Origin of the sequence: Kitasatospora sp. NPDC050543 (assembly GCF_044457565.1) — a bacterium.
Taxonomy (GTDB): Bacteria; Actinomycetota; Actinomycetes; order Streptomycetales; family Streptomycetaceae; genus Kitasatospora.
In genome coordinates, this window is sequence record NZ_JBITGZ010000004.1 from 186966 (window position 1) to 268997 (window position 82032).

Below are 82032 nucleotides of genomic sequence, written 5' to 3' on the forward strand. Positions count from 1 at the left end.
GTAGTCTCCGTCGCCGGTGTCACTCATCGCATGTTCCTTCGGTTGTGCTTGCCGGGCCAGCCTGCCACCTCGTGCCCGGTATGCCCACCCTTCGTTCGGCGGGGCTCGCCCGACCCGGGGTAGCGAGTTGCGGGTCGGCGCGAGGGGCAGTTCGACGGTCGGCGTGGGCGGGCCGGTCCCCGGCCGGCTGCTGGAGCGGCCGGGGCAGGCCCATGGGGGTAGGTCGGGGTGCTCAGGACTTCCGGGCGTTGAGTACGTGGTCGCGTGAAGCGGCGACCTGGGCGCGCAGGGCCGGGAGGTCCACGCCGAGGACCCGGCCGTTCCACTTCCGGGGCTCGCCGTCGACGAGCACGGTGCTGATGTTGCGGGCGTCGCAGCCCAGCACCACGGTGCCGACGGCGTCGTTGAGCGGCATGTTGTTGAGGTCTTCGGCCCGGATGACCAGCAGGTCCGCCTTCTTGCCCGGAGTGAGCGAACCGGTCACCGCCTGAAGGCCGTTGGTGCGTGCTCCCTGAAGGGTGGCGAAGTCCAGGACGTCGAGGGAGGTGATCCGGGCCGGCCGGCGGTCGGTGCCGTGGGCGGCGTTGACGGCACGCATCCGCTGGATGGCGTGCAGGGTCCGCATCTGCGTGAACATGTCGCTGGCCAGGGCGACTTCGACGTCGATGCTCAGTCCGGGCCGGATGCCGACGGCCAGGGCCTCGTCGACGGCCGGCACGGCACTGTCCAGGCCGATCTGCGCGTCGGAGGTGGGGGCCAGGGACACGGTGCTGCCGCAGTCGGCCATCGCCCGCCACGCCTGCGGGGTCAGGCCGGTGGCGTGGATGAGTGTGACGCCGGGGCTGAGGAGGCCGTCCTCCGCCCAGCGCAGCACGGCCTGCGAGGACGGCGTCCCGAAGACCGCGTCCACGCTCACCCCGACGCCCAGCTCCGCGGCCGTACGCGCCAGTTCGGGCCCGTACGCCAAGGCCGGTCCGGCGATCTCGTCGGTGGCGAGAGCGGCCACCCGCAGGGAAAGCAACTGGTCGTCGCTGCTGAAGTACCGGTCCTTCAACCGGGCCAGGTCGCCCGGCCACTGATGGTCCCAGTCGCCGAAGTGCGGCCCCATGGAGGCGTGTACGCCACGGATGCCCGAGTCCAGGAGTGCCTCGATCGCCGCGTCGGAGTGCTCGGGGGTACGGGAGTTGTGCGAGAAGTCGAGCATGCACGTGATGCCGCTGTCGATCGCGGTCAGGGCCGCCAGCCGGGTGCCGACGTACATGTCCTCGGGCCGGTAGACCGTGGCGTGGCCGGCCAGGGTGGCCGCCACGTAGCCGCCGAGGTCGTCGACGTCCGGCATGATCCGGCGCAGCTGGGTCTGCCAGGCGTGCCGGTGGGTGTCGACGAACCCTGGGCACAGGACCGTGCCGGTGGCGTCGACGACCACCGCGCCTTCCGTGCTGAGGCCCCGGCCGACGGCGGCTATGCGGGTGCCCTCGACGAGGAGGTCGCCGCGGTCAAGGATGCCGAGGTCCGGGTCCATGGTGACGATGGCGGCGCCGGTGAACAGGATGCGTCGCCGGGGATCCGCGGACCGGCGGTGCAGTTGGGCGAGTACGGCGGCGGCGGTGCTGCCGGTGTTCGTTGCGGTACTGGTCCTGCGGGTGTTCACGGGGCTCACGGGGTTCCACTTCTGCGTGCTCGGAAGCGGCGGCCTCCGGGCCGGGCGGCCGCCGGTCCCCAGGTTCGCGTGGCCCGGGGGCGCACTGCCAGGCCGCCGTTACCCCAGGTGCGCCACACCCAGGAACCGCACACCCGGGTGGCGTGCGGCCTGGCCACCCGGCACACCGGAGGCGAGGCGGGGTTGGTCCCGCGGCGCGAGCGGTGAGCGGGCCCGGGCTGTGCGCCCTCAGCCGGCCTGAACGTGTGTCAGGGGATGAGGACGGCAACGGGGTGGCGCCGGGGCCGAAAGCGACCCGGCGGCTACGTCTCTGCGGCCACCGGCTCGCGGCCGGGCAGCCCTTCCGCGACGGGTGCGCGGTGCCCGGCGGGTGGGGCGAGCTCGGCGAACGCCGCGGCGGTGCCGCTGCCGGGCTCGGCCTGGTAGACGATCAGCTGCTGTTGCGGGGCCTCGTTGACGGTGAAGGCGTGGAACTGCACCTCCAGCCCACCGACCCGGGAGTGGTGCAGGTCCTTGTGCTGGAGCGTCTTTCCCCCTACGTCGTGCCGGGCCCAGAGCGCCGCGAACGCCGGGCTCCTCGCACAGAGCGTGTCGACCACCTCGCCGATCCGCGCGGAGGCCGGATCACGGCCGTAGGCTGCGCGGAGCTCGGCGGCGCAGCCGTGTGCGGCCCGGTGCCAGTCCTGGTAGAAGCCACGGCCGGCGAGGTCGAGGAACACCATGCGGGCGAGGTTGTCGAATCGCTCGAAGCCACTGTGCAAGGCGGCGGCGAGGGCGTTGTGCGCCAGCACGTCCAGGGCCGGCCCCAGGACGAAGGCGGGCGTGCCCGGCCAGTCCGCCAGCAGCCGGCGCAGCTGCGGGCTCACCTGCTCGGGGCCGCTGACCGGCCGGTGGGGCCCCGGAGGTGTCCGGGCCAGCCGGCGCAGGTGGCCGGCGGCGGCGCCGTCCAGGTCGAGTGCCGCGGCGAGGGCCTCGACGACCTGGGCCGAGGGGCTGCTCTCCCGGCCCTGTTCCAGGCGCATGTAGTAGTCGGAACTGACACCGGCGAGGACGGCGACCTCCTCGCGGCGCAGCCCGGGCGCCCGCCTGCGTCCGTGCGCGCGCAGGCCCACGTCCTGCGGTTTGAGCGCTTCGCGCCGTGCTCGGAGGAACTCACCCAGCGGAGTGCTGTCACCCATGGCCCCAGGCTAGTCGAGCCGCCGTGGGTGCCCTCCGGCGGATCGGGCGGGGTGGGCGCGCGCGGTGCCGTGCCCCGCCGTGCGAGTGCCGGTGGGGTGTCAGTCGCGGGGGAGCCGCAGCGCCAGGCCGTCGAGGACGACCTCCAGGCCGTAGGCGAACTTGACGTCGCGGATCTCGGCGGGGCTGAGGGCCACGGCGTCGGCCCTGGCGTCGGCGTACGCGTTGGCGAGGTGGCTGTGGCCGGCTGCGGCCTGCTCCGCGGCGGGCATGAGGCGGGCGATGAACGCGGCCTCGCTCTCGCCGGAGCGGGCGACCGTGGTGAGCCAGGCCGCCTCGGTGGTGCTGGTGCCGATGACGTAGCCCAGGACGGTGTCGATCGCGCGGCCGGGCTCGGGGAAGCCGGCGGCCGCGAACAGGGCGGTCAGGCGCTCGGAGAAGGACATCAGGTTGGGGCCCAGGTAGGCGAGCCCGGCCTGGCCGAGGACCGAGGCCAGCCACGGGTGGCGCAGGGCCGTCGCCCGGAAGGACCGGGCGGCCTCGGTGGCGGCGCCGCGCCAGTCGGGGCCGTCGGCGGGCGGGACCGTGATCTCGGCGACGACCTCGTCCACGGCGAGCTCCATCAGCTCGTCCTTGGTCGCGACGTGCCGGTAGAGGGAGGTCGCGCCGGCGTTCAGGCGGGCGCCGAGCTTGCGCATGCTGAGCGCTTCGGCGCCCTCGGTGTCCAGCATGACGATCGCCTCGCGGACGATCGCGGACCGGCTGAGCGAGGGCCGCTGGGGCTCGCGCTGCTCGCGGGCCCACACGGACGGGATCGGGTTCGTCTTGGCGGCCATGGCGCTCCTTGGTGGGTGCAGCGTTCACATGAAGAGTACAGGGGCACCGGTTGCGCACGGCGATCCTTGATGCGTACAGTGTTCGCAACGCCGGAGCAGTGTTTGCAATTCGGAAGGAAGCCTGATGGAAACCCGCAATCCACGCCGCTGGTGGATCCTCGTCGTGCTGTGCCTGAGCACGCTGGTCCTGGTGGTCGACAGCATGGCGCTGACCGTCGCGGTGCCGCAGATGACCGAGGACACCGGAGCCAGCGCCCAGGACATCCAGTGGATCCTGGACTCCTATGTCCTGGTCTTCGCGGGCCTCCTGCTGACCTCCGGCAGTCTCGGTGACCGGTTCGGCCGCCGGAAGGTCATGGTGCTCGGCCTGCTGCTCTTCGGTGCGGCCTCGTTGGCCGCGACCTTCTGCACCGACCCCGGCGAAGTGATCGCCGTGCGGATCGCGATGGGCGTCGGCGGGGCGCTGATCATGCCGTCGACGCTGTCGATCCTCATCACCGTCTTCGACGAGGACGAGCGCGGGAAGGCGATGGCGGCGTGGGGCTCGGTGTCGATGCTCGGCCTGGTCGGCAGCCCGGTGCTCGGTGGTGCGCTGATCGACCACTTCTCCTGGCACTCGATCTTCTTCATCAACGTTCCGGTCGTCGCGCTGGCCGTCCTGGCGGCCATGACCCTCATGCCGGAGTCGAAGGGGCCGTGGCAGAAGCCCGACCCGCTCGGTGCGGTGCTGTCCGCGGTCGGTATGACCGCCCTGATCTGGTGGATCATCGAGCTCCCGCAGCACGGCGCCTTCGGCGGCCGGTCGGCGCTCACCCTGGCGGTCGCGGTCCTCGCCCTCGGCGCCTTCGTGGTCTGGGAGAACGTCACCTCCGCACCGATGGTGCCGCTGGCCCTGTTCAAGCAGCGCAACTTCAGCGGCGGTTCGCTCTCGCTGACGCTCGTGCAGATCGGCAACGGCGGCCTGCTGCTGGTGCTCACCCAGTACCTGCAGTTCGTGCTCGGCTACTCGCCCGTCCAGGCGGGCCTGGCGTTCGTACCGCTGGCCGTCGCCGCGCTGATCGGCAACGCCGCCGGCGCCGGGCTCGCCGCGAAGATCGGCAACCGCGTCCTGGTGCTGGCCGGGATGCTCGTCATGGCGTCCTCCTTCGGGCTGCTGGCCACCGTCTCCGCCGCCTCCGGCTTCACCGTCCCGGCCCTTGCGCTCGGCCTGCTCGGCCTCGGCGCCGGCCTGGCGATGCCGGCTGCGGTCGGCGCGCTGATGAGTACCATCCCGGCGGAGAAGGCGGGCGTCGGCTCGGCCCTGAACGACACCATCCAGCAGGCCGGCACCGCGCTCGGCATCGCGATCCTCGGCTCGCTCCTCTCCAGTGGCTTCACCCGTGAGATGCCCGCCGACACGCCCGAACCGGCGAAGCACTCGATCGCCGGCGCGCTGGCCGCCGCCCAGGGGGACGCGGGCCTGGTCCACGCCGCCCGCGAGGCCTTCACCAGCTCCATGTCGGCCACCTTCACCATCAGCGCGATCGGCGTCCTCGCCGCCGCCCTGCTGGCCGCCGTGGTCATGCGGGACACCAAGCCCGCGCCCGCCCAGAATCCGGCGCAGGACTCCGAACTCGTCGCCTGACCCTGACTCTGGCGAGAGGAAGGCCGGTGCCCCACGAGGGCGCCGGCCTTCCTCCATGGCCGGCCCGGTCGGCCGGGCTCGACGGCGGGGGCTTCGGAGCCGGCGTCCGGTCTCAACCGGTCGGCGTCGCCGCTCGCTCCCCGGCGGCCCGCGCCTCCCCGTCCGCGCTGCCCACGCGTCGGATGGCGCTGCCGTCCCGGTAGGGATGTCCGCCGATCAGTGCGTCCGGGACCGTGTGCGTCGCCACCCCGTGGCGTCCGTGAAGTGCACGTCGTAGCGCTCCTGTTCGGTGAGGAGGGCATCGAACGTGTCCTGACCCGCGGCGATTCGGCCGAGGTGGCGGAAGTAGCCGAAGCGTTCGACGGCGGGTGCCATGACCACCAGCAGGTCGGCCGTGCTGCCGGGCGCCGCTCCGAACGCGTGCGGAAGGCCGGGCGGGATGATCAGGAGGTCGCCGGCGGCGACGGTGGTCAGGTGGTCGCCGAGGAGGAACTGCGCGGCGCCGCCGAGTCCGTAGAACAGTTCGGAGGACCGCCCGTGGCAGTGCGGCCTGGCTCCGTCGGCGCCCTCCGTCAGGGTGAGGCGGTTGACGCCGAAGGCGCTGCCGCCGTGGCTGCCGTCTCCGTCGGCCAGCAGGTGGAAGGCGCTGCCCGCGGCGAGGGCGACGACCTCGGCGTGCGCCGCGCGCACGAGGGTGGCCGACCCGGCGTGGGGGACGGCCTCGCGGGTGGGGTCGGGGGGCGGCTGCTGGGGCATCTGCTCGTCCTTCGTAGGTGGTCCGGCGTAGGAGGCCCGGATGATCGGGTTCCATTCGACCGCGGGAATAGCCGGCGAACCAGAAGCAGTTGGCGATGGCACCGATCAGTGATCGCGATGGACCGGCGCACCGGCCGGAGGACCTCGCGCGCAAGGCCGGCAACTCGATGGGGGGATCGTGGAGCTCCGGCAGCTGGGGTATGTCGTGGCGGTGGCGGACGAGGGCGGGTTCGGCCGTGCCGCCGAGCGTCTGAACATCGTCCAGTCCGCGGTCAGCCAGCAGGTCCAGCGGCTGGAGCGCGAGCTGGGGCTGGCCCTCTTCGACCGTTCGGCCCGGCAGGTCCGGCTGACGGCCGCCGGCGAGCGCCTGCTGCCCGAGGCCCGCGCCGTCCTGGCGGCGGCGGAACGCACCCGCCGGGTCGCGGCCGAGATCGTCGACGGTGTCGACGGCGTGCTGCGGCTCGGCGCGGTCCACGGGCCCGGCGATCGCCTCTACCGCGTCCTCGCCGCGCTGGCCGGTCTCGCCCCGCGCCTGCGCGTGCGACTCAGCCGGGCCGCTCCGGCGCAGCGCCTGGCGCAGGTCCGGTCCGGTGTGCTGGACGCCGCCTTCATCCGCGGTCCGGCGACCGTCCCCGGGCTGGAGCTGATCCCGCTGTGGAACGATCCGCTGTACGCCGCCCTGCCCGCCGACCACCCGCTCGCCGGTCCTGCGCCGGCACTCGACGCGCCATCAGCCGGGGCACCGCTGCGCCTGGAGCAACTCGCCGGCCTGCCCCTGCGGCTGGCCCCCCGCGCGGGCAATCCTCCGTTCCACGACCTGGTGACCGGGGCGATGCGCGCGGCCGGGCTCGTCCCGACGGCGCCCGGGCCCGCGTTCACCACGCTGCGGGAGACCCTCACCGAGATCGGCGGCGACCTCCCGTCCTGGACGGTGTTCTACCGCGTGTGCGACCTGCCGCCGATCCCTCGCGTCAGCTACCGCCCGCTGGCGGACCTCTCCCTCGTCACCTCCCTCGCCGTCCGCGGTGGGCCGCCCGCACCGGCCCTGCGTCATCTTCTCCAGGCCCTGTCCGACGTGACCGGCCGGCAGCCGGGCGTCCGTGCGGCGCAGCCGCCGTCGGCGGGTGGCGCACCGGCCCCGGCAGAGCAGCGCGGCTGAGGGCGGCCCTGACCCGCAGGATCGCCCCCGTCCCGGCGGCCCACAGGCGGGCGAGGTGCCGCGCGAGGGGGTGTCGTGTGAGGTGCCGTGCGATCAGTGCCGGCCCTGATCGCACGGCCGGGCAGCTACTGCAACCCTTGGGTTGCGCCTCCGAGGGTGATGTGCAACTCTGGAGTTGCACCCCAATCCCGACATGAAGGAGTTCCCTGATGAGCGAGGACCGGATCGAACGAGAGACCCTGATCGAGGCGCCCGTGGAGCGGGTCTGGTCGCTGGTGACCGAGCCCGGGTTCTGGGTGACCGACAAGCCGGGCCGGTCCGGCGCGGTGGCGAAGGAGGGCGAGTCGGTGGTGGCGAGGAACGCCGAGTACGGCGACTTCCCGGTGCGCGTGGAGAAGATCGAGGAGCCGACGTACCTGGCGTACCGCTGGGCCAGTGCCTTTCCCGGGGAGGAGCTGCGCGAGGACAACAGCACCCTGGTGGAGTTCACGCTGACCTCGGAGGGCGACAAGACGCGCCTGCGCGTCGTCGAGAGCGGCTTCGCGGCGCTGGCCGGCTCGGAGGAACTGCGCCGCAAGGCCGTGCAGGACAACACCGGCGGCTGGCCCCAGGTGCTCGACGCGTTCAAGAAGCGCACCGAGCAGTCGGCGGCGTGACACAGGAGCCTCGCGGCGCCGTCGAGGCGGCCGGCAGCGTCCTCGCCGCGCTGGCCGATCCGACCCGGCGTCAGCTGCTCGACCTGCTCGCGGCGCAGGGTGAGGCCACCGCGACGGCGCTCGCCGAGCGGCTGCCCGTCTCGCGTCAGGCGGTGGTCAAGCACCTCGCCGTCCTGGACGCCGCCGGGCTGGTCTCCGGCAGCCGGGCCGGACGCGAGGTGCGGTACGCGGTGCGGCCCGCGGCGCTGGACGCGACGGCGCGCTGGATGGCCGAGCTCGCGTCCGACTGGGACCGGCGGCTGGCGGACATCAAGCGCATCGCCGAGGCGGCGGAGCGGGACTCACACCGGTAGGTACGGCGGTGCTCGGCGCAACAGCGGTACGGCGGTAGGGCGGCCCCGCAGTCCGGCAGTCCGGCAGTCCCGCAATCCGGCAGCGGTGCTTGCCGTGACACTCGCGTCACGACAAGCACCGGTGCCGTACCGGCCTGTGGGAGCACGGGTCAGTAGATGGAGATCCGCTCGGGCGTCGGCTCCGGCGCAGGCGCGGCCGCGCCGTGCTGCGCGTGGTGGTGGTCCGCGGAGCGGCCCGGGCGGACCGGCCACCAGAGGCTACGGCCCAGCAGCGCGGCCACCGCCGGCACCAGCACCATCGACAGTACGAACGCGGAGAGCATGATGCCCAGCGCCATCGCGAAGGCGACCTGCTCGCTGCCCGGGGTCGTGGCAAGGCTGGCGAACGAGCCTGCCAGCACGACGCCGGCCGTCGCGATGGCCGGGGCGGTGTGCCGTACCGCGCGGGCCACGGCGGCGCGGGCCGGGCCCGGTCGCTGCATCTCCTCCCGGATCCGGTCGCTGATCAGGATGTTGTAGTCGGTACCCAGCGCCACGACGAACAGGAACAGCACCAGCGGGAGGACGAAGCTGACACCGGGCCTGTGCAAGCCGTGCTGGAACAGCAGGGTGGCGGCGCCGAGTGTGGCCGCGAAGCCGAGCCCGACGCAGAGCATCAGTGCCACCGGTGCGAGCAGGCTCCGCAGCAGCAGGAGCAGGATCAGTGCGATCAGCGCGGCCGCGACCGGGAAGACGATCTTGAGGTCGTGGTCGACCGCGGTCGAGATGTCGGCGAAGATCGCGGCCGTGCCGCCCACATGGGCCGTCGTGCCGGCGGGGGTGTGTGCGGCGACCGTGGCCCGGACCGGTCCGGACGCGAGGTCGCGGGCCTGCTGGCTCTGCGGGTCCGCCGTCAGGTAGAGGTCGATCCGGGCGGCCAGGTGGTCCTCGTTCAGCGCGCTCCGCCCGACCTGGCCGACGCCCTCGACCTGGGCGAGCGCGTGTGACAGGCCGTCAAGCCGTTCCACACTGAGGGTGCTGCCGTCCGTGGCGGCGACGAAGACGCTCGTCGGGTCGGACACACCGGCCGGCAGTGCGCGGGAGATCTCGGCCGCGGTGGCCGCGGCGGGGGTGCGGGCACCGCCACCGTCGTGGCCGTAGTCCATCCGGATCCCGGCCATCCCGGCGGCCAGCGCGCCCAGCAGGGCGACGGAGGCGGCCAGCAGCGTCAGCGGCCGTCGCGCGACCAGCGCGCCGAAGCGGGCGGCCAGGCCTGGGCGCGGCTCACGCCTGAGGGCGCGAGAGGGCCAGAACATCTTGCGTCCGGCGGCCGCGAGCAGAGCCGGCATCAGGGTCAGGCTGCCCACCAGCATCACCAGCACCGCGATGGCGATGGCCGGGCCCAGCGAGCGGAACTGCCCGAAGGTCGCCACCCCCAGCGTGGCGAATGCGGCCACGATGGTCAGCGCCGCCGAGGTGATCGCGTTGCCCACCCGGCCGGCCACGTCGGCGGCCACCGCGCGGGCGGGCTGCTCGGGCCGGGCCCGCAGCTGCTCGCGGAAGCGGAACAGCAGGAACAGCAGGTAGTCGACGCCGATGCCGAGCAGGACCACGCTGATCAGCCCCGGCGTGCTCGCGTCCAGCTTGAGGCCGGTGAGCGTCGCGACGCCCGCGACGGCGCCCGATGCCGCGCCGCCGATCAGTGCGACCGCGATCAGCGGCAGCAGGGCCGCCAGCACGCTGCGGAACACCAGCACGTTGAGCAGCACGATGAGCCCCATGACGAGGATGTTCCCGATCAACGCGGCCGCCTTGTGGGAATCGGCGGTATCGACGGTGTCGGCCATTCCCCCGGTGAAACCGGTACGCATTCCCTCCTCGGCGAACAGTGTTCTGGCGGCGTCCCGGAAAGCGCGGTAGACCTTCTGGACGCCCTCGTCCGCGGAATTCCCGATGAGTTCGACGGAGAGCAGCTCGAAGCTCCGGTCGGGCGCCACCATGGCCGGAGCGACCCGAGGAGTCTGGGAGTGGTCCGGGACGAGGAAGGGCGGGTCGTCCTCGGTCCGGGGCATGATGACCCGGCGCTGGGCCAGCTTCGCCGCTCCGGCCTCGACCCGATGCTGGTCGGCGGGGGTGAGGGCCTTGCCGTCGGAGCGGGCGACCAGCACCGTCACGGTGCTGGCGTCGGGCTTCACCCCGAACTTCTCCTCGGCGATTCTCAGGGCGGCGGCCGAGTCGTAGCTCCCGGGCAGGAAGTCCCCGCTCTGGCTCTGGGTGACGCGGGCGAGCAGGATCGGGCTCAGCAGACTCAGTGCGATACCCAGCACCGCCCAGAGGGCGATGACCTTCCACGCATTTCTGGTGGAGAATCCGGTCAGGGCGCGGATCAAGATTTCCTCCGGCATGGCGGCTTGCAATTCCGGGGGTTCCCGGCCGGCATCCAGACCATCACGTCACCGGGCCCCGGGTCGTCCTGGCAGCGGATGAACCGGACCGGGGCCCGAGGTCCGCCGCCGGCCGGCGACCAGGACCCTGGTCCTGGTCGGGGATCCGCCGTAGGGCCCGTGTCCGGGCCGATGGCCGGGTGCCAGAATGGATCATGACGGCGGCACAGCCGCGCCGGGCGCCCGCCCGGAGGGCCGGACCCAGGGGGAACAGACATGCGCAGGCGCCGGCACCCCGGGCCCGGCCTCCTCGCCCGCAGGCTGCCGGGCGGCGACGTCCTGCCCTGGACCCGCGACGAGGCGCTGGTGGCCATCGGGGCCGGTGCGATCGACCTGCTCGGCTACTCGCTCCTCAGCGAGACCGACGATCACCCCGTCACCGTGACCGGGCTCCTTCTGATCATCCTGTCGGCCCTGCCGCTGCTCGTCCGACGCCGTCATCCGGTGTCGGTGATCGCGGCCGTCCTGGTGATGGGCTCGGCACTCAGGCTGACCGAGCCGATGTCCAGCCACTTCGGCGGCGTCCTCACGGTCGCCCTGTACTCGCTCGCCAGGGCCTGCACCGGCCCGATCACGGCGCTGGGGTCCGCCGCGACGGTCCTGGTCAGGCTGCTGAGCCAGAGCTACGGCCGGCTTCCGTCCTGGCAGGACCTCCTCGCCGACGTCGTCTCCGTCGGGCTCGTCATCGGCACCGCCCTGGTGGTCAACCGCTGGCAGCGGGAGGTGGCGGCCAACCGCACGCTGCTGGCCGACCGCGCGGTGGCCGAAGAACGCCGCCGCATCGCAAGGGAGTTGCACGACATCGTGGCCCACCACATCACCACCATGCAGCTGATGGCCGGCGGCGCCCGGGCCAACCTGGCGGGCGACCCGGAGGTGGTCCGCGACGCCCTGGTCACCCTGGAGACCTCCGGACGGCTGGCCCTGCGCGAGATGCGCCAACTCCTCGACGTCCTGCGGGCCGGCGACGAACCGGAGGACACGCCCGCGGCGCCCCAGCCCGGCGCCGGCGACCTCCACCGCATCGTCGCCGACTCGACGCTCGCCGGCCTGCCGACCGAACTCAGCATCCGCGGGGAGGAACGCCCGCTGCCACCGGCCCTCGGCCTGACGGTGTTCAGGATCGTCCAGGAGGCGCTCACCAACGCGGCCAAGCACGCCGGCCCCGCCCGTACGTGCGTGCGGCTGACCTACCTTCCGGACCGGATCACCGTGGAGGTCCGTGACGACGGCGGGGGAGCACCGCCCCGGGAGGGCGATCGGCCCGGCAGCCGGCCCGGGTACGGGCTGGTCGGTATGCGCGAGCGGGTCGCCCTGCACGGTGGCACCCTGCGGACCGGCCCGCAGGACGGCGGCGGGTTCGCGGTGGCGGCCGACCTGCCGCTGACCCCCGACGAGGCGGCCGAGGCAGCCGCAGAGCGAGGGGAGCCGCGCCGATGACCGGGGCGCCGCAGAAGATCACCGTGCTGATCGTCGACGACCAGCCGCTGGTGCGGCGCGGCCTGGCGCTGATCCTCGGCCCCGACCCCTCCATCGAGGTGGTCGCCGAGGCCGAGGACGGAGCCCAGGCCGTCGCCCTCGCGCACCAACTGCGCCCGGACGTCGTGGTGATGGACATCCGGATGCCCGTCCTGGACGGGGTCGGCGCGACCGAGGAACTCGCCGGCAGCCTGCCCGAGTGCCGGGTGCTGGCCCTGAGCACCTTCGATATGGACGAGTACGTGGTGGCCGCCCTGCGCGCCGGCGCCTACGGGTTCCTGCCCAAGGACATCTCCCCGGAGGAACTGGGCGCGGCGATCCGCATCGTCCACGCCGGCGAGGCGACCGTCGCGCCGCGCCTGCTCACCCGGCTGATCTCCACCTATGTGCGGGCGCCCCGCAACGCGCCGCCCCCGCTCGCCGCCGGCCCGGGCGACCTCACGCCCCGCGAGGTGGAGGTGTGGCGCCTGATGGCCACCGGTCTCGACAACGGCGAGATCGCGTGCGCCCTGGACATCAGCCTCTCCACCGTCAAGAACTACATCACCAGCATCTTCGGCAAGCTCGATGTGCGTGACCGTGCCCAGGCGGTCATCGCAGCCTACGAATCCGGCCTGGTCACCGTCGGCGCCGGACGATGAGCCGGCCGACTCGGCTGCCGCGGGCCGGCCCGGCGACACCGACGGGGCGGGGGTCGGCCTGGCGCAGTCGCGGAGTCTTCGCATTCTCACCAGATGATCGTTACTTGCCGGTAAGTCATAAGTCTGTTCAAGGACTTCCCGATATGAGAGGTTGCCCTGCCCGCCCTGCGAACAGCCGCCGGAACGGGCTCCCTTCCTTCGAGTGAATCTGGTGACAGCTATGAGAATTGCCGGCAGAGTGATCGTCCCCACCGTGGTCGCGGGGGTACTCGCCCTGGGCTTCGCGGCCCCGGCCACGGCCGCTCCGGCCGCTGCGGCGCCGGCGGTCGCCGCCCCGGTCGCCCCCGCGGTGTCAGCCCCCACCTCCTTCCTGGCAGCGAGTGTGACCGAGAGTCAGTGGCTCTCCGACGTGCGGGCGGCCATCGCCCCGGCACGGACCTGGATCGAGCAGCGCTCGGCCGCTGCCGCGGCCTCGGGTGAGCGGCCGGCGATCGTGTTCGACATCGACAACACGACGTTGCAGACGCACTTCCACCCGTTCCTGCAGCCCGCTATCCCGTCGGTGCTCGAACTCGCGCGCTTCGCGCGTTCGCGTGGTGTCGCCATCATCTTCGTCACCGCTCGCCCGGACTTCATCGAGGAGCTGACGGAGCACAGCCTCCAGCACGCCGGCTACACCGTCGACGGCCTCTACGGCCGTGACTTCACCGACCTCTTCGAGCCGGTGCAGGACTTCAAGACGGACAAGCGCATCGAGGTCGAGCAGCAGGGCTACACGATCATCGCCAACATCGGGAACAACACCACCGACCTGGTCGGCGGCCACGCGGAGCGGACCTTCAAGCTCCCCGACTACAACGGCCTGCTCTCGTAGTACCGGGGCGGTAGTACGCGCGGTGCCCCATGGTGACGAGGCTTCAGCCCCGGGGCTGTCGCCTCGTCACCATGGCGCTGGTACGCGGCGGCTCACTTGACCGATCCCGCCATGGCGCCCTGGACGAAGTAGCGCTGGCAGGAGAAGAACACGAGCACCGGCACCAGCAGCGACAGGAAGGCGCCCGGCGCCAGCACGTCCAGGTTGGCGCCGAACTGCCTCATCTGGGACTGCAGTAGCACCGTCAGAGGCTGGGAGTCGCTGCCCGCGAAGACCAGGGCGACCAGCATGTCGTTCCACACCCACAGGAACTGGAAGATGGCGAGGGAGGCGAGTGCGGGCCCGGCCAGCGGCAGGGCGAGCTTGCGGAAGATGGCCCACTCGCCGCAGCCGTCCATCCTGGCGGCTTCCAGGATCTCCTGCGGGATCTCCAGGAACTGGTTGCGCAGCAGGAAGACGGCGAACGGCAGTCCGTACGCGACGTGGAACAGCACCACGCCGGGCACCGTCCCGAACAGGCCGACCGCGCCGAGCAGTTTGGCCACCGGGATGAGACCGATCTGGACCGGCACCACCAGCAGGCCGACCACCACCACGAACAGCCGGTCCCGGCCGGGGAAGTCCAGCCAGGCGAAGGCGTACCCGGCGAGTGCGGCCAGGGCCACGGTCAGCAGGGTGGCCGGCACGGAGATCAGTACGGTGTTCCAGAACGCGTGGAGCACCTCGCCGCCGGAGAGCAGGGCGGTGTAGTTCTCCAGGGTGAGCCGGGCGGGTTCGCCGAGGACGGTCCACCACCCGGAGGCGGCGCTGTCCTGTTTGGGGCGCAGCGAGGTGATCAGCAGGCCGACGGTGGGCATCAGCCACAGCGCGGCGGACAGCAGCAGCACGGCCTGGACGAGTCCGCTGCGGGTCAGTGCGCCGATCCGGGCGGCGGGGCCGGGGCGTGGCGGGCGGCCGGTGGCCGGGGCGGGCCCCGCCGCCGGGGTGTCGGCGGTGGGACGGGGGAGCAGCTCGGTCATCGCGGGCTCCTGCGGAAGCGTCGGATGTTGAGGATCATGGCGGGGATCACGAGCAGGAGCAGCAGGACACCGAGGGCGCTGCCGAGTCCCTGGTCGTTGCCGCCGCCGAAGGAGACCAGCCACAGGCGCAGCGCGAGGACGCCGGAGTCCTGCTGGACGGGCCCGGGGGCGATGACGAAGACCAGGTCGAAGATCTTCATCACGTTGATCACCATGGTCACGAAGACCACGCCGAGGACGGGGGCGAGCTGCGGCACGGTGATCCGGCGGAAGATCTGCCACTCGCCGGCGCCGTCCATCCGGGCCGCCTCAAGGGTCTCGCGGGGCAGGTTGGCGAGGCCGCCGGCGATGATGACCATGGCGAAGCCGGCCCAGATCCAGATGTACGCGCCGATGATCGCCGGGGTCACCAGGGCCGGGCCGAGCCATTCGATGCCGCGGTAGGGGGCGGCGAAGTCGGCGGCGGGCAGGTTGACGGCGCCGGTGGCGTGCCCGGGGAACCGGAAGGAGCCGTCCGGTGCGGTGGTGGTGGTCGCCACCGTCCGTGTGCCGTCGAGAAGTTGGACGGTGATGCCGGGCAACCCCCGTTCGCCCGGGTCGACCTTGCCCGGGGTGCCGCCGCCGGGGGTGACGTCCAGGTAGACCACGCCCCGGACGCCGTCGCCGGGGAGGTCGGTGGCGGCCGGCCGGGCCTCGGACGGAAGGGCGGCGGGCTGGATGCCGACCAGCGGCACGGTGAGCGCGGCGGGCCCGTCCGGTTGGACGGTGCGGGCCTCGGCGGTGCGCACCGAGCCGTCGGGCAGGGCGGTGGGCCCGCCGGGCCGCGGGCGGGCGCCGGGGTAGGTGGTGGCGGGGTCGAAGGTGTCGTGCACGGCGGTGGCGGCGGCGTTCAGCACGCCGCGCTGCGGGTCCTGCTCGTACACCAGGCGGAAGGTGATGCCGGCGGCGAGGAAGGAGATCGCCATCGGCATGAACACCAGCAGCTTGAACGCGGTGCCCCAGCGGACCTTCTCCGTCAGCACGGCGAAGACCAGGCCGATGGCGGTGACCAGGGCGGGTGCCACGGCCACCCAGATGGCACTGTTGCGCAGTGCGGTGAGGTTGGCGTCGTCGCCGAACGCCGTCCGGTAGTTGCCGAGTCCGACGAAACCGCTGCCGGAGGCGTCGAAGAGGCTGCGCACCACGGACCAGCCGATGGGGTACAGGACGAACGCGCCGAGCAGGGAGAGGGCCGGGAGCAGGAAGAGCAGGGCGAGGCTCCGGCGCCGCAGGGCGGCGCCGAAGCTCCGGGGAGTGGATGCCATCGTCTGTCGGCCCGTCAGCCCTGGTAGGCGGCGGCCGCGGCGGCTTCGAGACGCTGGGCGGTGCCGTTGACGTCGGAGGGGTCGGCGAGGAAGTCCTGGAGGATCTTCCACTCGCCGCTGCCCTGGGTGCCGCCGAAGGCCGCGGGGGCCTGGTCGGAGAGGTCGAAGCGGAAGGTGTCGGCGGCCGCGATCAGCGACTCGGCGGTCTGCCGCGTGGTGGCGTCCGGGTAACGGGCGGTGTCGAGGGACTTGTTGGGCGACAGGAAGCCGCCTGCCTGGGCCCAGACGCCGGCCGCCTCGGGCGTGGCGAGGAACTCCAGCAGTTGCTGGGCTGCGTCCTTGTGCTTGGCGTCCTTGAGGACGACGGCCGCGTCGCCGCCGCCGACGACGGGCGGCTTGCCGGTGCCGACCGCGGGGAAGGGGAAGAACCTCGCGTCCTCGCCGACCTTCTTGCCCAGGTCGCCGGAGATGACGGCGCCGACGAAGTCGCCCTCGTAGACCATCGCGGCCTTGGGCTTGTCACCGAAGACCTGCTGGACGGACTCAGGGAAGTCGGTCTGCAGGGCGCCCTTGCCGCCGCCGGCGACCAGTTGCCGGTCACCGAAGAGCTTGCCGAGCGTGGTGAGGGCGTTCACCACGGTCGGGTCGGTCCAGGGGAGTTGGTGCTTGGCCAGCTTGTCGTAGTTCTCCGGGCCGGCCTGGGAGAGGTAGACGTTCTCGAACCAGTCGGTGAGCGGCCAGCCGGCCTCGCCGGCGACGGAGAAGGCGGGCAGGCCGGAGTCGGACACGGCGTGGCCGGTGGCCAGCAGCTGGTCGAAGGTGGCCGGGGGCTTGGCGCCGGCGCCGTCGAGGGCGGAGGGGCTGTACCAGACGGTCGACTTGTGGGCGGCCTTGAAGTACAGGCCGTACAGCTTGCCGTCCACGGTGCCGTAGTCGCTCCAGACCTTGGCGAAGTCGTGCTTCAGCCGGTCGGCGACGGTGGGGGAGAGGGGCTCCAGCCAGCCCTTGCGGGCGAACTGCTGGAGGACGCCGAGCTGCGGCATCATGACGACGTCCGGCGGGTCGCCGCCCTCGACCTTGCTCCCGACCAGGGTGGAGACGTTGTCGCCGGTGGAGATGTAGACGGTCTTGGCGCCGGTCTTGGCGGTGAAGGCGTCCAGTACCTTCTGGAAGTTCTTCTGCTCGGCGCCCGTCCAGGTCGCGGCGACGCTGACGGTCTGTCCGCTCAGTGGCTTGGCGCCGGCGTTGTCGGCGGCCGGGGTGGTGGTGCCGCAGGCGGTGGCGGTGGTGGCCAGGCCCAGGGCGGCCGTCAGTGCGAGGGCCGGTCGTCGGGTTCGCATGGTGGGGGTGTCCTCTCGGTGTGGCAGGTGCCGGCCGGGGCCGGGTGCCGTTCGGGGGTGGGATCGGTCCGGTCGGAGGCGGCCGGACTGCCGGGCAGAGATGGGGAGAAGGTGCGGCCCGCCCCACGGGGTGGGGTCCTTGGGGCGGGCCCCCGCCGCCGGGGCGGGAAGTGGCCGGCGGCGGCGCCGCGCGGTCGGCGCGGCGGGATCAGGGGGCTCGGAGGGGTGGGGCCGGGGGCTCGGGGGCTCCGTCAGAAGGAGCGGCCGTCGCGGGCCCACCAGGCGGTGGTGCCGGCCGGCAGGATGCCCGGCGGGCACGGGCCGCTGGCCAGCAGCGGCTCGCCGTCGACGGGCGCGAGGGCGGGCCCGTCACCGAAGTTGACGGCGCACAGCAGTCCTTCGCCGCGGACGAAGGCGAGCACGCCCGGCGGGGTGTCCAGCCAGCGCAGGGTGCCCTCGCCGAGCTGCGGGAGCACCCTGCGCAGGTGCAGGGCGTCGCGGTAGAGGTGCCAGGCGGAGCCGGTGTCGGCGAGCACCCGCTCGGCGGTGTGCGCGGCGAAGTGCGCGGGCTGCGGCAGCCAGGGCTCCTTCGCGCCGGCCGGGCTGAAGCCGAACGGCGACTCGAGCCCGGACCAGGGCAGGGGGATGCGGCAGCCGTCCCGGATGCCCACCCGACTGCCGGTGCGCTGGAAGATGGGGTCGGTGATGAGATGGTCAGGCAGGTCGTCGACCTCGGGCAGGCCGAGCTCCTCGCCCTGGTAGAGGTAGGCGGCGCCGGGCAGGGCCAGCATCAGCAGGGCGGCCGCGCGGGCCCGGACGCCGCCGGAGAGTTCGTCGGCGGCGGCGAAGCGGGTGGTGGTGCGGACCTGGTCGTGGTTGTTGAGCACCCAGGTGACGGTGGATCCGGTGGCGGCGATGTCCTGGACGGCCTCGTCGATGACGCGGTGGAAGTGGGCGGCGTCCCAGGGGGCGTGCAGCAGGTGGAAGAAGAACGCCTGGTGCAGCTCGTCGGGGCGTACGTACGCGGCCTGCTCGGCGGGGGTGGGCACGGATGCCTCGCCGACCAGCAGCCGGTCTCGGCCGTCGCGGGCGGTGTACTCCTCGCAGATCGCCCGCCAGTGGCGCCACACGTCGTGGACCTCGGGCTGGTTCCAGGCCAGCGGGTTGACGGAGTCGCGGGTGCGCTCGTCGGCCTCCGGGTCCGGGGAGTCGGGCAGTTCGGGGTGCTTGTACAGGCCGGCGGCGACGTCGATCCGGAAGCCGTCGGCGCCGCGGTCCAGCCAGAACCGCAGCACCCGCTCGAACTCGGCGGCGACCGCCGGGTCGCGCCAGTTGAGGTCGGGCTGCTCGGGTGTGAACAGGTGCAGGTACCACTGGCCCCAGCTGCCGTCCGACTCGCGGACCCGGCTCCAGGCCGGGCCGCCGAACATCGCCCGCCAGTTGTTGGGCGGCAGTTCGCCGTGCTCGCCCCGCCCGTCGGCGAAGTGGAACGGAGCGCGTTCGGGGCTGCCGGGTGCGCCGGCGAGCGCCGCCCGGAACCACGGGTGCTCGCTGGAGCAGTGGTTGGGCACGATGTCGAGGATCAGCTTGAGGCCGAGCAGCCGGCAGTCCTCGACGAGGTCGTCGAAGTCGTCCAGGGTGCCGTACAGCGGGTCGACGGCGCAGTAGTCGGCGACGTCGTAGCCGTGGTCGTGCTGCGGCGAGACGTAGAACGGGTTGAGCCAGACGCCGTCGACGCCGAGCCGCTTCAGGTACGGGAGGCGGGTGCGCACGCCGGCCAGGTCCCCGATGCCGTCGCCGTCGGAGTCCTGGAAGCTGCGGACGTAGACCTGGTAGATCACCGCGTCCCGCCACCACCCGTGATCCGGGGTCGCGGGAGCGTCCGGAGCCGTGATCAGCAGGCCGAGACCGGGTGGGGGTGGAGGGTCGCCGGGCAGGGGAGACCTGAGCATGTGTCACCTCGAAGAGAGCACGGCGCAGCGGCCGCGCGAGTCGCACGGTCCCCGTTCGCGCCGTCCCGGGCGGCGGGGATGCATGCATGTTATGTATGCCGGAAGATGACGTCCAGGGGTACTGGCGCGTTAACTAAGGGGAGAGCTGGGGCGTATCCGGACATAAGGAGAGGGCTCGGATACTTAACAAGTAAGTATCCGAGCCCTCGAAGGAGAGATCCGACCCGAAAGCCGTTCCGCTACCGCTACCCGCCGACGATCTCCCGGAGATCCGCCGCCATCCGCGACACGGCCGCGTCCGCCGTACCGCGGCCCAGCAGCGCGTCGTACGAGGCGGCACTGATCGCCAGGCTCAGCTGCTGGTACGCGGCCACCGACGGCCGCTGCACCGCCGTCTCCAGCCCGCGCCGCAGCACCGGCAGGTACGGATAGCGTCGCACCAGCTCGGCATCGGTGTACAGGTCCGCCCAGACCGGCGGCACCCCGCCCTCGGTGAGTACCTGGCGCTGCACCTCGACACCGGTCAGGTAACGGATCAGCTCCCGCGCCGTCCGCTGGTGCCGGGAGGCGGCACCGACCGCCAGGTTCGAACCGCCGAGCACCGCCGCGCCGGCCCCCTGCGGCCCCGGCAGCGGCGCCACCCCGAACCTGCCCGCAACCTTCGATCCGGCCCCCGCGGCCTGCGGATACACGTACGGCCAGCTGCGCAGGAACAGCAGCCGCCCGTCCTGGAACGCCTGCCGCGACTCCTCCTCGCGAAACCCCAGCGCCTCGCGGGGAATCCAGCCCTCGCGCACCCCACCGGCCAGGAACTCCAGCCCGGCCCGGGCCTGCGGGCCGTCCACCGCCACCCGCCCGCCGCCGTCCAGGAACCGCCCACCCGCCGAGGCCACCGCCTCCGCCACGTTCACCGTCAGCCCCTCGTACGGCAGCAGCTGGCCCGCGTAGCCCTCCAGGCCGTGCCGGGGCGCGACCGTCCGGGCGAGCCGCGCCAGATCCGCCCAGGTCTCCGGCACCCGCTCGCCCTCCGACTCCAGCACATCCGAGCGGTAGTACAGCAGGCCGACGTTGGTCACGAACGGCACCGCGTACAGCCGCCCCTCCCACCGCCCGGTGCCCACCGCGGCGGGCAGCAGCCGATCGGTGGGGATCTGCGCCTCGTCGAGCGCGGCGATCCACCCGCGCTGCGCGAACTCCGCCGTCCACACCACGTCGAGGTTCACCACGTCGAACCGGTCGCTCCCGCGCGACAGGCCCTGGGCCAGCTGCGCCCGGACCTCGTCCGCCGCGTCCGGCAGCTCCACGAGAGTCGCCCGCTCCTGCGGGCGGGCGGCGTTCCAGCCGTCGAGCAGACCCTGCAGATAGCCCGCCCGGTCCCGGCCGGTGGCCAGCGTCACCGGCCCGGTACCGGACCCACCGCCCCGCCCGGCGCCCTCGCCGGGCAGCGAACAGCCGTCCGTCAGCAGCGCACCGGCCAGCAGCGCCGCCAGCTTTCCCACACTCCGACGGCGCACCGCACCGACCTCCAACCTCGCCCGCACGACCGCCCCGGCGGCGGGTACACCCCGCCACTGCCGGGTACCCAATGGGCCGGGCGGTCTGCCTCGCGTACCGTGTGATCGGGCCGAACCACCGGGCCACGTCCACTGACGACAGAGTATGCCCGGACGATCGAAGGGAGGGGAGAGTCGCAGTGCGGCTACCGCTGCTCGCCCTGCTGGCCAAGGAGCCCGCGCACGGCTATGAACTGAAGCAGGCCCTTGAACTGACCTTCGGCGCCGCGTACCCTCGGGCCAACATCGGCCAGGTCTACGTCACTCTCGGGCGTCTCGAGAAGGCGGGCCTGATCGAAGGCCAGGACGTCGCCCAGGACGGGAAGCCGGACAAGCGCGTCTACGCCATCACCGAGGCAGGCCGCCAGGAGGTGGCCGAATGGTTCGCCGAACCGACCGAGGGGCCCCGGGTCCGCGACGACTTCTACATCAAGCTCGTCCTCGCCCCCGAGACCGAACTCGCCGACCGGCTGACCCTCATCAACAACCAGCGCCGCCACTACCTCAACGTCATCCGCGGCCTCAACCGGATGGCCACCGAGGAACGCGGCAACCGGGTCTCCCAGCTGCTCATCGAAGGAGCCGTCCTGCACCTCCAGGCGGACCTCGACTGGCTGGAGCGCTGCCAGGAGGAGCTCACGTGAGCGGCCACGACGCCGAGGCCATCGCACCCGTGCCGCAGGGCACCGCGCCCGTGCCACCGGCCGGCGCACCCGTGCCGCAGGGCGCCCCGCCCGTACTGCGCGCCACCGGCCTCACCAAGACGCACCGCGGCGCCCGCCCCGGCGCCGACGTGCCGGCCGTCCGCGGCGTGGACCTCACCGTCGACGCCGGCGAGTTCGTCGCCATCACCGGCCCCTCCGGCGCGGGCAAGTCCACCCTCCTCCACCTGCTCGGCGGCCTCCAGCGCCCCGACACCGGTGAGATCCACCTCGGCGGCCGACGCGTGGACACCCTGCGCGAAGCCGACTGGGCCGTCCTGCGCCGCCGCCGCATCGGCATCGTCTTCCAGACCGGCAACCTCGTCTCCGACCTCACCGTCGCCGACAACATCGAACTGCCCGCGCTGCTCGCCGGCCACCCCGCCCGCGCCGCCCGCGAGCGCCGGGAGGGCCTGCTCGCCGAACTCGGGCTCACCGACCGGGCCACCGCCGCGCCCGCCGCGCTCTCCGGCGGCGAACGCCAGCGCGCGGCCCTCGCCCGCGCCCTCGTCAACGACCCCGACCTGCTGCTCGCCGACGAACCCACCGGCAGCCTCGACAGCCGCAGCGCCCGGGAGGTGCTCGCCCTGCTCACCCGCCACCACGCACGAGGCCGGACGATCGTGCTGGTCACCCACGACGCCCGGGTGGCCGGCAGCGCCGACCGGGTGGTCAGCCTCTTCGACGGCCTGATCACCGACGACGCGCGCATCACCGACAGCCCGTCGGCCCGCCCAGTCATCGACCTCGGCGGCTGAGCCCGTGCGCGCCGCCCTGCGCTGGATACGCGCGGACCTCCGCTCCCACCGCCTGCCCGCCCTGCTCGTGGTGCTCGCCACCGCCGGCACCGTCGCCGCCCTGCTGCTCGCCGGCGCGCTGCTGGACACCGTCGGCGGCCCCTGGCAACGGCAGTTCGCCCGCGCCGACGGCGTCCACGTCTGGGTCGAGACGCGCAGCGAACACGCCGACACCGCCCTCGCGACCCTGCCGGGCGTCACCGGCGTCGCCGGACCCTACCCGACCGCCATCGTCGACCTCACCGGCCGCGACGGCACACCCGTCACCGGTCCGCCGCTCGCGCTCGGGCTGCGCGCGGCCGACCCCGAACCCGCGGCCCTCTCCCACCCGCTCCAGGCCACCGGCAGCTGGCTCGGCCCCGCACACCCCGACGGCGTCGTCCTGGAACGCTCCCTCGCGGCCTCCGCCTGGGTCCGCACCGGCGACCGGATCACCGTCCGCGGCACCGACGGCCGGGAACACGCCCTCACCGTCCTCGGCACCGCCGACAGCCCCGACCGCGCCCGCCACCCCGATCTGCGGCCCGGCCTCGGCTGGGTCCTGCCGGGCACCCTCGACCTCGTCCAGCCCGACGCGGGCCGACAGGGCCACGCCGTCGGCCTGCGCCTGGCCCACCCCGCCGACGCCGACTACATCGCCCAGCGCGCCGTCAACGCCCTCGGCGGCGACCAGGTCACCCACGTCGCCACCTGGACCGACGCCCGCGACTCCCACGAACGCGAGACCCGTCCCGTCGGCCTGCTGCTGGGCCTGTGCGGACTCGCCGCCCTGCTCGCCGCCGCCCTGGCGATCGCCGGCGCCGCCGGCGGCCGGGTCCGGGCCCGCCGTGGCGACATCGCCACCCTCAAGGCGCTCGGCTTCACCCCCGCCGGCATCACCCGGATGTTCGTCCTCCAGCACCTGCTGCTGGCCGGGCTCGGCCTCGCCGTCGGCGCACTCGCCGCCGCCGTGCTGCTACCCGCCTTCGTCCCCGACCCCGGCGGCTCGTCCGCCCCGTGGAACGGCTGGAGCGCCTGGAACGCCTGGCACGCCGTCCTCGGCACCGGCCCGGTCGCCGCCCTGGCCGCCCTCGCCTGCCTGGGCACCGTCGCCCTCGCCGCCGCCGTACCCGCCCTGCGCGCCGCCCGGGTCCCGGCCCTCCCGCCACCCGAGGGCACCCACGGCGAGGACCGGCCGCCCCGCGCCGCCCGGCTCGCGCTGCTGCGCCACCTGCCGCCCGCCCTCGTCCTCGGCGTACGCGCAGCCCTGCGCGGCCGCGGCCGCACCGCGCTGGCCGCCGGCCGGCTCGCCGTCCCGGTGATCGCCTGCACCCTGGCGCTCACCACCTGGTCCACCCTCGACGGCCTCGACCGCGCCGCCACCGGCGGCCGGCACTCGGCCGACCTCACCGTCCGCGCCACCCCCGGGCCCGACCCGCTGCCCGCCGAGCTCACCGCCGACCCCGACATCGCCGACGTCCACCCCGGCGCCGAACGGGAGGCACTCGCCCCCGGGCAGTCCGCCACCGTCACCCTGCGGGCACTGGGCACCACCGCCCGGCCCTACCCGTTCCAGGTCGTCCAGGGCCGCCCGATCCGCGCCACCAACGAAGCCGTCGCCGGCCAGGGCGCCCTCGACCTGCTCGGCGTCCAGGTCGGCCAATGGGCGCGGGTCACCACCGACGGCACACCCCGCATCCTGCACGTCGTCGGCCGGATCGTGGAACCCGACCGCGGCGGGCGCATCGTCTCGGTCACCATGGAGACCCTCGCCGACGCCGACGCCCCGGCCGCGCAGCCCGACTTCTACAGTGTCACGCTGCGCCCCGGCGCCGACGCCCGGCAGGTCCGGGCCGCCCTCGCCACCGCACACCCGGGCCGCCTCGATGTCCGGCCGGTCCAGCCGTTCGCCGAGCTCGGCACCCTGCGCGCCGCCGTGGCCGGACTGGTGGCCCTGCTCGCCCTGATCACACTCGCCGAACTCCTCACCGTCGCGTCCGCCGCCCTGCGGGCCCACCGCCAGGACCTCGCCCTCCTGCGCACCATCGGCCTGACACCCCGCCAGGCGACCGCCCTGGTGGTGACCCGCTCCGCCGCCGTCGCGCTGCTCGGGGTGCTGCTCGGCGCGGCCGTGGGCGTGCCGCTCGCCGTCGCCCTGATCGACGGGCAGGGCGCCGCCACCGGCATCGGCGCCGGGCTCGCCCACGCCCCCTCCGCGCTGGCCCTCACCGCGCTGATCGCCGCAGCCGTCACCGCCGCCGCCGGCGCCACCACCCTCCCGGCCCTGCGCGCCGCACACGAACCCCCGGGAGACGTCCTGCACCGGCTGTGACCCTCCCCCCGGAACGCCGTGCTCCACCGCCCGGCCGGCGCCGCCGCACCGGTGGGCCGCGGGAAGCCACACATGGACGGATCAGCGGCTCGCGGCCCGGCGAAGCTCTGGCTCGGATCCTGGAGACGGACGGGTCCAGGCGTGGTCCTTCACCTGGTCGTAGGCGCACGGGGCTCGGCGGGCGGCGGTGTTCACGGGGAGTAGACGGCGATGCCGTTGGGCACGGCGCGTTCCTGGGCTCCACCCAGGTTGTTGCGGACATTGACGGCCCCGGTGGCGTGGTCGCGGGTGACGAGGGTCACGGACGCGCCACCGTCCAGGTAGGCGCCCTCCTGGCAGCCGACGTCGGCGAGCACGTCGGCGAGCTCGGCCACGGTCAGGCCGCTGGAGGTGCCTTCGCGACCGTCGGTGGACAGCAGGCTCAGCAGCTGTCCGCCGCCCGCGATGCCGACGGCGGTGCGTGGTTCGGCGGTCACGGCCTCCAGGGCGGGCACGGGCCGGCCCTCCCGCAGCAGCGGATGGGCGCCGAGCGCGAAGGCGAACGGCACCCCGCCGTCGGCGTCCAGCCGGTATCCGACCTCGGCCGGCGTGCCGGGGGTCAGCTCCCGCAGTGCGCGGGCTCCGGCCTCGCGGCCGAGCAGGACCACGGAGCCCGCCGGGATCGCGCCGCTGCCCGGGGTGTCGGACACCGCCTCGACGCGGCCGTGGCGCACGGTCACCTCGTAGACGTCGCGGGTACAGGGCGCGGCGCGGTCGTCGTCGTTGCCGCAGGCCGCCCGTGCCCTGGAGGCCTCGCCCCAGCCGGGGGTGAACACGCCGACGGAGCCGACGGGCAGGGCGTACTGGTTGAGCCCCTTGAGCGGCAGGTCGGCCCCGGGGCTGGCGAGGTGGCCACGCAGGCTCAGACGTCCGGTACGGGCCTGTCCGTCGGTTCCGACGCCGAAGACGTCCTCGGCGGAGTCGCCCGGGGCCGGTGTCGAGCCGAACCGCTGGGCCTGCGGGACGGCGGCCTTCAGCGCGAGTCCGTCCGCGATCGCCGGGCCCGAGGTGGCACCGGTCGCCTGGACACCCGGGTGCTGCGCCTCGGAGATGTCGAAGAAGTCGCCGTTGACCGCGGCGACCGCGCCCTGCGCGAGGGCCATCTCGGACACCGGCTGACGGGCCGTCACCGTCCCCGGGAACAGCAGGCCGGCCCGCGCCCGGCCGTGGCGCAGGTCCACCGTCAGCAGGTGGACCCGTGCGCTGCCGTGCGAGGTGGGGACGGTGAAGGCCCGGTACTCGACTCCGGGGGCGACCTGCTCCGCTCCGGCCGCCGCCGCGGCGGGCGGGAGCCCGGCGGGAACGATCAGCGTGAGCAGTGCGACAACGACGGTTCGGACGGCAGGTCTCATGGAGCCACGATGCGGTCCGGGCGCGAGAGCCATCGCGCAGGCGCGACCCGTACGGGCCCCGAACTCACCCGCGCAGCGGAGGTTCGTCAGCGCCCGGCGGCGAGCCGCTCCCGGGTGGGTGCGGCTCGCCGCCGCTGCGCCGCCGCAGCGCGGGGACGCGGATGTCAGTGGTCATCAACTGCTTGCCTTCATGGGTTGAGTGCCCACTTCTGGTTGGCGCCGCCGGTGCAGGTCCACAGCTGCGTCGGGGTGCCGTCGGCCGGGCTGTTCCCGCTGACGTCCAGGCACTTGTCGGCGTTCAGGTTGACCACGTCGTGCGTGGCCGCGTTGTACGACCACCGCTGCGCGCCGGTGCCGTTGCAGTCCCAGAGCTGGACGCGGGTGCCGTCCGCGGTGCCGCCGCCGGAGGCGTCGAGGCACTTGCCGAGGGCCCGGACGGTGCGGTCGGCACCAACCGTCCAGCGCTGGGCGGAGGTTCCGTTGCAGCCGTAGAGCTGGACGCGGGTGCCGTTGGCGGTGCCGGCGGCGGCCACGTCCAGGCACTTGCCCGCAAGGCCCGTGAGGGAGCCGGCGTTGGTGGCGCCGGAGGTGCTGACCCGTACGTAGTCCACCACCAGCTGCTGGGGGAGGACGGTGGAGCCGTCGGGGTCACCGGGCCAGTAGCCGCCGACGGCGAGGTTGAGGATGAGGTGGAAGGGCTTGTTGAACGCCCAGCTCCGGCCGCCGAGGTCGGTGGGGGTGCGGTGCTGGTAGGCCGTGCCGTCCACGGACCAGGTGATCGAGTCGGGCGCCCAGTCGACGGCGAAGGTGTGGAAGCCGTCGGCGAACGCCTGGCCGTCCGGCAGGGAGTAGCCGGCTCCGATGCCGCCACCGCCGGAGTAACCGGGGCCGTGGATGGTGCCGTGGATCGTGCCGGGCTCGAATCCGACGTTCTCCATCACGTCGATCTCACCGCTGTTCGGCCAGCCGACCTGGCCGATGTCGTCGCCGAGCATCCAGAAGGCCGGCCACATGCCCTGCCCGCGCGGGAGCTTCATCCGGATCTCGACATGACCGTACGCCTGGGCGAACCGGCCCGCGGTGGTCAGCCGTGCCGAGGTGTACTGACAGGTGCCGTACCAGCACTGGTAGTTGGCCGGGTTCTCGCGGCGGGCAGTGATCACCAGGTGGCCCTGGCCGTCCAGGGCGGCGTTGCCCGCGGTGTAGTACTGCCGCTCGTGGTTGTTGACGTTGTCGCCGGTCTCGGCCTGCCACGCGCGGCCGTCGACGGCGGACCCGGCGGCGCCGTCGAAGTTGTCCTCGAAGGACACGGCCTGTGCGGCCACCGGGGCCGCGGTCGCGGGGTCGGGCGTCGAGCCCAGTGCGGTGACCATGGCTGCGACCACAAGAACTGTGGCCCAGAGCGGTCGTCGGCGTTCCGATGAGGACATGAACCATCGCCTCGATCCCGTGCGGTGGGAATGCCAACCAGCAGGTGGCACAGGGTGATTGACGGTCAGCTCGGCTGGGCTGGGGCCCGGCACCGGTCCAGACCTGTCTTCAGGAAGTGAACTCTCATGACGAAGCCCTGTCAATGAAACGGGCGTGCGGTCTCGCGGTGTGGGCGGCGGTGACGTCACCGGCCGGCGCGCTCCCTCGGCACTGCCTCGACGCTCCCTCGGCGGCCCGTCAGCGGCCCGTCGGTCTCCTCGCCGTCGGCTTCCTCGCCGCCGTGGGGCGGTGGCGTCGAGCGGGCATAGCGCTCCGCGAGCCGGCGGAGGTGGGTGACCAGCTCCACGGGTTCGGTGACGTCGAAGTCGAGGTCGAGCATGCCCAGGTGGACGGCGAGGGTCTGGAGCGTGTCGGCGCCGGTGATCAGGACGCAGCTGTCGGCGTCGAGCGCCTCGACCGTGCCGACCGCAGGGTTGATGCGCTCGACCACCGTCGCCGCCGGGGCGTGGACGGTCACCCGCGCGTGGTGGCGCCAGGCCGCGCCCGACACCCCCAGGGAGACGTACGCCGCGAGGTCGCCGCCGGGCGGTTCCCGTGGCGCGCTGCGCGGTCCGGTCGGGGCGGGGCGGTCGGCCGGCACCGCCACGGTGTACGCCTGGAGTGCCCGCACCCGTCGGCGCAGCCGCGAGGGCAGTACCTGTTCGAGCTTGGCCAGCGCCCGCAGCGAGGTCTCCTCCGTGCCGGGGGCGGCGCCCTGCGCGGCCGTGCGCAGGGCGATCGTCACCGCGACGGCCTCCTCGTCGTCGAGAAGCAGCGGGGGCATCGCCGCGCCGGCGCCCAGGCGGTAGCCGCCGGCGGCCCCGCGGGTGGCGTCCACGGGATAGCCGAGCTCGCGCAGCCGGTCGATGTCGTTGCGGACGGTGCGGCCGCTCACGCCCAGGCGCTCGGCGAGCTCGGATCCCGGCCAGGCCCGCGGGGTCTGCAGGAGGGAGAGCAGGCGCAGCAGGCGCGCGGAGGTATCGAGCATGACCGCCAGTCTGAGGTGTGTTTAGGAACGTACCGTGCCTATATCGAGAATACTGTTGTTCTCATGGAGACGAGCAGCAGTGCGGACACCCGCATCCAGCCGTACCGCATCGACATTCCGCAGCGCGAGGTCGACGACCTGCGCGACCGGCTGGCCCGGACCCGCTGGGGCGGTGAGATCCCCGGCGTCGGCTGGAGCCGGGGCGTGCCGGCCGACTACCTCAAGGCTCTGGCCGCGTACTGGGCCGACGGCTTCGAGTGGCGCGAGGCGGAGGCGGAACTCAACGGGTTCCCGCAGTTCACCACCGAGATCGACGGGCAGAACATCCACTTCCTGCACGTGCGTTCGAAGAATCCTGCGGCGGTCCCGCTGCTCCTGCTGCACGACTGGCCCTGCTCGTTCGTCCAGTTCGTCGAGGTCGTCCGGCCCCTGGCGGAGCACTTCCACGTCGTCGTGACCTCGACACCCGGCACCGGCTTCTCCGGCCCGCTCGGTGAGGCCGGCTGGAACACCGGCCGCATCGCGGGCGCGTTCGTCGAGCTGATGGGCCGGCTCGGTCACGGCAGCTACGGAGTACAGGGAACCGGCGGCGGCGCGTGGATCGCCGCCGAGATGGGGCGCCGGGCGCCCGAGCGGATCGTCGGCATTCACCTCAACGGCCTGGTGACGTTCCCCTCGGGGGAGGCCGGCGAACTCGACGGGCTGACCGGGCCGGAGCAGGAGCGGCTGGCCCGGCTGGAGGACTTCCAGCAGGACAAGATGGGCTTCAACGCGATCCAGTCCACCCGCCCGCAGACCCTCGCCTATGGCCTGCACGACTCGCCGGTCGGTCAACTGGCCTGGATCGTCGAGAAGTTCAAGGAGTGGACGGACCCCGCCGCCGAACTTCCCGAGGACGCGGTGGGTCGCGACCGGCTGCTCACGAACGTCAGCGTCTACTGGTTCAGCGGCACGGCGGGTTCCTCGGCGAACCTGTACTACGAGGCGGGCCACGATGCGAGCGCCTGGGCCCCGAAGCCGCGCGGCACCGTGCCGACCGGCGTGGCCGTCGCCCTGCCCACCGACATCGCCATCCGCCGCTTCGCCGAGCGGGACCACAACATCACCTACTGGAGCGAGCTGGAGCGCGGCGGCAACTTCCTCGCGCTGGAGCAGCCGGAAGCGTTCGTCGCGGACGTCCTCACCTTCTTCGGCACGCTCGGCAGCTGACGCCACGGCCGCCAAGGCGCCGGGGCGGCGGCGGCCCCGGCGCGCAAGGCGCCCGCTCCCACACCACACCCGATCAGCAAGGAGAGCCGATGCGCCCGCACGGGCTGCTGTCATTTCCGCTGACCCCGTTCACCGGCGACGACACCGTCGACCTGGCGGTGTTCGCCGCACACCTGGAACAGCAGATCGCCGCCGGGCCCGCAGCCCTGTTCGTGGCCTGCGGCACCGGCGAGTTCACCGCCCTGTCCCCGGACGAGCACCGCGACCTGGTCACCACAGCGGTACAGGTCGCCGCCGGCCGGCTGCCCGTGGTCGCCGGCTGCGGCGGCGGCCCCAGGATCGCCCGCGACTTCGCCCGCGCCGCCGCCGGATCCGGCGCCGACGGCCTGCTGCTGCTCCCGCCCTACCTGGTCTCCTGCACCCCCGCCGGGCTGGTCGACCACATCCGGTACGTCGCCGGGGCGACCAGCCTGCCGATCACCGTCTACCAGCGCGCCAACGCCGTGCTCGACGAGGCCGCCGCGGTGGCACTTCTGGACATCCCCACCGTCACGGCCATCAAGGACGGCCGTGGGGACGTCGACGCCATGCTGCGCCTGGTCACCGCCATCCGCACCAGCGGCCACCCGCGCGCCGCCGACTTCGGCTTCCTCAACGGACTGCCCACCGCCGAGCTGTCGGCCCAGGCGTACGCGGCGATCGGCGTCGAGAGCTACTCCTCCGCCGTGCACTGCTTCGCCCCCGACATCGCCACCGCCTTCCATCACGCCGTACGCACGGGCGACCAGCGCGTCGTCCGGCTGCTGCTCGCCGAGTTCTACCTGCCCTTCGTCACCCTGCGCGACCAGGTGCCGGGGTACGCCGTCGCACTGGTCAAGGCCGGCGCCAGACTCACCGGGCTGCCCATGGGCGCCGTCCGCCCACCGCTGGTGGACGTCACGCCCGCACACGCGCGGGAACTCGCCGCGATCATCGCGCGCGGCCGGTCCGCGCTCGCCACGCCGGAGGGCTGATGCGCATCCACGAGGCGGTGGTCACCCCCGTCGCCGTCCCGGACCCGCCCCTGCTCAACGCCGTCGGGGCGCACCAGCCCTGGGCACTGCGCGCCATCATCGAACTGCGCTGCGACGACGGCCTGGTGGGGCTGGGGGAGACCTACGGCGACGAGCCCCACCTGCGGCTGCTCCGGCGCGTCGCACCCACCCTCACCGGGCTCGACCCCTTCGACACCAACGGCCTGCTGCGCCGCGTCCGCACCGCGCTCGGCGACGCCGACGCACCCGACCGGCACGGACTGACCGGGGGGTCCAGCCCGCAGAAGACCACCCTGCGGGTGCTCAGTCCCTTCGAGGTGGCCTGTCTGGACCTCCAGGGCCGCCTCATCGGACGCCCGGTGGTGGACCTGCTCGGCGGCCGGGTCCGCGACCGGGTGCCCTACTCCGCCTACCTCTTCCACAAGTGGGCCGCGCACCCGGAGCCGGACCTCCACCCCGATCCGGGCCTCCACCCCGATCCGGACCTCCACCCGGCGCGGCGCGGCCCGGTGCCGCGTCGCGCCGCCGACCCCTACGGCGAGGCGCTGGACGCCGAGGGGATCGTCGCCCAGGCCCGGCAGATGATCGACCGTTACGGCTTCCGCTCGATCAAGCTCAAGGGCGGCGTACTGCCACCCGAGCGGGAGATCGACGCGATCCGCGCGCTGCGCGCGGCCTTCCCCGACCACCCGCTACGACTCGATCCCAACGCCGCCTGGACGGTACCCACCTCCATCCGGGTCGCCGCCGAGACCGAGGGCCTGCTCGAATACCTGGAGGACCCCACCCCGGGCCTCGCCGGCATGGCCGAGGTGGCCCGCAACGCGCCGATGCCGCTCGCCACCAACATGGTCGTCGTCAGCCCCGACGACATCCCCGAGGCCTTCGGCACGCGTGCCGTCGGCGTCGTGCTCGCGGACCACCACTACTGGGGCGGCCTGCGACGCTCGGCCGAACTCGCCGCGATCTGCCGCACCTGGGGCATCGGTGTCTCCATGCACTCCAACAGCCACCTCGGCATCAGCCTCGCCGCCATGACCCACCTCGGCGCCGCCCTGCCCGAACTGACCTGCGCCGCGGACACCCACACGCCCTGGCAGTGCGGCGAGGACGTCCTCGACGAGCCGCTGCCCATCACCGACGGCTCCGTCCTCGTCCCCACCGCCCCCGGCCTGGGCGTCCGCCTGGACCGCGACGCGCTGGCCCGGCTGCACGAGAACTACCTGCGCTGCGGCATCCGGGAGCGCGACGACACCTCGTACATACGGCTCTTCGACCCGGCGTACCGAATGCGGCGACCCCGCTGGTGAAGTCGCCGACGGCCCCGGCCTCCCCGGGTACCTGGCATGCTTCACAGCACCGGGCCGGCCACCCGGGCAGCCCGGTGCCGAGGAGTTCCGCGCGCGGGCGCCCCCACCGACCGTGCCCCCGCCCCGACCGCCCACCGACAGGAGCGCCGCACCGATGACCCAGCCACGCACCATCCTGCTGACCGGCGCCGCGGGCGGCGTCGGCACCTTCCTGCGCCAGAGCCTGCCGGGGTACGGGTACCGCCTGCGCCCGGCCGACCTCCGACCGCTCAAGGGCGAGCCCGACGCGCTGGTCTTCGACGTGCGCGACGCCGAGGCGGTCCGCGCGGCCGTGCGCGGCGTCGACGCCATCGTCCACCTGGGCGGCATCGCACTGGAGGACACCTTCGAGGCGATCCTCGGCGCCAACATCCAGGGCTGCCACAACCTCTACGAGGCCGCCCGGCGGGAGGGCGTGCGCCGGATCGTCTTCGCGAGCAGCAACCACGCCGTGGGATTCGTCCCGCTGCCCGAGGCGGGCAGCGGCCGGCTGATCGGCAGTGACATCCCCACCAGGCCCGACACCTACTACGGGCTCTCCAAGGTGTTCGGCGAGGGCCTGGCCTCGCTCTACGCCGACAAGTACGGCGTGCAGAGCGTCTCCATCCGGATCGGCTCCTGCTACCCCGCGCCCACCACCGTGCGAATGCTCTCCACCTGGCTCAGCCCCGCCGACTGCGGCCGCCTCGTCCACGCCGCCCTCAGCGCGCCGGACGTCGGCCACACCGTGGTCAACGGAATCAGCGCCAACACCCGTGCCTGGTGGGACCTCTCCACCGCCCGCGCCCTGGGCTACGTCCCCCAGGACAACGCCGAGGCCTACGCCGAAGCCCTCCTCGCCGCGCACGGCGAACTCCCGCCCGACCACGTCGACGCCCGCCTGATCGGCGGCTACTTCACGGAGCTCGAACCGGAGCCTGAACGGGAGCCCGCCCCGGAGCTCGCCCCGGGGGAGTGACCGGCGCAGACGTGGGGCGTGGACCACCTCGATGACGATCGGGGACTGCGATGGACCCTGCCGCATCCGCCTTGCGGCTCGGGGCGAGGTACCGCGGCCTCTCGTGGCCAGCTTGCCCCCGGTCGGCGGCTACCTGCTCATCCCGCCCGGCCCTGCTTGAGCGCGAGGCCGACCCGGCGGCGCTCCAGGTCCACGTCCAGCGGGCACACGCCCTGAGCAGGCCTTCGTAGCCTTCCTCTAGAGTGCTTCCGTCCCCTGCATGCGCCTGTGGCCCCGGTCCCGGCGGTGTGGTGGCGCGTGCCGACCCCCCCGCCCCACGGGCCCGAACGAGGAGCAAGCGTGACCGACCTGGCGTCCATATCCCTGCAGCAGGAGATCGCCCGGGACCTTCAGGTGAGTGAGTCCTTCGACGCACAGCAGGAGATCGAGCGCCGGGTGGCCTTCCTCGCCGACCAGCTGACCTCCACGGGCCTGCGCTCGTTGGTCCTGGGCATCAGCGGTGGCGTGGACTCCACGACCGCGGGCCGGCTGTGTCAGCTCGCGGTCGAGCGGGTGCGCGCGACCGGGCGGGAGTCGACGTTCTTCGCGATGCGGCTGCCGTACGGCGCGCAGGCCGACGAAAAGGACGCGCAGCTGGCACTGGAGTTCATCCGGCCCGACCGGGTCCTGACCGTCGACGTGAAGTCCGCGAGCGACGCCGCACTGGAGGCGGCGCTGGCCGGCGGGACGGTCTTCCGCGACGCGCACCACCAGGACTTCGTGCACGGCAACATCAAGGCCCGGCAGCGCATGGTCGCCCAGTACGCGGTGGCGGGCGCGCACGAGGGCCTGGTCGTGGGCACCGACCACGCCGCCGAGGCGGTCTCCGGCTTCTTCACCAAGTTCGGCGACGGCGCGGCCGACGTGGTTCCGCTCACGGGCCTGACCAAGCGGCGGGTACGGGCCGTGGCGCAGGCTCTGGGTGCGCCGTCCGAGCTGGTCGGGAAGACCCCGACGGCGGACCTGGAGACGCTGAACCCGGGCCGGCCCGACGAGGAGGCGCTCGGCGTCACCTACGACGACATCGACGACTTCCTGGAGGGCAAGCCGGTCGCCGAGGCCGCCTTCGCGGCCGTCGTGCGCCGCTACCGGCTCACCGAGCACAAGCGGCAGCTGCCGATCGCTCCCTGAGCCGGTCCTTCGTCAGCCGGGTCCGGAGGCGGACGGTGTCGCCTCCCACGGCAGCATCTGCGGACGCGCGGCAGGGCCGGCCGGACGCCCCCCGGCGCCCGGTCCTCGTCCGCCGCTGTTGCGGACGTTCATGGGGGCCGGCGGCTGTCGGTCCCGCTGTGGGTGGACAGCCGCCGGCCGGTGCCGGTTCGGTCAGCTCGTTGCCGCCGACCGGCGGCGGCGTACGAACAGCGCGGCCCCGGCGACCGCGGCCAGGGCTGCGGTCCCGGCGACGGCGGCCGGCTGCCAGGAAGGGCCGGCTTCCGGTACCGGCTCGTCCCCGGCGAGTCCGTAACCGCCGGCCAGGCCCTTGCGGTCGTAGGTGGAACCGGGCAGCTTGTCGCCGTAACGGGAGGCTACGAGCTTCTGGTACGCGGCAAGGGTGATGCTGCGCTGGCCGCCGAGGCTGGTGGTCGCCTCCTGGTTGAGCGGCTCCACGGTGCCCCCGTCCGTGACCCGGTACCAGGCGTGGATCTGTGGCTCGGTGAAGGTGCGGGCCTGCGGGGTGCCGCGCTCGGCGAGACTCAGCTCGGCATCTCCGTCCCGGATGCCGGCCAGCTGCCAGCCCTGCTGGGCAGCGCCCTGCGCCGTGCCCGGAGACGCGCCCTGAGGTGCGTCCGGAGCTGCGCCCTGAGGTGCGAGCAGCACCACGGCCTGGTGGCCGTCGGCCGCGTTCACCCGGGAGCCCACGTACGAGAGCCGCACCGCGTTCTGCGCGGTCGCCTGGACCTTGCCCGAGACGAACTCGGGGCTGAGCTCGAACATCGGCACCGGGTCCTTGAGATCGAATCTGGGTGGCCCGGCCAAAGCGTTCCCGGGCGCGCCCACGGTGCCGCCGTCGGCCGCCGGCGAGGCGTTCGCCTCGCGGGCCGCGACGAGGAAGCGCGAGACGGTGTCCCGGACCTGCCCACTCTGGAGGACCTGCTGCGCCGACTGGTAGTTGGGGACATCGTCACCGCCGGCGGCCTGCGCCTGCGTGGTGCCGCAGAGCACGGTGAGGGTGGCCGCGGCGAGGACGGCTGCCCGGGCGGCCGCACCTCGGGGGCGTCGAAAGGTCTGCATGATCGGTCGTCTCCTCAGCCGTGGATACCGATGCGGGAGTGGGTCCACTGGAACGAGTTGTTGCTCGAGTACGTGGAGTAGTTCCACCAGGTGTAGGTCTGGGTGGTCGGCCAGGGGTCACCGACCGCGATCATGTTGCTGTTGCTGTCATAGCCGTAGACGACGTTCATGTGGCCGCCGCCGGACCTCCAGCCGATCCGGACGGCGAACGGACGGCCGCCCGCGATCTCGCCGCTGGTCTCGCCGAAGCTGGCGGAGCGGTAGAGGCTGCGACCGCTGTTGGCGAGACCCATCCGGGCCAGGCCGTTGGCCATGTCGTCGAGGGTGGCCGGCTGGTCGTTGCAGTCGACCCAGGTGCCCTGCGCGGCGAGCCGGCAGAAGTCGGCCTGGGAGTAGCCGGTACGGCCCCAGTAGTTGGCGATGGTCAGGCCGGAGGCGTCCCAGCACCACTGGCTCCGGACCTGCTTCTGCATGCTGATGTTCAGCGTCGTCTGCCCGGTCGGCTTGGTGGAGCCGCAGACCGGGAGGCTGCCGGTGTTCTCCTGGATGAAGGTGTCGGCGATGTAGTACGAGCCGGACCAGATCCACCGGGAGTTGTTCTCCACGGTGTCTCCGGTGGTCCGGCACGACATCGAGACCTTCTCGCCGACCCGGGAGGAGCCGGTGATCTGGGCGGAGACGGATGGTTGGGCACGGTGGTTCACGGTGCTGTACCGGCCCTGGCCGCCGGTGACGGTACCGGTGACCAGGCCGGCCTGCGCGAAGGTCCCGATGCCGAGCACCAGGGCGCCGGACACTGCGGCGACGACTGCGGCTATCAGGGTCTTCTTGCGGCGGGACGCGCGGAGTCTGTGCATCGTGCTCCTTGATCCGGGAGTTCGGGTCGGGACCGGCCTGTGCGGCGGGTGGGTGGCCCCTGGCGACGAGGGCGCAGGGCGAGGCGGAAGCGGGAAGGAAGAGCACGGCTACGGCGGCGGCCGGGGATCACGGGGGAGCGACGCTCACCGACGACCGACCGTCAGGAGATCCTTCCTCAAGGTCGGCGTCGGCGTGGGCGCCGGCGCCGCTCGCCGCTCGCCGCTCGCGACACCGCCGGAAGCGGCCGTGCAGGCGAGGACCCCCGCGGTGGTCGCGATGGTCGCGAAAGGCACCACACGGCTGTCGCGCCGTCCTTTGACCACGCTTCCACGACCGGACAAACCACACCTCATTCCTGCAGCGGGGCCGAGTGTCGGGAATCCTGCCAGAAGGCCGGACCGCGTCGAACGCGCGTGTTCTATACGCGAAGATGTACTCGGTTCAACCATCAGGAGCTGATCCGCGACTGGCCGTCAACTGAGGTGCAGTAGAGGCGGGTCGACCGACGTGGCCGCCAGTGGTCTAGTCCACAGTGACGAGCTGGTAACACTGGCTTTATGTAAACGTTATGCTTCGTGATCCACCGTTAGATGCGCCGTCAAGTGGTGAAATTGCACAGAGTCGGCGCAATGTAACTCTCCATCATTTCCAGAAGTGGTGATTGGAAGCCTTCCAAGACAGGCTTATGAACGCCGAAGCCACGGCGCCGTGGCAGGCGCGGGGGAGGGGGCCCGCCGGTGGTGTGCCGACTCCTCGCGCCGGGTGGCCGTGCTCCCGCCCGCAGCCCGGCCGACTAGAGTGCCGGGCATGGCGATCGACACGGATGTGGCGGTGGTGGGGGCGGGGCCGGTCGGCTTGAGCGCCGCCCTGCTGCTCGCCCGTGCGGGGCTCGGTGTGGTGGTGCTGGAACGCCGTCCCGGTCCGGTGACCGAGTCCCGGGCGACGGACCTGCACGCGCGGACCCTGGAGGCCCTGGCCCCGAGCGGGCTGGCCGAAGCGCTGCACCCGCTGGGCCGGCGCGTGGACGCGGTCGAGATGTGGACGCAAGGGCGCAGGCTGGGCGGCTTCGACCTGGCCCGGCTGCGCTCCCCCTACCCGTACATCCTGACCGTCCCACAGTGCGCGGCCGAGGGCCTGCTCGCCGAGCAGGCCGAGCGCGCGGGCGTGCGCGTCCACCGCTCGGCGGCCGTCCGGTCGGTCGACGAGGACGCCGACGGCGTCACCGTGCTGTCCGACTCCCTCGACCCGCTGCGTGCCCGCTGGGTGGTGGCAGCCGACGGCGCGTCGAGCACGCTGCGCGCCCTGGCCGGTACGGCGTTCCGCGGCCGCACCTACGCCGGCGCGTGGCAGCTCGCCGACCTGCGGGTCGAGGATCCCTCGCTGGACCCGACGCGTGTGCACATGGTCGGCGGGCCGCGCGGCCTTCTCGTGGTGCTCCCGATGCACCTCGACGGCTGGGCCCGGGTGGTGCTGCACCTGCCGCACGGCCCCGCGCCGAGCGGCGCGGACCCCACGGCGGCGCTCGCCGCCGAGGCGGCGGCCCGCGGATGGACGGCGGCCGTCCGCGAATGCCGCTGGACGAGCACCTTCCGCACCCACCGGCGCCTCGCCGCACGACACGGGAGCCGACGGGTGCTGCTGATCGGCGACGCCGCCCACGTGTGCAGCCCGGTCGGCGGGCAGGGGCTCAACCTCGGCCTGCGGGACGCCGTCTCACTCGCCGCCGCCCTGCCCGTCGCGACCGCCCGCGGCGGCCCGGAGGCCGACGGGCTCACCGCCTGGCGCCGTGCCCGCCGCGCCGACGCCCTGCGCGTGCTCGCCCGCACCGACCTCGCCACCCGCGCCTGGACGCTGCGCTCGGCACCCGCCCGCGCCGTACGGGACACGGCCCTGCGCGGCGCCCTCACCACCCCGGCCGGGCGCCGCCTGCTCGCCGAGGCCGTCGCAGGCCCGCGCCCGGCCCGTTCCTGAACGGGTGCGTGTACGGGTGCCTGAACGGTGGACGTCCCACGCCTGAGCCGGGCACACAGGCCCGCAGCTACCCGGCTGCGGGCCTGCCGCATTCCCGGAAGCCACCCCACACCACCCAGCACCGCGAGAGGATGAGCGCCACGCCAACTACGCGCAGGAGCACAACATGCTCGAACCCTGGCACATCGTCGGCCTGGTCCTGCTCGCCCTCGTGGCCATCTCGGTCGGCATCGTCTACATCGTGAGGTCAGTGAGACGAAGGTGACGCAGCCGAACGAGCCGTGCCCCCGCCCGGAAGGGCGAAGGGCGCAGCCGTGATCTGCGGTTCTGTCCCTGCTCGGCGGCGATTCGGTGGGGTCGGTACTCCCCGGTGCGGAACGCCCGGTCGCCGGTGCACAGCTGACGGACCCCCGTCCCTGCGCCGCTGGGGTGCGTCGGTGGGGCGGTAGGCGGGCGGCTATCGTCGGGTGGTGCGCGTGGCGACCTTCAACGTTCTGCACGGCCTGCCCATGGACCGGGGGCGGCCGGTGCCTGCCGGGGCCGGGGCGGATCCGGCGGCGCCGCTCGCCGAGGCGATCGGCTCGCTCGACGCCGACGTGCTGGCGCTCCAGGAGCTCGACCGGTTCCAGGAGCGGTCGGGCGGCGTCGACCAGGCCGCGCTCGCGGCTGTCGCGGCCAACGCCTGCGACTGGCGCTACGCGTCGGCGCTGCACGGACGTTCCGTTCCGGGTAAGGGGTGGGTGCTCGACCGGTCCGCGCCCGGACTGCGGGTGTCCGGGCCGGCGGACAGCGGGACGGCACACGGCGATCCACCCCACGGCGATCCGACCCGCGATGTTCCGTCCCACGGCATCGCGCTGTTCACCCGGCTGCCGGTGCGGGCCTGGCGGGCGCGCGGGCTTGCGGCGGCGCCGTTGGCGCTGCCTCTGCGGGTGCCCCGCCGGCCGGGCCTCACCCTGGTCCGGGACCAGCCACGCGCCGCGATCGCGGCGGTGCTGGAGGGCGAGCGGGGGCCGTTCACGGTGCTGGCGGTGCATCTGTCGTTCGTCCCGGGGTGGAACGTGCGGCAACTGCTCGCGCTGCGCTCCTGGATCGCGGATCTGCCCCGGCCGCACGTCCTGCTGGGTGACTTCAATCTGGTCGCCGGGCTGCCCCGGGCCGTTCTCGACGGCGGTGCGATGCTGTCGGCCGTGACCAGCGGGCCGCGAGAGGCACGCGCCGCGCGGCGGCGCTGGCACGACCTCGCGCGTGCCGCCACGTATCCCGCTCACCGTCCGCTGGTCCAGTTCGACCACATTCTGGCGTCCGGCCTCCGGCCGACCCAGGGCCCGGCACCTCGGACGCCGCAACTGCCGGTGTCCGACCACCGGCCCCTGCTGGCCGAAGTGGACTGGTGATCTCCGCCGGGCGCAGGGCGGGAGCCGCCGGTCCGGTCAGGTCAAGTCCGGCGCTCGGCTGCCGGGTGATCAGGAGGTGGCACCCGACGGGAACGGTGGGGCCGGCCATGGTGGCCGGGTCAGGCCGGGTCAGGGAGCGGCGTGGACGGGCGTACGGTGGCAGTGCGTTTCGTGTCGGAGGGAGAGGCACCGGAGGTGTGCGGGTGTTCGTCACGACCGGTCAGGCGGGTACGGCACTGGGGTGCTCGATCCCGACGGTGAAGAAGCTGATGGCGACCGGAGCCGTGCCCGGAATCGCGGACCGGGGCCGACAGGTGTTCCCCCTGACGGCGCTCCAGGCACTCCAGCGACTGCCGGCCGCGGACCTCACCGCGTTGAAGAGCCGCGAGGTCGCGGTGCTGCGCGCGGATGCCCCCGCCCTGGTGGAGGAGGACGACCGGCAGTGGACCGGCTACGGCGCCACCCTCGCCGAACGCGAGCTGCTGGCAGCCCTGATCGGCTGGTGGCGCTGCGCCCCGCAGCGGGTCGCCACGCCCGGCGTACTGCCGGTGACCGTGGCCGGGTTCGTGGTCGCGGTCCTCACGAACCTCGACGAGTGGCAGACCCGCGGCACGGGCCCAGCCGCCCGCCACCGCTTCGCCGCCGCCCGCCTCGCCGGCTACCTCACCGATCTGACGCACCCCGTGAACGCCGCAGCCTCCGCCTCAGCGGACGACCGGCGCCTGGCGGACCTGCTGCTCGGCACCCGCCTGCACTCCGTCTCCGGCGGCCCGATCGCCTACGTCCCCACCCGACCCGCCGAACCGCCCGCCGCCTCGGACCAGGGCGGAGCAAGCGAGGTCCGCGGCCGGGTGGCCCCGCAGCAGCAGCGGTGAAGAGCGGCGACGGCATGGCCCGGACGCCCGGCCCCGCGAGGCCGACATGGTTCTCGGGACCGGGCGGGGTGACCTCGCCGGCCCGTGCCGGTTCGCCCTGGGAACCGGCCGGCCGGTCGCCTGGTCGGGAGCCCTTGTCTCGGGAGCCCTGTTTCGGCTGCCCTGCGTCGGATGCCCGACCAGGCCGGCGCCCCGGCTACAGGTAGGGGCGGGTGATCAGCTCGATCGCGTGACCGGCGGGGTCCTTGAAGTACACCCCTCGACCGCCGTGCTCGTGGTTGATCTCGCCTGATCGCCGCATCTGCGGATCGGCCCAGTGCACGATGCCGCGATCGCACAGTCGCTGGTACGCCCGATCGAACAGCTCGTCGTCGACCAGGAACGCGTAGTGCTGCATCTGGATCTCCACCGGCGGCTGGGCGAACTGGAGCAGCACACCGTCGGTGAGTTGGACGTTGATGAACGGGCCCCAGGACGGTGCTTCCGGCAGCTCCAGCAGTTCCCGGAAGAACCGGGCCGACTCGCTGCGGTCCTTGGCGGCGATGATGGTGTGGTTGAACGTGACAGTCATTGGGCTGACCTCGCTGGTGTTCGACAGGAAGAACGGACTCGCGGTGCAGGAGCACGGGGAGGTCCGCGTGTCGAACCGAGGGGGTGCGTCGTGCGCACCCGCTGTGCGATCAGCCCCCCACCGGGTGGCCAATCCGTGTGTGGCGTAGCAGCGCCGGTCCGGTGTTCACACCGGGTGACCCTACATGATCCTCTCGGCCGCGACAATGGCGGTGATCGGCTGTCAGGTATCCCGTCACGCAGCCCTGGAGGGGCAGTTGGTCCACCTTGCCCGGGTGGGGACGGCAGCGGTGTGTGCATCGAGTGTCGCACCTGGACCCGGCCGCGGGGGTGGTGACGGGCAGTGGGATGATCCCACCCGCAGTACGGGCGTCGCTGAGAAGACGCCATGCATGTGTTCATAGGGGGGATTGAGAGTTCATGTCATCGATAGACCGTTCCGGCCGGACCGACCGCAGGACGGGCCGCAGGAAGAGCCGCACAACCGGGACCGTGCTGGCCGCCTCCGCAGCCGTCCTCGCGTTGCTCGCCACCTCCGCCTGTGGCCCGGACAACAGCCCCGCCGAGGGCGGCGATGCCGCCGCCGCGGCCGGCCAGGGTGCCCTGGGGCTGCCGGCGGACCTGAACGACCTGAAGAAGTGGAAGTCCGACGACTGGGAGAAGTGGGCGAAGCAGGACGCCATCCCCACCGTCGTCAAGGGATTCTGGACCCTTGAGAAGCTCCTGGAGGCCAAGCCGATCACCCAGGGCCCGGCGCCGGTGCCGACGCCGGGCCCGACGGCCTCCAAGCCGCCGGCCACCCAGGGGCCCGCCACGCAGGCCCCGGCGAGCCAGGCCCCGACGCCCACCAAGGCGCCGGTGACCCAGACTCCGACCTCGGCCCCGAAGGCCACCAAGACACCTGCGACCCAGGCGCCGGCAACGCAGGCTCCCGCAACCCAGGCGCCGGCGACGCAGGCCCCCGCCACCGAGCGGCCGGGCGACAACGGCAACGACCCCGCGCCGCACGTGATCAAGGCAGAGGCCCTCCCGCACCCGTACACCAACTACATGATCGACGGCAGGCTGTTCTCCGTGCACTCCGACGGCCCGGGATCGTGCTCGGCCACCGTGATCTCCGATCCGGCGCACCCGGGCAAGAGCAACCTGGTGTGGACCGCGGGCCACTGCGTCTACGGGGACGGTGCCTTCGCCAAGAACATCACGTTCGTCCCGGGCTACAACAGCACGGGCGCGGCGAGCGGCAAGAAGCAGCCCGACAAGGCGCAGGCCGAGCCGTACGGCGAGTGGCTGATGGCCGACGTCGTCACCACCCCGCAGTGGAAGGCGTTCAAGTCGCACCTCAGCGGCGAGGGCAGCCACTACGACTACGCCATCGTGAAGGTGCAGCCCGCCGAGAACGGCAAGTCCCTGGAGGAGACCGTCGGCGGCTCCGTGCCCGTCTGGTTCAACGCGCCGCGCGACCAGCTGACCGCCACCAGCTACGGCTACCCCGCCGCGCTGCCGTTCGACGGCGCCGAGCTGAACCGCTGCGTGGGAGCCAAGCCGAGCCGGATCTCCTGGGACGCGTCCCGCCCGCCGCTGCTCGCCATCGGCTGCACCATGACCCCGGGTTCGAGCGGTGGCGGCTGGCTCGCCAACCGGGACGGCAAGCCCGCCCTGATCAGCGACAACGCCGCCTGCGACTGCGAGGAGAACGCACAGGGCGTCTGGACGACGACCTGGATGGCCGGACCGTACCTGGACGACCAGGCCGCAGGGCTGCTGGACTACGTGTCCAAGAAGCACTGACACCGCGTCATCGGCAACGGCCGTCCCGCCTGCGGGAATGACGGGGACGGCCACATCGCGCGGCCGGAGTGATGCCGGAGTGATCAGGCCGCCAACGGGCCGCCAATGGGCCGTGAGCCGGCCGCGAGCAGGCCGGGCAGACGCTCGGCCGGGTTGCCGGCCGAGCGTCCTCGGAGTCCTGGCCGTGGGGCGATGTTCCGTACCGCCGGGGGCCCGCAGCCCCCGGCGGCTGCGCCGTTCGTCCGATCTGGGCGGCTACGGCCCGCCCTCCCCGGTCAGGCCAGGGAGTGCAGGCCCGGCCAGAGCTTGGACCAGGGCGTCCGCAGGCCCTCGCAGAGCCAGACCGCCTTGCCCCGGGTGCTGTTCCGGACGGCGATCCCGTTGTCGACCGTGGCCACTCGGCGCACGCTCGCGAATTCGTCACGCAGGGCGGCCTCGTCGCCGCCGACGTACAGTACGGCGCCCGAGTCGTCCGGCGGTGCGCCGAAGTACCAGGCGCCCCGGTGGGGGCTGTAGGCCGGCGGCAGGTCGCGCCCGGGTCCGTACCGGTCGAGCGCGGCCGCCGCCCAGAAGGTGTCCGTGACGATCACCGCGTGCTGCTGCCGGTCCGCGGGCAGCTCGCGGTAGGCAGCGGCGACGGTGTCCGCGAGCTGCGGCCAGCCGATCGTCTCCGTCGTCGAGAAGTTGGCGCCCTGCGGGGTGTGCGCGACGGCGGACGCCGGATACACGGGCAGTCCGACGAGCGCAACGACCGTACTGATGGCGAACGCGGTGGTGCCGAAGCCCCAGCGCCACCCGCGTGCCGCCGGACGGTGCTGGAGCGACACCGCGCCCGCTGCCCAGAGCACCGGGAACAGCCCGGCGACGTAGTAGGCCCGGCCATCGGTGACCAGGAAGAACGCGGTCACGCCGACCGCCGCGTAGCCGAGAAAGCTGTACGGGCGCAGCGCCTGTGACCTGAGCAGCCGCCACAGACCCGCGCACATCAGCAGCACCAGCGGGAAGCCCGACAGGAGCAGTGCCAGCGGCACGAAGGCCACCCGGCCGCCGAACAGCGCGTCGTCCTCGGCGGCGATCACGTCCGTCATCTGTGCCTGGGGCCAGCCGTGGTCTGCCTGCCAGAGCAGGCTGGGCACCGTCACCAGGACGGCGACGGCTGCGGCCGCCCACAGCGCGGGACGGGCCAGCAGCCGGCGCGGGCCGACCGCGGCCACACCGCAGAGCGAGGCCAGCAGGAACACTCCGACCAGGTACTTGTTCTGCAGGGCAAGCGCGGACGCCGGGCCGAGCCAGAGCAGCAGGCGGTCATCGCGCAGCCGGACCCAGCGCACCAGCAGCCAGCTGATCAGCGTCCAGAAGAACACGTCCAGGGTCGGGGTGATCAGCAGGTGACCGAAGACCACCACGATCGGCGAGACCGCGAAGGCGCCCGCGCTGAGCACCTGGGCCCGGCGTCGCCCGCCCAGCTCGCGGGCGATCAGGGCGCAGAGCACGGCGCCGGCGGCGGTGAGCAGTGTGGCCGGAAGGCGGAGCATCATCAGGTTGCCGGGGAACAGGGTGTCCAGGGCGTGGGCGAGCAGCGGCAGCAGCGGCGGCTGGTCGACGTAGCCCCAGGCCGGATGCTTTCCGGCGGACAGGAAGTACAGCTCGTCGCCGAAGTAGCCGTAGCGGCCGCTGGTCAGCAGCAGTACGAGGGCGAGGACGCCGGCGATGACCGCCACCGGCCGCGCGGCGAACGGCTCGATGTGTGCTTCACCCGCCCCGGTGGGCAGGGAGGGCTCTGCCGGGCGCAGCCGGAGCACGGCTCCTTCGGAAGCAGGAGTGGGCGTGGGAGTGGGTGCGGGTGTCGATTCCGATATTCGTTCGACTTCAGGCGCTTGCCGGGGTTCGTGTGGGTCGGCGCGCGGCGAGGTGGGTGGCGATCCGGCGATGTGACTTCCAGGGCTCACGTCTTCTCCACGTGGTCGGGTAGTCGCATTCGTGCGGTCGGCTTTCGGCGGCCGCCTCGAATGCCTTCTCAGTGCTCACGTTCCCGGGTGTTCGAGCGATGCCTGAAGAATAGGCGGTGGATTCGATGTGGCCACCCTGACCATATGACAGCACCTCTTTCCGGCCACGAAGTTGTTTCACCTATCGGCGGAGTTTCAAACCCGCCGGAGTTGGAGAACGCCATCGCGGTGGGTGGGTGCTCGGCCCGGGTCTGCGGGTCACCCCGTCGGAGGCCGAGTACCTGACGGACCGGTTCGCCGACGTGGGGCCCTCGCAAGCCCGCCGGGGCCTTGTTGATCGCTTTCGGCGTGTCATCCGGCGCGTACGCAGGAAGATGACGACGCGGATGAGTTCGACGCCGGCCCGCCGCGGCCGACTGCTGCGAAGCAGCGGGCCGGTCCAGGACGCGGCCGGGTCGGTGGTTGCTCGCGGCTACCGTGCCGGACCGCCGGTGGGGGTGGGGCGGAAGGTGCGGCGGTAGGCCTGGGGCGTGACCCCGATGGCGGCGTGGAGGTGCTGGCGCAGGGACACTCCGGTGCCGAAGCCGGCGCGGTCGGCGACCAGGTCGACGGGCCAGTCCGTGCTCTCCAGCAGGTGCCGGGCCAGGTCGACGCGCCGGCGGATGAGCCACTGGCCGGGGCTGGTGCCGACCTCGTCGCGGAAGCGGCGGGTGAAGGTACGCACGCTGACGTTGGCGTGGGCGGCCATGTCGGCCAGGGTGAGGGGTTCGGCGAGGCGCTCCATGACCCAGGCCTGGGTGGGAGCGGTGCCGGCAGCGGAGGAGCTCGGGACGGGGCGCCGGATGTACTGGGCCTGGCCGCCGTCGCGCCAGGGCGGTACGACGCAGGAGCGGGCGACCTCGTTGGCGATGTCGCTGCCGTGGTCGCGGCGGACGATGTGCAGGCACAGGTCGATGCCGGCGGCCACCCCGGCGGAGGTGAGGATCTCGCCGTCGTCGACGAAGAGGACGTCGGGGTCGATGCGTGCGGTGGTGAACAGGCGCTGAAGGCGGTCGGCCTCGCGCCAGTGGGTGGTCGCCGGGCGGCCGTCGAGCAGTCCGGCGGCGGCCAGCACGTAGGTGCCGGTGCAGATCGCCACGATCCGGGTCCCGGGCCGGACGGCGGCCAGGGCGTCGCGGAGGGTGTCGGGCAGGCGGCCCTCCTCGCGGATGGGGCCGAGCGCCTGGGAGGGCGGGATGACGACGGTGTCGACGGTGGCCAGTAGGGACGCGTCGTGGGAGACGGCGAGCCGGTAGTCGGCATCGGTGCGGACGGCGGAGCCGTCCAGGCTGCAGGTGGTCACGCGGTAGAGCCGGTTGCCCGCGCCGTCACGGGCGGCGCCGAAGATCCGCGCGGGGATGCCGAGCTCGAAGGGGACGACGCCGTCCAGGGCCAGAACGCCGACGTGGTGCATGGCCCGATCCTTTCATTCCGTGACCATCCGGCCACTACTGGGGGGCTGTCCGCCCGGGGAGTCTGAGGGCGTGCCCGGGAGAACCCGGCGCAGACCACCGGAAACCCACCGCAGAAGAGAGCACGTCATCATGGACCAGACGGCGACCGTCCCCACGACCATGCGCGCCATCTCCCAGGACATCGCCGGAGCCCCGGACGTCCTCAAGCTCGTCGAGACGCAGCGGCCGCGCCCGGGCCGGGGCGAGATCCTGGTCCGGGTGCACGCGGCGGGTGTGAACCCGGCCGACTGGAAGACCCGCGAGCGCGGCGTCTTCGCCACCGGCGCCACGCCGCCGTTCACGCTCGGGTTCGACGTCTCCGGTGTGATCGAGCAGGTCGGCGTCGGGGTGACGCTCTTCCAGGTGGGCGACGAGGTGTTCGGGATGCCGCGCTTCCCGCACCCGGCGGGCGCCTACGCCGAGTACCTCACCGCCCCGGCACGGCACTTCGCCCCGCGCCCCGAGGGCCTCACCCACCTCCAGGCCGGCGCCCTGCCGCTGGCCGCGCTGACCGCCTGGCAGGTCCTGGTGGACACCGCGGACGTCCGGCCCGGCCAGCGCGTCCTGATCCACGCGGCTGCCGGAGGAGTCGGCCACCTGGCCGTGCAGATCGCCAAGGCCCGGGGCGCGTACGTCATCGGCACGGCCGGCGAAGCCAAGCACGAGCTGCTGCGCTCACTGGGCGCCGACGAGCTGATCGACTACCGCACCCGGGACTTCGCCGAGACCCTTCGCGGCGTCGATGTCGTCCTGGACTCCCTGGGCGGCCCCAGCTGGGCCCGGTCCCTTCGAACGCTGCGGCCGGGCGGCACACTGGTCTCGATCATCCCGCCGGACGACACCTTCCCCGCCGAGGAGGCCGAAGCGGCCGGGGTGCGGGCGGTGTTCATGCTCGTCGAGCCCGACCGCGCGGGGTTGCGCGAGATAGCCTCGCTGGTCGAGGCCGGACGCCTGCGCGTGGTGGCCGACCACGTCTTCCCCCTCGAAGAGGCTGCCCGGGCCCACATACTGGGCGAGACCGGCCGCACTACCGGCAAGATCGTCCTCTCCGTTGCCCCCTGACCTGCGCCGCCGCGCCGGCCCGGGGTGCGGCGGCGGAGCTGCCTGAGGGCCAAGACAACGTCGACGGCTACTGGCCGGGCTGCCCAGCGACACACTCCTGGTCAGCGTTCATTGCCACGTCTGAAGCAAAGGCAACCAAGTACGGTCACGCCCCCCGGATATGGCAGCGGCCTCCCTGAGAGCCCACTGCGAGAGCGGCGCGCCGGATCGCCCGGGCGTTAGGCGTCGGAACGTGGCGACACGCCACCAGTAGGCGGTCGCAGTGCGCAGGTGCCGCCACCCGTCTCCGCGCTGAGCAGGTGCCGGCGCCCGCGAGGACTCTTCCTCGCCCCGGGCCGGGGCCATGCGGACAGACCTGACTCCGAGCGGCCGACCCGGCGGCCGACCCCACTCCGAGGCGGGACAAGCCGGGCAAATAGAGTCGGGGTCATGAAGATCTTCAGGTCCAAAGCCTCAGCCCAGCACGACCCCCACCTGACCGCCCTGACCATCAGCCAGGCCGACTACCTGCGCGAACTGGTGCGCCAGTACCACGCCGGTCTCGGCCCGCAGGTCAGCGTCTCCGGCGACACGCTCCACGCGCCGCAGGGGACCAGATCGCTGTACAACATCGCCGAGTCGTGCCGGCGCGCCGACCCGCGCGAGTGGCCCGGGCTGGTGGAGCAGCACTTCCGTGCCCTCGACGGTGCGGTGGAGGCGACGCCGGAGGGCCCCGAGCAGATCCTTCGCTCGGCCTACCTGCGCCTGGTGCCCGAGGACGCCTTCCCGCCGGAGGCGGCGTCCTCCTTCAGCTACGTCCGGCGGGTCGCGCCCGGGCTGCAGGAGGCGCTCGCACTGGACCTCCCCGATGCGGTGCGGCTCCTCGACGACCGGTTCGTCGCCGGGGTGGGCCTTGAGGAGCTGCGCGCGGCCGGCCGTGCCAACCTGGTCAGGGAGCCGGTCGAGTACGACGTCGCCCACGGTCAGGGCGGTGCGGCCATGCACATCGTGTCCGGCGAGTCGATGTTCGTCGCCAGCAAGGCCCTGGTGCTGGACGACCTGGCCCACTCGGTGACTGGGCGTCAGCTGCCGGAAGAAGGCGCCCTGTTCGTGGTGCCGAGCCGGAACTACCTGGTCTTCCATCCGTTGGCCGACCACCAGGTGGTCGACGCCGTCAACGACCTGGCCGCCTTCGGCCTCGGTGCCCACCAGGACAACCCCGGCCCGCTCTCGCCCCGGCTGTACTGGTGGCGCAAGGGCGCTGTGACCTCCCTGACCCACATCGACGACGCGACGCATTCGTTCTCCATCGCCCCGCCCGAGGAGCTCATGGCCATCCTGCGCCGCCTGCGGGACACCGGCGCCGATGCCTGACATCCACAAGAGCATCGCCGCCGGCGCCTGAGGGCGGAGTCCCGTACCAGGTCGCGGCCGCCGCGGGGGCGGACCGCGCCCGCGGCGGGCCCGGGTGTACCGGGCCCGCTGCGAGGTCGGATCCCCGACCGGTGCGCGATGGCGGCCGCGTCCGACCGCGCCACCGCGCCGGCGCACTGCCGGTCACAGGGCCGTGAACGCCCCCTCCACGGCCGCACAGGTAGCCGCCAACTCGTCCTCGGTCACGGACGCCGACACGAACCAGCACGCCATGCCGTACGCGTTGCTGTGCACGCCGCGCTTGAGCAGCTCGTGCCGGAAGACGTCGTACCGTGCCTGGTCCGCACGCACCAGATCCCGGTACCGCCGGCTCGGGGCGCCGTCCGGGGTGAACACGACCTGGAACATCGCGCCCACCCCCTGCACCGTGCACGGCACACCCCGGTCCCGGGCCGCCCGACGCACCGCCTCCATCACCCGGCGGCCCGCCTCGTCGATGCGCTTCGTCACGGCGGGGTCGGCGAGCGCTCGCAGCGTCACGAGTGCCGCGGTGGCGCACAGGGGGGAGGCGTTGTACGTGCCGCCGTGCTTGACCCGCCCTTCGGCCAGCGGTTCCATGACCTCACGCCGTCCGGCGAAGGCGGCGATCGGCAGCCCACCGCCCAGCGCCTTGGAGAACACCGCGAGATCCGGCAGCACTCCGAACAGGCCCTGCGCGCCCGCCGGTCCGGTACGGAACCCGGTGCACACCTCGTCGAAGATCAGGACGATTCCGCGCCCGGTGCACTCCTCCCGCAGCAGGTCCAGATAGCCCGGCCCGGGCATCGTGCACGCGTTGTTGGCGACGATCGGTTCGCAGATGACCGCCGCCAGCTCGCCCCGGTGCGCGTCGAGGACGGTCCGCAGCGCCGCCGGGTCGTTCCAGGGGCAGACCACCACGTCGTCCACCACTCCCGCGGGGATACCGGGGGAGTGCGGCACGGAGTGCGGTGCGTCGTACGGCCCGGCCTCGCTCTCGCCCGGCCGGTTGGAGATCGCGAGGGTGTCGGACCAGCCGTGGTAGTGCCCCTCGAACTTCACGATGCGCGATCGCCCGGTGTACCCGCGCGCCGCGCGGACGGCCCCCTGGACCGCCTCGGACCCGGAGTTGGCGAATCGGACGAGATCCGCGCACGGCACCATCTGCCTGATCTGCTCGGCAAGTTCGACCTCCGGGACGTTGCAGGTGCCGAACATCGTGCCCGTACTCAGCACACCCGTCAGCGCCTGCGTGATGAGGGGGGAGGCGTGGCCGAGGACGGCACTGCCGTAGGAGATCAGGTAGTCGATGTACTCGTTCCCGTCGACGTCCCGGATACGGGTGCCGCTGCCGCTCTGCATGTAGAGCGGATAGGGGTGCGGGCCGGTGGAGGTCAGCCGGGATGACGAACTGATGCCGCCGGCGAGGGACTCCTGAGCCCGCTCGAACCAGACCCGGCTCCTGTCCGTACCACCGAGGGCCTGGAATTCGCCATTCATCAGCTGCTCCTGTTTGGTGAGGGGAACTGGAGGACACGCTCGGATGACTGTCAGTCAGTAGGTGGAGTCAGAAGGAGAGGTGTGCGAAGTGGCCGAGAGGACGGCTGTCGTCACGGGTGCGGGAAGCGGAATCGGCCGGGCCTGCGCGCTCGGGCTGCTGGCCGACGGCTGGACGGTGGTGCTGACCGGCCGCCGCGAGGAGCCGTTGCGGGAGACCGCCCGGCTGGCGCGGGACGCCGATCGGCGGCGGGCGGTCCCGGAGCCGGCCGACATCACCGATCCCGCCGTCGTCGATGATCTGTTCGCCCGTGTGGCGGACCGCTTCGGCCGTCTCGACCTGCTCTTCAACAACGCCGCCGACACCATGCCGTACACCCCCACCGAGGAGGTGAGCGCCGAGGACTGGCATCGGGTCATGGACTCGATCGCCACCGGTACCTTCCTCTGCTCGCGGGCCGCGTTCCGGGTGATGAAGGACCAGTCCCCGCGCGGCGGCCGGATCATCAACAACGGCGCCCCGTCCGCCCAGGCCCCGAGGCCGGACTCGATCGCCTTCACCGCCGCCAAGCACGCGGTGGCGGGGATGACCCGTTCGCTCTCGCTCGACGGCCGCCGGTACGACATCTCCTGCGGGCAGATCGACATCGGTAACGTGACGCCGGCGGACCGGCCGCAGCCCGCCGTGCGCCAGGCGGACGGCTCACTGCGGGTGGAGCCCACCATGGACGTGCGGCACGTGGTCGACATGGTGCGCGCCATGGCCGCGCTGCCGGTCGGGGTGAACGTGCAGTCCGTCCTGGTCATACCGAGCGCGATGCCGTACGTCGGCCGGGGCTAGCCCGGCCACGTACGCTGGTGTCCACCGGCCGGGAGCGAGCCGTCCGGCCCGCGCCCAGGCGAGCATCCGGTGCAGCCCGTCCAGGTGGATCAGCCCCTTCCGTACCGTCAGCCCCGCGTAGTCCTCCCCGGGCACGGCCTGGGTGCTGAGGAACAGCGGCCTCGGCCGGGCGGCCGCCTGCCGGTCGAGTTTGAGCGTGCACAGCGGATTGGTCCTGGCGTACGAGGCGCCGAGTCCGGCGAGCCGGGCCGCGGCGGCGGCGACCGTGAGTCCCGTCCTCGGGACGAGCTCCACCTCGCCGTCCTCGCCCAGGTGCCAGGGCAGCACCACCGCCAGCAGCTCGGTGTGGTCCAGCTCCACCCGGTGCCAGCGCCCGGCCAGGGTCAGCTGAGCGTTGCGGATGTGGGTCAGGGCCTCGTCGTTCGAGTTGGCCTCGTCGGTGTCGTCTCGGGGATGCTCGCGTGTGAAGTGCCGCAGTACCGTGTCGAACGTGACGGGCTCCATGGCCCTCATGTGCGCTGCCTTTCGCGCTCGTCCTCGTCGGAGGCCTGGTAGGCGCAGAAGTGCCGGTCGGCGAAGAGCTCGGGCCATCGGCCGTGGTCCAGTCCCCGCTCCCGGGCGACGGCCAGCACGTGCCGCCAGTGCGGTTTGACGGGCGGCCACCGGGTGCCCGTCCTGCAATACGAGGCGTCGATCATATAGCGGTGCCCCACGCCGCCCACGCTGCCCGGCGCGGCGCGCCTGGTGTGGAAGAGCGCCGAGTGCAGGACCACGGTGGAGCCCGGCGGCAACTCGTCGATGAGGACCTCGCCCGGCAGTACGGCCGTCCCCAGGTGGTCGATCGCGTGCTTCTCGGCGACCTGCCGCTGAGAGCCGGGCAGGACGGCCAGTCCGCCCATCGCGGGCCGAAGCCCGCCGATGTAGTGCAGGGCATGGACCATCGGATGCCTGCGGTCGCGCTGTGGACGCTGCTCGTAGTCGTGGTGCCAGCTCTTGCCCGGGCCGCCCGGCGGGCGGCGGTCGCTGTGCAGGTGGTGGAAGACGAAGGACGGCCCGAGCAGTTGGCCCAGCAGCTCCAGCAGCGGTGGGTGCGCGGCCAGCTCGCCGTGTGCGGGCAGCTGCAACTCCACGAAGGGCGGCGGCCCGTACTCCCGTGGACGCAGGCAGGCGTCGATCGACCGCTGCCGCAGTCCGGTGTCCACCCAGTGGTCCACCTCGGGCGCGAGTCGCCCGACTAGCTCGGTCGGGAGGAAGCCGGGCAGGACGAGATAGCCGTTCTCGGAGAAGCCCTTGAGCTGAGACTCTCCATCCGCAACGTCGATCATGGAGCGGAACCCTCCTGGTTCACCGGAGTGCGGCCTGAACAGGATCGGAAGTTATCCGCATGGTCACCTTCCCATGCGTGGGTCACGGACAAATGGCCGGAGCGGAATACGGTGGCCGAAACTCCCGTCAGGAATTCCGGCCGCGCATCTGTGGCCGGTACGGGACGGCGGGAACGGGTCGTTCGGGCGGGGTGGGGCCGTTCGCGCGGGAACGGGCACACCGCGCGGTCGGACCGTCCGGATCGGACGGCGCCGGGGCGATATGAATCAGCCGTTCGACTTTGTCGGACATGGCCGAAATCATCACCGGAATCCGTGAGTTGTGTTTGGCGCGGCGGTGTCGTACGGATGCTCTTCGTATACGGTCCGCGCGGATGGCGAGGGCCGTCCTCGGCAGTTCTGACCCGGGGGTTCGACGGTGCACCCCGCACGCCCCACCGGCCACCGGGTCGTCACCGGACGCGCGAGTGCTGCGGTGTCAGAACCAGGCCGCGCCGCAGCTGCGCGAGGACGCGCGCCGCCGGCCGGTCATCAGATAGGGATTACTTAAGGTCTAGACCTATTGACGGGCCTGGGTCAATTCGGTTGAGTGCTGGCACGACCCCCGCTCACAACCCCCACACGAGGAGTCGCACGTGTCGAAGCACCGCAGCATCAGCTCCAAACACCGGATCATCGCCGTCCTGGCGGCCGTTGCGGCCGCGGTCGGCCTGGCAGCGTTCCTGCCGATGGCCGCACCCGCGTTCGCGGCCACGTGCGCGTCACCCTGGACGGCCTCCGCCGTGTACACCGGCGGCATGGGCGCCTCCTACGGCGGCCACAACTGGTCCGCGAAGTGGTGGACCCAGGGCGAGACGCCGAGCACCGGCGGCTCGGGCGTCTGGGCCGACCAGGGCGCCTGCGGTGGCGGCACGCCCACCCCGACGCCGACCCCGACCGCCGGGTCCTGCACCTACCCCGCCTGGGTGGCAGGTCTGAGCTACACCACCGGCGCCATCGTGCGTTACACCGACGGCAACCTCTACATCGCAGAGCACGACAACCCGGGCTACGACCCGGTCGTCAGCACGTGGTACTGGGATCCGTACAACTGCTCCGGCGGCGGCACCACGACCCCGCCCGTGCCCGGCGGCTTCGTCGTCTCCGAGGCGCAGTTCAACCAGATGTTCCCGAACCGGAACCCCTTCTACACCTACGCGGGCCTGACCGCCGCGCTGAGCGCCTACCCCGGCTTCGCGAACACCGGCTCCGACGCGGTCAAGAGGCAGGAGGCGGCCGCGTTCCTCGCCAACGTCAGCCACGAGACCGGCGGGCTCGTCTACGTAGTCGAGCAGAACACCGCCAACTACCCGCACTACTGCGACACTTCACAGTCGTACGGCTGCCCGGCCGGCCAGTCCGCCTACTACGGTCGTGGACCGATCCAGCTGAGCTGGAACTTCAACTACAAGGCCGCCGGCGACGCGCTCGGAATCAACCTGCTCAACAACCCCAACCTGGTGCAGACCGACGCCGCGGTCGCCTGGAAGACCGGTCTCTGGTACTGGAACACCCAGAACGGCCCCGGCACCATGACCGCGCACAACGCGATGGTCAACGGGTCCGGCTTCGGTGAGACGATCCGCAGCATCAACGGCTCGCTGGAGTGCAACGGCGGCAACCCCGCCCAGGTGCAGAGCCGGATCAACGCGTACCAGAGCTTCACCTCGATCCTGGGCGTCGCGCCCGGGAGCAACCTCTCCTGCTGACGCGCCCAGGCTGGGCACGGATCACCCGCGCCCCGCTCCCCGGTCCCACCGGTGAGCGGGGCGCGTCCGGGCCGTCCGCTCCCTCCGCTCCTTCCGCCGACGTCGTCGGCGCAGGGGGCGACGTGCCACCGCTGCCCTGGCTAACGTGTCGCACGTGGACGGGTCCGGCCCTGACGACAGGAGAACTACGTGGGTACTTCCAGGATCGCGATCGTGACGAGCGAGGTCGGCGCGGAGGCGGACAGCGACCTCCGGCTGATCGTGGAGGCGTTGCACGCCGACGGCTGGACGACCGAACCGGTGGCCTGGGACGCGGAGGACGTGGCGTGGGAGACGTTCGATCTGGCCGTCATCCGGTCGACCTGGGACTACGCGGAACGTATCGGCGAGTTCCTGGCCTGGGTCGACACCACGGCTCGCCTCACCCGCCTGTGGAACCCGGCGTCGGTGGTCCGGTGGAACAGTGACAAGCGCTACCTGCTGGACCTCGCCGAGCGCGGGGTCCCCGTCGTGCCCACGCGCTTCATCGAACCGGGCGGGCGCTACCGCGAGCAGGACTTCGGCGGGGACGGCGGGGTGGTGGTCAAGCCCGCGATCTCCGCGGGCGCCCTCGACACCGCACGCTACGAGCCCGGCCGGCACGCCGAGGCCATGCGACACGCCCGGATGCTGCTGGACCAGGGCCGGGTCGTGATGGTCCAGCCGTATCAGCGTCTCGTGGAGGAGGGGGAACGTGCGCTGGTCTTCTTCTCGGGCACGTTCAGTCACGCGATCCGGAAGGGGCCTGTGCTGACCGAGCCGGGAGTGATCGACAACGACCGGATCCCGCACCCCGACGTGGCCCCGTACCGGCCGACCGGCGAGGAGATGGACACGGCGCTGGCGGCACTGGCGGCGGTGCCGTCGTCGGGGTCCCCGCTGTTCGCCAGGGTGGACCTGGCGCTGGACGACAGCAGGAAGCCCGTGGTCATGGAGCTGGAACTGATCGAGCCGAATCTGTTCCTCGCGGACCATCCCCGGGGGCTGGAGCGTTTGGTCGAAGCCGTGGCGACGGAGGCTCGACGAGCCGCGACGTAGCCTGCGGATGGCCGGAGGCCCTCCCCCTGGGCACGGCCCGGACGGTTGCGAAGCCGACCGTCCCAGGGCGCGTCCGACGCTTTCCTCCGGATTCGCCCTAGGCTGGCCTGCCGGGGCGGCTGCCGCGGGCAGTCGCCGTCGCGAGTAGCAGGAGGGTGCGGCATGTCCCGTGTCAGGGTCCACAACTTCTCGGTCTCCCTCGACGGTTTCGGCACCGGGGAGGGACAGCATCTCGACTCGCCGTTCGGCCACGCAGGCAGCAGGCTCCACGAGTGGTTCTTCCGGACCCGGACCTTCCGCGGCATGCACCTGGAGAGCGGCGGCGACCTCGGGGTCGACGACGCCATGGCCCGGGCCTGGGAGGCGGGGATCGGGGCGGAGATCATGGGGCGGAACAAGTTCGGTCCCCAGCGCGGCCCCTGGGAGGACGACAAGTGGACCGGGTGGTGGGGGACGAATCCGCCGTTCCACACCCCGGTGTTCGTCATGACCCACCACCCGCGCCCCTCCATCGAGATGGAGGGCGGTACGACGTTCCACTTCATCGACGCGACGCCGCAGGAGGCGCTCCGGATCGCGCGCGAGGCGGCCGGCGGCCTGGACGTCAGGATCGGCGGCGGCCCGCGGACCGTCCGCGAGTTCCTCGCCGCCGACCTCGTCGACCATCTGCACGTCGCCGTCGTGCCGATCGTCCTGGGCCGGGGCGAACGCCTGTGGGACGGGCTCGAAGGGCTTGAGAACCGCTTCCGCGTCGAGTCGGTGACGACGCCGAGCGGCATCACCCACCTGACGTTCACGCGGCCCTGACGCGTCGGCCCATCCCGGGCAGGGCGCGCCGCCCCGGGCCCCGGCCCAGGCGTGGGGGCGGCCGAAGCCGCCCCGCCGGGCCCAGGGACCGTGCCGGAATCCCTGCCGCGCCAGTCCACGGGATCCCCCCGTCCAGACGGCCGGCGTGGTCATTGAGCCTTGGCGGCACCCGTTCCTACGTGGTGGAGGTAGGCGTCGATGAGGGCGAAGGTGGCTTCCGGCTGTTCTATCTGGGGCAGGTGGCCGGCTTCGGGGATGACCTGGAGTCGGCCGTCGCCAAAGGCGTCGGCGTAGGCCGCGCCGTAGGCGGGGGTGACGATGCGGTCGCTGGCTCCCCAGAGCAGGAGAGCGGGGACGTCGACACGCCCCAAGCGACGCAGCAGCTTGGGGTCGTGCATGTAGGGGTCGCCCGCGAGGACGCGCATGGTGGCCTGGTTCGCCTGCCGGACGGCGAGTTGCCCGGCGGGGATGCCGGCGGGGTCGACGTAGAAGCGGGCCGAGTCGTGCCAGGCGTACTCGGCGACGCCGCGGGCGTCGAGGGAGAAGAAGTCGGTGATCGGCTCGGCTTCGATGTGTACTCCGACGGGGTCGATCAGCACGAGGCCGGTGATGAGTCCCGCGGTGTCCCGCACGGCCATCTCGGCGGCCGTCCAGCCGCCGAGCGAGGACCCGATGACGAGTACGTCGCGCAGTCGGAGGTCCTGGAGGCAGTGCAGGTACGCGAGCGCGAGATCGTCGATGCCGGTCAGCCAGGCGGGGCGGTGGGTGCCGTCCCAGCCGGGGTGTGTGGGCGTGATCGTGTGGCTGGTCCGGGCGAGGTGGGCCGCGAGCGGGGCGACCGTGGCCGGCCCGCCGCCGCCGTGCAGGATCAGGCAGGGTCGGCCGGTTCCGGCCCGGGTCAGGGTGAGGGGCAGGTCGGGGTACGGGGCGAGGGTGCTGTCTGTGGGCATGCCCCCACTCTAACTAAAGATGTTTATATAAACTAGTGTAGTCGTGCGTTAGGCTGGATTCCGTGCCCGATGAACTGCAGGTCCTTGGAAGAGCGGTGAAGCAGGCCCAGTACCGGCAGCACCGTGCGCTCGACAGTCGACTCGCCGCTGCCGGCACGACGCTCGCCCAGTGGGACGCCCTCCGGGCGATCAGCCGCTCGCCCGGGGCGTCGGCCCGCGCCCTGGCCGTGGCCACATTCCAGAGCGAGCAGGCATTCGGTGCGCTCGCCGGCCGGCTCTCCGCCCTGGGGCTGATCGAGCGCCGTCCCGGCAGCGGCCGGCGCATCGAACACCACCTCACCCCTTCCGGTGAGGAGGTCCTGAGCGCGGGGCACCGGATCGCCGACGAGGTCCTCGCCGCGTGCTACGCCGACCTGTCTCCGGCCGACCGCACGACGTTGCTCGACCTGCTTCAACGTGTCGACGGCGGGCGGGGCGCACAGGGCTAGCCGGCCAGGGCGGCGTCGAGCATCCGGCCGGCGACCGCCGTGAGTTCCGCCGGGTCGGGCGCGGGCCGGGTGCGGGCCATCGCGCCGGCGAGGCGGTCGAAGAGCACGCCCTCGGTCCAGGCGGCGAGCAACTCGCCGGCCTCCCGGGGGCGGGCGGCGCCCAGCGCCGCGAGAACGGTGGCCGCACGGGCACGGGCCGCCAGGCCCGCCCGATGGAGGGCCGACTCCAACTCGGGCGTGCGCGCAGCCTCAAGGCTGAGCTCGTAGCGGGCGAGTTGGCGCTCGCGGCCCGTGGTCAGCCAGCGGTGCAGCAGTGCGCCGAGCGAGGCCGCGGCCTCGTCCCGCGAGAGCGGCTGCCTCAACTCGACGTCGTCCAGGTCCAGTTCCGCGATTCGCGCATAGCAAGCGCCGATCAGTGCCGTACGCGTGCGGAAGTAGTACGACGTACTGCCTGCGGGCAGCCCGGCTGCGGTGTCGATCGCGCGGTGCGTGAGCCCGCGCAGGCCGGCCGCGGCCACGGTGGCGATCGCGGTGTCGGCGATGAGGGTGCGGCGGTCGGGGCTGGACATGCTCCTACTCTACAGTTGTAGAGTGAGGGCTCCGCAACCCGTGGAGTGCCTGCGCCGAACGGAGAGTTGTGCCATGACGAAACGTCACGCGGTGGTGGTCGGGGCCGGAATAGGCGGCCTCACGGCCGCCATCGCACTGCACCGCCGCGGCTGGCACGTCACCGTCTGCGAACGCGCCCCCGAACCCCCCACCACCGGCGCCGGCATCGGCCTCGCTCCCAACGCCCTGCGCGCACTCGACGCCATCGGCGTCGACGCGGCCCACGCCGCCGGCAGTGCCGTACCCACGACGATGGGCCTGCGCCGCTCCGCAGGCCAGTGGCTCACCCGGACCGAAACCGCCGAGATGGCAGCCCGCTACGGCATGCCCCCGATCGCCGTCCCGCGCCCGGCCCTCACCGCCGCCCTGGCCGCGGCCCTGCCACCGGAGGCCCTGCGCTACGGCGCCGCCGTGACCGCCGTCGACGACGCCGAGGGCCGCCCGACCATCCGTACGGAAGCCGGCCCGGACCTTGCCGCCGACCTGGTAGTCGCCGCCGACGGCATCCACAGTCCGCTGCGCCGCGCGCACTTCCCCGCCCACCCCGGCCTGCACTACATCGGCGAGACCGCCTGGCGGACCATCGTGGACGCCCCGGACCTCCGGATACCGGCCATGAGCGAGACCTGGGGGCGGGGCGAGCGGTTCGGCGTGACCCCGCTCTCCGACGGCCGGTTCTACCTCTACGCCACCGCGGTCGTCCCGGCCGGCGCCCGGTCGGCCGACCCCCGCGCCGAACTCCGCCGTCGATTCGGCTCGTGGCACGACCCGATCCCGGCCCTGCTGGAGCGCGTCGGCCGCCTCGACCCCGCCGACGTCCTCCGGAACGACCTCTACGACCTGGCCGCCCCGCTCCCACGCCTGCACCACGGCCGGATCGCCTGGCTCGGCGACGCCGCCCACGCCATGGCACCCAACCTGGGCCAGGGCGGCTGTCAGGCCATCGAGGACGCGGTGGTCCTCGCCCACCTGCTGCCCGCCGGCGACAGCGGTGACGGTCCGGACTCCATCCCGGCGGCCCTCGCCGCGTACACCGCCGCCCGCCGCGACCGCACCGACGCCGTGCGCGTGCGCGCCCGCCGGGTCGGCCGCCTGGGCGCCCTCCGCAACCCGCTCGCGGTGGCGGCCCGCGACCTCGCGGTCCGTGCCACCCCCGCCCGCCTGGCCCTGCGCGGCATGGACGACCTCTTCAACGGCTTCCGCCTCCCCGGGTAGCGGGGACGCGCCGGGGCACGACGGCTGGCCGGTGACGGTGATCGCCCGGTTGTGGCTCCGGCACGGCTGGATGACGCGGTGGTCGCGCGCATCCGCCGCTCGACCCCGGGCAGCAATGTTCCTACTTGCTCTGGATCTGCCCCAGCGGACGGGGAGACTGCTCCAGCGCGGAGCGCGCCGTGAGCCAGCCGGGGTCCCCCCGGTGGAAGGCGCTGCGCAGGAAAGCCCAGGTGAGCTGCTGGATCAGAGCGACTCGTGCCGGACTCTCATCGGTCGTTTCCGCGACGCTTTGCCCGGGGATCCCACCGAGCGAGTGTTCCGCCCCGAACAGCGTCAGCAGGGTCTTGCTCCCCGGGCTCAGGAAGTACGGGTCGGTGAACCAGTCCGGCCCCCGAACGGACAGCGCGGACTTGTCCTGATCCCCCGCGACCACGAGAGCCGGCGTGGTCATGCCGTCGAAGGACGGATTCATGAAGGGGAAGTGTTCGGCTGCGAATGGCGACAGGTCCTCTCCGCCCCGGCCGGTCAAGGCGAGCAGCACCCCGGCCGTGACCCGCGGGTCGGACATGTCCTCCCCGGGTGCGCCCTCGGAATCGAGGACTCGCGCGCCCAGCAGCATGCTCGCCGTCTGGGCCCCCCAGGAGTGTCCGGACACCGCGATGCGGGTTCGGTCGAGGCGCCCGCCGAGGCCCGGTACGGCAGCCTCCAGGAGATCGAGCTCGTCGAGGACGCGCTTCAGGTCCTCGACCCTCGTACGCCAGATGAGTGGCGTACGAGGGTCGTCGGCGGGCAGGCCGAGCGTCCTTGAGTCGAGGTGGGTGGGTTGCAGGACCACGAAGCCGTGAGCGGCCCAGAAGTCCGCGAGCGGGGCGTAGCCGTCCATCGACCAGCCGTAGCCGTGGGAGAAGACGACGATGGGCAGGTCACGCCCGGACACCGGCGCGGACACGCGGACCTGAAGATCCTCACCGCGGCCCGGGGCCGACAGTACGACCGGCTTCACGGATACGACCGGCGCGGGCGCACCGGTGATCTCCCGGGTGTTCGCCGTGTTGGATTCGGACATGAAAGTGCCCTCCGTTATGCGTGGCTTGGTTGCCGGGCCGCTGCTCTGACATCATGAGCAAACGGAACCCTGTCCCGTTTGACGATACGGAACGTTGTCCCGTTTAGCAATGTCGGTAGTGGAGGGAACGCGCGGTGAACGACAGCGACCAGGCGGAAGGGCATGCAGCCCGGCCCAAACGGGCGGATGCCCGACGTAACAAGGAGACTCTGCTCGACGCGGCCGCCGCGGTCTTCGTCATGTCAGGTGTGGAAGCGCCGGTACGTGACGTCGCGGCCAAGGCCGGCGTGGGGACGGCCACGATCTACCGGCACTTCCCGACGCGAGCGGATCTCATCATCGCCGTCTACCGGCACCAGGTCGAGGCATGCGCCGACGCCGGTCCAGCCCTGCTGGAGTCCAGCGCGACTGCACATGCCGCACTGGGGCAATGGATCAACCTCTTCGTTGACTTCCTGGTCACCAAGCATGGACTCGCTGCCGTGCTGCAGTCCGACAACGCCGGCTTCGAGACGCTGCACGCCTACTTCCTCGACCGCCTCGTGCCCGTCTGCACCCGGTTGCTCGATGCCGCGGCCGGCTCCGGCGAGATCCGCTCCGAACACCTGGATGCCTATGCGCTCATGCGCGGCGTCGGGAACCTCTGTGTCGGCGCGGGCAGTGACCCTCGCTACGACGCGCGTCAGTTGGTCGAGCTCCTCATCGCAGGACTGCGTCAGCCGCACTGATCCACAGCCCCGGCTGTGGACGGCGAACCGCTGTTCGCAGGGTATGCCCACCGGCAGTCACCACCCACCCGCCTTCCCGCGAAGCCGTCGCCGGAGCTGGTGACCAGCCCTCAGAGGACGTGGTCGACGTAGGCCGCGAGCGAGGAGCGCAGGCCCTCGGGCGTCATTCCCCGATCGTCGACCAAGTGGGCGACGAGGTCGGCGCGGATGGCCGCCAGCAGTGCGTGGGCGGTGAAGTCCGGGTCCTGGACGCCGGGAACCCGAGCCAGGGTCGCGCGAAGGATGTCGTGCCACCAGGCGTAGTGCTCGGCCCGGTACGGGCTGCTGATCCCGGCGTCCTCCGCGGCCGACATCAGGTGCCGGTTCTCGATCTTGAAGCGAAGCGAGGCGTCGAGCAGGTCCAGCACCTGCTGCCGCGGTGAGCACCCGGGTGCGTCCTGCGCCTCCCGCGCGGCTTGCTGCAGGGGTTCGAGGCGGGAGGCGATCACGGCGCCGATCAGGCCGGCGCGGTCGCCGAAACGGCGGAAGAGGGTGCCCTTGCCCACGCCCGCGGCCGTGGCGATGTCGTCCATCGACACGCTGTGAGGACTGCTGCTGGTGGCGAAGAGGGCGTCGGCGGCGGCGAGGACGGCCTCTCGGTTGCGCAGGGCGTCCGCACGCTCCGGGCGCTGGGTCACGGGTCCTCCTTCTTGGTCTCCGGCCTGTCCAAGCCCCCTGGCCGGTTCATGGTGTCCGACGGGCCGCGTGGCGTGCGCCGGGCCGGATCGTGTCGTCGAGCCAGTCGAAGATACGCGCTACCGTAGGGCGATGGGTGCCCGGGTGGCGGTGGGCGGCAGCGCCTTGTTGCTCGATCTGGGCGGCGGGACCGAGGTTGCCCGGGGTCTCGAACCGGAACGCCGGATCGTGGTGGAACATCAACTGCTTCATCGAAGCTCCCGTTCCACGAAGGCGCGGAGCGTGCCCGGGGGGCGGCCCGTGAGTCGCTCGACGGTGTCCGAGGTGCGGTCCTCGGCCCCGGCTGCGATGGCGCGGTCCATGCCGGCCAGCATGGTGGCGAACTCCAGCGGGATCTCGGCCGCCCAGCGGTCGCGCAGCTGCTCGAATGTCAGATGCCGGTGCACCACGGGCCGGCCGGTCACCTCGGTGATGGTCGCGGCGACGTCGTCGTAGGTCAGTGCCTGCGGCCCGGTCAGGACCAGGTCGGTGTTGGGGGCCTGCCCGTCGGTCAGGGCCCGTACGGCTACGGCGGCGATGTCCTGGGCGTCGACGAACCCGACGCGGCCGTCCCCGGAGGCCGTCCAGATGGCGCCGTCCTTGCGGATGCTGCGCGCGTGGGGGGTGAAGCCGGCGAAGTTCTGCATGAACCAGGAGGGCCGCAGCACCGCCCACTGCTCGAACAACCCCGGCAGTTCCTCGTGGACCTGCCCCACCGCCGGACCGCCCGCGGGGATCGCGGAGGAGCTGAGCAGCACCGCGCGGTGAACGCCTGCCGCCCGGGCCTGGCGGAGGAATGGCAGCATGACCGCGGCCGGGTCGGAGGAGCCGATGGGCGGGACGAGGTAGGCGCGGTCGACGCCGGCGAGGACCTCGTCCCAGGTCGCGGGCTCGTTCCAGTCGAAGCGCACGGCCTGTGCACCCTCCACCGGGGTGGCGCTTCGGCCCGCGGCCTTGACGCGGTGGCCATCGGCGGTGAGCCCGGCGGTGACGCGGCGGCCGGTGGTGCCGGTGGCCCCGATGACCAGGGTGGCGTTGATGTCGTTCATCGGTTCGTTCCTACGAAGTCGGCGCCGGGCTGCTGGACGGCGAGGGGGTTCCAGTAGTCGCGGTAGGAGGCGATGCGTCCGTCCTTGACCGTGACCACGGCGATGTAGGTCATGTCGAAGGGGCTGTCGGTCTCCACCAGACGGCCGACGCCGCGCATCTCCACCACGATCGTCTCGGGGGCGGTGGTCCGGTGGATCGTCACGTCGGTGAAGTCGTGGACGTCGACGTGGTCCGGATAGTGGCGCATGTAGTCCGCAACGGCCTGCCGGCCCTCCAGTCGGACGGGCCAGCCCTCGGGGGCGAAGGGGAACTCCAGGACACCGTCCTCGTCCCAGAGGGCCACCCAGCCGGGGATGTCCTTCTCCAGCAGCAGTCGCAGACCGTGGCGGTACAGCTCCGCGGGTGTCATGGGGATTGTCATGATCAAGGCTTCCGTCCTGCTCGAAGGCGCGGAGATCCGGGCCCGTCGGTTCGCGGGCTGCCGTCACCAGAGGCTCGCTCCAGTCCGGTTGTGGCGGTTCCTCGTGACGGGCACCGGATCGAAACGGACCGATGGTCCGCATGGGTGAAACCATACGGACTGACGGTCCGCTTCGCAATGCCGAGTGTGGCCGCTTCTCTGCTCCGCCGCACGCACCGGCACGGGCCGCCACGGAGCGTGGGGGCAGGTCAGGTGGCCGGGAGGAAGCCGGCGTCGGTGAGGACCTTCTGGCCGTCGGGGGATTCGACGTAGGCGACGAAGGACCGGGCGCCTGCTGCGTTGGGCGCGTGGGTGAGGGGCGTGATCGGGTAGTCGTTGACGGCGGAGGACGCCTCGGGGAAGTTCACCCCGTCGACCTTGCCGGCGGCGGCCTTGACGTCGGTCCGGTAGACGAGCGAGGCGTCGGCCTCCTGGAGTTCGACCTTGGTGAGCGCGGCCTTGACGTCCTGTTCGTAGCTGACCGGTGTGAGCTGGATGTTCGCGGCGTTCAGGACGGTCTGGGAGGCCGCCCCGCAGGGGACCTCCCGTGCGCAGAGCACGACCTTCAGGCCGGGCCGGGTGAGATCCTGGAGGCCGGCGACGTGCTGGGGGTTGCCGGGCGCGGTGGCGGTCTCCAGCTGATTGCGGACGAAGATCTTCGGGGTTCCGGCCGCCTCGCCCTTGTCGGTGACGGTCTTCATGGTGGCGGGGCCGGCGGCGGCGAACACGTCGGCGGGGGCCTCGCCGACGATGCCGGCCGCCAGGGAGTTGCTCCCGGCGAAGTTGAACACCACCTTGGTCCCGGGGCGTGCGGCCTCGAACTGCCTGCCGATCTGCAGGAAGCTCTCTTGCAGGGAGGCTGCGGCGAACACGGCCACGGTGCCGGTGACCGCCGAGGCCGTGGACGAGGCTGCGGACGCCGAGCCGGATGCCGCCGAGCCGGATGCCGCCGTGCCGGACGAGGAGCACCCGCCGGCCAGGAGCATGACGGCGATGCAACTGCCCGCCGCGTGGAGCGCCCGGCGCCGAACAGTGCGGGTCCTCACAACAGTCTCCCTGTGTCTACCGTGCGCAAGGCGGTGTCACGGCGGCCGCCTGGGGGCCGTCCAAGATGGTCCGCCGCGAGAGTGCAGTACGCCGATGCGGCATGTTCTTCAGCCTATGCCTGCACACGCAAGGAAGAACGGCACATCTGCCTTGCATTCATCCATTTGCCTGCGGGTGGGGCGAGGATGCCGGCGAGTGAGCGGTGGGCTTCGCCCGCCCCGCTCCCGCTCCCGCGCCCGCGCTCCGCAAGGTCGGCGTCGGAGGCCCGGCCAGCTTCGGCCAGGCCCGCCCGTCCCGGACGGAGACCACGGCTTCTGCCGCATCGAAGATCAAGTGGCGCTCACACCCGTGGAGGGCATGCCGTGCGATCCGGTTAACGCTCCGCATCCACACGCCGTGACGGCCCGTTAATACGACCTTCCTAGGGTGACGAGCGTGGGAGCTTCCCACCGCCCGCCGCGCCACGCCCCGCGTACGCCCGGTGGGGACTGCGATCCCCCGGGAGGGAGTCTCGGTGACGATGCCAGGTTCGAAGGCGGACAGCGTACGGACGGTCTGCTCGTACTGCGGCGTCGGCTGCGGCATCGTGCTCGACATCGGCCGGGACGCCGCCGACGGCAGGCGAACCGCCCGGAAGACCTCCGGGGACAAGAGCCACCCGACGAACTTCGGGCGGCTCTGCACGAAGGGCTCGACCAGCGCCGACATGATGGCCGCCACCGGGCGGGCCGCCAAGGCGCTGATCCGCACCGAGCGCGGTGCCGAGCCCGCCGAGGCGGACGTGGACGCGGCCATCACGGCGGTCGCCCGGCGCCTGCGCGCGATCCTGGACGAGCACGGCCCGGACGCTCTCTCCTTCTACGTCTCCGGCCAGATGTCGCTGGAGGCGCAGTACCTGGCCAACAAGCTGGCGAAGGGCTTCGTCCGCACGAACCAGATCGAGTCCAACTCCCGCCTGTGCATGGCCAGCGCCGGCTCCGGCTACAAGCTGTCACTGGGCGCGGACGGCCCGCCCGGCTCCTACCAGGACTTCGACCGCGCGGACGCCTTCTTCGTCATCGGCGCGAACATGGCCGACTGCCACCCGATCCTGTTCCTGCGGATGATGGACCGGATCAGGTCGGCCGGGGCGAAGCTCATCGTCGTCGACCCGCGGCGCAACGCCACCGCCGACAAGGCCGACCTGTTCCTGCAGATCAGGCCGGGCACGGACCTCGCCCTGCTGAACGGGCTGCTGCACCTGCTGGTGGAGAACGGCCACACCGATGAGGCGTTCATCGCGGAGTTCACCGATGGCTGGGAGGGGATGCCCCCCTTCCTCGCGGACTACCCGCCGGCCAGGGTCGCCGAGATCACCGGGATACCGGAGGCGGACATCCGGCTGGCCGCGCGGTGGATCGGCGAGGCGGGGGAGTGGATGAGCTGCTGGACGATGGGGCTCAACCAGTCCACGCACGGCACCTGGAACACCAACGCCCTGGTCAACCTGCACCTCGCCACCGGGGCGATCTGCCGCCCCGGCAGCGGGCCGTTCTCCCTGACCGGCCAGCCCAACGCGATGGGCGGCCGCGAGATGGGCTACATGGGCCCGGGCCTGCCCGGTCAGCGCTCGGTCCTGGTGGACGCGGAGCGTGCCTTCATCGAGGGCGTCTGGGGAGTGGAGGCCGGCACGCTGCGCACCGAGGTCGGCCGTGGGACGGTGGAGATGTTCGAGCAGATGGCCGCCGGCGACATCAAGGCGTGCTGGATCATCTGCACCAACCCGGTCGCCTCCGTCGCCAACCGCAAGACCGTCATCGCCGGCCTGGAGGCCGCCGAACTGGTGATCGCCCAGGACGTGTTCGCGGAGACCGAGACCAACGCGTACGCCGATGTGCTGCTGCCCGCCACGCTGTGGGCCGAGTCCGACGGCGTCATGATCAACTCGGAGCGGAACCTCACCCTCGTCCAGGGCGTCCTCGACCCACCCGGGCAGGCCCTGCCCGACTGGCAGCTGATCGCCCGGGTCGCCTGCGAGATGGGCTTCGCCGACGCCTTCACGTACGCCGGCGCCGAGGACGTCTTCGAGGAGCTCAAGCGGGCCTGGAACCCGAAGACCGGGTGGGACCTGCGCGGCGTCAGCTACGAGCGCCTGCGGGAGACCCCGGTGCAGTGGCCGGCCCCGCGCCCGGACGGCGGCGACCGCAACCCGATCCGCTACCTCAACGACGGCGTCAGCCAGACCCTGCTGGAACGCGAGGACGGGACCCGGCCCCGGCTGGTGTTCCCCACGGCCACCGGCCGCGCCCAGTTCTTCGGCCGACCCCACCTGCCGGCCGCCGAACTCCCCGACGACGACTATCCGTTCGTCCTCAATACCGGCCGCCTCCAGCACCAGTGGCACACCCTCACCAAGACCGGCAAGGTCGCCAAGCTCAACAGGCTCAACCCCGGGCCGTTCGTCGAACTGCACCCCGAGGACGCCGCCGCCATGGACGCCGAGGACGGCGACCACATCGAGGTCGCCTCCCGCCGCGGCCGCGCCGTCCTGCCCGCCGTCGTCACCGACCGGGTACGGCCGGGGACCTGCTTCGCGCCGTTCCACTGGAACGACCTCGCCGGTGAGTACCTCAGCATCAACGCCGTCACCAATGACGCCGTCGACCCGGTCTCGTACCAGCCCGAGCTCAAGGTCTGCGCCGTGGCGCTGCGCGTGGTGGCCGCCCCGGAGCCGAAGGAGACCGCCCCCGTGCCGGCGACCGCCGACCCCGCCGTGCCGGCCGACCCCGCCGTGCCGCTCAGCGGGGCCACGGTGGCGGCCCCGGCTGCCACCGTGGCCCCCGCGCCGGCCCTGACCGGCGGCGTTCCCGCGCCCGTTCCCGCGCTCGCCGCACTGCTCGGCATCACCGACCTCACGCCCCCGGCGCTCGCCGAACCGGAGCGCCGCTACCTGTCCGGGTATCTCTCCGCTGTCGCGCTGGCGCCGTCCGGCGGGGTCCCGGTGCTGCCCGCGGGCGCGCCGTTCGCCCCGGGGACGGCGTTGTGGGTGGACGGCATGCTGGCCGGCATGTTCTCCCGGGCCGCCGCTCCCACGGCGACCGCCCCCGAGTCTGTCGCCCCCGAGCCGGTCGCACCGCTCCCCCCGGACCGGCGCGTCCGTCCCGCCGGGGATATCCCGGTGCCCGCCCCGGCCCGGGAGCTGCTCGTCCTGTGGGCGTCGCAGACGGGCAACGCCGAGGAGTTCGCCGCCGGCGCGGTCGCCCGCCTCGCCGGGGCCGGCCGCGCCGCCACCCTGCTCGCCATGGCCGACGCCACGCCCGCGCGGCTCACCGCCGGCACCGATCTGCTGATCGTCACCAGTACCTTCGGCGACGGGGACGCGCCCGACAACGGCGCCGACTTCTGGCAGGCGCTGGCCGGCGACGGCGCGGCCCGGCTGGACGGCCTGCGGTACTCGGTCCTCGCCTTCGGTGACTCCAGCTACGACGACTTCTGCGGCTACGGCCGCCGCCTGGACGAGCGCCTCGCGGAACTCGGTGCCACCCGGCTGTACCCACGCACCGACTGCGAACCCGACTTCGACGAAGCCGCCGAGCAGTGGCTCGACCAGGTCGCCCGCGCCCTCACCGCAACCGCCGAACAGCAGCCCGCTCCGGCCCCGCCCGTCGCGCCCGCCCCGGGCACCACGTCGGCTGCCGGGGCACCCGCGATGCCGACCCCCACCGCCGCGGTGCCGGCGACCTTCTCGCTGCCGGCTTCCGCCACGGCCCCCGTCGGGGCCGCCGTAGCCCGGCCCGCCGCGCCGGAGGGCTACTCGAAGGCATCCCCCTTCGCGACGCTGCTGATCGGCAACCGGCTGCTCAACCTGCCCGGATCGCAGAAGGAGGTGCGGCAGTTCGCCTTCGACACCCGCGGCGGCGAACTCGCCTACCAGGCCGGCGACGCCCTCGGCGTGTGGCCGGCCAACGGCGCCGAACTCGTCGCCGAGTGGCTCGCCCTGACGGGCCTGGACCCCGAGGAGGGTGTCTCCCTGCCCGACAGCGGCGAGATCCCCCTCGGCGAGGCCCTGCGGACCCGCCTCGACATCGCCCGCATCACCCCCGACCTGCTCAAGTTCGTCGCCGAGCGCACCGGCGACCGCGACCTCAAGCGGCTGCTGAGACCGGACAACAAGGGCGAGCTGGCGAAGTGGAGCTGGGGCCGCCAGGCCGCCGACGTGGTCGGCGCCTTCCCCGTCCGGGCGTCCGCCGCCGAATGGGCCGGCGTGCTCAGGCGGCTCCAGCCCCGCCTGTACTCCATCTCGTCCAGCCCGCTGGCGCACCCCGGCGAGGTACGCCTCACCGTGTCCGTCGTCCGCTACACCAACGACCTCGGCCGCGAGCGCAAGGGCGTCTGCTCCACGTACCTCGCGGACTGCGCGGACGACGGCCCGGTGCAGGTGTTCGTCCAGCGCTCCGCGCACTTTCGCCCGCCCACCGGCTCCACCACGCCGATGATCATGGTGGGCCCGGGTACCGGCGTCGCGCCGTTCATCGGATTCCTGGAGGAGCGCCGGGCCGGCGGTCACACCGGCCCCAACTGGCTGTTCTTCGGTGAGCAGCGCGAGGCGACCGACTTCTACCACCGCCAGGACCTGGAGGCCTTCCGCGCCTCCGGCCACCTGGAGCGTCTCGACGTGGCCTTCTCGCGGGACCAGCGCAACAAGATCTACGTCCAGGACCGGATGCGCGAGCAGGGCCCGCGCCTGTGGCGGTGGCTCCAGGAAGGCGCCCACTTCTACGTCTGCGGCGACGCCGCCCGGATGGCCAAGGACGTCGACCAGGCCCTGCGCGAGATCGTCGCCACCCACGGCGGCCTGGACGACGAAGCGGCCGCGGCATACGTCAGGCAGCTGGCGAGCGACAAGCGTTACGTCCGAGACGTCTACTGAGCGGCGGTGCCGAGCGGCCGGCCACGGGACCTGCCGCGGGCTCACGTGCTGCCCCGGGCCGAAACGGCACAGCGTCGGCCGGGACTTCCGGCGGAGTGGCTGAAACCGCAGCCGCACCGCAGGATTCCGCGAAATCCCTGTGACCGCCCGTGGAATGATGGCCCATGTGAAGCTTCTTGATGTGCTGACCGAATTCGGCGCCAACGGGGGAGTGCCCGGAGTGCGACCGCTGGGAAGCCTGGCGGACGCTGCCACCGTACTTGGTCCGCCTCGGGGGTCGGGACGCATCGACGACCAACTGCCCTGGCCGCAGTGGTTCCAGTTCGGTGACCTCTGGGTGGAGATCTGCCACTGCGGGGTCATCAACCGGGCCTCGCTGCCGACGTGGCACGAAGAGGTTTGCATTCCCGCGGAGCAAACCGGGAAGTTCCACACCGTCCCGTCCGGCATCACCTTCACTCGGCTGAGCACCGCCTTCTCCGCCGTGGGTATCGCCTGGCGCAGAATCAGTGAGCACCCGCAGCACCCGCAGCACCGGCAGTTCGCCATGGAGACCGTGGTCGCCGGCCTTCCGGACGTGACGGTTCACTTCACCTTCACCGCGGATGACGGACGGGGGGACGCCGAAGCACTGCTGCACGGTGTCCACGCCACGGAACACACTCACCTGTGCCCGCAGACGCCTCGCGACGACACGTAGTCGAGCCGCGACGGCGAACGCGGGCGGGGCGGTGTTGTCAGTGACGTGGCGTACGGGCCGCAGTGGCCCGGATCACATGGCACCCGCCCGCGGTGACCAACGGCCAGGTGCCCAATCCCGAGCAGGCCCTGAAGTGCGTCATTCAGCACATCGCGGGTGGCCGTGCGTGCCAGCACCGTGTCCACGGGCACCCGCCTTGCGCGGGGTGCGGAAGCGGGATCAGGCGGCGGGATCAGACAGCAGGCGCACGCAGCGGGCTCAGGCGGTGGGCGGGGTTGCCGCGTGGCGCGTCTGCTGGATCAGGACGGTGGTGGCACGTTCCAGCAGTTCGCAGAGTGCGGCGTGTTCGGCGGGCGTGAACGCATCGGTGAGCGCGCGCTCAAGGATGATCACCTCCTGGTAGGCGCGGTCCAGCAGTGCCTGGCCCCCGTCGGTGAGGGTGGCGATCTGCACCTTGGCGTGCACCGGGGACGTCTCGCGGCGGATGAGTTCCTTGGTCTCCATGTTGGTCAGCACGCTGCTCATGGTCTGCTGCGTCACCCCGCAGGAACGCGCCAGTTGGGCGCCGGACAGGCCGCCTTCGCGCGCGAGGATCAGTAGCACGGTGTACTGGGTCATCGTCAGCCCGTAGGCGCGCAGCACTGCCTCGTGGTGCCCCATCAGCGCCTGCTCCGAGCGCCTGATCCGGGTGCAGAGGTCATCCTCGATCGGGGCTTCCACCGTGTACTCCACTCCATTGACAGCTTCATGGGTTGACTCAGGTGCCTTATATACCTAGAGTCCTCGACTGTAAGGATACTGAGTCAACGCAGGGGGCTGTAATCATGAAGGCTGTGCTTCTCGACGCCGATGACCACTACCGGGTCGCCGAGCTCGACGAACCCGCCCCCGGCCCCGGCCAGGTGGCGATCCGCGTCGCCTACGCCGGGATCCAGTGGGGCGACACCATGGTCCGGGACGGCCACTTCCCCGTGGCGCGTCCCTTCGTCCCGGGCTTCGAGGCGTCCGGCCACGTCGTCGCCGTCGGCGAGGGCGTCGACGCGAGCCGGATCGGTGAGCCCGTCACCGCGCTGACCATGGCAGGCGCGTACGCCGAGGTGGTCCTGGCGCCCGCCGTGCTCACCCTGGGCATCGGCGAGCTGTTGCCGCGGACGGCCGCAGGCCTCGGGTGGGGCGCACCGACCGCCTACGACCTGATCAACACCGCCGCGCAGGTGCGGCCCGGGGAGAGTGTCCTGATCCACGCGGCCGCCGGCGGAGTGGGCACGCTCGCCGCGCAGTTCGCCCGACTGGCCGGGGCCGGCCGGATCGTCGGAGTGGTCGGCAATGACCTCAGGGCCGACTACGCCGCCCGGTTCGGCTTCGACCGGCTGCTGCTGCGCGAGGCGTTCCCGGCCGAGCTCGGCGAGGAGAAGTTCGACGTGATCCTCGATCCGGTCGGAGGCTCGACCCGCCACGCCGGCCTCGCGCAACTGGCGGAGCACGGCCGACTGGTGGCATACGGCAACCTCGGCAGTTACGAACCCGTCCTGGCGAACACCAACGACCTGCTCATGCAGGGCAAATCACTCGTGACCTACAACAGCAACCTGCTCAGCCAGACCCACCCCGAGCGGCTCGCCGACAGTTTCCGCCGTGCACTCGGCCACGTCGCCGACGGCCGGGTGCGCGTGGACATCACCGCGGAGTACGACCTGGCCGACCTGGGCATCGCCGTGCAGCACCTCGCCGAGGGCACCACCCATGGCAAGAGCATCCTCCGGGTCGCCTGACAACAGGCGGAGCTGCCGCAAGCGCCGGGCCGCCACGGCGACCGAAGGGCCGGCATGAGAAGCCCCAGCCCCGGAACGGAGGTGGCGCGGTGGAGAATTCCGTGGCTGAGCGGGCAGCTGCACTGACCGGTCCTCAGCGACGCGAGGTGCTGGCTTCCGATCGGGTGACCGGAGAGGTACGAGGCACGGCGGGCATCCGGACGGCTCTGGTCGGCAAGGGGCTCGCCGCTGTGCACGGGCGGGTCCGGGCAACCTACCTGACGGCGGACGGGCTCGCGGTCCGGGACTGGCTCCGGAGCCGGTCAGCGGGGGGTCCTTCCGTCGAGGCACCGGCGGCCGAGCCCGGCGCGTTCGTCGCGGCGACGGGAGAGGGGGAGGCCGGCAGCCCGGAGGATCAGGCCGAGCGGACGGTTGCTGTCGCGCGGGCGTGGGCGGGCCTGGTCGAGGTCCGTCGCCTAGCCGGCGGCGGCAGCGGGGGCGGCGGCCTTCCGGCTCCGTGGGAACTCGCACGGCCGGTGTGGGCCGTGGCGCTGGCCCTCGAAGCCGCGGGCCTTCCCCCGTCCGCGGCCGATCGAACCGGCCGCAGGACGCGGACCGGCTACCGGGTCACCGAGTCCGGCCAGGCCGGCGAGGTCCGGGTCGAGTGGCGCGGGCCCTCGGCGGGCGAGGCACGGCTGGAGGCCGAGGCGCGGCTGTCCGAATGCGCGCGGCGGCTGTCCGAGCGAGGCTGGGCCGCGCTCCGCTATCAAGGCCCCCAGCACACCCGCTTCCTGCTGGTCTCCGCCCGGCGCTGAGGCGGCCCGCGCGCAGGAAGGTGTGGTGGACGAGGCAACCGCAGCTCGGACGGGAAGCGGGGCGGAGCCGCCGTCGATGGGCCGCTCCTCGCCCAGATCTCGGTTCGCGGCAGCACGGGTGGCCCGCAGCAGACGGCCCGAGGCTGGTACCGGAGTCGAGCCGGCGCGTAGGGTGCTCGGATGATCGGGACACCAGAGGCGTTCTCGCGGAGCACCATCGAACGCGAGGGAGAGCCGGGAGCGGCATGGCTCGCCGAACTGCCCGGGATCGTGGACGAGCTGCTGGGGTGCTGGGACTGCCTACCGGACGGCGAGGTCATGCACGGGGGCGTCGGGATCATCGTCCCGGTGCGACGGCGGGCGGAGGGGACCGCTGTGCTGAAGGTGTCCTTCCCCCACCCCGGCAACGTCCACGAGCCGGACGCCTTCATGGCGTGGAACGGGCGCGGAGCCGTCCGGCTGCACGAACGCGACGACGAGCGTTTCGCGATGATGCTGGAGCGGGCCGACCCGTCGACCTTGGCGGAGGTCGCGGACGGTGATGAGGTGGCGGCGGTCGCAGGGCGGATCAACCGCCGGCTGGCCGTCCCCGCGCCGGCCGGCCTGCCCCGGTTACGGGATCAGGCCGACGCCTGGGAGGAGCAACTGCTCAAGGACGCCGAGGAGCTGGCTCACCCGCTGCCGCGCCACGTCATGGAGGCCGCGGAGGCGACCGTCCGCGACCTGGGCCGAACCCAGCCGGACATCCTCGTCCATGGCGACCTTCATGCCGGGAACATCCTGCGGGGCGAGCGTGAGCCATGGCTGGCCGTCGACCCCAAGGGGTATGCGGGAGACCCCGCCTACGACGCCGGCGCACTGCTCAAGTCACGTGCGCTGACGCTCATTGCCGCGGCCGACCTGCGGAGCGCCGTCCACCGCACCCTGGACGTCTTCGCCGAAGCCGCCGAGCTCGATCGCGAACGTGCCCGGCGTTGGGCCCAGCTCCATGCCGTCCAGGCAGCGTTCTGGGGCCGCCGCCACGGATTCCGGGTGGCCCGCGGCGGATCACGCCTGGACTGGCTCACCGACTTCATGGACCGCCTGGCGAAGGTGCTCACGGAGCGCGCCTAGCTCGCGCTCGCTGCGGCCGTCCGGGTCGGCCGGGGTCGGCTGCCGGTGATCATCGGCGGGCGGGTGCTGACGGCCAGGACGACCGCTCGACCCGTCGATGCGGACGACGAGCGCATGGTGCTGCTGTTCGGGAGCGACAGCGACCACCCGGAACGCGAACGGTGCAGGGCCGTGTTCGCCGAGCACGCGGCTGTGCCGCGCATGCTGCTGGACGACGAGACCCTTCCGGACGGGTTGATCGGCGCCGACGACCGAGAGTGCCTGCTGAGTGCCCTGGCGCCGCGCGTCACCAGGCCGAGCCCGCGGCCTGAGCCCCGGTGGACGGGCCCCGGCGGCCTGAATCCCGACCGTGGACCCCGGCACACCGGGTGCCGCCCGGGCCGTCCGGGACGCCACCCGGGGCGGTGTGGGAGTCGGGCGACGGAGCGCATGGTGCCCGGCCGGGCCAGTATGGGAAGGAGGTTGCGGGTCCACTCGTCGGCTCGAATGAGGTTCTTGTGATGAGCATGTCCTGGCATGCATCGTCGCGGCCCGGACGCGAGGCCGCCGAGACGACGCCGGAGCGAGGTCTTGAGGCGGTGGCGCAGATCCTGCGATCGGTGCCGGGCCGGCTCGACGCACGCATCGGCGGCCTCTACCTGCTCTCAGCGGACGGAGAGCTGCTCGAACTGGTCATGACACTCGGGGCTGCCCGGCAGTTCACCCGACCGTGGCAGCACATCGGCATGACCGCGCCGATTCCGGTGGTCGAATCGGTGCACAGCGGCCAGGTCGTCTGGGTGGGCGGCGCGGAGGAGATGGCACGCCGGTACCCGAGGGTCGCGGTCGCCATGCCGTACGCGTTCTGCCTCGCGGCCGTTCCGCTCGTCCTGCGCGGGACGACGTACGGGGCCGTCTTCCTGCTCTGGCCCGCCGCGCACCCCGCTGAACTGTCCTCCCGTGAACGCGAGGGGCTCGACGCGCTCGCCCTGAGCCTGGCCGAGGTACTGGCGCAGGAGGCCCGGGCGGGCCGTCCGATCCGTCCCGCCCCACGCCCCGCGGTGGCGGAGGACCGTTCCGCAGACCCCCTTGCCACGATGGCGGCACGGCTGCCGGAAGGTGTCTGCGGTATCGACCTGGACGGCCGGCTGGCCGCGGTCACACCGGCCGCCGCCGAGCTGCTCGGCGAACCGGTCGAGCGGCTGCTGGGTATGCGGCCGTGGGCCGCGCTGTCATGGCTGCGCGATCCGGTGTACGAGTACCACTACCGGGCGGCCGTGATCGGCGGGCAGCCCACCTCGTTCGTCGCGTTGCGGCCGCCGGACCGGTGGCTGTCGTTCCAGCTCTTCCCGGACGGCTCCGGACTCACCGTGCGGATCGCCGCCGCCGCCCCGCGCGAGGGGCACCCCGGGACACCCGCCGAGCGGGCGGTGCACACGCGGCCCGGAGCGCTGTACCACCTCCTGCACCTCGCCAGCGCGCTGACCGAGGCCATCACCGTGCAGGACGTGGTGAGCATGATCTCCGAGCAGATCCTGCCGGCCTTCGGCGGCCAGGCCGTCGCGGTCCTGATGGCCGAAGGCGGCCGACTGCGCATCGCCGGCCATCGCGGCTATCCGCCCGGCCTGGTCGACCAGTTCGACGGCACCGCGCTGACGCAGTCCACGCCCGGTGTCCAGGCCTCCACCAACCCCGTGCCGGCGTTCTTCGAGACCCGTGAGGAGCTGGAGCGGCTCTACCCGGACCGCCACGAGACGCAGGACGAGATGGCCGCCTGGGCCTACCTTCCGCTGGTGACCTCGCGCAGGCTGATCGGCACCTGCGTGCTGGCGTTCGCCGAGCCGCACCACTTCGACGTGGAGGAGCGCGCCGTCCTGACCTCGCTCGGCGGTCTGATCGCCCAGGCACTGGACCGTGCTCGGCTGTACGACACCAAGCTCGTCCTGGCGCACGGCCTCCAGGAGAGCCTGCTGCCGCGTGCACTGCCCTCCGTCCCGAGCCTGGAGATCAGCGCACGCTACCTGCCGTGTACCGAGGGCATGGACGTCGGAGGCGATTTCTACGACCTCATCCGCGTCGGGCCCGACACCGTGGCCGTCGTCATCGGCGACGTCCAGGGCCACAACGTCAACGCCGCCGCGCTGATGGGCCAGGTCCGGACCGCCGTCCGCGCCTTCGCCTCGGCCGATGCCGATCCGAGCACCGTGCTCGCCCGCACCAACCGCCTGCTGGCCGACCTGGACACGGCCCTGTTGGCCAGCTGTACCTACCTCTGCGTCGATCTCGGCCGCCGCGAGGCCCGGCTGGCCAACGCGGGCCACCCGGTGCCCCTGCTGTACGGACCGGACGGCCGGGCCAGAGCACTGGAGCCGCCCACCGGCATGGTGCTGAACGTCGACCCCGCCGCCGAGTACCCCCAGATCCGCATCGACCTGCCGATCGGCACCACCCTGGTCCTGTACACCGACGGCCTCATCGACACGCCCGGCGCCGACCTCGACCAGGCACTGGCCGACCTCGCCGCCACACTCGCCCGCCACGGCGGCGACCCTCTCGACCGGCTGGCCGATGCGCTCATCGGTCAGTCCGGGCAAGCAGAGCACCGCACCGACGACATCGCGCTGCTGCTGGTCCGGTCGGTCCCCCGGTGAACCGCGACGAGAAGGAGACAGGTCCCGTGGCACGCACCCCCCTGCTGGCCGTACGCGGCATCTTCAAGCGGTTCGGTGCCGTACAGGCGCTGAGCAACGTCGGCCTCGACATCCACGAGGGGGAGGTCGTTGCGCTGGTCGGGGACAACGGTGCCGGCAAGTCCACCCTGGTCAAGGTCGTCTCCGGGGTGTCCCAGCCTGACTACGGAGTTATCGAGTGGGAGGGCCGGCGGGTCGACGTCCGCAGGCCGCTCGACGCCCAGAACCTCGGCATCGCCACCGTCCACCAGGACCTGTCGCTGTGCGACAACCTCGACACGGTCGCCAATCTCTTCCTCGGTCGTGAGCTGCGCAGGTTCGGCATCCTCAACGAGGTCGAGATGGAGAGACGCTGCCGCAGGCTGCTCAACGCCCTGTCCATCCGGATCCCCAGTCTGCGCGTCCCGGTCGGCTCGCTCTCCGGCGGCCAGCGTCAGATCGTCGCCATCGCGCGCGCGATGATCGGCAAGCCCCGGATCGTCGTCCTGGACGAGCCCACCGCAGCCCTCGGGGTCGCACAGACCGCACTGGTCCTGGAACTGGTGGAGCGCCTGCGGGACCAGCGGCTCGGCGTGCTGATGATCAGCCACGACCTGGACAACGTACGGGCGGTCGCCGACCGGGTGGTGGCCCTGCGCCTCGGCCGTAACAGCGGCTCCTTCGACACGAAGTACGCCACCCAGGAGCAGATCATCTCGGCCGTCACCGGTGACTACAGCACGGCCGTGACCCTGCAGCAGAGCCTGCTGCCCCGCGGGCTGCCCGAGCAGGACGCTCTCGACGTCGCCTACCGCTACCTGCCCGCGCGGTCGGGCGTCGGCGGGGACTGGTTCGACGTCATCCCCTTGTCCGGCACCCGGGTCGCGCTGGTCGTGGGGGACATCGTCGGACACGGTGTGCACGCGGCCGCCACCATGGGCCGACTCAGGACGGCCGTGGACAACTTCTCCATGCTGGACCTGCCGCCCGACGATCTCCTCGCGCACCTCGACGAACTGGTCAACCGGATCGACAAGGACGAGGCCACCGAACGCGGCGGCCCCGGGATCACCGGGGCCACCTGCCTGTACGCGATCTACGACCCGGTGTCGAGGAACTGCGAGCTGGCCAGGGCCGGCCATCTCCCGCCCGCGCTCGTGGCGCCAGACGGCACGGTGGAGTTCCTCGACCTGCCGGCCGGGCCGCCGCTCGGCGTGGGCGGCCTGCCGTTCGAGACCACGCACCTGCGGGTGCCCGAGGGCGGCCGGCTGGTCCTGTACACCAACGGCCTCGTCGAGGACCGCCGCCGGGACATCGACCGCGGCCTCGAACTCCTGCGCGGCACCCTGGCCGACGCCGACCGGACACCGGAGGAGACCTGCGACGCGGTGCTCGACGCGCTGCTGCCCGCGAGCTCGACGGACGACGTGGTGCTTCTCGTGGCGCGCACCCGTGCGTTGCCGGCCGACCGCGTCGCCCAGTGGGACGTCCCGCTGGATCCGGCCGCCGTGGCCGGCATCCGGGCCGCGGCCAGTCGGCAGCTGACCGAGTGGGGTCTGGCGGAGCTGGAGTTCACCACGGAGCTGATCCTCAGCGAGCTGATCACCAACGCGATCCGCTACGGCGGTGGTGGCCCGATCGGCGTCCGCCTTCTGCTGGACCGCACGCTGATCTGCGAGGTTTCGGACACCAGCAGCACCTCGCCGCATCTGCGATACGCCGCGGACACGGACGAAGGCGGACGTGGGCTGTTCCTCGTCGCCCAGTTCGCCGAGCGCTGGGGCACCCGCTACACGCCCGCCTTCAAGATCATTTGGGCGGAGCAGTCGCTCTGACCCGAACCAGGCGGCAGGCCGGCAGGCGGTCGGGGTCGAGCAATCCGGGCGGCGGCGTCCGACCTGTCCGGCTCGACTTGTCCGGCCCGGCATGTCCGGCCGGCGGATTGCCGATAGGCTCGTGACCGTCGACACCGAGCCCCCCGCGGGCGTCCCCGCCGCCGTGGAGGACGGACGGCGGACGCACCGGGAGGACGTCATGTGTGCTGATCCGACGACGGCCGGTCCGGCGGGGGCCGAGGGCGGCTACGGGGAGTCCCTGTTCGAGCCGTGGAAGCCGGGGGAGGGCGAGCGCATCGATCTGGGCTCACTGGCGTACGACCACGTGACCCGGGCCCGGCTGCGCGCTCTCGGGGTCGGGCCGAACACCCGGTGTCTCGACGTGGGTGCCGGCACCGGGACGGTGGCCCGCTGGCTGGCGGGGGAGGCCGCAGCGGCGGACGTGCTCGCGGTCGACCGGGACGTGCGCTTCCTGGAGCCGTACGCGGGCGGCACGCTGCGGATCCTCGCCGCCGACATCACGGCACCGGACTTCGACCCGGGCCGGTTCGATCTGGTCCATGCGCGCTTCGTGCTCATGCACCTCCCCGACAGCCGCCGGCTCATCGCCCGTCTGCGGGACCTGCTGGTGCCCGGCGGACACCTCGTCCTGGGGGACGCCATCGACCTCACCACGGCCGGGCCCCCGGACACCCCGTACCGGCTGGCGATGCGCGCGATGTGGCAGGCGCTGCGCGCCTCCATCGGCACCGACGTCTCCTGGACCCCGGACTACCCGCATCTGCTGCGCGAGCTCGGCCTGTCCGAGGTCGCAGCCGAGGTCCACGTCCCGCCGCTGACCGAGGGGAGCCCGATCGCTTCGTTCTGGCTGGACACCTGGGCGCGCTCCCGTGAGGCCATGCTCGCCACCGGACTCCTCGGCGCCGCTCAGCTCGCCGAGGCACAGGAGGCGCTCGCCACTGGCACCGCCGCCGACCTCTCCCCGGGGCTGGTCACCGCCTGGGGGCGCCGCCGCTGACCTCCTGCGCACGCCGACCGGGCCGGTCGGTCCGGGTCGTTTCGGACGGGCCGCGTCGATGCCACTGTAGAACCGTCGCCTTGGCGGGCTTCAGGCGACGGGCGCCGGCTCCGCAGCCTCGCGGTGTGCCGCCGGCGCGGGCTGGCGGCGTTGTGCCCAGCGGACGGCAGGCGGTGCTGCCAGGCCCGTCAGCGCGAACAGTGCTCCTACGACGTACCACCCCGGGCGGCCCCAGGTGATGCAGAGTGAGATGAGCAGGGCCGGCCCGAGGGCTTCGGCGAGGCCGGCGCCCAGGCCGAACACGCCGAGGTACTGGCCGGTGGCGTGCCGCGGGGCGAGGGAGAAGGACACCTCGAAGCCTGCGGCGGAGTGCCACAGTTCGCCGACGGTGTGGACCGTGACCGCGGCCATGATCAGGGCTGCGGCCGCCCACGCGGGTAGCCCTGCGGCGAGCGAGACCAGTGAGCAGGAGATGAGGAAGGCGACCCCGGAGCGGCGGTAGGCGCCCCCGCCGGCCGTGGGGGAGTCGATGGTGCGGCTGGCTCTCACCTGAAGCGCGATGACGATGACGGTGTTGCTGAGCATCGTGCCCGAGACGAGCCAGTGCGGGGCGGTCGTGGCCGCCAGCAGCCAGAGCGGGATTGCCACGGTGAGCACCTTGAACTGGACGGCCATGATGCCGTCGAGTGCGGTGAGCACGAGGTAGGGCCGGTCACGGAGGGCGATCCAGCGAGGCCCGGCGGTGACGGGCACCGGCTTGAGCGGCGGCAGGAGGAGCAGGACCGCCGCGGAGGCGGCGAAGGCGATCGCGTTGCCGATGACCAGGAGCTGGTAGCCGGTGAGGGTGCCCACCTGGACGACCCAGCCCGCCAGCAGAGCACCGAGGGAGATACCGACGTTGGTCACGGCCCGGAGATAGGCACGGAACTGCTGGGGGTGGTCCCCTCCGTGGTGCCTGATGAGCGGACCACGTGCGGCCAGTCCGGCGGCCTTGCCCCCCGTGGCCGCACAGACGGCGAGGACGAACGTCCAGAAGCCGTCGACCAGGACGAAGCCCGCCGTTGCCAGCGCCTGGACGACGAGCGTGCAGGCATAGACACCGCGTGCGCCGTGCCGGTCCGCGAGATGGCCGACGGCGATTCCCACGGCCAGCGAGACGAAGCCGGCGAGGGCGAGTCCGAGCCCCACCTGGCCGACCGGGAGGTGAACCGCCTGGGTGAAGTACAGCACCCCGGCGGTCAGGTAGAGGCCGCTGCCGACGGTGTAGACGAAGTTCGAGGCGGCGATGACGCGCTGTGGTCCGGCATCCGGCATCAGATGGGGCATGACTTGGCTCCGTGTCCCGGGCAGGAGGTGAGGGCCGGTCAAGCTTGTTGCATGGAAGTTGCAATAGCGATCCTCATGCAAAAGGTTGACGAGACGTCAACCACCCGGCGCCCGGGCCGGCCCGGGCGGTGCGCGACCGGGGCCGCCCGGCTCAGCTGTGCGCCGTCCTGCCGTCGGCGGCGATCGCGGCCAGGCCCTTGTCGGTCGGCCCGTAGAGCCGCCCGCCACCCGCCCAGTACGGCACGGGAGTCGACGAGCCGCCGCCGGGGTGGAACCCGAACGTCCAGCGGGGGGCGCCCGTGGCCGGGTCCAGCGCCCAGACCTTCCCGTGGATCCAGACGTAGAGGGTTCCGTCCGCGTACTGCACCGCCGTGTCCTGGAACAGCCCCATGGGCAGGGAACCCGACCAGCGAACGGTGCCGGTCTTCGCGTCGAAGGCCTGGACGACCGTGCGTCGCTCCGCATAGTGCGTTCCCAGTGTGTAGACGGTGGTGTCGTCGGGGCTCGCCACCGCCGCTTGGACGCCCCATTCCCCCTGGGACTGCCAGACCACCTTCCCGTCCGCCGGGTTCACCGCGTAGAGCCGGTCTGCAAGATAGAGGAAGTAGCCCGCGGCCGAGCTGTGTGGGCCGTCGTTGAAGACGGACAGGCGGGTCTGGAGGGTGCCGCTGCCGGGAGCCAACTGCTGCCAGAGGCTCTTCCCACCGTTGTTGACGTCGAGCGCCTCCAGCTTTCCGGCCTTCTTGTAGGTGTTGAGATCCAGGGAGTAGGTCTCCCACAGCAGGCGGGTGCCTGAAGAGGGGACGGCCAGCCGGGTGCTGTCCAGCGGCTGGAGCGGGTGGAGGGCCTGCCAGCGGACCTGGTGTGTCGCTGTATCCACCGCCCACACGAAGCTGGCCGTGGCGGCGGTTGGGGTCTTCGGGTCGGAGAGGGGGAAGGAGCCCCACGCCTCCCCGTGGACATAGACGATGTTGTCGAGCAGACCGACCACGGAGGCGGAGCGGGAGATGCGAAGGTCCGGCCGGGTGAGGGTCCAGGCCACAGCACCCGTGGCGAGGTCGACGGCGTTGAAGACGTACTTCAGGTCGCTCGGGCCGGCGAACCCCATGACGTAGGCCATGCCCCCGCCGACGGCCACCGGGCAGTCGCCGCTGCCGACCCCGGCCGGGGCGGAATAGCTGGTCAGGGGCCCCCACCGGGGCTGCCCGGCGCGGTCGAGCGCCCACACGCTCTTCATCCCGGCGAGGACGATGGTGTCGCCGTCACCCGCGACCTTGATCAGCGGCTCGGCGAGCGGCGCCGTCCAGAGTGGGGTCGCCTCCATGTCGGTCTCCAGCGAGCGGGTGTAATCGGTGGGGTCCGCCACCGGGGTCGCGGCCTGGGGTCCGGGGGCGGACCGGGGCTGCTTCGCGCGGTCGCTCGTCCGCGTCACGAGCAGCGCCGTGCCGCCGCCGGCCGCGGCCACCGCCCCGCCGGCCAGACCGAGCAGCAGCTTGCGGCGGCTGGGCCGGGGCGGGGGCGCGACCGGGCCGAGCAGAACCGTCGGCTGCCCGGTGGGCACCGCGCCCGACGGTTCCCCCGGCTGCCCGGTGGGCACCGCGCCCGACGGTTCCCCCGGCTGCCCGGTGGGCACCGCGCCCGACGGTTCCCCCGGCTGCCCGGTGGGCACCGCGC

At 72.7% G+C, this 82032-nt stretch carries 67 protein-coding genes and 3 pseudogenes (1 of these 70 cut by a window edge); 37 read left to right on the plus strand and 33 right to left on the minus strand.

Going from position 1 to position 82032, the window contains the following annotated elements:
* From ACIBH3_RS06800 to ACIBH3_RS06815, 4 genes are all read right to left on the minus strand, one after another.
* Positions 1-27, minus strand: partial view of a hypothetical protein gene (locus ACIBH3_RS06800; RefSeq protein WP_396310827.1) — the 5' portion only. 129 nt of this gene lie to the left of the window's left edge; only the first 27 of its 156 coding nucleotides appear in the window; the start codon lies at positions 25-27; its stop codon lies off the left edge, out of view.
* Between the two features lie 205 nt (positions 28-232).
* A complete protein-coding gene (locus ACIBH3_RS06805; RefSeq protein WP_396310828.1) occupies positions 233-1660 on the minus strand; it encodes an amidohydrolase family protein in 1428 nt (475 codons plus the stop codon).
* Between the two features lie 302 nt (positions 1661-1962).
* A complete protein-coding gene (locus ACIBH3_RS06810) occupies positions 1963-2838 on the minus strand; it encodes a helix-turn-helix transcriptional regulator (RefSeq protein ID WP_396310829.1) in 876 nt (291 codons plus the stop codon).
* 99 nt (positions 2839-2937) lie between these two features.
* Positions 2938-3672, minus strand: a complete 735-nt coding sequence (locus ACIBH3_RS06815; protein WP_396310830.1) for a TetR/AcrR family transcriptional regulator — start codon at positions 3670-3672, stop codon at positions 2938-2940.
* A gap of 124 nt (positions 3673-3796) precedes the next feature.
* On the opposite strand from ACIBH3_RS06815, the gene ACIBH3_RS06820 reads away from it, so the two are divergent.
* On the plus strand, positions 3797-5296 hold the full coding sequence (locus ACIBH3_RS06820) for an MFS transporter (RefSeq protein ID WP_396310831.1): 1500 nt from the start codon (positions 3797-3799) through the stop codon (positions 5294-5296).
* A gap of 216 nt (positions 5297-5512) precedes the next feature.
* Here ACIBH3_RS06820 and ACIBH3_RS06825 read toward each other — a convergent pair whose 3' ends face one another.
* Positions 5513-6052 (minus strand): cupin domain-containing protein, encoded by a 540-nt coding sequence (locus tag ACIBH3_RS06825; protein WP_396310832.1) that lies wholly within the window; start codon positions 6050-6052, stop codon positions 5513-5515.
* A gap of 178 nt (positions 6053-6230) precedes the next feature.
* On the opposite strand from ACIBH3_RS06825, the gene ACIBH3_RS06830 reads away from it, so the two are divergent.
* From ACIBH3_RS06830 to ACIBH3_RS06840, 3 genes are all read left to right on the plus strand, one after another.
* Positions 6231-7211, plus strand: a complete 981-nt coding sequence (locus tag ACIBH3_RS06830; protein WP_396310833.1) for a LysR family transcriptional regulator — start codon at positions 6231-6233, stop codon at positions 7209-7211.
* A gap of 209 nt (positions 7212-7420) precedes the next feature.
* Positions 7421-7867, plus strand: coding sequence for an SRPBCC domain-containing protein (locus ACIBH3_RS06835; protein ID WP_396310834.1), 447 nt, complete (start codon positions 7421-7423; stop codon positions 7865-7867).
* A complete protein-coding gene (locus ACIBH3_RS06840; RefSeq protein ID WP_396310835.1) occupies positions 7864-8220 on the plus strand; it encodes an ArsR/SmtB family transcription factor in 357 nt (118 codons plus the stop codon). The genes ACIBH3_RS06835 and ACIBH3_RS06840 overlap by 4 nt, the downstream gene beginning before the upstream one ends.
* Positions 8221-8369: 149 nt before the next feature.
* Here ACIBH3_RS06840 and ACIBH3_RS06845 read toward each other — a convergent pair whose 3' ends face one another.
* Entirely contained in the window at positions 8370-10604 is a 2235-nt protein-coding gene (locus ACIBH3_RS06845) for an MMPL family transporter (RefSeq protein WP_396310836.1), read from the minus strand.
* 255 nt (positions 10605-10859) lie between these two features.
* Here ACIBH3_RS06845 and ACIBH3_RS06850 point away from each other — a divergent pair, with 255 nt between their 5' ends.
* The 3 genes from ACIBH3_RS06850 to ACIBH3_RS06860 all read left to right on the plus strand — a co-directional run bounded on the left by ACIBH3_RS06850 (position 10860) and on the right by ACIBH3_RS06860 (position 13637).
* Positions 10860-12083 (plus strand): histidine kinase, encoded by a 1224-nt coding sequence (locus ACIBH3_RS06850; RefSeq protein WP_396310837.1) that lies wholly within the window; start codon positions 10860-10862, stop codon positions 12081-12083.
* Entirely contained in the window at positions 12080-12763 is a 684-nt protein-coding gene (locus ACIBH3_RS06855; protein ID WP_396310838.1) for a response regulator, read from the plus strand. Before ACIBH3_RS06850 ends, ACIBH3_RS06855 begins: the two co-directional genes overlap by 4 nt.
* Positions 12764-13001: 238 nt before the next feature.
* Positions 13002-13637: an HAD family acid phosphatase gene (locus ACIBH3_RS06860; protein WP_396310839.1), complete on the plus strand. Its 636-nt coding sequence runs from the start codon at positions 13002-13004 to the stop codon at positions 13635-13637.
* A gap of 92 nt (positions 13638-13729) precedes the next feature.
* On the opposite strand, the gene ACIBH3_RS06865 is transcribed toward ACIBH3_RS06860, so the two are convergent.
* From ACIBH3_RS06865 to ACIBH3_RS06885, 5 genes are all read right to left on the minus strand, one after another.
* Complete coding sequence (locus ACIBH3_RS06865; RefSeq protein WP_396310973.1) at positions 13730-14560, minus strand: carbohydrate ABC transporter permease; 831 nt, start codon at positions 14558-14560, stop codon at positions 13730-13732.
* Positions 14561-14652: 92 nt separating this feature from the next.
* Positions 14653-15960, minus strand: coding sequence for a carbohydrate ABC transporter permease (locus tag ACIBH3_RS06870; protein ID WP_396310840.1), 1308 nt, complete (start codon positions 15958-15960; stop codon positions 14653-14655).
* Positions 15961-15974: 14 nt separating this feature from the next.
* Positions 15975-17300, minus strand: a complete 1326-nt coding sequence (locus tag ACIBH3_RS06875) for an ABC transporter substrate-binding protein (RefSeq protein WP_396310841.1) — start codon at positions 17298-17300, stop codon at positions 15975-15977.
* Between the two features lie 251 nt (positions 17301-17551).
* Positions 17552-19252: a glycoside hydrolase family 13 protein gene (locus ACIBH3_RS06880; RefSeq protein WP_396310842.1), complete on the minus strand. Its 1701-nt coding sequence runs from the start codon at positions 19250-19252 to the stop codon at positions 17552-17554.
* A 245-nt stretch (positions 19253-19497) separates the two neighbouring features.
* Positions 19498-20742, minus strand: coding sequence for an ABC transporter substrate-binding protein (locus ACIBH3_RS06885; protein WP_396310974.1), 1245 nt, complete (start codon positions 20740-20742; stop codon positions 19498-19500).
* A 203-nt stretch (positions 20743-20945) separates the two neighbouring features.
* Between ACIBH3_RS06885 and ACIBH3_RS06890 the strand changes: the two genes are divergently transcribed.
* The 3 genes from ACIBH3_RS06890 to ACIBH3_RS06900 are packed head-to-tail and all read left to right on the plus strand — an operon-like array spanning position 20946 to position 24614.
* Complete coding sequence (locus ACIBH3_RS06890; RefSeq protein WP_396310843.1) at positions 20946-21449, plus strand: helix-turn-helix transcriptional regulator; 504 nt, start codon at positions 20946-20948, stop codon at positions 21447-21449.
* Between the two features lie 50 nt (positions 21450-21499).
* Positions 21500-22264 (plus strand): ABC transporter ATP-binding protein, encoded by a 765-nt coding sequence (locus tag ACIBH3_RS06895; protein ID WP_396310975.1) that lies wholly within the window; start codon positions 21500-21502, stop codon positions 22262-22264.
* 4 nt (positions 22265-22268) lie between these two features.
* Positions 22269-24614 carry an FtsX-like permease family protein gene (locus ACIBH3_RS06900; RefSeq protein ID WP_396310844.1) on the plus strand — a complete coding sequence of 782 codons (2346 nt, stop codon included), beginning with the start codon at positions 22269-22271 and terminating at the stop codon, positions 24612-24614.
* A 191-nt stretch (positions 24615-24805) separates the two neighbouring features.
* Here ACIBH3_RS06900 and ACIBH3_RS06905 read toward each other — a convergent pair whose 3' ends face one another.
* The 3 genes from ACIBH3_RS06905 to ACIBH3_RS06915 all read right to left on the minus strand — a co-directional run bounded on the left by ACIBH3_RS06905 (position 24806) and on the right by ACIBH3_RS06915 (position 28463).
* A complete protein-coding gene (locus ACIBH3_RS06905) occupies positions 24806-26005 on the minus strand; it encodes a phosphodiester glycosidase family protein (RefSeq protein WP_396310845.1) in 1200 nt (399 codons plus the stop codon).
* A 188-nt stretch (positions 26006-26193) separates the two neighbouring features.
* The gene (locus ACIBH3_RS06910; protein ID WP_396310846.1) at positions 26194-27378 is read right to left on the minus strand and encodes a ricin-type beta-trefoil lectin domain protein; all 1185 of its coding nucleotides are present in this window, start codon (positions 27376-27378) and stop codon (positions 26194-26196) included.
* A gap of 242 nt (positions 27379-27620) precedes the next feature.
* Positions 27621-28463: a helix-turn-helix transcriptional regulator gene (locus ACIBH3_RS06915; RefSeq protein ID WP_396310847.1), complete on the minus strand. Its 843-nt coding sequence runs from the start codon at positions 28461-28463 to the stop codon at positions 27621-27623.
* A 63-nt stretch (positions 28464-28526) separates the two neighbouring features.
* Between ACIBH3_RS06915 and ACIBH3_RS06920 the strand changes: the two genes are divergently transcribed.
* The 5 genes from ACIBH3_RS06920 to nadE all read left to right on the plus strand — a co-directional run bounded on the left by ACIBH3_RS06920 (position 28527) and on the right by nadE (position 34183).
* Entirely contained in the window at positions 28527-29672 is a 1146-nt protein-coding gene (locus ACIBH3_RS06920) for an epoxide hydrolase family protein (protein WP_396310848.1), read from the plus strand.
* An 89-nt stretch (positions 29673-29761) separates the two neighbouring features.
* Entirely contained in the window at positions 29762-30685 is a 924-nt protein-coding gene (locus ACIBH3_RS06925) for a 5-dehydro-4-deoxyglucarate dehydratase (RefSeq protein ID WP_396310849.1), read from the plus strand.
* Positions 30685-32016, plus strand: a complete 1332-nt coding sequence (locus tag ACIBH3_RS06930; RefSeq protein ID WP_396310850.1) for a glucarate dehydratase family protein — start codon at positions 30685-30687, stop codon at positions 32014-32016. Before ACIBH3_RS06925 ends, ACIBH3_RS06930 begins: the two co-directional genes overlap by 1 nt.
* A gap of 154 nt (positions 32017-32170) precedes the next feature.
* A complete protein-coding gene (locus ACIBH3_RS06935) occupies positions 32171-33013 on the plus strand; it encodes an NAD-dependent epimerase/dehydratase family protein (RefSeq protein WP_396310851.1) in 843 nt (280 codons plus the stop codon).
* A 339-nt stretch (positions 33014-33352) separates the two neighbouring features.
* On the plus strand, positions 33353-34183 hold the full coding sequence (gene nadE / locus ACIBH3_RS06940) for an ammonia-dependent NAD(+) synthetase (protein WP_396310852.1): 831 nt from the start codon (positions 33353-33355) through the stop codon (positions 34181-34183).
* A gap of 192 nt (positions 34184-34375) precedes the next feature.
* Here nadE and ACIBH3_RS06945 read toward each other — a convergent pair whose 3' ends face one another.
* Positions 34376-35284 carry a hypothetical protein gene (locus ACIBH3_RS06945; RefSeq protein ID WP_396310853.1) on the minus strand — a complete coding sequence of 303 codons (909 nt, stop codon included), beginning with the start codon at positions 35282-35284 and terminating at the stop codon, positions 34376-34378.
* Positions 35285-35298: 14 nt separating this feature from the next.
* Positions 35299-36141, minus strand: coding sequence for a papain-like cysteine protease family protein (locus tag ACIBH3_RS06950; protein ID WP_396310854.1), 843 nt, complete (start codon positions 36139-36141; stop codon positions 35299-35301).
* An 808-nt stretch (positions 36142-36949) separates the two neighbouring features.
* Between ACIBH3_RS06950 and ACIBH3_RS06955 the strand changes: the two genes are divergently transcribed.
* From ACIBH3_RS06955 to ACIBH3_RS06965, 3 genes are all read left to right on the plus strand, one after another.
* Positions 36950-38113, plus strand: coding sequence for an FAD-dependent oxidoreductase (locus tag ACIBH3_RS06955; RefSeq protein ID WP_396310855.1), 1164 nt, complete (start codon positions 36950-36952; stop codon positions 38111-38113).
* A 470-nt stretch (positions 38114-38583) separates the two neighbouring features.
* Positions 38584-39510, plus strand: a complete 927-nt coding sequence (locus tag ACIBH3_RS06960; RefSeq protein WP_396310856.1) for an endonuclease/exonuclease/phosphatase family protein — start codon at positions 38584-38586, stop codon at positions 39508-39510.
* Between the two features lie 203 nt (positions 39511-39713).
* On the plus strand, positions 39714-40385 hold the full coding sequence (locus tag ACIBH3_RS06965) for a DNA-binding protein (protein ID WP_396310857.1): 672 nt from the start codon (positions 39714-39716) through the stop codon (positions 40383-40385).
* A gap of 196 nt (positions 40386-40581) precedes the next feature.
* On the opposite strand, the gene ACIBH3_RS06970 is transcribed toward ACIBH3_RS06965, so the two are convergent.
* Complete coding sequence (locus tag ACIBH3_RS06970; RefSeq protein WP_396310858.1) at positions 40582-40956, minus strand: VOC family protein; 375 nt, start codon at positions 40954-40956, stop codon at positions 40582-40584.
* A 491-nt stretch (positions 40957-41447) separates the two neighbouring features.
* On the opposite strand from ACIBH3_RS06970, the gene ACIBH3_RS06975 reads away from it, so the two are divergent.
* The gene (locus ACIBH3_RS06975) at positions 41448-42746 is read left to right on the plus strand and encodes a hypothetical protein (RefSeq protein ID WP_396310859.1); all 1299 of its coding nucleotides are present in this window, start codon (positions 41448-41450) and stop codon (positions 42744-42746) included.
* 275 nt (positions 42747-43021) lie between these two features.
* Here ACIBH3_RS06975 and ACIBH3_RS06980 read toward each other — a convergent pair whose 3' ends face one another.
* Both ACIBH3_RS06980 and ACIBH3_RS06985 read right to left on the minus strand, forming a co-directional pair.
* Entirely contained in the window at positions 43022-44548 is a 1527-nt protein-coding gene (locus ACIBH3_RS06980; RefSeq protein ID WP_396310860.1) for an ArnT family glycosyltransferase, read from the minus strand.
* A gap of 619 nt (positions 44549-45167) precedes the next feature.
* Positions 45168-46148 carry a GlxA family transcriptional regulator gene (locus ACIBH3_RS06985; protein ID WP_396310861.1) on the minus strand — a complete coding sequence of 327 codons (981 nt, stop codon included), beginning with the start codon at positions 46146-46148 and terminating at the stop codon, positions 45168-45170.
* 130 nt (positions 46149-46278) lie between these two features.
* Here ACIBH3_RS06985 and ACIBH3_RS06990 point away from each other — a divergent pair, with 130 nt between their 5' ends.
* A complete protein-coding gene (locus ACIBH3_RS06990) occupies positions 46279-47250 on the plus strand; it encodes an NADP-dependent oxidoreductase (protein ID WP_396310862.1) in 972 nt (323 codons plus the stop codon).
* A 429-nt stretch (positions 47251-47679) separates the two neighbouring features.
* Positions 47680-48603 carry a hypothetical protein gene (locus ACIBH3_RS06995; protein ID WP_396310863.1) on the plus strand — a complete coding sequence of 308 codons (924 nt, stop codon included), beginning with the start codon at positions 47680-47682 and terminating at the stop codon, positions 48601-48603.
* A gap of 183 nt (positions 48604-48786) precedes the next feature.
* Here the strand turns inward: ACIBH3_RS06995 and ACIBH3_RS07000 are convergent, their stop codons facing one another.
* Positions 48787-50121, minus strand: coding sequence for an aspartate aminotransferase family protein (locus ACIBH3_RS07000; protein ID WP_396310864.1), 1335 nt, complete (start codon positions 50119-50121; stop codon positions 48787-48789).
* An 88-nt stretch (positions 50122-50209) separates the two neighbouring features.
* Between ACIBH3_RS07000 and ACIBH3_RS07005 the strand changes: the two genes are divergently transcribed.
* On the plus strand, positions 50210-50959 hold the full coding sequence (locus tag ACIBH3_RS07005) for an SDR family oxidoreductase (RefSeq protein WP_396310865.1): 750 nt from the start codon (positions 50210-50212) through the stop codon (positions 50957-50959).
* 33 nt (positions 50960-50992) lie between these two features.
* On the opposite strand, the pseudogene ACIBH3_RS07010 reads toward ACIBH3_RS07005, so the two are convergent.
* Both ACIBH3_RS07010 and ACIBH3_RS07015 read right to left on the minus strand, forming a co-directional pair.
* Positions 50993-51550 (minus strand): annotated as a pseudogene (locus ACIBH3_RS07010) (DUF6309 family protein); the annotation flags it as partial.
* On the minus strand, positions 51469-52284 hold the full coding sequence (locus tag ACIBH3_RS07015) for a phytanoyl-CoA dioxygenase family protein (protein WP_396310866.1): 816 nt from the start codon (positions 52282-52284) through the stop codon (positions 51469-51471). The pseudogene ACIBH3_RS07010 and the gene ACIBH3_RS07015, both read right to left, overlap by 82 nt.
* A gap of 728 nt (positions 52285-53012) precedes the next feature.
* Between ACIBH3_RS07015 and ACIBH3_RS07020 the strand changes: the two genes are divergently transcribed.
* The 3 genes from ACIBH3_RS07020 (at position 53013) to ACIBH3_RS07030 (ending at position 55916) form a co-directional block, all read left to right on the plus strand.
* Positions 53013-54032 carry a glycoside hydrolase family 19 protein gene (locus ACIBH3_RS07020; RefSeq protein ID WP_396310976.1) on the plus strand — a complete coding sequence of 340 codons (1020 nt, stop codon included), beginning with the start codon at positions 53013-53015 and terminating at the stop codon, positions 54030-54032.
* 189 nt (positions 54033-54221) lie between these two features.
* Positions 54222-55109, plus strand: coding sequence for a RimK family alpha-L-glutamate ligase (locus ACIBH3_RS07025; protein ID WP_396310867.1), 888 nt, complete (start codon positions 54222-54224; stop codon positions 55107-55109).
* A gap of 162 nt (positions 55110-55271) precedes the next feature.
* Positions 55272-55916: a dihydrofolate reductase family protein gene (locus ACIBH3_RS07030; protein WP_396310868.1), complete on the plus strand. Its 645-nt coding sequence runs from the start codon at positions 55272-55274 to the stop codon at positions 55914-55916.
* Between the two features lie 149 nt (positions 55917-56065).
* Here the strand turns inward: ACIBH3_RS07030 and ACIBH3_RS07035 are convergent, their stop codons facing one another.
* Positions 56066-56866: an alpha/beta fold hydrolase gene (locus tag ACIBH3_RS07035; RefSeq protein WP_396310869.1), complete on the minus strand. Its 801-nt coding sequence runs from the start codon at positions 56864-56866 to the stop codon at positions 56066-56068.
* A 62-nt stretch (positions 56867-56928) separates the two neighbouring features.
* Here ACIBH3_RS07035 and ACIBH3_RS07040 point away from each other — a divergent pair, with 62 nt between their 5' ends.
* A complete protein-coding gene (locus ACIBH3_RS07040) occupies positions 56929-57354 on the plus strand; it encodes a MarR family winged helix-turn-helix transcriptional regulator (RefSeq protein ID WP_396310870.1) in 426 nt (141 codons plus the stop codon).
* Here ACIBH3_RS07040 and ACIBH3_RS07045 read toward each other — a convergent pair.
* Positions 57351-57923 carry a TetR/AcrR family transcriptional regulator gene (locus tag ACIBH3_RS07045; protein WP_396310871.1) on the minus strand — a complete coding sequence of 191 codons (573 nt, stop codon included), beginning with the start codon at positions 57921-57923 and terminating at the stop codon, positions 57351-57353. The genes ACIBH3_RS07040 and ACIBH3_RS07045 overlap by 4 nt on opposite strands.
* 73 nt (positions 57924-57996) lie before the next feature.
* Between ACIBH3_RS07045 and ACIBH3_RS07050 the strand changes: the two genes are divergently transcribed.
* Complete coding sequence (locus ACIBH3_RS07050; RefSeq protein ID WP_396310872.1) at positions 57997-59178, plus strand: FAD-dependent oxidoreductase; 1182 nt, start codon at positions 57997-57999, stop codon at positions 59176-59178.
* A 121-nt stretch (positions 59179-59299) separates the two neighbouring features.
* On the opposite strand, the gene ACIBH3_RS07055 is transcribed toward ACIBH3_RS07050, so the two are convergent.
* Positions 59300-60244 (minus strand): alpha/beta hydrolase family protein, encoded by a 945-nt coding sequence (locus tag ACIBH3_RS07055; protein ID WP_396310873.1) that lies wholly within the window; start codon positions 60242-60244, stop codon positions 59300-59302.
* A 134-nt stretch (positions 60245-60378) separates the two neighbouring features.
* Here ACIBH3_RS07055 and ACIBH3_RS07060 point away from each other — a divergent pair, with 134 nt between their 5' ends.
* On the plus strand, positions 60379-60972 hold the full coding sequence (locus ACIBH3_RS07060; RefSeq protein ID WP_396310874.1) for a TetR/AcrR family transcriptional regulator: 594 nt from the start codon (positions 60379-60381) through the stop codon (positions 60970-60972).
* Positions 60973-61082: 110 nt separating this feature from the next.
* Here the strand turns inward: ACIBH3_RS07060 and ACIBH3_RS07065 are convergent, their stop codons facing one another.
* From ACIBH3_RS07065 to modA, 5 genes are all read right to left on the minus strand, one after another.
* Positions 61083-61649, minus strand: a complete 567-nt coding sequence (locus tag ACIBH3_RS07065; protein WP_396310875.1) for a TetR/AcrR family transcriptional regulator — start codon at positions 61647-61649, stop codon at positions 61083-61085.
* Between the two features lie 46 nt (positions 61650-61695).
* On the minus strand, positions 61696-61899 hold the full coding sequence (locus ACIBH3_RS07070) for a hypothetical protein (RefSeq protein WP_396310876.1): 204 nt from the start codon (positions 61897-61899) through the stop codon (positions 61696-61698).
* On the minus strand, positions 61896-62735 hold the full coding sequence (locus ACIBH3_RS07075; protein WP_396310877.1) for an NmrA family NAD(P)-binding protein: 840 nt from the start codon (positions 62733-62735) through the stop codon (positions 61896-61898). Before ACIBH3_RS07075 ends, ACIBH3_RS07070 begins: the two co-directional genes overlap by 4 nt.
* Positions 62732-63157 carry a nuclear transport factor 2 family protein gene (locus ACIBH3_RS07080; RefSeq protein ID WP_396310878.1) on the minus strand — a complete coding sequence of 142 codons (426 nt, stop codon included), beginning with the start codon at positions 63155-63157 and terminating at the stop codon, positions 62732-62734. Before ACIBH3_RS07080 ends, ACIBH3_RS07075 begins: the two co-directional genes overlap by 4 nt.
* Before the next feature lie 248 nt (positions 63158-63405).
* Positions 63406-64242: a molybdate ABC transporter substrate-binding protein gene (modA, locus tag ACIBH3_RS07085; protein WP_396310879.1), complete on the minus strand. Its 837-nt coding sequence runs from the start codon at positions 64240-64242 to the stop codon at positions 63406-63408.
* Positions 64243-64763: 521 nt separating this feature from the next.
* On the opposite strand from modA, the gene ACIBH3_RS07090 reads away from it, so the two are divergent.
* Positions 64764-69152 carry a molybdopterin-dependent oxidoreductase gene (locus ACIBH3_RS07090; RefSeq protein ID WP_396310880.1) on the plus strand — a complete coding sequence of 1463 codons (4389 nt, stop codon included), beginning with the start codon at positions 64764-64766 and terminating at the stop codon, positions 69150-69152.
* 166 nt (positions 69153-69318) lie between these two features.
* Positions 69319-69852: a hypothetical protein gene (locus tag ACIBH3_RS07095; protein WP_396310881.1), complete on the plus strand. Its 534-nt coding sequence runs from the start codon at positions 69319-69321 to the stop codon at positions 69850-69852.
* Between the two features lie 258 nt (positions 69853-70110).
* Here the strand turns inward: ACIBH3_RS07095 and ACIBH3_RS07100 are convergent, their stop codons facing one another.
* On the minus strand, positions 70111-70572 hold the full coding sequence (locus tag ACIBH3_RS07100) for a MarR family winged helix-turn-helix transcriptional regulator (RefSeq protein WP_396310882.1): 462 nt from the start codon (positions 70570-70572) through the stop codon (positions 70111-70113).
* A 104-nt stretch (positions 70573-70676) separates the two neighbouring features.
* Here ACIBH3_RS07100 and ACIBH3_RS07105 point away from each other — a divergent pair, with 104 nt between their 5' ends.
* From ACIBH3_RS07105 to ACIBH3_RS07135, 7 genes and pseudogenes are all read left to right on the plus strand, one after another.
* Positions 70677-71624 carry a zinc-binding alcohol dehydrogenase family protein gene (locus ACIBH3_RS07105; protein ID WP_396310883.1) on the plus strand — a complete coding sequence of 316 codons (948 nt, stop codon included), beginning with the start codon at positions 70677-70679 and terminating at the stop codon, positions 71622-71624.
* A gap of 101 nt (positions 71625-71725) precedes the next feature.
* A complete protein-coding gene (locus ACIBH3_RS07110) occupies positions 71726-72418 on the plus strand; it encodes a hypothetical protein (RefSeq protein WP_396310884.1) in 693 nt (230 codons plus the stop codon).
* A gap of 180 nt (positions 72419-72598) precedes the next feature.
* On the plus strand, positions 72599-73531 hold the full coding sequence (locus ACIBH3_RS07115) for an aminoglycoside phosphotransferase family protein (protein ID WP_396310885.1): 933 nt from the start codon (positions 72599-72601) through the stop codon (positions 73529-73531).
* A gap of 506 nt (positions 73532-74037) precedes the next feature.
* Positions 74038-76161, plus strand: coding sequence for a SpoIIE family protein phosphatase (locus ACIBH3_RS07120; RefSeq protein WP_396310886.1), 2124 nt, complete (start codon positions 74038-74040; stop codon positions 76159-76161).
* A 26-nt stretch (positions 76162-76187) separates the two neighbouring features.
* Positions 76188-76691 (plus strand): annotated as a pseudogene (locus ACIBH3_RS07125) (ATP-binding cassette domain-containing protein); the annotation flags it as partial.
* Positions 76692-76919: 228 nt separating this feature from the next.
* Positions 76920-78014, plus strand: a pseudogene (locus tag ACIBH3_RS07130) (SpoIIE family protein phosphatase); the annotation flags it as partial.
* Between the two features lie 199 nt (positions 78015-78213).
* Entirely contained in the window at positions 78214-79032 is an 819-nt protein-coding gene (locus ACIBH3_RS07135; RefSeq protein ID WP_396310977.1) for a class I SAM-dependent methyltransferase, read from the plus strand.
* Between the two features lie 90 nt (positions 79033-79122).
* Here ACIBH3_RS07135 and ACIBH3_RS07140 read toward each other — a convergent pair whose 3' ends face one another.
* Both ACIBH3_RS07140 and ACIBH3_RS07145 read right to left on the minus strand, forming a co-directional pair.
* Positions 79123-80358 carry an MFS transporter gene (locus ACIBH3_RS07140; protein WP_396310887.1) on the minus strand — a complete coding sequence of 412 codons (1236 nt, stop codon included), beginning with the start codon at positions 80356-80358 and terminating at the stop codon, positions 79123-79125.
* Positions 80359-80509: 151 nt separating this feature from the next.
* The coding region (locus ACIBH3_RS07145) for a PQQ-binding-like beta-propeller repeat protein (protein WP_396310888.1) at positions 80510-82032 on the minus strand (1523 nt) is incomplete at its 5' end.

Excerpts from the sequence above, each read along its gene's own strand:
- ACIBH3_RS06810 (WP_396310829.1), bottom strand. The coding sequence starts at position 2,838 with ATGGGTGACAGCACTCCGCTGGGTGAGTTCCTCCGAGCACGGCGCGAA.
- ACIBH3_RS06815 (WP_396310830.1), bottom strand. The coding sequence starts at position 3,672 with ATGGCCGCCAAGACGAACCCGATCCCGTCCGTGTGGGCCCGCGAGCAG.
- ACIBH3_RS06820 (WP_396310831.1), top strand. The coding sequence starts at position 3,797 with ATGGAAACCCGCAATCCACGCCGCTGGTGGATCCTCGTCGTGCTGTGC.
- ACIBH3_RS06825 (WP_396310832.1), bottom strand. The coding sequence starts at position 6,052 with ATGCCCCAGCAGCCGCCCCCCGACCCCACCCGCGAGGCCGTCCCCCAC.
- ACIBH3_RS06835 (WP_396310834.1), top strand. The coding sequence starts at position 7,421 with ATGAGCGAGGACCGGATCGAACGAGAGACCCTGATCGAGGCGCCCGTG.
- ACIBH3_RS06845 (WP_396310836.1), bottom strand. The coding sequence starts at position 10,604 with ATGCCGGAGGAAATCTTGATCCGCGCCCTGACCGGATTCTCCACCAGA.
- ACIBH3_RS06850 (WP_396310837.1), top strand. The coding sequence starts at position 10,860 with ATGCGCAGGCGCCGGCACCCCGGGCCCGGCCTCCTCGCCCGCAGGCTG.
- ACIBH3_RS06855 (WP_396310838.1), top strand. The coding sequence starts at position 12,080 with ATGACCGGGGCGCCGCAGAAGATCACCGTGCTGATCGTCGACGACCAG.
- ACIBH3_RS06870 (WP_396310840.1), bottom strand. The coding sequence starts at position 15,960 with ATGGCATCCACTCCCCGGAGCTTCGGCGCCGCCCTGCGGCGCCGGAGC.
- ACIBH3_RS06875 (WP_396310841.1), bottom strand. The coding sequence starts at position 17,300 with ATGCGAACCCGACGACCGGCCCTCGCACTGACGGCCGCCCTGGGCCTG.
- ACIBH3_RS06880 (WP_396310842.1), bottom strand. The coding sequence starts at position 19,252 with ATGCTCAGGTCTCCCCTGCCCGGCGACCCTCCACCCCCACCCGGTCTC.
- ACIBH3_RS06905 (WP_396310845.1), bottom strand. The coding sequence starts at position 26,005 with ATGAGACCTGCCGTCCGAACCGTCGTTGTCGCACTGCTCACGCTGATC.
- ACIBH3_RS06910 (WP_396310846.1), bottom strand. The coding sequence starts at position 27,378 with ATGGTCACCGCACTGGGCTCGACGCCCGACCCCGCGACCGCGGCCCCG.
- ACIBH3_RS06915 (WP_396310847.1), bottom strand. The coding sequence starts at position 28,463 with ATGCTCGATACCTCCGCGCGCCTGCTGCGCCTGCTCTCCCTCCTGCAG.
- ACIBH3_RS06920 (WP_396310848.1), top strand. The coding sequence starts at position 28,527 with ATGGAGACGAGCAGCAGTGCGGACACCCGCATCCAGCCGTACCGCATC.
- ACIBH3_RS06925 (WP_396310849.1), top strand. The coding sequence starts at position 29,762 with ATGCGCCCGCACGGGCTGCTGTCATTTCCGCTGACCCCGTTCACCGGC.
- ACIBH3_RS06930 (WP_396310850.1), top strand. The coding sequence starts at position 30,685 with ATGCGCATCCACGAGGCGGTGGTCACCCCCGTCGCCGTCCCGGACCCG.
- ACIBH3_RS06935 (WP_396310851.1), top strand. The coding sequence starts at position 32,171 with ATGACCCAGCCACGCACCATCCTGCTGACCGGCGCCGCGGGCGGCGTC.
- ACIBH3_RS06945 (WP_396310853.1), bottom strand. The coding sequence starts at position 35,284 with ATGCAGACCTTTCGACGCCCCCGAGGTGCGGCCGCCCGGGCAGCCGTC.
- ACIBH3_RS06950 (WP_396310854.1), bottom strand. The coding sequence starts at position 36,141 with ATGCACAGACTCCGCGCGTCCCGCCGCAAGAAGACCCTGATAGCCGCA.
- ACIBH3_RS06955 (WP_396310855.1), top strand. The coding sequence starts at position 36,950 with ATGGCGATCGACACGGATGTGGCGGTGGTGGGGGCGGGGCCGGTCGGC.
- ACIBH3_RS06970 (WP_396310858.1), bottom strand. The coding sequence starts at position 40,956 with ATGACTGTCACGTTCAACCACACCATCATCGCCGCCAAGGACCGCAGC.
- ACIBH3_RS06985 (WP_396310861.1), bottom strand. The coding sequence starts at position 46,148 with ATGCACCACGTCGGCGTTCTGGCCCTGGACGGCGTCGTCCCCTTCGAG.
- ACIBH3_RS06990 (WP_396310862.1), top strand. The coding sequence starts at position 46,279 with ATGGACCAGACGGCGACCGTCCCCACGACCATGCGCGCCATCTCCCAG.
- ACIBH3_RS06995 (WP_396310863.1), top strand. The coding sequence starts at position 47,680 with ATGAAGATCTTCAGGTCCAAAGCCTCAGCCCAGCACGACCCCCACCTG.
- ACIBH3_RS07000 (WP_396310864.1), bottom strand. The coding sequence starts at position 50,121 with ATGAATGGCGAATTCCAGGCCCTCGGTGGTACGGACAGGAGCCGGGTC.
- ACIBH3_RS07015 (WP_396310866.1), bottom strand. The coding sequence starts at position 52,284 with ATGATCGACGTTGCGGATGGAGAGTCTCAGCTCAAGGGCTTCTCCGAG.
- ACIBH3_RS07020 (WP_396310976.1), top strand. The coding sequence starts at position 53,013 with ATGGCCGCACCCGCGTTCGCGGCCACGTGCGCGTCACCCTGGACGGCC.
- ACIBH3_RS07030 (WP_396310868.1), top strand. The coding sequence starts at position 55,272 with ATGTCCCGTGTCAGGGTCCACAACTTCTCGGTCTCCCTCGACGGTTTC.
- ACIBH3_RS07035 (WP_396310869.1), bottom strand. The coding sequence starts at position 56,866 with ATGCCCACAGACAGCACCCTCGCCCCGTACCCCGACCTGCCCCTCACC.
- ACIBH3_RS07045 (WP_396310871.1), bottom strand. The coding sequence starts at position 57,923 with ATGTCCAGCCCCGACCGCCGCACCCTCATCGCCGACACCGCGATCGCC.
- ACIBH3_RS07050 (WP_396310872.1), top strand. The coding sequence starts at position 57,997 with ATGACGAAACGTCACGCGGTGGTGGTCGGGGCCGGAATAGGCGGCCTC.
- ACIBH3_RS07055 (WP_396310873.1), bottom strand. The coding sequence starts at position 60,244 with ATGTCCGAATCCAACACGGCGAACACCCGGGAGATCACCGGTGCGCCC.
- ACIBH3_RS07070 (WP_396310876.1), bottom strand. The coding sequence starts at position 61,899 with ATGAAGCAGTTGATGTTCCACCACGATCCGGCGTTCCGGTTCGAGACC.
- ACIBH3_RS07075 (WP_396310877.1), bottom strand. The coding sequence starts at position 62,735 with ATGAACGACATCAACGCCACCCTGGTCATCGGGGCCACCGGCACCACC.
- ACIBH3_RS07080 (WP_396310878.1), bottom strand. The coding sequence starts at position 63,157 with ATGACAATCCCCATGACACCCGCGGAGCTGTACCGCCACGGTCTGCGA.
- ACIBH3_RS07090 (WP_396310880.1), top strand. The coding sequence starts at position 64,764 with ATGCCAGGTTCGAAGGCGGACAGCGTACGGACGGTCTGCTCGTACTGC.
- ACIBH3_RS07105 (WP_396310883.1), top strand. The coding sequence starts at position 70,677 with ATGAAGGCTGTGCTTCTCGACGCCGATGACCACTACCGGGTCGCCGAG.
- ACIBH3_RS07115 (WP_396310885.1), top strand. The coding sequence starts at position 72,599 with ATGATCGGGACACCAGAGGCGTTCTCGCGGAGCACCATCGAACGCGAG.
- ACIBH3_RS07120 (WP_396310886.1), top strand. The coding sequence starts at position 74,038 with ATGTCCTGGCATGCATCGTCGCGGCCCGGACGCGAGGCCGCCGAGACG.
- ACIBH3_RS07135 (WP_396310977.1), top strand. The coding sequence starts at position 78,214 with ATGTGTGCTGATCCGACGACGGCCGGTCCGGCGGGGGCCGAGGGCGGC.
- ACIBH3_RS07140 (WP_396310887.1), bottom strand. The coding sequence starts at position 80,358 with ATGCCCCATCTGATGCCGGATGCCGGACCACAGCGCGTCATCGCCGCC.